This is a genomic window from Enterococcus sp. DIV2467a (assembly GCF_050532945.1).
Taxonomy (GTDB): Bacteria; Bacillota; Bacilli; order Lactobacillales; family Enterococcaceae; genus Enterococcus; species Enterococcus faecalis.
This window is the reverse complement of sequence record NZ_CP172896.1, coordinates 1,803,380-1,918,722: the sequence shown is the minus strand read 5'-3', so window position 1 is coordinate 1,918,722 and position 115,343 is coordinate 1,803,380. Positions and strand designations below refer to the sequence as shown.

Here is a 115,343-nt window from a genome sequence, read left to right as displayed (position 1 = left end):
ACATTAATAATAATCGCAAACGCCGCAGAAGCTAAAAAACTAAAGATAAATTGTACCAAAACGATTCCTAGCAAGTAAGTCACTCCTTTTAATAGAAAAGTTGAAAGACAAAAGCAATGCCAAAACCAATCATTCCTGAAGTCATTAATGCTTCAGTCCCACGAGAAACACCCGATAAGTAGTGTCCAGCTAGCAAATCGCGAAGAGCATTGGTAATTTGCACACCAGGCACTAAAGGCATGACACAACCAATGATGATTAAATCTTGTGATTGTCCGAGTCCCAATTTGACTGAAAGAATAGCGGCTGCACCAATGAACAGCGAAGCTAAAAATTCAGATAAAAATTTAATCTTGAGAAACTTTAAACTAAAATAATAAAGACTATAGCCGCAACCACCAATCAGAAAAGTCAAGAATAAATCGGACCAGACACCACCAAAAAGAATCATAATTGTAGCGCTGACAACAGCCGCACTAACAATGCGTGCGCTAATTGGAAAATGTCGGTGTTCACTATCAATCACTTTTAGTTTATTCAGTAATTCCTCTAAAGAAAAATCACCAGCCACATAAGCACGAGACAGCTGATTCACACGAGAGATTTTTTCTAAATCAATGCCACGTTTCATTACTTGAACCATACGAATCGTGGAGGTTCCATCTATGCCAACAAATAACCCGGTTTGTGTCACATAGCTAACCATTCGATAGTTGCCAGAAGCAAGCGCAATTCGGCTCATTGTATCTTCAACACGGTACATTTCTGCATCGCTTTCTATCATAATTTTACCAGCTAACAAACAGGTTTCTAAAAGTAAATCCAAATGAGCAGGAGTCATTGAGCAAGCCTCACTTTATGTATTTTCTTCTAGTGTACTACAAACGAACCAAAAAGAGGAAATAAATAACAGCTGCAATCGAAAATTTACATCGTAAACAGATTGTTAGCGAATTGTAACATTAAAAGGCTGATATTATTTAATCATAGATATTTAAAAGTTTTCAAAAGAAAAACGTCGATTTTTTCGCAAAATGAATTGGAGGGAAAGGTGATATTCTGGCGATTTAGCAGAGCTTTATTCTTGTTTTATAAAGTTGTGTATTTGTTTTTATAATTTTAAAATTATCGATGGCTGTCATTTTTTTACGAAGCCTTTATTAATAAAAGACTAAGAAATAACAAAAAAGAGAGAAGGAGAAGAAATTTTGTTTGTAGTTTCGGTTCTTTTCTAGTAAAATGAAATTGTATAAAAGTAGAAGTGAGGTGTAGTAAAATGGGTTTTACAGACGAAACAGTACGCTTTGATTTTGATGATAATCGAAAAAAAGCAATCAGTGAAACGTTAGAAACCGTATATCGGGCATTAGAAGAAAAGGGATACAATCCTATTAACCAAATAGTAGGGTATTTACTTTCTGGGGACCCGGCTTACATTCCTCGTTATCAAGATGCTCGAAACTTAATTCGTCGTCATGAACGTGATGAAATCATGGAAGAATTAACCAAATATTACTTAGCGAACCACGGAATCGATATCAAATGAGGATCATGGGGCTAGATGTAGGTTCACGGACAGTCGGTGTGGCTGTTAGTGATTTATTAGGCTGGACAGCACAAGGCATCGAAATTATTCGCATCAATGAAGAGGAAGAGAACTTCGGTTTTGAGCGATTAGGTGAATTGGTGAAAGAATACGAAGTCACAAAATTTGTCGTAGGTTTACCGAAAAACATGAATAATTCCATCGGTCCTAGAGCTGAAGCATCCATGGCATATGGTGATAAGATTCAAGAATTATTTCAATTACCTGTTGACTATCAAGATGAACGATTAACAACTGTCCAAGCAGAGCGTTTCTTGGTGGAGCAAGCAGATGCTTCAAGAGCCAAAAGAAAAAAAGTCATTGATAAACTAGCGGCAGTAATGATTCTACAAAATTATTTAGATGCACATAGCCGATAATTATCGAGCTTTGAATACATCAAGGGAGAGAAGAAGAATGACAGAACACAACCACGAACATGATCACGAAGGACATGAACACATTACTTTAGTAGACGAACAAGGAAATGAAACATTATACGAGATCTTACTAACTGTTGACGGTCAAGAAGAATTCGGTAAAAATTATGTTTTATTATATCCAGCAGGAATTCCTGAGGATGAAGATGTTGAATTGCAAGCTTACTCATATGTGGAAAACGCAGAAGGTACAGAAGGCGATTTACAGCAAATCGAAACAGACGCTGAATGGGATATGATTGAAGAAGTTTTCAATACATTCATGGCTGAAGAAGAAGAGTAAAACTGTAACGAGAGAAGCGCTACTTCTCCTATTGAGAAGTAGCTTTCTTAATAATAATTGTTATAATGTGCATGTTGTTTCTATCATAAGATACTATCGCTATCATTGAGTGTGGTGAATAAAGAAGAACAGTAATGTCTAGTTTTACAAGATGTTGTAAAAACGTAACATCCTTGTAATGACGTTAATTTGGTAACTATCTAGCATAATTTATAATTTGTGTTATACTAAGTATGAGGTTTTGGAAATACTGTTAATTTTATAATATTAAATAAAAAAATGGCTCCACCTACTGGCATAGGTAGAGCCGTCAGAAATTCAGTTAAACAAACACGTAATTATTGGTGTGGTGCATTGCCACGAACTGAAATTCCAGTTAATAAAGCAAGTAAATCAAACATATATTTCACCTCCTTTATTATGATAGCTTCATTATAACATTATCTGTAAAATGATGGTATGTTTAATACAAAAAAAATAGAAAGATTGGAGTTTTGACTGTGAGAGTAGCGGGAGAAAAAATCAAAACAGCGCGTAAAAAGAAAAAATTATCGCAAGCTGAATTGGCAAAAGGAATTTGTACACAAGCAACAATTAGTAACATTGAAAACAAAAATGTGTGTGACAGTTTAGACATTTTCTCATCTGTATGTCTACGTTTAGACTTACAAGTAGAAGAATGTATCGAAGGTTCTAGTGAGAAAAAACTCGAAAGCTTATTAAATAAAGTAGAAGAATTATGCTTTTACTTTAAGCACGATGAAGCCTATGATTTGTTGAAAGACTATCCAGATGATATCGAAAGTTCAAACAGAATTTTAGAAACAAAATTTTTCTATTATAAAGGAATTACGAGTTTATTAGGTAAGAAAAATAATAGCGAAGCATTGTTCTATTTACATCGTGGTTCTGAAATTAGTCGTGATATTAATATTTATAATATTTTGAGTATGAATGCGATCGGTATTTTATATGAATTAGAAGATGATATTGAAAAAGCAAAAGTTTATTACGATAAATCTTTACAATTGCTAAGCGAATTCAAATTAGATTATCCATTAGAGCAATGCCGTATTTATTATAATACCGCAAAATTCTATTCATTAATTAAAGACTATGCAAAGAGTATTGAATTAAGTGATAAAGGAATCGAAATTAATCGGACACACAGTTCTATTTACTCTTTAGATTGCTTATTATACGAAAAAGCGTTTAATAAACAAATGCTAGGACTAGATGCTGTTGAAGATTATCGTATTGCGTACTACTTTACACGTTTCTTTGAAAATAAAAAATTACTTACTTATATTGAAAAAGATATGCAAGAGTTTAACATCAGTTTTAAATAATGAATTATCGTTTCAGATTTTAAAAAGAACAACCTAACTCAAGAGGAGTTAGGTTGTTCCTTTTTTCTCTTTTTAATTTGTTTCTTTGACAGCGTTACGGACGCTTTCGGCGACGACTTTTGCGACTCCTTCTTGGAATGGATCGGGAATAATATTGGTCGGCGTGAGTTCGTTATCGGGAATTAATTTTGCAATACCTTTGGCAGCGGCAATTTGCATTTCAATCGTAATCTTTTTCGCCCGAGCATCTAAGGCACCGCGGAAGATACCAGGGAAGGCCAACACATTATTAATTTGATTCGGAAAGTCACTACGACCAGTTCCGACAATATAAGCGCCTGCCGCTAAAGCTTCATCAGGAAAAATTTCAGGAACTGGGTTAGCCATTGCAAAAATAACTGGCTGCTCATTCATCTGTTGAATCCACTCAGGTTTTAAAACACCTGGTGCCGAAACACCAACAAAGACATCAGCGCCTTCAAGAGCAGTAGCTAAATCACCGGTACGGTGTTCCCGATTGGTTAGCTTCGCAATTTCTGCGTGGTGTGGTGGCAGAGCTGTATCTGTTTCGCTCAGAATCCCTGCACGGTCAACAATGATAATATGTTTTACGCCAGCAGCTAAAAATTTTCTTGTGATCGAAAGACCAGCGGAGCCACCGCCGTTGATTACCACATGAATGTCCTCTATTTTCTTGTTGATTAATTTTAAGCTGTTGTACAAAGCCGCTAGAACAACAATCGCTGTCCCGTGTTGATCATCATGGAAAACGGGAATATCTAGTTCATCGATTAAACGCTGTTCAATTTCAAAACAACGAGGAGCGCTGATATCTTCCAAGTTAATCCCCCCAAAGGTTGGAGCCAAAAATTTCACCGTTTGAATAATTTCTTCGGTATCTTGTGTATCTAAAACAAGGGGAATCGAATCCACACCAGCAAAGCGTTTAAACAATGCAGCTTTTCCTTCCATGACAGGCATCGCTGCTTCAGGACCAATGTTACCTAAACCTAAAACTGCTGAACCATCACTAATAACGGCGACGGTGTTTTTCTTTGTCGTTAATTCGTAAGCGCGTTCTTTTTTTTCATGTATGGCAGAAGAAACAGCCGCAACACCTGGTGTGTAGGCAATTCCTAAATCTGCTTTTGTTTCAATCGGAACTTTAGGGCAGACTTCTAATTTCCCCCCAAATTTTTTTGCTTGCTCAATCGCTAATTCTTTTACATCTTTTGTTGACATATCATTTTCCTCCTAAATAATTTACTTATAGTTAAAAAAGCATTCTAAAAATAGCAGTCATTGTTATTACTGTAATGGCACCGCCTAAACGTGTCGCAACTTGTGCAAACGGCATTAAGTTCATTCGATTGGCTGTACTTAAAATAGCCACATCGCCAGTCCCACCCATACCACTCTGACAAGCGGAGACAATGGCAGCCTCGACGGGATTCATATTCATGAAGCGTGAAACGAAAAAGCCTGTAGCAATAACAGTGAAAACGACACTAATTACCACAACAAAATATTGCCAGCTAAGCATTCCTACGACATCTTTTAAAGGAATATATAACATACCTAAGCCGACCATTAACGGGAACGTAAAATTGCCAGAGATAAATTTATAAAGCTGTTTTGATCCGCGTTGGGTTTCTTTCGGTACTACGTTTAAGTATTTTAAAAAGGCTGCGACAACAATCATCAAAACAGGACCAGGAAAGCCTGTTAAGTGTTGTAATAAACCGCCTGTAATAAATAAGGTACATGCAATTAAAACACCAGCGCCCATTAATTTTACATCAATTGGTGCTTTGTCTTCTTCTAAAGCATCACTTAAATCATCTGAATTGGTAATTTTAATCAACTGACCTTGTCCAGAAAGTTCAGGGCGTTTTTCTCCTAAACGACTAAGTAAACCTGAACACATGATAGCAAAAAAATTACCAATAATGGTTGCGGGAATTAATTGCCCCACTAATTGTTCACTTGGCAATCCAGTAATGGCACTATAACCAAGGGATAAAGGAAGAATACCTTCACCGATTCCACCAGCTAAAACAGGAGTGACGATATAGAAAAGGCTATGTTTCCAACTGAGACCTAACAGCGTTCCAACTAGGGTCCCAACCCCCATTGCTAAAATCATTCCTAATGCCATCGGGACAATCATGCGCATTAAACCTTGGACTAAAATTTTGCGGTTCATTCCAAGGATACTTCCACAAACTAAACAAGCAATATAGAAATAGAGAAAGTTTGCTTGTTTCATTAAAATATCTGTTGAGTCTAAGACATTTTGGTTGAGTAAATTAAAAAAGACCATAATTGATGGTACTAATAAAGATAAAATTGCGGGACCGCCAAAATGTTTCAAAATAGGAATATTTCCACCAATTGTTCCAAGTAACCAACCCATTGTTAAAATTACGGCAAAACCACCTAACATATTGACTGGTAGTTGTTCTAATAGAGCCGTAACAAGAATAATGCTAGCTGTTACAAGATAAACAGGTAACGTAACCGAACCAATCCTCGTTTTGGTTAATTTGTTGCGCCAATCTGTTTCATTAGCAGCTGTTGCGGGCAATTTCTTTTCCATGCTATTTCCTCCTATAACTTTAATCTATATTCATCATAATGTAAACGTTTTCTGTAGAGTAGATTATTTAATTAATTTAACTAATTTAACTAAAGAAAAGTTTTTTAACCAAATCTTCCTATGCTATACTTTATTTGAAGAGAAAAGAGGGATGGAATGAAGCGTGGCGGGAAATTATGGTGCTTCTTATCAGTGATTTTTATTGCAACATTAATTATTATGATTACTTTCTTTTACGGAGTAACGACGGTTCAAACAATTAAAGAAGTTCGTAAAAACCAAGAGCAAGCACTTTTAGCCGTCGGGGAACAGTTGGCTATTGAACCGAATGTTATTGAAGCCTTAAAGAATGATCACTATTCAGATGAATTGGAAGCGTATACGGTTCGTTTAGGTGAAATCCATCAGTTGGATTTTATCGTGATTATGAATATGCAGGGGATTCGTTTAACACATCCTGATCGCCAAAAAATAGGTAAGCATTTTGAAGGTGGCGATGAAGTGCGAGCATTAAAAGGGGAGGAACATTTATCTGTTAGTCAAGGGAGTTTAGGAGAATCATTACGAGGTTTTGTCCCAGTCTATGATCAAGGAAAACAAATTGGGGTTGTGGCAATGGGCATTAAAATGACCTCGCTTTCACAATTGATTGAACGAACAAAAAATGATTACACAGTGAGTGTCCTTTTAAGTGTTGGTTTTGGCTTTATATTAGCCATCGTGGTTTCTTATTATTTAAAAAAACAACTTCACGATTTAGAGCCAAGAGAAATTGCTCGTCTATTAGAAGAGCGAAACGCCATGCTTGAGGAAACGAAAGACGCAATCCTTGTGATTGATACCGATCAAAATATTTTATTAGCAAATATTGAAGCAACTAAAATGTATCATAATATAACAAATAGTGAAGAAAATTTACTAGGAAAGAAACTTTCAGCATTGGTTTTATCTCCTGAAAAATTAATCGTACATTCAAAAACAGAGCAATTCTATCGTCAAAATGGCCAGGATTATTTCGTCTCAATCGCCCCGATTAATGTCCGTAAAAAAACAATTGGGCATGTTATCTTTCTGAAAAATGCGACGGAAACGTTTATTGTCGCAGAGCAGCTTGTCAGCACAACAACATATGCTTCGGCATTACAAAGTCAATCACACGAATTTATGAATAAGATGCATGTCATTTATGGCTTAGTCGATTTAGAAGATTATGAGGCGCTAAAACATTATCTAGCCGATTTATTGAAACCAGAAAAGGAATTTGCACAGCGCTTAGCTATTTTGGTTAGGAATCCTATTCTAGCAGGTTTTTTAAGTGGGGAAAGAATCAAGTTTGCAGAAATTAAAACACAATTAGCTATTGAAATTTATCCAGAAATTCCACCAAATAAACGAGATGAAGATACACAAAATTTGATTGCTATCTACCGTTATATTCATCGTTTCCTGATGGAACAACCGTTACCAGAAGAGATCATTGAAACCATTGATTATCAGCCAGGAAGTTTAACGACTACTTATTCGTTTGCTTATCCAAAAGAACAACTGGAACGCTTTGAGCAAGAATTTTTCACTTCTTATTTGGCAAGATTATTAGAGAATGGGGAAGCGATATTGACTTGGGAAAACCAACAAAACAATTGGCTTGTCATTCGCATAAATGTTCATTACGAAGGAGCAGAGGAAAATGAACCTATTGATTATTGAAGACGATCCTATGGTTGCATATATACATCAAAAATATCTTGAAAAATTAATTCACCAACCGACTATTTTTACGGTTGCAACAATTGCTGAAGGTCTACAATTAACGAAAGAAAAACAACCAGTACTTGTTTTATTAGACGTTCATTTAAAAGATGGCAACGGCTTGACCTATCTGGCAACAATTAGAGATGAAAAAATTGACACAGAAGTTATCCTGATTACGGCTGCCAACGAGTTGGAAAATGTTAAACGAAGCTTACATTTAGGCGTTTTAGACTATTTAGTTAAACCCTTTTCTTTTGAGCGATTTCAACAAAGTATCGAAAACTATCAGAAAAAAAATGCTCAATTCACGCTGGAAACGAAGGAGCTTTCGCAAACAAAAGTGGACCAATTGTTTCATTCTTCACAGACAAACGCACGTAAAAATGAACAAGCTCTTCAAAACCTGTCCTTAGAAAAAGGACTAACACAAGCAACATTACAATTATTGTTAAAAAAAATAGACGAATTTACCGACTATTTTACGATTCAAGAATTATCAGAAGCGAGTCAGCTTTCACATGTTTCTGTTCGCAAATATGTGTTGTTTCTAGAAAAGAATAACCTTTTAGAAAGTAAAAATAGCTATTTAAAAGTGGGGCGTCCCTATCAATCGTATCGGAGAATTTAGTATTTTTTATTTTTTAGTAAATAAAAAAAGTAATTGAGAAGTGGCGAAATACAGAGGATACTCCTTTTTATTCTCATTTAAAGAACTTAATTGAGAATGGAAAAGAGGATATTATTTGTTATTTTTTGAGAATATATGATATTCTTTATTATGTAAGAAATAATATTATATGGGAGGAACGAGCGATGAAAGTTATTGTTTTAGGATCATCACATGGAGGTTATGAAGCGGTAGAAGAATTACTAAATCTTCATCCTGATGCAGAAATTCAATGGTATGAGAAAGGTGATTTTATCTCATTCTTGTCTTGTGGCATGCAGTTGTACCTAGAAGGAAAAGTGAAAGATGTTAATTCTGTTCGCTATATGACTGGCGAAAAAATGGAGAGTCGTGGTGTGAATGTCTTTTCTAATACTGAAATTACAGCGATTCAACCAAAAGAACATCAAGTGACAGTGAAAGATTTAGTGTCAGGTGAAGAACGTGTTGAAAATTATGATAAATTAATCATCAGTCCCGGAGCTGTCCCATTTGAATTAGATATTCCAGGTAAAGATTTGGATAATATTTACTTGATGCGTGGTCGTCAATGGGCCATTAAATTAAAACAAAAAACAGTAGATCCAGAAGTCAATAATGTGGTTGTGATTGGTAGTGGTTATATTGGGATTGAAGCTGCCGAAGCATTTGCAAAAGCCGGCAAAAAGGTTACTGTTATTGACATTTTAGATCGTCCATTAGGGGTATATCTAGATAAAGAATTTACAGATGTTTTAACAGAAGAGATGGAAGCTAATAATATTACCATTGCAACTGGTGAAACAGTTGAACGTTACGAAGGCGACGGTCGTGTGCAAAAAGTCGTTACAGATAAAAATGCGTACGATGCTGATTTGGTCGTTGTAGCGGTTGGTGTCCGTCCAAACACTGCTTGGTTAAAAGGTACCTTAGAATTACATCCGAATGGCCTAATCAAGACGGATGAATACATGCGGACAAGTGAGCCAGATGTATTTGCAGTAGGGGATGCTACGTTAATTAAATACAATCCTGCAGACACAGAAGTAAATATTGCCTTAGCAACGAATGCTCGTAAACAAGGTCGCTTTGCTGTGAAAAACCTAGAGGAACCAGTTAAACCTTTCCCTGGTGTTCAAGGATCTTCTGGCTTGGCCGTCTTTGATTATAAATTTGCTTCAACAGGGATTAACGAAGTCATGGCTCAAAAATTAGGAAAAGAAACAAAAGCGGTGACAGTAGTAGAAGACTACTTGATGGACTTCAATCCAGACAAACAAAAAGCTTGGTTTAAATTAGTGTATGATCCTGAAACAACACAAATTTTAGGCGCTCAATTAATGTCGAAAGCAGATTTAACTGCAAACATTAATGCTATTTCATTAGCGATTCAAGCAAAAATGACAATTGAAGACTTAGCCTATGCGGATTTCTTCTTCCAACCAGCGTTTGACAAACCTTGGAATATTATTAATACAGCGGCTTTAGAAGCGGTGAAACAAGAACGTTAATAGAAGAGAAAATAAAACCCATGAGTATTTATAGTACTCGTGGGTTTTATTTTTATTTTGTATTCAATTGATTTTTCAACTCTTGTTGGACACGATTTAATTCTTGTTCATCCACACGTTGGTAGGAAACACCATCTTGCATAAAACCAGTACCTTGAAGTTGGTCTTGTTTCACTTTACCAAAGGCACTGCGATAGTCTAAGGCAATTTTTTTCATGTCATCAAAACTTAAATCTGTCTTCATATTATCAGAAACAGCTGTTAAAATTTCTTGATAGTTGCTTACGCTGTTAAGACTTAAGACTTTTTGGACGATGCCTTCAATCACTTTTCTTTGACGTTCTTGGCGGCCGTAGTCACCATTAGGGTCTTCGTAACGCATTCTTGAATAGGAGAGTGCTTGTTCACCATCCAATGAAATTTTACCAATCGTAAAATCATATCCGTCTTGAGAAAAAGTCAAATTATTGTTCACTTCGATTCCGCCAACCGCGTTGACTAATTCTTTTAAACCAGCCATATTAATTGAAACATAATGATTAATAGGTATGTTTAAATAGTTTTCAACTGTGTCCATTGCTAAAGATGCGCCACCAAAAGCATAGGCGTGATTCAATTTATCTTGTTTTCCTTGACCTGGAATATCAACATAGGTATCGCGAGCAAGACTGACTAAGGTTGTTTGCTTGTCACGAGGATTAACTGTTGCAACAATTGTTGTATCCGAACGACCTTGCTCGACACGCCCATCATCGCCTGTATCGATCCCTAATAATAAAACAGAAAAAGGCTCCTTATTGTTTAAATTGACCTGACTTTTTTTAGATCGTTCTACTGTTTCATAGGTTTTATCCATTGATTTAGAAACATCCCAATAAAGTTTTGCTCCCATTCCAACAACTGCAAGAAATAGAACCAAGATAATTCCAAAGATAATGGCAAAAATTTTCTTCCCTTTTGACATATTTTTCCTCCAATAATTTATCACAGGTTGTGATTTTTTTCTTATAGGTTAATCTTACTAATTTTTAGTGAAGAAGTATATAATAATTGTTGAAAGACTATAAAACTTTAAGGTATTTTGCATTATTTTTGCTTAATCTTTTGAAATATCTCAATTCTATTAAAATATGCGAATTAGTATATTACACGTTTTCAATGTGTTTCATTGTTGATTAATTAGAATTTTAGTGGTATTTTTGTATTTGTAATTAGTACAGATTTTAATTGGAGGTATAACAGTGAGTAAAAAAGGATCAGATATCATAGTAGAAAGTTTAATCAATCACGAAGTGCCCTATATTTTTGGGATTCCCGGTGCAAAAATTGATGGGGTTTTTGATGCATTAGTTGACAAAGGTCCAGAATTAATTTTAGCTCGACATGAACAAAATGCAGCCTTTATGGCACAAGGGATTGGTCGTTTGACGGGAGAGCCTGGCTTAGTTATTGCAACTAGTGGACCTGGTGCCAGCAATTTAGCAACTGGGTTAGTAACTGCGACTGCAGAAGGGGACCCTGTTTTAGCATTGGCTGGACAGGTGAAACGGTCCGATTTGTCAAAATTAACTCACCAAAGCATGAATAATGCTGCATTATTTAGTCCAATAACAAAATTCAGTACAGAAATTCAAGATCCAGAAACATTATCTGAAAATATTGCCAATGCTTACCGTATCGCCAAAACAGCGAAAAAAGGCGCAACATTCTTATCGATCCCACAAGATGTCACAGATAGTCCGGTGACAGGCGAAGCAATTAAGCCTTTGTCGGCTCCGAAACTGGGCCATGCATCAGCAGAAACAATCGCAGCTTTAGCTGAACGAATCAAGCAAGCGAAATTACCTGTTTTACTTTTAGGAATGCGGGCCTCTGCACGAAAAGTTACCGCAGCCATTCGTGAATTGGTTGCTATAACTGGTTTGCCAGTCGTGGAAACGTTCCAAGGAGCAGGAATTATTTCAAAAGAATTAGAAGAACATTTCTTTGGGCGTGTTGGTTTATTTCGAAACCAACCTGGGGATCGTTTGTTAAAAAGAAGTGATTTAGTGATTGCGATTGGTTATGACCCCATTGAATATGAGGCACGTAATTGGAATGCAGAAAAAGATGCGCGCGTTATTGTCATTGATGAAGTTCAAATGGAAATTGATCAATATATGCAACCGGAAGAAGAGCTAATTGGTGATATGTCTAAAAATATTTTGAAATTATCAGAAGCATTTAGTGAACCAATATTAACAGAAGATGCGCAAGATTATTTAGAAACGCTTCAAGAAAAATTAACGATTAAAGAAGTAAAAACAAGTACAATTGAAAATCGATTACATCCATTAGAAATTGTTCAAACGCTTCAAGAAAAAACCACGAATGAAATGACAGTTACTGTTGACGTAGGGAGTCACTACATTTGGATGGCTCGCCACTTTAGAAGTTATGAACCGCGTCATTTATTATTTAGTAACGGTATGCAAACATTAGGTGTCGCTTTGCCTTGGGCAATCTCGGCTGCGCTGGTTCGTCCGAATACACAAATTATCTCTGTTTCTGGGGACGGCGGTTTCCTATTTTCAGCGCAAGAATTAGAAACAGCGGTTCGGTTAAAGCAAAATATCGTGCATATTATTTGGAATGATGGTAGTTATGATATGGTTAAATTCCAAGAAGAAATGAAATATAATCGATCCTCTGGCGTAGATTTTGGTCCAGTTGATTTTGTGAAATATGCTGAAGCTTTTGGAGCCAAAGGGGTTCGAGTACATTCACAAGCAGAATTTGCCGCAGCTTTAGAAGAAGGAATGCAAACAGAAGGCCCAGTGATTATTGATGTTCCTGTGGATTATTCAGATAATCAAGAATTAGGTAAAACATTGTTACCAGATCAACTTTATTAGGAGATGGAAAAATGAGCGAACAATATGTTTATCAACATGGTACGCTAGGCGGTTTAATGGAAAGTTTGATGGCAGGAACGGCAGAAATTGGTACGTTACTCACGCAAGGTGATTTTGGAATTGGGACATTAGAAGGCTCAAATGGCGAAATTATTTTATTGGACGGTACATTGTATCATGCAAATCAAACTGGCGAAATTACTATTCTAGAAGGCGAAGAATTAACGCCATATGCCGCAGTTACTCGTTTTCAAGAAGATGGCGCATTCCCTGTATCAACAGAAACCGATGAAAATATTAAAGCACAAATTTTAGAAAAAATTAGTCCTAATTTTTTTGCGGCAATTAAAATTAGCGGTCTTTTTGCGAAGATGCATGTCCGTGTGGCACCTAAACAAGAAAAACCGTATCCACCATTTGTAGAAGCCGCACGCAATCAACCTGAATTTACAGCGGAGAATATTCAGGGAACAGTTGTAGGGTTCTTTACACCTAAATTATTTCATGGTGCCTCTGCCGCAGGGTTTCATTTGCACTTTATCAGTGAGGATCACCAATTTGGTGGGCACATTCTTAATTTTGGCATTAAACAAGGGACTGTTTCGTGGATGGAAACAGCAGAATTGCGGCAGCATTTTCCAGTTCATGATGCTGATTATCGGAATAAAGAAATTGATATTGCAAAAGCTTTGTCCGCAATTGAAGAAGCGGAATAACTGAATAACAAGGCACATTTCTCCACGCCCATTCAAGTTGACCTAGTTAGTCAACTTGAATGGGCTTATTGCTGTTCGTCGCTTTTTGTTGTTATTTTTCAAAAAAAAATAGTATCCTTTTTATAATAAGCAAATAACAATTGGAAAGGATGGCGTAATGGACACACTTTATAGAAGTTGGCAATTATCTGGTTGGCTCTATCATGATATTTTTGTTATCATTGTAGCAATTATTTTTATAGTAATTAGTGGTATTTTGGTTATTTCCTTAATAAGAAGGCGGAGTACAAGGAGACTGGTTCCCTATGCGTTAATTTTATTGGTTTATCTTGCAGTGGTACATTTTGCTGGTTTGATATTTTTCGGAATGTTTCGTTCAGTAACGGTTGAAGAGAAAAGTGCGACGTTTTATTCTGAAAAAACGAAAGGCTTAACTTCTATAGAGCGAATGATTATTCCGAATGGACGAACGAATGGCATTAGCACCAGTAACTCATTGTTCCAAGTGATTTCTGTTAATAGTCAGACGGGCGAACGAATGTGGAGTAAACGTTTAGGCTGGCGTGATTATTTAATTGGTCAAACAGATCAATATGTGGTTTTGAATAATGCTGATAACGAGGCCATTTACTTACTCGATACAAAAACAGGGAAAAAACAGTTTTCTGAAGCGGATTTAGTGAAGAAATTCCCTGAATTAAAAGACTATTTAAGCTCTGATTTCGTTGATTATCGTTTTATGGATAATCGCTATCTCTATATTTATGGATTAAACAATCGATATTATCAATTAGATTTGAAAAATTGGCAGTTAAAACAAGACCTAACTTTCAAAGAAGTCTTTCAAACACAAGAAGCGCCTAAATGGACGGTAGATTCAAATGAGAGTCAAATTGGTCAAAAGCTGTCATCGGAAGAGCGTACAACAGTGCAAGGAAAACTAGAAGAGCAACTAATAGCACCAGTTTTATTAGGCAAGAAAGATGAAGCAAATTATTATGTTCTGTCATACAAGAAAAGACAAAGTAATCAAGCGATAGTTGGCTTATACAATTGGCAGAAAAAAACATACGAGTGGCAAACACCGTTGCTTTTAACTAAAGAAAATGTACCTATTGAAGCTTTTCAAGTAGAGGATGCGTTATTCATTAAAGTCCCGCGTTATTTATACAAAATTAACCTGAATAATGGTAATCAAGAGTATCAGTTTGATTACCGTTGGGGCCAAGTGATTCGTTAAACGAAAAGTGGTAAAGCATGCTTAGACAAATAGAAGGAGCAAATAGTCCTTATGATATAAAAAAACGCTTAGAAGAGTAGTGATTCCGCTAGTTTTCTAAGCGCTTTTTTATTTTATGCAGGTCCAGAGATTAAATTCCAGATAATCGAACCTGTATATGCGCCAGGAAATAATTGTGAAACAGGGGTTTGGATTGCAAGAGAAATATCGGTCATGCGGCCGCTCCACATTCCTTGTCCTTTTCTATCACCAGCGTTACTCATTAAAGTCGCACCGTTACAGATAATAATTGGGTTGGTCGGGAAGTCGGGTGCAGCAGGATCTTCTGAAAAATCCAGTCCATACATTGTATTTGTCATAAAGAAACGCCTTAACGTTTTGTCATAGCGAGCATAGCCGCCTGTTAATTGAAACGTAATGATGCCTAGTAAAGAATGAGCTTCGTTTCGCATGTGTGGGATTTCAGCAGTGACATGCCAACCAGTTAAGGCTCCGCGAACATCCCCCATCCCGAAGTGTCTCATTGTATGAGTATTGCCTTCAGAAGGTCGTATAGGAACTGCCGTTAAATCACCAGAAATCGCTTGGGTTTCAAAAGTAAATTCTTTCGGAATAAAGAGCAAGTCAAAACTAGTGTTAGGATTTTCTAAATCAGGATAAATGGCATCGTCAACCGATTCATCACCAGGCAGCCCTCCAATTTCTAGTTCAACTGAAACGGGCGTTTTTCCAGAACGGGTGGCAAAAGAAACCGATGGGTCAAAACTAAAGAGACTGAATACTAGCAACAAGGCTGCAAGTGATTGATAAGTGAGTAGATTTTTTTGCTTCAAGAAAGTTCCTCCTTTAGGGGCTGATAATATAAGTATACGCAAAAGGAGCTGTTTTTATTTATCAGTAATTTACAGGGAATTCGAAAATATTGAGACAGATAGTGTTTAATATTAGTAGAGAAAGATGAGTCGACAATTTTTACTTGTTGATTCTGTCTTTTTTGAGCACAATTCGTTATATCAAGCATGCTAAAATATAAAAGAAATCATCAAGTATCACTAATCAAAATGGAGAGGAGGAGAAAACTTTGAGTAAGTGTTTCGGGTTGTTGATGATTTTATTTGTATTATCTGGCTGTTCAGGAAGTAGGAATTCGCAACAGGAAGTCGTTATAGAAAAGTCTGCTAATAATGACAAAGCAAGACAATTTGTTGATCAAAAAAATCCGCATTTAGGAACGCAATTAGAAGCAGAATCTTATACTAAACAGGAAGCGATTGAATTTTTACAAAATGGTTTAGGGATACCAACGAATGACTCGGCGTTTCATTATACGTTTAAGCAGTCAAATAAAGGAAGTTATGTTGTTCAAATTATATCTGAAAAGAATAGTGTCTCAAAAGAGAATGAATTGTTCGGATATTATCAGGTGTATCAAGATGGTATTATAGTGAAAATGATGGAAAAGGATCAAACGTTCCAAGAAAATTAAGTGATAAATAAAAAAGTTGACAAAAAACACAAACAGTCTTGTTTGTGTTTTTTTGTTTAATGTTCGTGTTTTATTTTTTAATAACCTTTTTCGAAAAAATATACGAACGTTCGGGTTTAAAAACGAACAAAAAGATGAAAATGTGTTGAAATATACGTTTTCCTTGCGTATACTGATGAAGTGAAAAAACGAACGAGGAGTGTACGAATGAACAAGAAAGTTCCTTATTTAATTGTGGCACCGGGGCTAGTACTATTATTATTTTTCTTAATGATTCCATTAATTACTAGCATTTTGCCAACCATTTTTACTGATCATGGCTTGACACTAAATCAGTATGTTACTTTTTTTAAAGATGACTATAATGTTTCAATTTTCTGGCGAACGATAAGAGTTTCGTTAATTGTGACGGGTATTTCAATCGTGTTGGGCATTCCAACGGCATACTTTATTGCTGGGGTTTCCAAAAAATGGCGTGGCTTTTTAATGGCTATGACCTTGTTTCCATTATTAACCAATTCAGTTATTCGAAGTTTTGCTTGGATTAACATTTTAGGAAAAAACGGTGTAGTGAATACGTTGTTATTAAAAACAGGCTTAATTGAGCAACCGCTGAATTTATTGTATACAGAATTTGCAATTATTATCGGTTCAGTGTATTTATTTTTACCAACAATGATTATGACCTTAGTTGGGGTTATGGAAAACATTGAAGGAGAAATGCTAGAAGCGGCTGAGACGCTAGGCGCCAATCCAATGACGGCTTTTCGGAAAATTGTTTTACCTTTATCAATTCCAGGCACCATCGTAGGAAGTATATTAGTGTTTACAGGAACTTTAACGGCTTATACGACGCCACAGCTGTTAGGTGGTAACCAAAAAATGATGATGTCGACCTTCTTATATCAAAAGGCTAATACTTTAGGTGATTGGCAATCGGCGAGTGTTCTTGCATTTATTATGATTTTAACAACATTAATTGTGATGAAAGGCCTAGACATGGTCGCTAAGAAAGTAGATCGGAGAGAAGCAAATCATGCGTAAGCAAAAAGGACTATCTGTTATTGCAATTCTAGTTTTTCTGTTTTTATTTTTACCATTATGTTTGATTGTGGTGACTTCTTTTGGAACAGCCGCAGCGATTCAATTTCCGATTAAAGGATTTACTTTAGATTGGTACGCCAAAGCATTACAATCGGAAACGTTTATGGACAGTTTTAAGTTAAGCTTGTTGATTGGGGTATTAGCGACTGTTTTAGCATTAATAGTAGGGATTCCAGCTTCCTATGCGCTGGCACGTTATTCCGTTCGTGGGCGCAACTTTATTAAAAGCTTTTTCTTATCCCCAACTGTGATTCCAGGAATTGTGGTCGGGTATACGTTATTTCAATATATTGTTATTAAATTAGGTTTGCCTGTCTTTCAAGGATTATTAATGGGGCATTTTTTAATTAGTTTGCCTTATATTATTCGAGTGGTTGGGTCAAGTATGGAACAACTAGATTATTCAATGGAAGAAGTAGCTTGGACATTAGGTTGTACAAGATTGCGAGCTTTTATTCAAATTGTTTTACCCAATGTGTCTTCAGGAATTTTTGCAGCCTTTATGTTAGCATTTGTCAATTCGTTTAACAATGTTCCTGTATCGATGTTTTTATCAGGTCCCGGTGTGACGATGCTGCCTACTTCTTTATTAAGTTATATGGAATACAATTATGATCCAACTGTTTCAGCAATTTCTGTATTGTTGATGCTACTAACAATGGGCTTAATGTTTTTAATTGAAAAAACGTTGGGACTAGCTTCCATTGCCTAAAACATGGAAGAAGCACGAGATAGAAAGAGGAGAAAATTTTGACTTTTGTGGATTTAAAAGATATTCGCGTCAGCTATGACGGAAAACAAGATATTTTAAAAGATTTAAATATTTCAATGGAAAAAGGAGAGTTAGTTTCTTTATTAGGACCGAGTGGTTGTGGTAAAACGACTACGCTAAGAGTGATTGCTGGATTAATTAAGCCAAACGACGGACAGTTTTTCGTTGACCAAGAAGAACTAACAAAGGTTCCTGTCCATAAAAGAAACTTCGGGATGGTTTTTCAAAGCTATGCGTTATTTCCCCATTTAACGATTGCAGAAAATGTCGCTTTTGGGCTGAAATTACGCAAAGAAAACAAACAAACCATGGACCAAAAAGTCACGGAAATGCTAAAAGTATGTGGTTTAGAAAGCTTGGGCGACCGTTATCCAAAACAATTATCTGGTGGTCAAAGACAGCGGGTTGCGCTAGCACGTGCTCTGATTATTGAACCTAAACTATTACTACTAGATGAACCGTTGAGTAATTTAGATGCAAAATTGCGAGTGGCAATGCGGATTGAAATCAAACGGATTCAACAACAATTAGGCATTACGACAGTTTTTGTCACACATGACCAAGAAGAATGTTTTTCTATTTCAGATAAAGTGGCCATTATGAATAATGGCGTGATTGAACAATATGATTCACCAGAAACGATTTATCGTTTGCCTCGTACTAAGTTTGTCGCTGAATTTATCGGTTTTGAAAACTTTTTCTCTGTCGAAAAAATGGAAGCCGGTCATTATCGGACACAAACAAATCAAATAGTGAAAACGACTAATCCTGAACCAAATGTTACAACGACAGTGGCAACGATTCGTCCAGAGGACATCGAGATTGTTTCAGAAGCTGCTACTAATACTGTCGCAGGTACTGTCGCTGTCCGAACATTTTTAGGGAAAAGCTATCAATATGAAGTGGAAACAGCGTTAGGTACATTGCTGGTTAATGGAACAAGTGAACAGTTATATGAAACAAACGAAACCATTCACTTGGCTTTTCCAGCTGAGAAATTAGTTATTTTAGAAAAATAAAAACCATTTTGGAGGAAGATTTAAAAATGAAAAAACGCGTAATTTTAGGGACATTAGTCGCTGCAACGTTATTAATGACTGCTTGTGGAAACAGCGAAGCAACTACGAAAAGCGAGAGCAAAGGTGGAAGTAATGCTTTAGTCGTTTCAACTTTCGGATTAAGTGAAGATATTGTCAAAAAAGACATTATCGCTCCGTTTGAAAAAGAGAATGAAGCGAAAGTTACCTTAGAAGTAGGCAATAGCGCAGACCGCTTTACGAAATTAAAAAATAATCCCAATGCGGGAATTGATGTCATTGAATTAGCACAAGCAAATGCAGCACAAGGTGGAAAAGAAGGGTTATTTGAAAAAATTACAGAAAAAGAAGTACCTAATTTAAGTCAGTTAACGCCGGGAGCAAAAGAGGTTTTTGAAAGTGGTGCTGGCGTACCAATCGCTGTAAACAGTATCGGGATTGTTTACAACAAAGAAAAATTAGGCAAAGAAATTAAGAACTGGGATGACTTATGGTCAGCTGATTTGAAAGGTAAAATTTCTGTTCCAGACGTTGCCACGACGGCAGGTCCTTTAATGTTATACGTTGCCAGTGAACATGCTGGTCAAGATATTACAAAAGATAACGGGAAGGCCGCTTTTGAAGCGATGAAAGAATTAAAACCAAACGTTGTTAAAACGTATTCAAAATCGTCAGACTTAGCTAATATGTTCCAATCTGGTGAAATTGAAGCAGCTGTGGTTGCTGATTTTGCGGTTGATATTATTCAAGGCGCAGCAGAAAACGTGACGTATGTCGTCCCAGAAAGCGGCACGTATGCCAACTATAATACAGTCAATATTCCTAAAAAAGCACAAAACAAAGAAACCGCCTTTAAATTTGTTAACGCACGGATTAGTGAAGAATCACAAAAGGCCAAAGCGATTTCATTAAATGAAGGACCTACAAATCAACAAGTAACGTTAAGCGAAAAAGAAGCGAAAAATAAAACATATGGTGCCATTGCCGAACGTGCCAAAACAGTCGATTTTAATTTTATTAATAGTCAACTAGCGGATTGGATTGATCAATGGAATCGGACGATGAATCAATAGTTTTAGAAAAGAGGGACAAAATGAACGTCGATGTATTACTAAAAAATGTGTGGCTGTATCAAACAGTCACTCAAACATTCGTTCAACGAAATGTTGCGATTAAAAATGATAAATTTTATTACATTTATGAAGAAGAGAACGTCAATTTGCAGCCCAAAAAAACAATTAATGCCGAGAATCAATGGATGATTCCCGGCTTAATTGATGCACACATGCATATTGAAAGTTCCATGACGACACCTACTATTTTTTCCAAAGCAGTAGTGCGTTACGGTGTGACAACGGTGATTGCCGATGCCCATGAAATGGCTAACGTATTTGGCTTAGAAGGCTTAAAAGCTTTTATGGCCGCTGAAACAGAACTAGATATCTTTCACGCAATTCCTTCTTCAGTTCCTTCGACCACTCCCGAATTAGAAACAACTGGTGGGATTATCGGCTTAGCAGAAGTAGCAGAATTACTCAAAGAACCAAAAGTGATTTGTTTAGGGGAAGCCATGAATTTTAAAGGGATTTCCTATGAGCCAGATTCTTTAATTCGTCAAATTATCGATTTGTGCCAAAAACAACGACCAACCATGCCTTTAGAAGGCCACTGTCCTAAAATCGAAGATCAAGAGTTAGCAGATTTTCTATATAGCGGTATCACTTCAGATCATACCCATCAATTTCCTAAAACGTTAAAAGAAAAAATTGAAGCGGGCGTCTTTATTCAATTTCAAAATAAATCAATCACTCCTGAAAACATTCAGGTGATAGTAGACAATGACTTCTACAATTATGCAAGTATTATCACGGATGACGTGATGGCTGATGATTTGCTAAAAGGTCATCTAAATGAAAATGTCAAAAAAGCCGTTCATGCAGGATTGCCTATCGAAAAAGCCATTTATATGGCAACTTATACGCCGGCCAAACGAATGGGTCTCCATGATCGTGGCGAAATTGCACCTGGTAAAAAAGCTGACTTTTTGTTATTAAATGACTTAGAAAGTTTTGATATTAATACGGTTTATAAATCTGGAAAGGTCGTTTTTGAAAAAGGCGAGCCCTTCCATTATCCAGAAAAAATCGAAGAGTTTCCAGCCACTTATCAACAAACCATCCAATGTAAAAGGTTAACAGAAGAAGATTTACTTTTAAAGGTGGCTACAACAAAAGAAACAGTTCGTTGTAATGTGATTCAAAAACAAGAAATTGGCACATTTACAGAGCGAATTACAAAAGAAATTCCTGTTGAAAATGGATTGTTGCAATGGCAAAAAGCCAACTGTGCCTTATTAATTGTGATGGAACGTTACGGAAAAAATGGCAATATTTCTTTTTCTTTAATGGATCAACCCCTTTCCGAGAAAGGAGCCATTGCGACAACCTGGGCCCATGATCATCATAATTTAATGGTGATGGGTAATACGATTGAGGATATTCTGTTAGTGCAGAATGAATTATTAGCGATGCAAGGCGGCTATTTGGTTGCTTCGGATCAGCAAGTGATGGCAACTTGTCCTTTACCAATTGGTGGGATTTTATCGCAAGCACCGATTGAACAATTAGGCGCTTCTTTACAAAAAGTTCGACAAGCTATGCAAGCGTTAGGCTATCAAAATATGAATGAAATCATGTCCTTTTCCACACTATCATTGCCTGTCTCGCCAGCCATTAAAGTGACAGATTTTGGGATGATGGATACGAAGTCACAACGTTTCTATCCATTAGTTTTTCCAGAGGATGGAGTTCTTTTGCATGAAAACACTCATTAAAAATGTGCATATACTAACAATGGATGAGCAATTTTCAGAAATCAAAGCCGGCTATTTAGTGATTGAAGAAGACACAATTGTGGAATTAGCATCAATGACCACACTTGATGAAAAGCGAGTGGCTGCAAATCAAGTAATCGATGGCCAAAATGGAATTTTAATACCTGGGATGATTAACACCCATACCCATGCAGGCATGATTCCGTTTCGTTCGTTAGGAGACGATGTGCCAGATCGACTCCGGCGTTTTCTTTTTCCATTAGAACAATTCATGACAAAAGAATTAGTAGGATGCAGTAGTGATTATGCAATTGCTGAAATGTTACTGAGTGGTATTACGAGCTTTTGTGATATGTATTATTTTGAAGATGAAATTGCTAAAAGTTGTGAAAAAATGAGTGTTCGTGCTTTGCTCGGAGAGACGATCATTGATATGCCCACTTGTGATAGTCCAGAACCTTCAGGCGGTCTTTTTTACGCGGAAACCTTTATTCGCAAGTGGCAAGGCCATCCGTTGATTACGCCTATACTTGCGCCACATGCACCGAATACCAATTCACCAGAAGTGTTGGCGAAAATTATTGAACTTAGTCGGCAATACCAAGTTCCTGTGACCATGCACGTTGCTGAAATGACTTATGAAATGGCTGAGTTTGAAAAAGCCTATCAAAAAACACCAATTGCTTTCTTAGAAGAACTGGGTTATTTGAGCGAGCCGTTTATTTTAGCGCATTGTATTTTGGCAACAGATGAAGATCTTGCGAGTTTAGCTGCTACTAATGGAAAAGCGCGTGTCGCTCATTGTATCGGTGCGAATACTAAATCAGCCAAAGGCGTAGCGCCGATTAAGCAAATGCTTGATCAAGGGATTATTGTCGGTTTAGGCACGGATGGACCTAGTAGTGGGAATACATTAGATTTATTCACCCAAATGCGTATGGTTGCGAATTTTCATAAGACAGCACACCAAGATCGCTCTTTGTTTCCTGCTAAAGAAATTGTTTATCTGGCAACGATGGGGGGCGCTAAAACGTTAGGCTTGGCGGAGCAAGTCGGCTCATTGGAAGTGGGCAAAAAAGCGGATATAACATTAATTGAAACGCAATCAGTTAATATGTTTCCGATTTTTGATGCCTATTCAGCGTTGGTTTATTCAGCAAATGCTAGCAATGTTGAAGCCGTTTGGGTGAACGGTCAACAGTTAGTTGCCAATAAAGAATTACAACAAGCTAATCTCAAAGAAATCAAGGAAAAATTATATCAGGCCATGAATACGTTTGTGAAAGAAGCTAAAAAAAGAGCAGCTCTCTAAACAGAACAAGTAGGACGTATCGGATTGATTAAATAACGCTGGATTGACGTTTAGTGATTCAGGTTCTAATAGAGCGCAGACAAACTTTTAATGAAAGAGTTGTCTGTGTTCTTTTTTGTTATAAACATTTTTCTTTTTCTATATATATTTTTAAGGTAAGTTGTATTATAGTAAGTTTGAGAAGATGAGAATGAGAGGAAAAGCAATGAATATACAACGGTTTATAGAAAAACGCAAAGCACGTGGTTTGTCGCAAAGTGAATTAGCTAAAGGGATTTGTACGCAAGTTACGGTTAGTCGCTTTGAAAAGAATGGTCAAGTCCCAACTTTAAAAATATTGATCCAACTATGTAATCGTTTAGAGCTACCTTTGGGGGAACTCTTCCCGCGCGTAGGTATTAAACAACCTGAAATTCTTGAAAAAATGGAAGAAGCAGAATTCTTCTTGATTACCAGCGAACATGACCAATTGCAAACAATTTTAAAAAATATTCCTTTTGATGAAATCAAAGATTCCCAACTGTTATTAGAATATTATTATTTACAAGGCTTTGTCATGATTTTTCAAAATGCTTCGTTGATGGATTGCTTATTTACCTTTGAAAAACTTCTGTTTGAAGAGCAAAAATACACGAGCGATATTTACCGTTTGTTAGCTTTTACTGGAATTGGCATGGCCTATGCCAAAGAAGGCGAAATTGAGAAAGCCGAATTTTATTTCAATAAGGTCTTCAAGGAAATTTATCTTTATACTATTCAATCAATGGAAGATACTTGGCGAGTATTAAATGTTGTCTTTCACTGTGGTGTTTTTTATGCAGAAAAAGGCGATTTAGAAACAAGTGATGCTTTGTTAGAGTATGCGATTTCCATCTGTTCTGATAATCACGTCACGTATTACTTGGCAAGAGCAGCTTTCCAGCTTGCGAAAAATGCCTTAGCTGAAGAAAAGCCGCAAGAGCAAATTTTAGAACTACTACAAGATGCCCGCGCGTATGCAAAAATCAATAAAAATCGCATCTTGTTGGAAGCAATTCAAACATTGAAAGAAACAATTTTATCTAAGAATAATTAGTTTATATAGAAAATTATATATTTATTTTCAAAATATAATAAAAAAAGCGTTTTTTAAAAGAGTTCAAGACACGTTACGACCTTAAATGAAAATTTTAAGGTCGTTATTTTATATAAAAAAATATATAAACGACTTGACTGGCATCAAATAAAGGCGTATGATTCATTTGTGAATAAATGTGAAATAAAACACAATCTTTCGTGGAGAGGAAGTCTTGAGGTGCAACAAAGTCAAACTATTTATTTGATGGGCACAGTAATAGATGTATTTGTAGACCATGAAGAACCTGAAAAAATTCTAGAAGAAGTGCATCAACGATTGATCACTTATGAACAACGCTTTAGTGCAAATGATTCAACTTCGGAACTGATGGCTGTCAATCAACAAGCTGGGCAAAAACCAGTCAGCGTTCATCCAGAGTTGTATCAATTAATTGCATTAGGGAAAAAACATAGTTGTGATCCAGCTAGTCATTTGAATGTTACCATTGGCCCGTTAGTTCAAACATGGCGAATCGGTTTTAAAGATGCCCGTGTCCCGTCAGAAGAGGAAATTAAAGCCTGTTTGAAAAAAATTAATCCAGAAAAGATTCACTTAAATCCCTTAAAACAAACGGTTTTTTTGGAAGAAGAAGGAATGAAATTAGATCTGGGGGCTTTAGCAAAAGGCTATATCGCTGATTTACTAATTGCCTATTTGAAAGAAGTCCATGTGACGTCTGCTTTGATTAATCTGGGCGGCAATATTGTGACGTTGGGGCCCTCTACGCATCAAAACAAAAAATGGCGAATTGGTATTCGCAATCCGCAAGAATCCAGAGAAACAATCAGCTTACTTGTCGAAGTGGCTAATCAATCGGTTGTGACGTCGGGCATTTATGAAAGAAGTTTATCCGAAGCTGGGCGATTCTATCACCATCTGTTGGATCCGACAACCGGTTACCCATTGGAAACTGAAATGGCCAGCATCACAATTATCTCGGATGCTTCAGTGGATGGTGAGATTTGGACAACGCGTTTATTTGGTTATCCAATTCCAGAAGCGCTTGAAATCCTCAATCAACTAGATGGGATTGAAGGAGTCATCATTACACAAGACCAGCAAATTTTATATAGCAGCGGGTTAGCAGATACTCTTCACATTATCCATTCATAGAACCGAAAAAGAAAGGACAGCTCATTATGAAAAAAATTATCGGCTTAGTAGGAACGAACTCAGAGCAATCAACCAATCGTCAACTTTTGCAATTTATGCAACACTATTTTGCGCAGGAGGCTGACATTGAACTAGTTGAAATTGTTGACTTTCCTATGTTTAACAAGCCAGAAGACAAAGTTTTGCCAGAAATAGTTAAAACGGTTGCTGAAAAAATTGAAGCAGCAGATGGCGTCATTATCAGTACGCCTGAATATGACCATGCGGTGCCGGCTTCTTTGATGAATGCCCTAAGTTGGTTATCTTACGGGATTTTTCCGTTTGTTGATAAACCAGTTATGATTACTGGTGCATCCTATGGCACGTTAGGTTCCTCTAGAGCACAAGCGCATCTGCGTCAAATTTTAGATGCTCCTGAATTGAAAGCACGAATTATGCCAAGCTCTGAATTTCTATTAGCGCATTCCTTACAAGCTTTTGATGAAAACAATGCGTTAAAAGATTCAGAACAAATAGATAAACTAGCTGGTCTGTTTGCAGATTTTTGTGTATTTATTGAAATTACAGAACAGCTGAAACATGCGCATGCGCAAAATAAAAAAGAAGCAGAAAATTTCTCATGGGAAACGATTTAACGAAATGGAGTGAATAAAATGAAATTAATTGGGATCGTCGGATCAAACGCTGATTCTTCTTATAATCGGTTACTACTGCAATATATTGGCAAAGAGTTTTATAAAATGTTCGACTTGGAAATTTTAGAAATTAAAGATATTCCAATGTTTAATCAAAGTAAGGATCAAACGAACAGTGTCTTGATTCAGAATATGAATCGCAAAATTTTACAAGCAGACGGCGTAATTATTGCGACGCCCGAACATAACCATACCATTCCTGCCGGTTTGAAAAGTGTGTTAGAATGGTTATCATTCAAAATTCATCCGCTGGAAAATAAACCAGTAATGATTGTTGGTTGCTCTTATTATGATCAAGGAACCTCGCGTGCGCAATTACATCTCCGTCAAATTCTTGATGCACCTGGTGTCAATGCAATCGTGATGCCTGGGAACGAGTTTTTATTAGGAAAAGCGAAAGAAGCATTTGATGAAAACGGCAACTTAATTGCGGAGGGAACACGTCAATTTTTAGAAAGCACATTACAAAAATTCGTGGAATTCATTGATGTGATTTCAAAATTAGAAGGGGCTAAGCCAAAAGACTTACCTGAAGATTTACATGCAAAAGGAACCATTGAAACAACGATCGAAGGGGTTGATATGGCAGCAGATGATTGGGTAGAACAAGCAGCAGAAGCGGTTCAGGCTGTGGAAGGCGACACATACGTAAAATTAGATCGAGGCATTTTAACCGTAGATCAGCTAAATTATTTCTTAAAATCAATGCCAATGGAATTGACTTATGCAGACAGTAACAATCAATTTTTATATTACAATAAAAAAATGGCTGCTGAAGAAATGTTTGCTAAACGGCAACCAGGACAAGTTGGTAATCCATTAGCGAATTGCCATCCGCCAAAAGCATTGAAAAATGTAGAATGGGTGATTCAACAATTACGGTCAGGAAAAACAGATGCTATTCGCGTTCATGTTCCAATGCACGGACCAGATACCTATGTAGTGCATAATTATCAAGCGATGTATGATGATAATGGAAATTACGCGGGAATTAATGAGTATATTTTAGACTTTAAACCAATTGTTGATTGGTATTTAAAACAAACTGGGCAAGAATTAGTCGGTGGAAAAAACGTCGATGCAGTCAGTGGTGCCTCCAAAAAAGAAGCGCCAGAAACGGCAGATAGTGTCTCAAGTGCATCAGTCCATGAAGAAGAGTCAGCGACCGAAAAGCCAACAGTTGACAGCGTTTCTAGCGCTTCAATTAAAGAGTAAAATAACAGCAAAAAATAGCGGCAACAAGTAGTCATACTGTATTCAGATTAGCAATGCCAAATGAGGACTTTTATTGACAGAAGCTGATACTTAAAAGAGTAAGAACTTTATAGGAAGATAGTATAGAAGACGAACCAAAAGTTTCAATCATTTTTGACGAATAGGCTAGAAAAGAAACAGAAAATTAGTCAAACAAATCAGCTTTTCTTTAAATTTAAAGTAAAAAAATAACAAAAAAAGCCTCCTTGGTGACGCAAGGGGGCTTTTTTTGGTTAAAATAATACTTTTCTATGAAGATTCCTAAATATTGAAAGAATCATTTTTAAATTTGTGGAAAAAATAAGCAAGATTGACACTCACGTCTTGTTAAAAAAATAGATACTTAAGGCGTGATAGTTTGGAGTTGAAAATGTGACTACTTTGTTAGATGAATTATTAGACCAAGAATTCCGAGATAAATTACTTATTTATCAAACTTTTATGAATAGTGAAGGTCCATTATTAAAAGAAGAATTTTATGGATATTTTGATTTATCCACTCAAAAGTTAGAATCGTTGTGTCGTCAAATAAATTATGAATGTACACAGATTTCTTCAAGGAGTCAAATTCTTTTTCCAGCTAAAGGACTGATTAGTGCGCAAAAATTATCGCAAATTGATTATCAAGCCTTAAGAAAATATTATTTTGATCAATCACTAATGGCCAAGTTGCTTCTTGATGTGGGCCTCTATCAAAAGCACACGATTCAAGAATTTTCTCAAATTCATTTTATGAGCAAAAGCAAAATTTATGCCTTCTCGTATAAACTAAATCTGATTTTAGCTAATTGGCGTATTAAATTAAAGTCAACAGGCTTGGTTGGAGAAGAGAAAAATATCCGAAGTTTTTGTTTTCAATGCTTGTATTATTTTTATGGAAGTAATCAAGAAAGGCTGCCTAACATTTTGCTGGAAAATAGTCCTGGTATTAAACAATTTATAAACGATCTACAATTGATGTATCAAAGAACGTTTAGTCTTAATCAAAGCGCACAACTATTTATTCTTTTAACGATTCAACGTTTTCGTGTATTTTCTGATCATGTAGTGGACTCTTTTACGGAAGTTCATGTGCCTAGCTGTTTACAGCATGCGTTTGAAAAAATTTATACAAGCGAAACCCCTCTTTTTAAAGAGGATTTTGGCAAAGAGACTTCATATATTTTTCTTTTTTTAAGTTTAAATGAATACATTGATAGTCCGATTGTTTTTCCAGATAAGTTAACCATGTTAGACGAATTTATTGATCATATGAATAGTGTTATTCCTTTCTTTGAAAAGCGAATTACGGTGGAAACAAAAGAAAAATTAAAGTTGATTTGTTATCGCTGGGACCGCCTATACTTTTCAGTGGCTGCATTTCTTCCCGCCAAGCAGAGCAGTTTCTTTGAAGAGCGGTTTCCTCAAATTCATCGCGCCTTAGATGGTTTTATACAAAAGACAGAGTCGCTGTATCAAAAACGATTTTTAATGTATGAACGCGTGCATCTATACTATGATTTTATGTTTTGTTTGTTAAATGATCGGTCTTTTTGCGCAATTGAAAAAACGATTCATGTATTTGTTGATTTTTCTGGTGGGGAGGATTATAACCGCTTTATTGCAAAAATTATTGCTTCTTTCAATTATATGGATGTGATGATTGATCACAAATTAACCTTAGAAACCGATTTGTATTTGTCCGATTTTTATAGTTCGAAAGTACGGTGTCGTCAATTGACATGGCGTCATTTGCCGGAAACAAAAGATTGGCAAGTATTTGCTGAGGTGGTCAGAGAACTAAGAAAGGGAGAGACTCAGAAAAATGAGCACTATGAGAGAGACCCAATCGAGATGTGGCGAGAACAAGAATACGAAGGATAGTCAATTGAGACAAGCAGTTAACTATAAAGACTTAACTGGTCAAAAGTTTGGTGAGTTGACAGTAGTAGCACCAACGGTAAAAAGAAAAGAAGGGCTAATTGTTTGGACCTGTCGCTGTTCTTGTGGGAGCTATACAGAAGCTTCAAGAAGACAACTAATTCGTGGGTATCGAACCAAATGTGCGCACCATCGCTATCAAACAATGTTGAAAAAAAACTATCATGAATTAGTCGTGGTACGGATCGAAAGTATTCAACAGACAATGAAAGCGTATTGTCTGTGTTCGTGCGGACAATCTTGCTGGGTTCGCTGTGAAAATTTGTTGAATGGCCATACCAAAAGTTGCGGTCATCGTAAAAAGAAGGATTACCGACAAAGAGTTGCTGGCGTAATTCCAGGGAAGTTACAAAGTAAACGCCCCAAAAATAATAGCAGTGGACACAAAGGGGTGAGCCAGACCGCTTCTGGGAAATGGCTGGCTTATATCTCTTTGAAAGGCAAGCGCCATAACTTAGGTATCTTTACGAAAAAAAGTGAAGCAATTTTAGCAAGAAAATTAGCAGAACGTCGTCTATTTCAACCAATTTTACAACAAGAAATAGTGACTACAAATAAGGAAGTTTAGCAACAGAGAGGATGCGAAAGATGTTAGCAGGCTTATTTTCAGTAACTGGAATGATTTTATTGGGGATTTTATTTTGCTTAATTGGTTATCAAACGTTTCGAAAACATCATCATTAAGAGAAGAATGTTCTAGCTAGATAATTTCATCGACAGATGAAATTATCTAGCTTTTTTTATAAAAAAGCTAAGAAAAGGATAAGAGATTGTGGAAATTCTTTAGGTTGTTTAACAAAGCCTTAATTTCCTTTGTTTTAGATTGTGGTTAAGAAGATTTTTCTCTATACTAAGTCTTCGGAAATCAAAGAAAAGAAAGGAGCGAGTGATGTGGTTAAAAAAATTGGTTTAAGTATAATGCTCTTATTTTTTTTCTTAATTATCGCACTCCCAATCTATGCGTGGAAGATTGAGCCGAATTTAGTTCACGTTAATCAGGTGACTTTGGGAAAGAAAAATCAACGAGAACCATTGAATGTTGTGCAACTTTCGGATATACAAGTTTCAGAATTTTATGAGACGAAGCGGTTAGATAAAGTCATAAAAAAAGTTAATCGTGAAAAACCAGATATTATCGTTTTTACAGGTGATTTATTTGACAATTATGCCAAAAATCCGCAACAAAAAGAACCGATGATTGAAAAGTTAAAACAGTTGCAAGCGACAATTGGAAAATATGCAGTTTGGGGAAATCATGATTATGGTGGCGGTGCTTCTGCGGTGTATGATGAAGTCATGGAGGCCAGTGGCTTTACCGTTATGAAAAACCAAGGAGAAACAGTAACCTTAGCAGATGGACGCCGTCTTTTTATTGGTGGTTTAGATGACTCGTTATTAGGAAATCCTTCCGTTTCAGAAACATTATCCTATCGAGAAACGTATGACTATGCGTTATTAATGACCCATGAACCAGATGTCGCGGATGCATTTGTTGGTACGGGTACACAGTTAGTTTTAGCAGGACATAGCCATGGCGGACAAATTTGGATTCCTTTTTATCCAATCACAAATGTTTTAGCAGAAAAGTATACCAGAGGATTGTATCAGTTGGACCAAGAAACGCAACTATATGTTAATACAGGCTTAGGAACGACCGCCATTCATGCCCGTTTTGGGGTGATCCCTGAAATTACACATTTTACTATCTATATTTAAAAAGTCTGGTCAATCCGACCAGACTTTTTTCTGTTATTTAACAGAATTATTTTTAAGAAAAAGGTGTTCATATTTTGGTGAAACGTTTCTATAAAATGCTTTAAAATATCTAGAAAAGAGTATTTTTATGGAAAAAGAATCAGGGAAAATAATTTCTTTATAAATGGTCTATAGCGCTTTTTAATGCTGTTATTTTTAAATAAAACCGTAATGTAAGGGTTTACAACTGTTTGAAGTGAATGTATAATCTGTTTGTAGAAACGTTTCACTAAAAAGAAAGGAACCCTGCTTATGAAAAAACTAAAAAAGTTTTATGATCAGCGGCAATTGCATTGGATGGTACTTCCGGGTGTAGCATTCATGATTGTCTTTAACTACATTCCAATTTATGGAATTATCATTGCTTTTAAAAATTATACGATTGTTGATACGGTTTCTTCTGCACCATGGGTTGGACTTGAAAATTTTCGAATCATTATGGAAGATAGTTTTTTTTGGGAAGCAGTTCGTAATACCTTAGCGATTAGTTTAATGAAACTTTTTTTAGGATTCGCTATTCCGATTATCTTAGCGGTAATGATTTTTGAAATGAGAGATGGACATTTAAAAAAAGTGATTCAGACAATTTCTTATATTCCGCACTTTTTTTCTTGGATCGTTTTAGGCGGGATGTTGATTTCGTGGCTTTCAACAAATGGCTTTATCAACCAAGTCATGATGTCGTTAGGCTTAATGAATCAGGGCGTCAATCATTTGTTAGATCCTGATAAGTATTGGTGGATTGCTGTTCTTTCTGATTTGTGGAAAGAAGTAGGTTGGGGCACGATTCTCTATCTTGCTGGCATGTCTCGTATTGATCCAACGTTTTATGAAGCGGCGAGAATTGATGGTGCTTCAAAATTAACACAAATCCGAACGATTACTTTGCCCTTATTAGCGCCGATTATTTCGTTGAACTTAATTCTAAATGTTAGCGGTTTATTGGGATCGAACTTAGATCAAACGTTGGTTTTAATGAATGCTCAAAACCAAAACAAATCAGAAGTAATTAATTCATTTGTTTATCGTATGGGGCTAACGCAAGGGGACTTTTCTTATGCGACGGCAGTTGGTTTAGGGATTTCTGTTATTTCAATTGTTTTATTAGTCATTACAGATCGCATTACTAGAAAAATGAACAATGGTCGGTCGGTTATTTTATAAAGGAGGCAACAGCTGTGATTAAAAGAAAATCAAAAGAAAACAAATGGTTTTACTTTTTCAATACGTTAATTCTTGTGTTGTTTTCTTTATTAATTATCGTGCCAATTTGGAATATTTTAGTTTCCTCAGTTTCGTCAAGTTCGGGTTTAGCCGGTAAAGGCTTGGTTTTATGGCCGAAAGGATTTACGCTAGAAAATTATCGGAAAGTTTTTTCGGATAGTAGCATTCCGCGAGCGTTTTTGATTTCTGTTTTAAAAACAGTCATCGGTGCGTCGACGCATACGCTGTTCTGTGCAATTGTCGCCTATGGACTTAGTAAATCTAGACTAGTCGGGCGTAACATTTATACAACGATGGGTGTCATTACAATGTACTTTGGTGGGGGCATGATTCCCACGTATCTTTTGATTAAGTCATTAGGACTCTTAGATACCTTCTGGGTATATATCATTCCAGCTTTATTTAGCTATTATGATGTAGTTATCTTAATGAACTTTTTCCGAGAAATTCCACCATCTTTAGAAGAATCCGCCAAAATAGACGGCGCCAGTGAGTTTCAAATTTTTTATAAAATCTTTTTACCTTTAACAAAACCGGCATTAGCCACCATTATTTTATTTAATGGGGTAGGTCAATGGAATGACTTTATGACCACGAAATTATATATTACCAAAGAATATCTGTATCCATTGCAGATGAAAATTTATGAAATTATTGTTCAATCAAACTTGAGTACCATGACAGAGAGCGGCAGTACAGATATGGTGGTGCAGGCAACGACACGTGGTGTTCAGCTGGCAACAATTGTCATTACAACGATACCAATTTTAATCATTTATCCATTACTACAAAAACACTTTATCGGCGGTATGATGGCCGGTGCAGTAAAAGAATAAAGAAAGTAGGGAACAATATGAAAAAAGTTTTAGGCGGTTTATTGGTGGCAACGGCGGTCGTTAGTTTAGCGGCATGTAGCGGTGGGGAAAAGAAAGCTAGCTCAGATGTCTCAATTAAGGATCGGTATGAATTAGATGAAAAGACGCCTGCTTGGAAGTTAGATAAGAAGAAAGAACCGACCAAGATTAAATGGTATATTAACTCAGATTGGACGGCGCTGCCTTTTGGAAAAGACGTGACCACTGCGCAGATTAAAAAAGACTTAAATGTGGATATTGAATTTATTTCCGGCGATGATTCAAAATTAAATGCCATGATTTCAAGTGGAGATATGCCTGATATCGTGACATTAACTGAAAAAACTGGACAAGCAGCATTGAAAGCAGATTCTTGGGCCTATTCTTTAAACGATTTAGCTAAAAAATATGACCCCTATTTAATGAAAGTTGTTAACCAAGATACGTTTAAATGGTATGCCTTAGAGGATGGAAAAACATATGGTTACCCTAATTACTCTAATACAAAAGCGGATTATGAAAGTGGAAATATCCCAGTAAATGATAATTTTGTTATTCGTGAAGATGTCTATAATGCATTAGGCAAGCCAGACGTTTCAACACCAGAAAATTTTGAAAAAGTCATGCAACAGATTAAAGAAAAATATCCTGAGATGACCCCAATGGGCTTCACCACAGTGGGCGATGGTGCAGGACCATTTTTAGACAAATTACAAGACTTCTTAGGTGTTCCTTTAGAGGATAAAAATGGTAAATACTATGATCGAAATTTAGATAAAGAATACTTAGAATGGTTAAAAACATTTAATGATGTTTACCGAGCAGGCAATATTAGTGATGATAGCTTCACAGATGATGGGGCAACGTTTGATGAAAAAGTGAAACAAGGAAATTATGCAACCATGCTCGTTGCTGGAACCAGTGGTCAAGGTGGGAACTTCACAGAATTTATGAAAAAATCTGGCACACGTTATATAGCCATTGATGGACCAAGTAGCACTTCTGGCCGAAAACCAACATTAAATCAAACTGGCATTTCAGGTTGGTTAAGTAATTACATTACGAAAGATGCGAAAGATCCAGCGAAAGTCACTCAACTATTCACATATTTAATTGATGAACCGGGACAAATTTTAACAAAATATGGTGTTGAAGGAGTTACTTATGCGTACAATGATCAAGGAAAAATTGATTATTTACCAGAAGTGAAAAAATTAGAACAAACAGACAATGATGCCTACAACAAAAAATATGGCATTAGTCGTTTCCTATACTTTAACAACGACCGTGTCAATAAACTAAAAGTGCCAATGGAAAGTGCTTTAACGCAAATGCAAGAATGGGGCAAAGGAAAATTAGTCCCACATTTCGTAATTGAAAATATTAATCCAGATGCAGGAACGCCGGAAGCTCGGGCGAATGAAGCGATTGAAACCAAACTAAATACAACCGTTATTTCAATGATTCGTGCGAAAGATGATAAAGCCTTTGACAAATCTTTAGAAGACTACAAAGCATTCTTAAAATCAAATAAATGGGATGCAATTGAAAAAATAAAATCTGAGAAAATGGCGGAAAACAGAGACAAACTTAAGTAAGAGAGGAGGAGAGAAAAGCGGATAAAGCAACGAGAAATCCGCTTTTCTCTTTTAATATGAATAAGCTATTTGCATATGAAGGTTGGTATTATCGGATTTTTTCTTTTATTGCCAACTTGATCATTATTAATTTTCTCTTTTTAATTACCTGTATAACAGGCATCTTTAGCGGTGTCGGCTTAATTGCGTTGTATCGAACGATCTATCGTTTGTATCGTGAAAAAGATATTCCTGTTTTGCGAACGTTTTGGACAGCATTAAAAAATAACATCATGCGAGGTTTTATTTTAACAGGTGTCTTGTTCGTTGCTTTTTTACTGGGCGGTATTGTCGTAACAAGTTTATTTAAAATAGCCACTAGTTTAGGTTTCTTAGCTATTTTTCTATTAAGTTTTGTTGCATTATTTTTGACGAGTTTTCTTTTTCTCTTTTCCGTTTTTAATTGGTCCGTTAAAAAGACACTAGGTGAGACGGTTTATGTGGTCTTAAGTAATAGTGCAAATGCGATTATTTTGTTTATTTTACCTCTTTTAACGTTTGTTTTTTTCTATAAGCTTAATTTGTTTTTATATATTGCGTTAGGATTCGGGACAACGGCTTTTCTTCAAGTAGCGTTTTTTCAGAAAGTGTTAGGTGTGGAACATGAATGAGTATTTTGAGTTTTGGGAAAAGACTAAGGAAGAACTTCAAAAAATACCGCTAGATATTCATCGGCGGGTCATTGACTATCCATTGGAAAATGTTCAAGTGGAACAGGTCGACTTTTTAAGTTTCCTAGGTGAGCGCATCTTTGGCTATTTGTTACTTCCTAAAACGGCGGGGAAACAGCCAATAGTGATTGATTGTTTAGGCTATATGAATCATATTCAAGAACCTTGGCAATTTGCTCATTGGACACAAATTGGTTGTGCTTGTTTTGTCATTGATAATCGAGGTCAAGGGGGATTAACCAAAGATCGCGTGCCATATCAAACAATTTGGCATGAAGCACCAATGGGACGAGGATTTCTAGACAAAGAAGATTGGTACCAACGCCGCTTGTTTGCCGACCATTTACGTAGCGTAGAAGTGGTGCGGACCTTTACTGAAATTAATCAGGACCAAATCATTCTTCGTGGTGGTTCCCAAGGGGGTGGCGTAGTGTTAATGGTGAACAGTTTAGTCGACTTCCCGATTTTAGCTACTTTTGCAGATGTTCCAAGTCATTCTTGTTTAGAAAATAGAGTAGCAGAAGGAACGGGTTCGTATCAAATTATTCATCAGTACTTACAAGAGCATCCTCAAGCGCATGAAAAAATTGCCGCGGTCCTTCCTTATTTTGATAGTCGTCACTTTGTTTCGCAAATTAAAAATCCAGTCTTTGCTTCTGTTGGGAGTCACGATCCGATATGTCCGATGAAAGATTTTTTCCCTTCTTATCATCAGATAAAGGCAAGAAAAGCAGTCAGAGTGTATTGGAAAAAAGGCCATGGTGGCGGTGAAACAACCCAGATCCGTCGTGAGATGCGTCAAATTCAACAACTATTGCAGGAGGTTAAAAATGAAAATAGCTACGTATAATGTCCGGGTAGATACAGAGTATGACCAAGATTGGCAATGGTCTTTTCGTAAAGAGGCTGTTTGTCAGTTAATCAATTTTCATGATTGGAGCCTTTGTTGTATTCAAGAAGTACGACCGAATCAAGTCAGGGATTTAAAGGCGTATACAACATTCACCTGTCTTTCTGCGGAAAGAGAAGGGAATGGTCAAGGAGAAGGACTAGCGATTCTCTATAACGAACAAAAAATTCAGGCTATTGATACAGGGTATTTTTGGTTATCTGAAACACCTCAGCAGCCAAGTATCCATCCTGAAGCTGGCTGTCCAAGAATTGCTTTGTGGGGACTATTTAAGGAAACGACTCAAAATACGCCTTTTTTAGTCATCAATGTTCACTTGGATCATATTTCAGCTCATGCTCGTTTAGCAGGAATGACCGTTATCTTAGAGGAGTTACATGACAAAATTGCACAGTATCCAACTTTATTAATGGGCGATTTTAATGCAGAGTCGGAGGAAGCGGTTCATCAACTTGTTCAAAAAAAATTTCAAGATAGCAAAAATTTAGCTACTCATTATGGCCCAAGAGGAACATTTCAAAATTTTATTTACACAAAACCTTGGGCGGAATTAGAAGAAATTGATTATATTTATGTAAAAGGTTGGCAAGTACAGCAAACCGCAAGTTTAACAGATAGTATCGATGGACGTTTTCCCTCCGACCATTTTCCTTTAGAAGCAGAAGTATGTATTGAAGAAAGGTGAAAGTATGAAAGAAAATCAACTGATTCAATTAGTCGAAGAAATGACGATTGATGAGAAAATTAATCAATTATTACAATTAGCAGCAGCGTTTTATTCAGATAAAGCAGAAGAAAAGACCGGCCCTATGTCAGAGCTAGGACTAAGTCAAGAAACGATTGATACGGCTGGGACAACACTGGGTGTTTCTGGTGCAAACGAAGCAAAACGTGTTCAAAAAGAATATATGCAAAATCATCGATTAAATATTCCAACACTTTTAATGGCGGATATTATTCATGGTTTCAGAACCATCTTTCCGATTCCTTTGGCTTTAGGAAGCACTTGGGATGAAGCAGCGGTTGAAAAAATGGCGGAGATTTCAGCAAAAGAAGCTGCTGTTTCAGGATTACATGTAACCTTTTCACCAATGGTTGATTTAGTGCGCGATCCACGTTGGGGACGTGTCATGGAGTCAACAGGTGAAGATCCATTACTCAACAGCCGCTTAGCTGCTGCAATGGTTAGAGGTTACCAAGGAGAAAATTTAAAAGAAGACAATTGGCGAGTAGCCGCGTGCGTGAAGCACTTTGCGGCATATGGTGGTGCCTTAGCTGGTCGGGATTATAATACGGTAGATATGTCTGAACGGCAGCTAAGAGAAATGTATTTACCTGGCTATAAAGCTGGATTAGATGCGGGTGCAAAACTTGTCATGACGTCCTTCAATACAGTGGATGGGATTCCTGCTACAGGCAACCAATGGCTGTTTAGAGACGTATTACGAAATGAATTTGGCTTTGAAGGGGTTGTGATTTCAGACTGGGGAGCGATTAAAGAATTAATTCCTCATGGCGTTGCCAAAGATGAAAAACAGGCAGCAGAATTGGCTATCAAAGCTGGTGTAGATATTGAAATGATGACCACGTGTTATCCAGATTATTTAAAAGAATTACTTGAAGAAGGCCGGATTGCTGAAACACTTATTGATGAAGCAGTTATGCGAATTTTAAAACTAAAAAATGAGCTAGGCTTATTTGAAAATCCCTATCGTGGTGCGGATGAACAAGCGGAAGCAGAAGTGATTTTAAGCAAAGAACATCGAGAAATAGCTAAAAAGATTGCTCAAAAATCAATGGTTCTTTTAAAAAATGAAAATATTTTGCCTTTTACACCGCAAGAAAAAATCGCGCTTGTCGGCCCAGGGGCCCAATCACAAGATATTTTAGGGGCCTGGTCATGGCAAGGAAAGAAAGAAGAAACCATTTCCCTCGTGGCTGGGGCCCAAAAATTAACCACAAATCTTCTAGTTGCCCAAGAACCCTTTGATTACTTTGAACCGACCGCGGCGGCCATTGAAGAGGCTTTAACGTTAGCTAGTCAAGCAGATAAAGTAGTAGTGGCACTAGGCGAAACAGATTGGATGAGTGGGGAAGCTGCCAGTCGCAGTGATATTCGTCTACCCGAAAAACAATTAGCAGTAGTGGCACAAATTATTGAGAAAAATCCCAATGTTGTTGTCACGGTCTACAGTGGCCGGCCCTTAGATTTACAAGGGATAGATGTTGCAAAAGGAATTGTGCAAGCTTGGCAACCTGGAACAGAAGGGGGCAATGCGCTAGCAGAAATTTTGTGGGGACAGTACAATCCAAGTGGTCGTTTAAGTATGTCGTTTCCAGAAACGGTTGGTCAAGTGCCAATTTTTTACAATGTCGACAATACTGGGCGTCCTTATGAGTCAGCACCAGAAGAAAAATATGTTTCTAAATATTTAGATGTCTCTAATTACGCTAAATATCCCTTTGGATTTGGCTTAAGTTATAGTCATTTCTCTTATCAACCAATTCAACTAAGTGCATTAACATTTACCAAAGAACAACCAGTCATGGTCTCTGTTTTAGTAAGAAATGACAGTCCAATCGCTGGAGAGGAAACCGTGCAATTTTATGTACGTGATTTGGTGGGACAAGTGGTTCGCCCAATTAAAGAGTTAAAAGATTTCCAAAAAGTTTGGCTGGAACCAAAGGAAGAAAAAGAAGTTCAGTTTCTTCTTTCAGAGGATATGGTGCGTTATGTTCATTCAGACAATCAGGTAACCAGTGATGCAGGTGAATTTATCGTAATGATTGGTGGAAATAGTCGCGATGTACAAACCGCAACAGTCACGTTAAATGAATAAGATGGGAAGGATAAGTTATGCAGATAAAGAAGCTTAAGCAAGCAGACACAGTCGCTACATTTCTAGAGACAGGTGATTTAAAAGAATTGAACAGCTGTGGCATGATGATTAATCAATTAGAAGGTAATCCTTTAGACGGCAGTATGAATCAACTCTATTTGCGGATAATTACAGGGGACACAATTAATTATCGACCAATGATTGGTTCCAACAGTCAAAGTGATTTTTATCTTTCAGATAATCAATTGACATGGCGGGGTGAATTTGAAGCGGTTCGTTACCAAGTTGACTTTCGTTTGGGGCCAAGCAATCAATGGTTCTGGCGGGTTAATGTCACTGGAACTGGCTTAGTAGATATTGTTTATGGTCAAGATATTGGCTTAGCGACAAAAGGAGCCGTTCAGTCAAATGAAGCGTATGTGTCGCAGTATCTTGATCATCACATTTGGCAAGAGGGCGAAGAGCTTGTTGTTTTATCAAGACAAAATCAACCGCAAAATGAGAAGTTTCCAGCCTTTATTCAAGGGAGTTTTCAAAAATTAGCAGGCTACTCAACGGACGGCTATCAATTTTTCGGACGTTCATTTAAACAAACAAACACACCAGAAGCATTGAGGAAAAGATATTTAGCAAATGAAGTCTATCAATATGAATTTGCTTACACCGCTTTACAAACGGAAGCCGTCCAATTAACGAATGAAAGTAAGGAATTTGTTTTTTATGGTGCGGTAACAGAAACACATTCGCAAGCATTAGCTGAACCTTTTTTATCGAAAGAAGACTTACAAGCTATTTATGAAACTGTGACATTCGATTCATTAGAAGAAACACAGGACTCTCCTCCGAAACTTTTAGGAGAACCTATCACAGGAAATCCATTAACAGAAGAAGAGTTGGCCGCACTTTATCCCCTTCAGACACAAATTGAAAAAGTAGGAGGTCAGACGTATTCCTTTTTCACGGAAAATTACCATCACGTTGTTCTTCAAGAAAAAGAAATTGCCATGGAAAGAGCGCATGGCCACATTTTATTAAGTGGTAAAGGATTAACGGTTGACGAACCCTTGCTTAGTACGACAGTGTATATGTATGGCGTTTTCAATTCACAAGTGGTTTTAGGAAATACAACCATGAACAAATTAATGAGTAATAGCCGAAACGCTTTAAACGTTATGAAACGCTCTGGTCAACGAATCTACATTTTAGAGAATGGCTTATGGCGCTTACTAACAATGCCTTCTGCTTTTGAAATGGGGTTGAACTCTGCTACGTGGTATTATAAGTTGCCAAAGGATACAATTCGAGTACGCACCTTCACTTCGCCTGATTCAAGAGTGATTCAATTGGAAGTGACCAGTCAAAAGGATGCATATATGTGGGCTGTTTCTAACCATTTGTTATTAGGACCGGAAGAAGTACCAACCTATCAATTAGAACAAACTGGCAAAACGCTTCGAGTGACGGGAAATCATTCTGCTACAGAAAATTATTACCCAGAACTAACCTATGCATTGACAGTTGATAAATCATTTCAAGTAACCGATAGCACATTATTTGGTGGAGCTGAAGCGGACTTATTAGTCTTGGCAATCGAAAAGACCCAAAAATTTTCACTACTTATTACGGGCAGTATAGAGGACCAATCATTAGTCAATATACCATTAGATTTTGAAAAAGCAGAAAGTCAATATTTAGCATTCATTAATGGCTTGTTGCATCATTTTGAGTTAACACACACAGACTCAAGTGTGCAGCAAATGAATCAATTGACTCGTTGGTATACTCATAATATGCTCGTTCATTATTTGTCGCCACATGGCTTAGAACAATATGGTGGAGCAGCTTGGGGCACACGAGATGTGTCGCAAGGACCGACAGAATTTTTCTTTGCGACACAACAGCCTAAGATCGTGGCCTCCATTATTCAGCATCTATTTGAAAATCAATTTGAGGACGATGGCAACTGGCCGCAATGGTTTATGTTTGACCGATACGAAGAACAAAAAGCCAGTGAAAGCCATGGCGATATTATCGTCTGGCCGTTGAAAGTAGTGACTGATTATTTGGAACAAACTGCAGATTATTCAATCTTAGCTACGGAAATCCCTTATACAAGTCGCAAAGATAATCACAAAACAAAAGAAACAGCATCTTTATTTGAACATTTGAAAAAAGAAATAAATTATATTGAACAACATTTTTTACCAGAAACTTTTCTATCCTGTTACGGTGACGGCGATTGGGATGACACGTTACAACCTTATGATAATCGTCTTAAAGAGCAAATGGCTAGTAGTTGGACCGTTGCCTTAACGTATCAAGTGTTGAAAAAATTTGCGGCTTTAATTACGGAAATCGATGCTACTTATAGTCAACACTTAGCAATTTTAGTCGCAGGAATAAAGAACGATTTTCAAAAATATATGTTGGCGGATGAAACGATTCCAGGGTTTATTTATATGGAAACGCCAGAAACTTTTGAACAAATGATTCACCCAAATGACCAAAAAACAGGGATTCAATATCGATTATTGCCAATGACTCGTAGTATGTTAGCCGAATTATTAACACCGGAACAAGTAAGTCATCATTTAGAAATTATTGAAAAAGAATTAACGTTTCCTGATGGCGTGCGTTTAATGAACAAACCAGCGAACTATCGAGGCGGTGTGAGCACTAATTTTAAACGAGCAGAACAGGCGGCTAATTTTGGTCGCGAAATTGGTTTACAGTATGTTCATGCGCACATTCGCTATACAGAAGCGATGGCGAAAATTGGTCAGCGAGACAAAACCTGGCAAGCATTAATGCAAATCAATCCAGTTCAATTAAAAGAAGTGGTTCACAATGCAGAGTTACGCCAAGCCAATGCCTATTTTAGTAGTTCCGATGGCGATTTTAAAACAAGGTATGAATCACAAGAAAATTTTGGTAAACTAAAAGATGGAAGTATTGGGGTAAAAGGTGGTTGGCGAATTTATTCAAGCGGGCCGGGAATTTATTTAAATCAATTAATTACAGCTGTTTTAGGGATTCGGCAAAAGGCCCAAAGTGTGGTTTTCGATCCCGTGTTACCAGAAAAATTGTCTGGTTTAGCACTAACTTACCAATTGTTTGATAAACCTGTCACATATAAATTTTATCCAAATCAGTCAGCGAAAATAGTTATCGATGGTCAAGAAGTTCCGTTTAAGTTTGAAGAAAACCCTTATCGAGAAGGGGGAATAGAAGTTCAAAAAGACGAGGTGCTTTCATTATTAAATGAAGCAAGTGTTATTGAAATTTACCATTAGAAAGGAGAGTAGTCCATGGTAGGAATTAAAGATATTGCAAAAAAAGCAGGCGTATCAATCTCGACCGTTTCTTACGCATTGAATGGTAGTTCAAAGGTAACTGAAGAAACACGAACGCGCATCCAAGCAATTGCTGAAGAGCTAAACTATGTTCCTAACATGGCCGCTCGCACATTAAAACGTCGTCAAACCAATATTATTGGTGTCTATTTGGCCGATTATGGCGGTAGTTTTTATGGTGAATTGTTGGAGGGGATTAAGAAAGGCTTAGCACTGTTTGATTATGAGATGATTGTCTGCAGCGGTAAAAAGTCACATCTTTTCATTCCTGAAAAAATGGTGGATGGGGCAATTATTTTAGATTGGACATTTCCAACAAAAGAAATTGAAAAGTTTGCTGAACGAGGCCATTCGATCGTTGTCCTTGATCGAACCACTGAGCATAGGAATATTCGGCAAGTTCTCTTGGATAATCGTGGCGGTGCCACGCAGGCAATTGAGCAATTTGTCAATGTGGGTTCAAAAAAAGTTCTTCTGCTTTCTGGACCAGAAAAAGGTTATGATAGCCAAGAAAGATTGGCTGTTAGTACACGAGAATTAACTCGTTTTGGGATACCTTATGAAATTATCCAAGGCGATTTTACCGAACCTTCTGGCTATGCGGCTGCTAAAAAAATTTTGAGTCAACCACAGACAGAACCAGTCGATGTTTTTGCTTTTAATGATGAAATGGCGATCGGTGTCTATAAATATGTTGCAGAAACAAATTACCAAATGGGGAAAGACATTCGGATTATTGGTTTTGATAATTCTGAACTAGGTGCGTTTGTGCAACCGCGATTAGCAACAATTGCCTATTCTAAACATCGATGGGGCATGGTGGCTGCAGAGAAAATTATTCATTTAATGCGGGGAGAACCTGCTGAGAGCGAACACATTTACACTCGTTTTATAGAAGGAGAATCTTTTCCGTCTGAATAATAAATAAAAAGTTTGGTCCAATGCTAGCTAAGCTAGCGGACCAAACTTTTTTCTGTAATGGTAATTTCTTCTGATGCAATGGGTTCATCCAGACTGAGAAGGCGATCTCTAAATTTAAAATGGACCGGCTTATTCTCATTAATAAATTCATACGGGTAAGCGCCTTGGATTGTTTCACCAGGATTGATTTCATCTGCTAAACGATCTAATTTGTCTTGGAAAGGTGAATCTGTTAAGACTGCATATTGTAAATTTTGGGCTTTTCCGTGGACAGTTTGACTAACTTCCATAAAACTTTGAATCATTAGCTGAATATTTTGTGTTTTTTCGGTTGTATTGGTTAATTCAAACAGGACATAAAACATTGGTTTGCCTTGATAATCTTTTCCTTTATGCAAGGCAGTTAAGGCTAAACGACCATCTGGAACCAACAATGTTCGATTTTCATACGTCCCAATACTTGTCGCCAACACTTCATCAGGTGCGGGCGCACTTTGACTTGCTGGGCTGCCACTTACAGTTGAACAAGCACTTAATAAGGTACTTAGAACGAGTAAGCTCATTAAAATGTAGGGTTTCCTCATATAAAGTCCTCACTTTGGTTGATTGACTATGTAAAAAACAAATTGCTTGTATCTATATAAAAAAGAGTGCTACAAGCAATATTTTAATCGTAGTTCTAGTAAATAGCAATACTTTTATCAAAATTCATGTTTGGAAATATAATTTGAAAAATATTTTTAACTAACAGAAAAACATTTCTAACAAAAAGTATTGGCTCAAAGTAAAGAGATCGTTTTGTTAGAAATGAGAAATGGCAACATAAAAGTTTTCTATTTTTCTGCAATTAAGACAGTTTCAAAAGTGAATTCACTAGGAATATGATTCGCAATTGAGTATTCAAAAATATGTCCATTGCCTAGGTAAGCAATTTGTTCTGCACGCATCAGGAAATCATTATCGGTTAAGTTTAAATATTTTTTTTCCAACGCAGAAGGACGGATCCCAGAAATGCTGACCCGCGCACTTTGAATTTTTTGATGCAATTGTTCCGAAATATATTGATAAATGGAGACTTTCAATTCTTTCATTGTCAAGTTCGGAATTAAAGCAACGGGCATCCAAGTGTATTCAATAATTGAGGGCACATCTTCGATAATCCGTAAACGAATAATTTTGTAGACTAACTCTTCTTCTGTAATACTTAATTTTTCAGTCACCCAAGGCTCAGGTACTTCTGTTGCAAAGCCTAAAACCACGGATTCAACTTTTCCATCGTAGGTTGAGTAAGTGCCGGTTAACGGAGAAAATTTAGTAATGGTTCGATTTTGAAAGTCTTGAACAAAGCTGCCCGAGCCACGTCGTCTGACAACATAACCTTCTTGCACAAGCAAATGTAAGGCTTTTGTAATGGTTAGTTCGCTGACCTGATATTTTTCTGCAAGAAGACGACCTTGGGGTAACTTTTGATTAATGGGATAAACACCTGCTTCAATATCCTGTTTTATAGCTGCATAAATTTCTTTATAACGTGTATTTGTCCGCATCAGAGTCCTCCTTTATCACCAGTATTTCTCTCATTATACCATGAATTTAACGTGTTAAAACTATATATTTATTTTTAACGTAACCACTTAATAATCAAGTACTTAAATAAAAGTAGTTGACTTATTCTTTTTAAAACTATATAGTTTTAAAAGTAAACAGAAGAACTTATTGATCTGATTGGTACTTTTTGTGAAAACCTTTTACAATAAAAGGGCAGCACAGAAAAGAGGGAGGTATGACAATGGAACATCACCAACTAAAAGCATTTCCGCAAGATTTTTTATGGGGCTCAGCTTCGGCAGCTTATCAAGTAGAAGGTGCTTGGAATGAAGACGGCAAAGGCGCATCTGTTTGGGATGAATTTGTTCGGCTACCAGGAAAAACGTTCAAAGAGACAACTGGCGATTTAGCCGTCGATCATTATCATCGTTTCAAAGAAGATGTGGCTTTAATGAAACAACAAGGTTTAAAAGCATATCGTTTCTCGATTGCATGGACACGAATTTTACCTGAAGGGCGTGGTCAAGTAAATCAAGCGGGACTGAAATTTTATTCAGATTTAATTGATGAGTTATTAGCGGCAGGAATTGAACCAATGGTAACTCTGTATCATTGGGATTTGCCAGCTGTTTTGCAAAAAGAATATGGTGGCTGGGAATCAAGAAAAATTATTGCTGATTTTGTGGCCTATGCGAAAATTTTATTTGACGCTTTTCGTGGCAAAGTTCGCTATTGGATTAGTTTAAACGAACAAAATGTGTTTACTTCGTTAGGTTATCAATTAGCCGTGCATCCTCCCGGCGTAACAAATAATAAACGGATGTATGAGGCCAATCATATTGCTAATTTAGCCAATGCAGCAGTGATTAATGCGTTTCATGAATTAGAAATGCCTGGCAAAATTGGCCCTAGCTTTGCTTATACGCCTGTTTATGCCGTTGATGCGCATCCTGCCAATGTTTTGGCGGCAGAAAATGCAGAAGATTTGTTGTCGCATTTTTGGTTAGATGTCTATCTTTGGGGAGAATACCCAATTGCCGCATTAAATTACTTAAAGGAGCAAGGTGTGGCCCCAACGATAAAAGAGGGCGATTTAGCGTTACTACGTTCAGCCAAACCTGATTTTCTAGGTATTAATTATTATCGGACGGATACGGTTGCTGCTAATCCATTAGATGGCGTTGGAATAGGGAAGATGAATACAACGGGTGAAAAGGGTTCTGAAACGGAATCTGGGGTACCGGGTTTATTTAAAAAAGTAAATAATCCTTATGTTGAACGAACGAACTGGGATTGGGCCATTGACCCGCAAGGTTTGAGAATTGCCTTACGACGATTAGCTAGTCGCTATCAAGTGCCTATTTTAATTACTGAAAATGGGTTAGGCGAATATGATACCTTAACAGAAGATAAACAAATTCATGATACGTATCGCATTGATTATTTACGAAGCCATATCCAAGCGATTCAAGAGGCGATTACGGATGGCGTTTCAGTTATTGGTTATTGTACATGGAGTTACACCGATTTACTGTCGTGGCTCAACGGCTATCAAAAGCGTTATGGTTTTGTCTATGTGGATCAAGATGAAACACAAAAAGGTTCCTTAGAAAGAATCCCGAAAGACAGTTATTATTGGTATCAAAAAGTCATTGAAACAAATGGACTTATCTAATTATAAGAAAAGAGTGTGGAAAATATGACAGTAAAAATGGGGTTTATTGGATTTGGTAAAAGTGCCAACCGCTACCATTTACCTTACGTAATGATTCGAGAAACACTAGAAGTGAAAACGATTTTCGATTTACATGTTAATGAAAAAGCAGCAGCGCCCTTTAAAGAAAAAGGCGTAAATTTTACCACTGACCTTAATGAATTATTGACGGATCCAGAAATTGAATTGATCACAATCTGTACACCTGCGCATACACATTATGATTTAGCCAAACAAGCCATTTTAGCTGGTAAATCAGTGATTGTGGAAAAACCATTTTGTGATACGTTAGAACATGCAGAGGAATTATTTGCTTTAGGGCAAGAAAAAGGGGTAGTAGTGATGCCTTATCAAAATCGACGTTTCGACGGCGATTACCTAGCGATGAAGCAAGTAGTAGAGCAAGGCTTTTTAGGAGAAATCAATGAAGTGGAAACGCATATTGATTATTATCGACCAGGAAGTATCACGGAACAAGGACCTAAAGAAAATGGTTCGTTTTACGGACTAGGCATTCATTTAATGGATCGCATGATTGCTCTTTTCGGGCGTCCAGATCAAGTCACTTATGATATTCGTAATAATGAAGTGAGCGAGGCAGTCGATAATTATTTTGACGTTGATTTACATTATGGTTCAAAATTAAAAGTAAAAGTTAAAACGAATCATTCTGTCGCTAGTCCGTATCCACGTTTTATTGTTCATGGCAGCAATGGCTCGTTCATCAAATATGGCGAAGATCAACAAGAAAATGATTTAAAAGCCGGAATCATGCCGGATGCACCAGGATTTGGAGAAGATTCACCAATGTATTATGGAGAAGTGACCTACCGTAATGGCAATGGCGACTGGATTAAAAAACAAATTAAAACGCCTGTAGGTGATTACGGTCGTTATTATGATGCCGTCTATGAAACGTTGAAAAATGGTGCACCGCAACTAGTAACTGAAGAGCAAGCATTAACTAACATCGAAATTTTAGAAGCAGGTTTCCTTAACCCAAGTCCAAGTGTTTATCATTTGAAAGAAAACTAAAGCGTATTTAAATGACTTGAAAAGCGCCTGCCCTACAGTCCAGACAACTGTGGGGCAGGCGCTTTTATTTATAAAGAATTGTGAATTTTAATATAAGAAACGTATATTGTTAGTAAAAATAAAAAAAGGAAAGACATCTTAGTAGCACTACTTCCCCAAGAATTGCTACTAAAATGTCTTTTGTGATGCTCGCTCAATTGAAGAGCCTTAAATAGGATATCGAATATCCAGTATAAATGCAAGTAAACTACTTTATAGTTAATATTAGTATACTTCATAAAATAATTTTTCAAAGAGAAAAAGGCTTGTTATGAGAAAAAATTAATTTTTAACTCGTTTTTTCTAAGCAAGATTCGGGTGAAAAAGACAATAATTACTGAAGCTGAATGGTAATTAAAGAGGTTCTTTGCTAAAATAGGAAAGACAAGAAAGTTTGGTTAACGAAAGAACCAAATCAGAAAGGAGGACAACCAGTGGAAAGTTGGCTTTTTTTACTACTGATTGCCTTGATTGCGTTTGTTGCAAAAAATCAAAGTTTATTAATTGCATCAGTTGTTGTGCTTGCTTTAAAAGCTTTACCAAATAGTGCGAAAATCATGTCGTGGTTGTCAGATAAAGGCATTAATTTAGGGGTCACAATTATTTCAATTACCATTTTAGTCCCGATTGCTACAGGACAAATTGGCTTAAAGGATTTAATCCAATCATTCAAAACACCGATGGGATGGCTGGGGATACTTTGTGGAATTCTGGTAGCTGTTTTATCCTCAAAAGGAGTAGGTTTAATTAATCAATCGCCAGAGATTACGGTGGCCTTAGTTTTTGGAACGATTCTTGGCGTCGTTTTTTTAAAAGGAATTGCAGCTGGTCCGATTATTGCATCGGGGATGATGTACGTAATCATTACTACCTTTCAAGCCTTTCAACACTAAAAAAGCAAACAAAACGCGTAAACGTTTTGTTTGCTTTTTTAGTGTTGATAAATGTCCACATTACTATCTAATATGCCACTTTCATTTTTTAAAGTAATGGTTCCCGCATTCGGATGAATCACTAGCTGTAAATGCCCTGTTAAAAACATTTGGTCATACGTCGAAGTATAGACGTGAAAAGAATCATTAGCAATTGTTTCGGTATAAGGCGCTTCCGCTTGATCAACAGGAACGATAATGAAACGATCGCCAATCATACAACAACCTTCTGCGGAAGAATAAGGATTAGAGCCGTCATTTGCTACCAACAAGAAGGTGTTCGTTTCAGTTAAGAAAGGGGCTAAACGTTGTTTTACTTCTTCAGAAATAGTCAGAGACATTTGCCTCACTCCTTTAAATAGTATGTAAAAGGAAGAGGGTAGCTTGTCGCTATGCCGCTCTTCAAAGGTTTTATTATTTGCTTGTTTCTTTACTGCTTTTTTTGAAAAGAGCAATAGAAAAGGCGACAACTAAGACAACTGTTGCAGCTAAAACAAATGGATTTTTTGTTGCTGATGTGAACCCTAGGACTGTTGAACCAATCGCACCTACGTAAGATAAAATAATCGCTGCTTTCTTTGGTGTTGAAAGTTCTGTAAAGCTATCGCGGAAGGCGACACCTAAACCTAAAGCGCCAATAAAGGCAAACATCCCAAAAATAATGTGTAAAAAGACCATGAATTTCACCTCCAACAGTCAGTATAGAGAGAAATGGCTAGTTTGTAAACTAATTGAGCTTACTTGTGTTATTTATCACTTGATAAATGTCTTTGCCAATGCAAAAAAACAACGTACGATCAATCGGCAGTACGTTGTTTTTTAGTTTAATATAATTAGGAAGCAGAATCCTTATTTTGCTGGATTTTTTTGATCGATTCTTCTGTTGGCGTCACATATAACGTTCGTTGGTTTTCATAAATCACATAACCTGGTTTTGCTCCATTGGGTTTATGCACATGTTTTACTTGGACATAGTCAACAGGCACTTGTGAAGAAAGTCGATATTTTGAAAAATAAGCTGCTAGAAGTGCGGCTTCAGTAAGGGTTTCTTCGCTAGGATGTGCGTCACGAATAATTACATGAGATCCAGGAATATCTTTGGCATGGAGCCAATAATCAGTTTTTTTAGCGGTTCGTAAAGTTAATTGATCATTTTGCAAATTGTTTTTTCCAACGAGAATAGGTGTGCCATCTGTGGCATAAAAAAGATCGGGTTGGCTTTTTTTCGGCTGTTTTTGTTTTTTATTTTTTTTACGTTTTAAATAGCCTTGCTCAATCAGTTCTTCACGAATCACTTCAATGTCCATTGGTGTCGCAATTTCAAGTTGTGCCACAACTGACTCTAAATAAGAAATTTCTTGTTGTGTTTGCTGAATTTGTGTCTTAACAACTCGAACAGCATTTTTCAATTTTTGGTATTTTTGAAAATATTTTTGTGCATTTTGATTAGGTGAAAGTGCAGGATTTAGCGAGATACGCAACGGTGCATTTTCTTCATAATAATTTGGTAATTCCACCTCGGTGGCTCCTTTTGGGACTTGTGCCATGAAGGTTGTTAATAGTTCTCCGTCGCGACGGTAATTTTCAGCGTTTTCTGTATCGGCTAAGGTTTGCTGTAATTTTTTAAGTTTCTTTTGATTTCTTTTTAGTTCATTTTCAATTTTGCGAATTAGTTCGCCACCTTGTTGTTTGACACGGTCTTTCTCTGCTTTACCAGAATAAAAGGCATCTAGTAATTCACTGAGTGTCGGATACGTTGTTTGTTCACCAACTAATGATTGATAAGGAATGGGCGTAAAATATTCTTTTTTTTCAGTGACTGTTAATGTCGGTACAACAGCTTCAGTGACTGAGGACCAAAATTCCGTCCAGATGGCCATTTTTTCATTTGGTTGTGCAAGTAAACGGGCACTTAATTCGTCTGCTGTATCTTTGCCTAGACCTTGGAAATGTTGTTGTAAATAGCGTCCGTTTAATTCAGGAGCTGTAGAAAGAAGCGCAAAGACTTCTTCTTTTGAGGCCGTGAGCGGATTAAGTCCCATTGGTTTTGGCGGTTCAATATAAGTTGCTCCAGGAAGCAACGAACGATAACTATTTTGGCTCATTCCAATGTGTTTTATTGCATCTAAGATTTTTCCAGAAGATTGGTTAACTAAAACGATAGTACTGTGACGTCCCATTAATTCAACAATCAAAACAATATTTTGTAAGTCGCCTAGTTCATCTCTTTTTGAAAAGGTGAAGTGAATCACGCGATCATTTTCTATTTGTTGAATCGTTTCTAAAATGGCACCGTCCAGAAATTTTCGTAACATCATCACAAAATTAGGAGGTGTTTCCGGATTGCTATAGGTAATTGTAGATAGTTGTATGCGCGCATAACTAGGATGTGCTGATAATAATAATTTATGGTTTTTACCTTTCGCACGAATGACTAAAACGACTTCGTTTTCATAAGGCTGATGGATTTTTGAAATCCGGCCACTTACGAGTGTTTCTGTCAACTCATGAACCATGCTATGAGTAAATACGCCATCAAATGACATAATAAATCCCTCGTTTCTTTCCGACTAATAGCTTTATTATAGCGGAGTTTTTGAATTTAAGAAAGAAGCTTGTTAAAAAGGGGTTGGGTTTTCCTTAGAAAGCTGGGGAAGTTTGCTGGTTTTTTTAGTAATTAAAGCGCAAGGGTAGGCAAGAAAGAAAATGATTAGTATAATAGATAAGAACTAAAAGCGAGGAGCGATTAGAAGTTGAATAATTTTATGGAAGAACTAAAAGAGGCATTTTATGAATTAAGACAAAGAAAACTGTTAATGATTACCGCTATTGTAGCATTAGTATTAATAATTGGCTCAATCATTTTTATTCCAACGATGCAAAAAAATATTCGAGCTGCTCAAGTTGAATCGTTAGTCGCAGGACCCATCAAATCAGAGAAAGTCAGTGTCTTAGATTACAAAACAGCAGACAAGAAAATCCAAGAAACAGGAGCCATGTCAGTCATGTTTGCTAAACCATCTGGCAAGCAATACGATCAAATGGTGAAGCTGTTTAATTCAGATAAAATGAATGAATTTCATCGTTCGCTGTATATCTATCCGTTAATTTATAATGCTGGCAAAGCACAAGAGCAATACAATGTTAGCGGCGATGAGATTACGCTTGTTTTCTTTGAAAACGGCAAAGAAAAGACACGGACGGTTGTCGAAAAATCTATGGATTTAAAAACACAATTAATACCAGAATTAAATCGATTACCAATGGCTGGCGTTTTGAAAGACCAGAAAAAGGCGGCCCAAGAAGCTGAAAAAGAAGCAGCAAAGACCGCGGAAACACAGACGACGACCAGCACGACTGGCGTTGCTCAATCTACTGAAACGACGACAGAAAGCACTGATACAGTACCAGAAACTGGTGAATAATAGCTAGCTATGTTAAACTTAGATTGTAGAAAGTTTTAAGGAATTAGAAAGAGGGGATTTTCGATGGCATTAGTAATTTCAATGACGATTTTAGTAAGTTTATGGCTGATTCAATCGCAAAAACAAGCAGTTAAAGTTCCCGTGAAAATTGAAAGAAACCGAAACAATTAAGTGGTAAATATGCTGAAATAAAGAAAAACGAGCCTCTCATAAGAGTGGCTCGTTTTTTAGAAGTAAAAGAAATGCAAGAAAATAAAAACTTTTTCTTGACGAACAAAATCAATATAGTGTAGACTACCTTTAACAACATAACTAGGAGGGAAAATACATGACACAATTATCTAACGTAAAAGAAATGCACCAATCATGGCAAAACTGGCGTAGATAGTTGTATGTATGATTCTTTCATAGATACAACTTTAGAAGACTTATTCTAAAAAGTGTATCTATGCTGGTTATATTCAAGAAGAAAAAACGACCACATAGAGGACCCATCTATGTGGTTTTTGTTTTGCATAAAAACAACGACCACTCCTAAACACTTAGGATAAGTCGTTGTTTTTTTGCTACGAATCACTACGATTGGCACGAAGTGACAGAGTAGATGATGAGTAGTACAAGGTGAACGAAGAGAACGTTGTCCCATTCGTAGAAAAGTGCTCCTGCGATTCTCACCAAAGTTGCGATCCTCGTCGCAGTTAAATCCTGACAAGCACTACGATTGGCACAAAGTGACAGAGTAGATGCAGGCTGCGTATACTCGCCGAAGTTTGGCCTTTAAGAGTGATGAGTAGCACAAGGTGAACGAAGAGAACGTTGTCCCATTCGTAGAAAAGTACTCCTGCGATTCTCACCAAAATTGCGATCCTCGTCGCAGCTAAATCCTGACATTTGTAAAAAAGTGTTCCTAGGATTTTGACTAAGCAGAGGATTACGAATCTCAGTTTCACTTTCAACGGAAGAAACGCCCTATAGATAATGGTTTTATTATTAAAAAGAAAAAGTTGCCAAACAAAAGGGCAGTTAGGAGAATGCAAAATGAAAAATAAACGTTTAACGTTTGTCGTGTCTTTATTAGCTATTTATTTAATTGGTGCTTTTTTTGTGAATCAAAAAGTGACGAATTCAAAGAAAGAAACAGTTACTGTAGGGGTTCTGCAGTTTGTCAGTCACCCCGCATTGGATGAAATTTATAAAGGTGTTGAGGAAGGGTTAAAGGAAAATGGCTATGACAAAGGCAAAAACTTAGAAATTATTTTTCAAAATGGTCAAGCCGACCAGAGTAAGTTAGCAATCATGAGTCAACAATTAGTACAAAAAAAGGCAGACGTTTTAATTGGCATCGCCACGCCAGCTGCGCAAGCGTTATCCAACACTACCCAAGAAATCCCAATCATTTTAGGCGCCATTACGGACCCTGTTAGTGCTGGATTGGTGAAAGACAATCAAAAGCCAGGCGGTAACATCACGGGTGTTAGTGATCAATCACCTTTGTCAGCCCAGATGGATTTACTAAAAGAATTGATACCAGCTGCCAAAAAAATAGGTATTCTCTATGCTTCCTCAGAAGAAAACTCTCGATACCAAGTAGCTGAAGCGCAGAAAGCAGCTGAAGCCAAAGGATTGACAGTGAAAACATATGCTGTGCCATCAAGTAATGAAATTGCACAAACGGTTCAAGTGATGACTAAGGAAACAGATGTGATTTATATACCAACTGATAATACGATTGCTAATGCCATGCAAACGGTAGTCGGAGAAGCAAATCGAACCAAGACGCCGATTATTCCTTCGGTGGATACAATGGTAGAACAAGGCGGTTTAGCAACAGTAGGGATTAATCAACATGCGTTGGGGGTACAAGCCGGCAAAATGGCAGCAGAGGTTCTGTCTGGAAAAAGTCAACCAGCAACTACACCCATTTATACCTTTAATACAGGCGACACAATTATCAATGAAAAACAAGCTCAAAAGTTAGGAATTACGATTCCCGCAGAGTTAGCAAAAAAATCGAAATTGATTAACTAATTATCAAAGAAAGTAGGAGAAGCGATGATTGTTTCAGCAATTGGACAAGGAATGTTATGGGCCTTGTTAGGACTAGGTATCTTTATGACTTATCGTATTTTAAATTTTCCAGATATGACCACAGAAGGTTCATTTCCGTTAGGAGGGGCAGTTTGTGTAACTGCCATTACAACAGGGGTTTCACCATTTGTAGCGACTCTTTTAGGGGTCGGAGCAGGAATGCTTGCCGGTTTAGTGACTGGTTTACTATTTACAAAAGGAAAAATTCCAATTATTTTAGCAGGAATTTTAGTGATGTCTGGTTTAAATTCCGTGATTTTATTTGTGATGAAATCGCCAAATAAGTCTTTACTAAACCAACCGAAGATTCAAGATGTCTTTCAAAAAATGGCCTTACCAGATTATTATGATACTATTTTTTTAGGGATTAGTGTTTTGGCTGTGGTAATGATTTTACTGTTATTTTTCTTTAACACTAGTTTAGGACAAGCCTATATTGCGACAGGTGACAATGAAGAAATGGCTCGCTCGATTGGCATTCAAACGGATCGCATGAAAATTTTAGGATTGGTTTTATCGAATGGCTTGATTGGCTTATCTGGCGCTTTGATTGCCCAAAATGATGGATATGCGGATGTAAGTAAAGGAACCGGCGTCATTGTGATTGGCTTGGCTTCACTCATTATTGGTGAAGTACTGTTTGGAGAATTAACGTTTGGTGAACGGTTGATGGCGATTGTTGTAGGGAGTATTATTTATCAACTATTGATTTTATTAGTGATTAAATTAGGCTTTGATACGACATATTTGAAAATCTTCTCAGCAGTGATTTTAGCAATCTGTTTAATGATCCCACAATTGAAAAAAGCATTACGACTACATGGCTTTTCTGATAAGGGGGAAACGAAATGAAACCAGTTGTTGAATTAAAAAATGCGACAAAAATCATTGATAATGGGATGAATGAAAAAAAAGTGATTTTGGATCATGTGAACTTAGCCATTTATCCTGGGGACTTCATTACTGTTTTAGGTGGAAATGGCGCAGGCAAGAGTACGCTATTCAATAGTTTAGCAGGAACTTTGACACTAACAGAAGGACAATTTTTAATTGAAGGAGTCAATCGCACCAATCTTTCTGAAGTCAAACGGGCCAAATCTCTAGCGCGTGTTTTTCAAGATCCTAAAATGGGGACAGCACCAAGAATGACTGTGGCAGAAAATTTGTTGCTTGCCATGAAACGCGGACAAAAACGTCCCTTAACATTACGGAAGATAAATGAGCAACGCGCCTTGTTTACAAAAATCTGTCAAGAAGTTGGCAATGGCTTGGAAAATCATCTGGATACACCGACAGGTAACCTTTCTGGCGGTCAACGCCAAGCCTTAAGTTTATTAATGGCCACTATCACAAAACCAGAATTATTACTTTTAGATGAACATACTGCTGCCTTAGATCCCAAAACGTCCAAGCAGTTGATGCACTTAACGGAACAACGGATTGAAGAAGGGAACTTAACTTGTTTAATGATTACCCATCGAATGGAAGATGCTTTACGATATGGCAATCGTTTAATTGTTTTACAAAAAGGTAAAATTGTTCAAGATTTAAACGCTGCTGAAAAAGCACAATTAACACTACAAGATTTGTTGCTGTTCTTTGAAGAAGTAGAATAAAAAAACAAGCTCAGAAAATGAGCTTGTTTTTTTATTTTTTGACCAATCGGAAGAGTCGCTTGGGGAAAAAACGTTTGACAATTCGTTCCAGTAGCGAGGTCACCATAAAGCCCGCTGCGATAGCTGCAGCAGTAAAGACAACTTTTAAAATCAACTGCAAACCATCATCAATATTTCCTAACAAAATGCTCCGAACTGCTTGATAGGCAGGGCCTCCTGGCACTAAAGGAACCAAACTCGGAATATAAAAAATAATCATCGGCATTTTTTTGTAACGGGAAAAAAAGATACTAGCGATTCCTAACCCGACCGTTCCTAAAAAGTTTGCAAAGGTTTGACTAGCATCAAAAGTTTGCGTTAAGACATAATAAATCATCCAGCCTGTCATGCCAGTAATGCCACAAGCCACCAGTGCTTTACGAGGAATGTTCGTAATAATACCAAACGTCACAGTCGCTAAAAAACTAAAAAGAAGATGAAAAATTAGTTCCATTTGAACACTCCTTACATAAATAATTTAAAAATCAAGGCAATTCCCAGGCCAACAGACCCAGCAATAAAAATAGCTTCTGTCCCTCGCGCCGTCCCGCTGATGAGGTGGCCCGCTAAAATGTCGCGAAAAGAGTTCGTAATCGCCACACCTGGAACTAACGGCATCACCGCACCAATAATAATATTATCGATGTTGACTGCTAAGCGAAAATGTACAGCCAAATAGGCCAACAAACCAATGACAAAAGCGGCTGCGAATGAATCAAGGTAAGGAACTTGGAATAACTTTTGGGTAAAAAGATAACTGGCATACCCAATCACGCCAACAAAAAAAGTTGCAATAAAATCTTGCCAAGTGCCACCAAAAATGTACATTAACGTACAACTAACAATCCCGGCTGCTAACAAGCGTAACGAAATTGAAAAAGTGGGGGTATCCGTTTCTAATAGAGTTAAACGCTGATAAAGCTCTGGTAGAGTAATCTCTTTTTGCGCAAATTCTCTTGATAATTGATTGACAAGGCTAACTTTTTCCAAATTAATCGAGCGCTGGGGGATGTTTTCTAATTGCGTATAATTACTGGAACGAAAACCCACGAAAATCCCTGTAGCCGTCGTGTAACAAACGCTCTCTGGCTCGCCAGCATTTGCAGCAATCCGAGTAATTGTATCTTCGGTTCTATATACTTCAGATCCGCTTTCCAGCATAATTTTTCCAGCTAAAATGCATGTATCAATAATTAATTGTTTTCTTTTTTCGCTATTAACCAAAGGAATGGCTCCTTTCATTTCGAGTTCACTTTTAGTGTATCATTTTTTTTAAGAACTGTACGCAATTTAAAACAGAGATAGAAAAAAAGTGTGATTTTTTACAAAAATGAAACGAATCTTAAGAATAAATGAAAACAAATAAGGAATTAGTAAAAATTATGGGTTAGTTGTAAGAATCTAGGATCTTTCCTTGCATTTTAGTAGGAAACATCCTATCCTAAACATAGAAAAACAAAGGGGTCAATAAAAATGGACAACCAATGGTTACTCTACGGAATTAGCAGTGTTGTATTAATTATTTTAATCAGAAGAACAATCCTATCAGGAAACATCGTATTAAGTTGTTTGTTGGGAGCGATTTTGCTGATTCAAGTAGTGGGAGTAGCTCTCTGTGCACAGCAGAAAAAGAAAAATGAACATACAAAAGAACTACCTTCTTCTAAAGTACATCAATAGAAGAAGGTAGTTTTCTCTTATAGTAAATCAAATTTTTTCAAGCCATTAACAATGCCATTCTCAGTATTTTTAGTTGAAATAAAGGTGGCTTTTTCTTTTAGTTCTTCTCGCGCATTACCCATGGCAATTCCATAATCACAGGCCTCAAACAGCGCCAAATCATTGATGCCATCACCAAAGGCATAAGTGGGAATGCCGTTTAATCCCAAGGTGTTAAAAAGATTTTTGACACCAGAGCCTTTAGAGACCCCTTTACGAACAATATCAATTGAAAAAGGACCATTGCGATAAAAGGTCAATTCAGGAAACCGCTCATAGTAATATTCATCATCATCGCCATGTTGACTTAAGACCAACATCATGTTGACGGCATCATTCTCATAACCTGTGGGATCAATTTCTGGAACAGCTGAATGAATATAATCATAGGCTTGTTTCACTGTGCCAGTATGCCCTGTACAAAAAATACGGCGCTCATTGTAAAAAGCCAATTCATGACCACGCTGTTTGACATGTTCATGCAGTAAAACACATTCCTCTGTTGTAAATTCATCTGAATAAATCGTTTTTCCTTCATAATGAATAAATTGCCCGTTCATTACAATCGCAGAATCAATGCCACTGGCTTTCATAATTGGCTGAATCTCACACAAGGTTCGTCCTGTCGCAATTAAAGGTAAAATTTGATTGTCTTTCAAGGCCGCCACTGCTGCCGTAATCTCAGGAGTTATTTGCGATGTTCCATCTAACAAAGTTCCATCTAAATCAAAAAAAGTAATAGCTTTCATTTTATCCATACCCTAACATCCTCTCTACGCTTGTTATTTTAACAAACTTTTCTGAAAAGACAATGGGTTCCTTTCGTTTTCTTTAAAAGAGCAGGAAAAAAAGTGATTTTTGATGGTTCTGTAAAGGATTTTTGAAGAAATATAGAATCGGTTGGTACAAATTCAATTTTAGAGTATACTACAATAGAGCAGTTTTATGAAAAGTGAATAAGGAGTGAATGAAATGAATATATTAATGATTGAAGACAATGAATCCGTCTCAGAAATGATGCAAATGTTTTTCTTAAATGAAGGGTGGGAAGCTACCTTTAAAGATGATGGCAAAGAAGGATTGGCGACTTTTCTTGCTTCGCCAGAAAAATGGGACATGATTACGTTAGACTTAAACTTACCTAGTATGGATGGGATGGCTGTTTGTCGTGAAATTCGCAAAGTTTCAGCCAATGTTCCCATTATTATGTTGACCGCTCGTGATTCTGAAAGTGACCAAGTAATTGGCCTTGAAATGGGTGCGGATGATTATGTGACAAAACCATTTAGTCCATTAACTTTGATTGCACGGATGAAAGCTCTACATCGTCGTGCCGAGGTGGCAGAGGCTGCGCATGATACGTCTGAGAATACAGATGAAACGTTTGATGTGATTACGGATCATTTTAAAATGAATACGAAAACACGAGAAACATATTTAGATAATCAATTAATTGAAGGCTTAACACCTAAAGAATTTGATTTGCTATACACTTTAGCAAAAAAACCACGCCAAGTCTTTTCACGCGAACAACTACTAGAATTGGTTTGGGACTATCAATACTTTGGCGATGAACGGACAGTTGATGCCCATATCAAAAAATTACGACAAAAAATTGAAAAAGTGGGTCCTCAAGTCATCCAAACGGTTTGGGGCGTAGGGTATAAATTCGACGATTCAGGTGTTGCTTAATGAAGTATTTGTATCAACAATTACTTGCTTTTATAGGTGTGATCGCTCTGATTATTCTCATTGTCGGGACGTCTTTCACACAATTGACCAAGCGCACAATGCAAGAAAATAACTATGAACAGCTATATGGTTATGCAGAATCGGCTTTAGAAACACGTGACTTTTTTATTAATGTCGCAGGCGTTTCGGATCGAGATGTTTTATCCTATTCATTTCAGTTGACTGAACGTGTACTCCAGAAGCAAGATGTGCAATTTGTGTTTATTAACAAGGACCGCGAAGTGCAGTACCCACCAGTTGATAGCACAAAAAAATTAGACTTTTCCTTAATCGATAAAAATTGGGATCAAATCATGAAAGGCAATCGTGTTTATGCAACAGAAAACATTGATATTTACGGGGCCCGAAATACTTCGTCCTATGTAATGTTACCGGTGTATGCATCAAATCAGTCTTCTGATAAAAAAGTGATTATTGGTTCACTCGTTATTACACAACCTGCCAAAAACGTTGACCGAAGTGTTCAGTCCGTGACACAAAACTTGATTAAAGGCTTTATTTTTTCTGGTGTGATTGCCTTGTTACTAAGTTATCTATTTGCGACTTTCCAAGTGAAACGAATTAATCGGATGCGTAAAGCCACCAAAGAAATTACTAGTGGAAATTTTGATATTCAATTACCGGTTCATGACAAAGATGAATTTGATGACCTAGCAGAAGATTTTAATAAAATGGCCGCGTCTTTAAAAGAATCACAAGAAGAAATCAATCGGCAAGAAGAGCGCCGTCGTCAATTTATGGCGGATGCCTCTCATGAAATGCGGACGCCTTTAACAACTATTAATGGCTTGTTAGAGGGATTGCAGTATAATGCTATTCCTGAAAATCAAAAAGAGAATGCGATTAAACTGATGCAAAATGAGACCGCTCGCTTGATTCGCTTAGTGAATGAAAATCTTGATTATGAAAAAATTCGGACCAACCAGATTCAAATTGTCGTGAAGAAGTTCAATGGAACAGAAGCTTTAGAAAATATTGTGACTCAACTAACGGCCAAAGCTGAAGCCGCCGGTAATCAATTGTATTTAGACACCACCGAACCAATTGATGTGTATGCCGATTATGATCGTTTCGTTCAAGTGGTTGTCAATATTGTTCAAAATGCTATCCAATTTACTGAAAATGGCGAAATTCATATTGTTTTAGAAAAAGGCTATTTAGAAACTATTGTCCGTATTTCTGATACAGGAATCGGCATGACGGAAGAGCAAATTCTGAATATCTGGGATCGTTATTACAAAGTAGATCCATCCCGTAAAAATACGAAATATGGAGAATCAGGATTAGGCTTACCAATCGTTCAACAATTGGTCCGTTTGCATAAAGGAAAAATCAATGTTGAGAGTGAACTTGGTAAAGGCACCACGTTTATTATTTCATTTCCTGATGTTGAAATCACTGAAAACTAAAGAAAACGTCTGGTCACAATCAGTGCCAGACGTTTTCTTTAGTTTAATAACGCATGTAGAGACAGGGGGTGCACATAGGGACTATCAATAATTTGTGGATCTTTTGTCAGAAATAGCAAGCGCTTGTTTCTTTTTTGAACTGCTATTTTTAATTGAGGTAAAATTTCTTGACGTTGTCCAATCGTTAATGAAGAAAAGATGTCATCAATCACTAACGTACTTGTTTTTGAAAGCAAAAGTTGTATTATGCGCATTTTAATTTTTTCAAAAGTCGTAAAAGAAGTAAAGGAACGACCAAGTAAGGCAGGTTCTAATTGGAACACCTGGAAAGCTTCGGCTAGAACTACTTTTCGATCCCGTTCTTTGATCGTACTAGCGATAAATAAATTTTCTTCTAATGGCAAGTAGGGCAAAAAGGTTTCACTAGAAGAAAGCCTAGTAATGGTTAATTGGTTTGTTTGGAAAAAATCGGCCAATGCGAGTTCTTGTTCTGGAGCAGAATAAATGATTCCATAAACTTCTCGCAAAGCTAACGCGTCGAATGAGGATTTTTTTTCGGTTGTTTTTTTGAATGATGGTGTGACATTCATAGAAAATCCCTCCCTTATTTCTTATGTGTGCGTAAATAAATCAACGTGAAAGGAGTCCCGCAAACAAGAGGAATGCCAAGCAAGATTAAGCAGTTAACAAAGCAATTACGGATTGTATAAAGCGACTGCATACTTTTAAAATCAAAAGAAAACGCTTGGATCGTTTGAATCCCTAAATGCTGGATATTTGTAATTGTGACATCCTGGTCGGTACTTTTAGCTAAAAATGCTGGAGTTTCCAAATGAGACCACTGTAAAATAGCATCACGAGCAGCCCAAAGAACAGTATTATACGTTTCTTGAAACATTAAAGTGAAAAGTAAAAAACTGAAAATTCCTAATAGAGCCGGTAAACATAACTCTAGTAAGAGCTGTTTGGTGACATACATATTTGAAAAGTGCATGTGATACCATGTATGTATTTCTTCCTTTTTTATGCGTAATGTCACATACATCAACAGAAGAAAAGTAACACCAAAGAAAATGACACTACCTAGATAGAGGTGCCAATAGTATTGGATCAGTTGGTAATGGTAACTAGTTTGTTTTTCAATATCGACAAAGTCTGGCATCGTTCGTAAAAACTCTTTTTCAAAATCAATTAAGTTAAACAGCCCAGTCAATAAGAAAGAGAACAGGAAGAAGAAGAGTGCAGTGATTAACGTGATTTTTTTATGATAAAAACTACTAGCTGTAGCGTAACGGACACTTCTCATCAACTTTCACCTCTCTAAACTATCTTTAGTATAGTGAAATAATATGAATTAATTATGAAAAAGTAGCAAAAAAGCTTGAGCAAATTGCTCAAGCTTTTTGAAGATTTATTTACCAGTTTTTTGATAGCCTTGATAACTGTCAGTGTGATATTCATCAACGGTTGATTTATTATTGTTTTTACTGTAAACACTCGTTGATTTTTCACCTTTTTCTTTTTCAATTGCTTCCAGTTGTTGCAATTGGTTCTTGTAATCATAGTCTTCTGGGTTAACTGGTTTTAAGCCGCTATTGGTATAGAAACGAAGCAAGTCACCGTTAGTAATTTGGTCAGACGTTTCTAATTGTTTCGTCGCTTTGGCTTTTAAATCAGCGACTTCTTTCTTAACTTCTTCGGTTGGTTCTGTAATTAAAGTGCCTGTTTTAGTATCGTAAATGCTAGAACCTAAAATAGTATATTTAGGTGTTACAACATTGCCGTTGCGGAAAGCAACGATTTGATTGTGTTGTTTAGAGAATAAATCTTGGCCTAGCTGAATGTAGTTTTTCGTATCGACACCAAGCAAGTGTAGAAGGGTTGGTAAGGCATCAACTTGGCCGCCATACGTATGGTTCACACCGCCATTTTCTTGACCAGGAACGTGAATCATATAAGGAACACGTTGCATATTGGCGTTGTCAAAATCGTTCCAATCTGCTTTGGTTTTACCTACTAATTCTGCTAAGTTTTGGTTTCTTGAATTAGAAACCCCATAGTGATCGCCATAAAGAACAATGACTGAGTTTTCATAGAGACCTGAAGATTTCAAGTAGTTAAAGAATTCTTCGACCGCTTTATCTAAATAATTCGCTGTTGCAAAGTAACCATTAATTGTTTCGTCAGAGGTTTTTGCAATTGGGAATCCTGCTTCATCGTTTGTAAATTGAGAATAAGGATAATGATTGGACACAGCAATAAATTTAGAATAGAACGGTTGTTGTAAATGTTCTAAATATTGAACGGATTGATTAAAGAATGGTTTATCGTGTAACCCATATTGGAATGAGTTATCTGAATTAACATCATAATAACTAGCATCAAAGAAATAGTCATAGCCTAAACGTTTATAGGTTTCATTTCGATTCCAGAAGTTACCGGCATTTCCGTGGAAAGCAGCGCTAGTGTATCCTTGCGTTTGTTTTAAAATATCGGGTGCTGCTTCAAACGTATTTTTCCCACCAACTTGTGTAAAGAGTGAACCTTGGTCTAAACCAAATAGTGAATTTTCAAGTAACGTTTCGGCATCACTTGTTTTTCCTTGACCAACTTGGTGGAAGAAGTTATCAAAGCTAAAGGTACTTTTACTATTGTAAAGACTATTGATAAATGGTGTGACTTCGTGTTCTACGCCATTTTCATCTTTTAATTTGTAATTAACTAAAAATTGTTGGAAACTTTCTAAATGGATATAAATTACATTTTTGCCTTTTGCAATACCAAACTTACTATCATCGGGTGCCGCATATTGTTGTTTCACGTAATCTTCAACTTGTTTCATATCGTTAGCACTGGCTTCGGCACGGACTTGGTTTGTTTGGTAAGTTGTAATGCCATCGTATACGGTAAAGGCATTTAAGCCTAAGAATTTCACGATATAGTCACGAGAGAATTGACGTCCTAATAATTGGGGACGTTCTGTTTCAGCCATAAATAGATTGAATAAGAAAAAGACAACAGAAAGGAGTGTGACAGAGACTGCTACACGTGCGCGGACTGGACGCGCATCTGTTTTAATTTTTTTCGTTAATAATAATACGCCAATAATAATGAAGTCTAAGAAATAAATGACGTCATAAGGTCTAAAGAGACGTAAGGCACTTTCGCCAAGACCGCTAGCTACTTTGCCAGCACCAAGCATCGTATTAACTGTGATGAAGTCAGTAAATTCTCGATAATACACAACATTTGAGAAGAGCAGTAAACTCATCAAGAAGTAAATAATCATCATTGTAATATAAGAAGCTTTTTTACGGCGAACATACAAAGCAATGGCTAATAAAAAGACCGTTGTGGCAATTGGATTAATTAAGAGTATGAAGTACTCGTTAATATTTTCCAAACGTAAATGGAAATCAACGGCGTACGCAAAGAGGTTTTTTAGCCACAGTAAGATGGCGATTAGTGAGAATAACCCCAGTCGCGTGTTCAAAATATTTGTTTTAAATAATTTTTTCAAAATAAACGTCCTTTCTAAACGATGATTCTATAAAAGTAAAATTAGGTAAATTTCGTATTTTACAATATCGCTTTAATTTTACTCTTTCACAAATTTTATGTCAATTCTTACCGAAGTGAGGAATGGTGATGTTAAAGAAAACTTACCATTTCCTTAAACTTTTTAGTTCGTTAAATGACGTGAAGCTTGAATCCTTTAAAGACAGATGGGCCTTTTTTTGCTATACTAGATAGGACTTTGAAAAGTAGGTGTACAGAATGAAACTTCAAGTAACTAAAAAAGCAGAACATAAATTTAAAAAAGGATATCCTTTAATTCAGAAAGAAGATTTGCAACAAGTGCCGGCGCCGTTGCCAACAGATTGGCTTACTTTGATTGATAGTAAAGGCCAGCGTTTAGCCGAAGGATATTTAGGCGAACAAAATAAAGGAATTGGTTGGTTGCTGTCATGGCATGGACCAATTAATCAATCTTTTTTTCAACAACTCTTTGAAATAAGTCGTGAGAAGCGGACGTCTTTTGAAAAGGATTCGCTGACAACCGCGTATCGATTATTTAATGGAGAAGGGGATGGCATTGGGGGTCTAATCATCGATCGCTATGCAGATTACGCCGTTTTTTCATGGTATAATGAAACCCTTTATCAGAAAAAAGCCGAACTTTTGACGGCGTTTCGCACAGTTTACCCTGACATTATTGGTGCCTACGAAAAGATTCGCTTTTCCACAAAAGATTTACCAGAATCACAGTTTTTGTATGGCGAACAAGCACCCGAGCCATTACTTGTCACTGAAAATGGCGTTCAATTTGCTACCTATTTAAACGAAGGATTAATGACAGGCATCTTTTTAGATCAAAAAGAAGTTCGTGGTCGATTAGTAGATGGTTTTGCAGTAGGTAAAACAGTCTTAAATATGTTTAGTTACACAGGTGCTTTTTCAGTAGCTGCCGCTATGGGAGGTGCCGTGGCCACCACTAGTGTGGATTTAGCTAAACGAAGCTTACCGAAAACGACTGAGCAATTTGAAGTCAATCATTTAAATCTTGCCGCGCAAAAGATTATTGTTATGGATGTTTTTGACTACTTTAAATATGCTTCACGTAAAGGCTTGAGTTATGACATGATCATTTTGGATCCGCCGAGTTTTGCTCGCAACAAAAAGAAAGTTTTTTCCGTTGCTAAAAATTATGGGGAGCTAGTGAAAGATTCTATTGATATTTTAACGGATAAGGGAACGCTTATTGCCTCAACCAATGCGGCAAATTTATCCTTAGCCAAATATAAAAAAATGGTGATTACTGCCTTGCAAGAGAAAAATGTTCGTTACAAGATTACGGACACGTATCAATTACCGGCAGACTTTCAAGTGAATCCTAATTTTCCAGAAGGTAATTACTTAAAAGTCCTGTTTATCGAAATTGAAAAATAATTTTTTACACCAAGCAAAAGTCCCAGCGCCGCTGATCGGCATTGGGACTTTTGCTTGGTGTTTATTTTATAGTAACTTTTGGGCTTTTTGGGTATTTGCAAAATGCAGCTTCGCGTAGTTCGCTAATAAGTCTAGGCCGCCTTTTTTCAAAATACGGGCGGCTACTTGGTCTGATTTGCTGCCAGCACCAGAGGGCACAGAGAAACCCAATTCTGCAGATTCTTTGTCTAACTCTTCTAAAAAAGCAGCGCGGCTAATAATAGAGGCGGCAGCAACGGCAACATGATACTGCTCTCCTTTAGTGACGAAGAACAATTTTTCAGTGACTTGATTTTTTTCATTACGAACATATTTCCGATAATTATTTTCAGGGGTGAACTGGTCAATCAAAATCCCTTCTGGCTTTGTGGGAGCCAATTCTTGTAGCAACAGATAAATCGCTTGGTTATGCAAAGCGGCTTTCATGTGTACAGCATTGTAGTTTGGTTGGATCTCATTGTATTTTTTTGGTTCAACGATTAATAACTTGTAAGGAATCAGTTCTTTAATGACATGTGACAATTGAATAATTTGTGGGTCGGTTAATTCTTTGGAATCACGAACACCCAATGCTTTTAGTTTGCTAATCATGCTTTTGTCAACATAGGCAGCACAGACAGTTACTGGACCAAAATAGCTACCATTACCGACTTCATCGGAACCTATCACAGACCAGTTGCCAAAATCAGCAGGCAGTGTAGTAGTCTGGGGAGAAATTTTTTTCTTTGGTGTGGTACTCGTTCCTTCCCAACGAGCGGCCTCTTTTTCAGCTTGAGGTCCCTGAAACATGACTTTACCTGATTGATAAGCGGTGATAGTAGTGGTGCCAACCTTGGCTACAAAGACAGTATAAGGGACCGTTTTATTTAAACGATTGGGTTGATAAACAGTGGTCATCTCTGCTAATGTTTTTTTACTAACTTTAATTACGTGATTCTGTGCCATCAATTGTTCCTCATTTCTTGATATTTCTTCTTTACTATAGTAAAGGAAAAACAAGTAAATGAAAAGGTTTTGCGTTAGCTTGTTCCTGAAAATGACAATGTTTAGGAAATGTATAATTTTTTTCTATAGTTGGACGCTAGTTGTTATCTAAATTTTTATTCAGTGCTATACTGTGGGAGAGAAGGAGACGATGAAAGAGTCGACTAGAACAAGGGGTGATGTGTTTGAGAAGAAAAAAAGAAATGCAAGAAAATGAACCAATAGCAGTGACTGCTAACGCGGAACGCTATTATCCAGAAGATAAACAAGGCTTGACGGCCGCACAAGTTGAAGAAAGACAGCGAAAAGGCTTAGTCAATGCCGCCGTCGATACAGAGTTTATCACAACGAAACAGATTGTTATTAATAACGTATTTACGTATTTCAACTTAATTTTTGTAGTACTAGGTGTGTTATTAATGCTGGTACAATCTTATAAAAATATGACCTTTTTGCCAGTAGTAATCATTAATACGGTCATTGGAATTTACCAAGAAATTAAGTCGAAGAAAGTATTAGATAGCTTAAATATTCTAAACGCTACAAAAGTAACCGTTGTGAGGGATGGCCAAGAACAAGAAATTTCGCCAGATGAACTGGTTTTGGATGATGTGGTGCTCTTTAAATCGGGTGAACAGATTTCTGGGGATGCAATTGTCTTATCTGGTGAAGTCCGTGTGAATGAATCCTTGTTAACTGGGGAATCTGATGAGATTACCAAAGTAGCAGATAGCCAACTTTTGTCAGGTAGCTTTATTGTGTCAGGTTCTTGTTATGCAAGAATTGATAAAATTGGCGCTGAGGCCTATGTTCATCAATTAACGCTTGAAGCGAAATCAATTAAAAAAGGGGAACAATCAGAGATGGTCGGTTCCATTAACCGTTTGGTGAAATGGGTAGGGATTATTATTATCCCGATCGGCTGTGTTCTATTTTTCCAAAGTTATTTCATCAACCACCAAGGGCTTCATGACAGCATTGTCTCCATGGAAGCTGCCTTGATTGGGATGATTCCGGAAGGGTTGTACCTTTTAACAACCGTTGCATTAGCTGCCAGCACAATGCGCTTAGCGAAGCGCGGCGTTTTATTGCACAACATGAAAAGTATCGAATCCTTAGCACGTGTTGATGTGTTATGTGTAGATAAAACAGGAACAATTACTGAAAACACGATGGAAGTCCAAGAGTTGGTTCCTGTGGTGAGTATCGAAAATGATGGTACAGACTTAACCAATGTCGAAAAATTAATTGGCGATTTTTGTCGAACAATGTCAGCTGACAATGATACGATGAAAGCGATGAAAGAATTTTTTGTTACTAATAATCAGAGGGAAGCCGTTAGCTATACCTCGTTTTCGTCTGTCGAAAAATTTAGTAGCGTGACTTTCCCAGAAGCGACGTATATTCTTGGGGCGCCAGAGATGATTTTGAGAGACAATTATGAAATGTATCAATCTGAAGTGGAACATTATACAAGTCAAGGCTATCGCTTATTGGTGTTCGGAAAGTATTTAGGAGAATTTCAGGAAACGTTGACAGCAGAGGTTCAACCTCTAGGCTACATTCTTCTTTGGAATCCGATTCGTAAAGAAGCCAAAGCAACTTTTGAATATTTCGCTGAACAAAATGTGGCCATTAAGGTCATTTCTGGCGATAATCCTTTAACAGTATCCAATGTAGCACAAGCGGCAGGCATTATTGGTGCTGAAAATTATGTGGACGCGCGAACATTAACTACAATGGAAGCCCAGACAGAAGCTTTAGAAAAATACACCGTTTTTGGTCGTGTCACGCCAGAACAAAAGAAACAATTTGTACTATTGTTGAAAAAATTAGATCATACAGTGGCGATGACAGGGGATGGAGTCAATGATATTTTAGCCATGAAAGAAGCAGATTGTAGTATTGCCATGGCTTCAGGAAATCAAGCTACAGCACAAGCCTCGCAAGTTGTGTTGTTGGATTCTGATTTTTCAACGATGCCGGAGGTTGTCTTTGAAGGCCGCCAAGTAGTTAATAACATTGAACGTTCTTCAAGTTTATTCCTTGTAAAAAATATTTTCTCCTTGCTGATGTCTGTCTTTGCTATGATTTTTGCCGTGACATATCCTTTACAACCGACACAAGTCACATTGATTAGTTTATTTACAATTGGGATTCCTTCGACATTTCTAGCTTTGGAACCAAATCATCGTCGCATTGAAGGGAAATTTCTTTTCAATGTGTTATCAAAAGCAATTCCTGGTGGGTTAACGGATATGTTAGTAGTCGGTGCCTTACTAATTTGTGGTGATATTCTTGCACTTCAAAAAACGGACATTTCAACGACTGCAACATTGTTGCTAGTTTCAGTCGGCTTTATGGTTCTTTATAAAATTAGTTCACCAATGAATCGTTACCGCAAGCGCGTAATGATTGGCTGTTTAATCGGAATGGTTATTACAAGTATTTCCATGAAAAACTTGTTCTCGTTAACTTCGGTATCGCCAACAGCCTTGTTACTTTTAGCCATTCTTTTCTTTGCAGCAGACTCAACTTTCCAACATTTATCAACCATTTCTGAAAAAGTTCAATTATGGTTTTATAAGAAAAGACATTAGGAGCAAAACACCGAGCCAAAATTATTTTGGTTCGGTGTTTTTTGTTTTTTATTGTTGGGAAAAATAAAAACACTTGCACCTAGTTAATCCTTGATAGTATAAACCTAACCAATTATTTTAGATAGGAAGGATTGAATAAAAATGAAAAAAAGAAGTTTTGTCTATTGGGGAATGTTTTTCATTCTTTTGTCGACGCTGATAACGCCTTTTCTGAAACTTGAAACAGGATATGCGCAAACGGAACCAACTAGTACCAGTGAAACCAATCAAATTTCTGCTACGCCAAACGTAGTGCCGCGTAAGCAAGTAGGCAACATTGTGACAGCGATTCATCTAACGGACAAAGAGGGAAACCCACTTGGGACCATTAATCAATATACAGACATCTACCTCCGAATTGAGTTCAACTTACCGGATAATACCGTTAATAGTGGGGATACGAGTGTGATTACTTTGCCCGAAGAGCTACGTCTCGAGAAAAATATGACCTTTAATGTAGTAGATGATACAGGTGCTGTGGTTGCAATCGCACAGACCGATTTAGCAAATAAAACGGTCACGTTAACGTATACAGATTACGTAGAAAACCATGCCAATATTAGTGGGTCTTTATATTTTACAAGTTTGATTGATTTCGAAAATGTCGAAAATGAATCCAAGATTCCTATTTACGTCACGGTTGAAGGGGAAAAAATATTTGCTGGCGATCTTGATTACCAAGGTGAAGGCGATGATGTTAACGAAAAATTTAGCAAGTATTCGTGGTTTATCGAAGACGATCCAACCGAAATTTACAATGTACTACGGATTAATCCAACAGGGCAAACGTATACTGATTTAGAAGTGGAAGATGTGCTAAAAACAGAAAGTTTAAGTTATATGAAAGACACTATGAAAATTGAACGAGGACAATGGACACTGGATGGAAATGCTATTTGGCAGTTCACGCCAGAGGAAGATATAACTGGTCAGTTGGCTGTCCAGTATGGTCCTGATGACCGTAATTTTTCGGTGCATTTTGGCAATATTGGGACTAATGAATATCGTATCACCTATAAAACCAAAATCGATCATCTTCCCGAAAAAGGTGAAATCTTCACAAATTATGCAAAATTAACAGAAAATCAAACGGTGGTGGAAGAAGTCGAAGTGAGTCGTGTCTCACAAACGGGTGGTGGAGAAGCTAATGGTGAACAATATGTTGTTGAAATTCATAAAGAAGATGAAGCAGGCCAGCGTTTAGCAGGTGCAGAGTTTAAACTCATTCGTAACTCAACCAATCAAACAGTGGCCAAAATCACAACAGATCAAAACGGAACAGCGATTGTTAAAGGCTTGTTAAAAGATAACTATACTTTAGAAGAAACCAAAGCACCTACCGGTTACCAGCTTTCGCAAAACAAGATTTCAATAACACCTGAAGACTTTGGTAAAAACTTAGTTGCACTGAAAACTGTTGTGAATCATAAGATTTCATATCAACCAGTCGCTGCTTCATTTTTAGCTGGAAAAGTTCTTTTAGGAAAACCACTGAAGGATGCTGAATTTCAATTTGAATTGTTAGATGAGAAAGGTACAGTACTAGAAACGGTTAGTAACGATACTTTAGGGAAAATTCAATTTTCACCATTAACCTTTGAAACTCCCGGAAACTATCAATACACCATTCGGGAAGTAAACACGCAACAGGCAGGTGTTTCCTACGATACGCACAACCTTCAAGTTCAAGTAACCGTCGAGGCGCTTTTAGGAAATCTTGTGGCGACTACTCAGTATGATGGAGGTCAAGTATTTACTAATCACTATACGCCAGAAAAACCTATAGAAAGTACCACACCACCAACGAGTGGGACAACAGATACTACCACGAATTCAACCACAGAAACTACTTCAATAACCATTGAAAAACAGGCGATTCGTAATAAGGAATTGCCAAAAACAGGAGAAACAAAAGAAAACGCGTTTCTTTTCTTAGGTAGCCTTCTTTTGATTCAAGGATTATTTATCTATTTTAAAACGAAAAAATAATCGCTTAGATAGTTTCAGTAATCGAGACAAAATGTGCAAATTTCGAGAGATTTAGCTTGTTCATTTGAGTTTGGAGTGGTTCTGTGCTATACTATCTTTAGCGTAATGATACTAGTTGGGAGTGAGCGGATTTCTGCTCACTCTTTTTGATGGAAAAGTCATCAGGACACGGTTCGTTACATCAATCTCGAAGGAGGCGAAAATTTTGAGTAGTGCTGTGGAAACTGTAACAAAGTTAGTCACACCAATCTTAGAAGAACAAAATTTTGAACTTGTGGAAGTAGAGTTTGTTAAGGAAGGAAAAAATTGGTTTTTACGAGTATTTATCGATAAAGAAGGTGGCATTGATATTGAGGAATGTGCCTTTGTCAGCGAAAAATTAAGTGAAAAACTAGATGCAATGGATCCAGATCCAATTCCGCAAGCGTACTTTCTGGAAGTTTCTTCTCCGGGAGCAGAACGTCCGTTAAAGAAAGAAAGCGATTATGAACAAGCGGTAGGTAAGTACATTCATATTTCTCTTTATCAAGCAGTTGATGGAGAAAAACAGATTGAGGGTACCTTAGTCCATCTTGATTCAGAACAATTAACATTAAGTGTAAAAATTAAAACCAGAGTGAAGGAAATGACTTTTGAACGTAAAAATATCGCAAAAGCTCGTTTAGCCATTCAATTTTAATCAACAGACTCGAATGTAAAAAAGGGTCCACTAAAAGTTTTACTTTTAGCCGGGCCTGTGACAAGTTTTAACGAGAAGTTTTTCCCTTGGAAGAAGAACCACTCGTTCAGCTTTAACGAATCCATAGGAGGAAAAGAAAAACAATGAGCAAAGAAATGTTAAATGCATTAGACGTATTAGAAGCTGAAAAAGGGATTCCTAAAGATACGGTGATTGAAGCGTTACAAGCAGCTTTAGTTTCTGCATATAAAAGACATTATGGACAAGCAAGCAACGTCGAAGTTGAATTTGAACCAAAAAAAGGCAATATTCACGTGTATGCTGTCAAAGAAGTAACAGAAGAAGTATTTGATTCACAACTGGAAGTTTCATTAAAAGATGCGGTTGCATTAAATGGTGCATATGAAATCGGCGACAAAATTCGTTTTGAAGTTACGCCAAAAGACTTTGGCCGCATTGCTGCCCAAACAGCAAAGCAAGTAATTTTACAACGTGTCCGTGAAGCAGAAAGAACAATTATTTATAATGAATTTAGCGAATATGAAAATGACATCATGCAAGGAATTGTTGAACGTCAAGATCGTCGTTATATTTATGTAAACTTAGGTAAAATCGAAGCAGTCTTATCAAAACAAGATCAAATGCCAAATGAATTTTACCAACCGCATGATCGGATTAAAGTTTACGTATCACGTGTTGAAAACACATCAAAAGGCCCACAAGTTTTTGTAAGCCGTAGTCATCCAGATTTACTAAAACGTCTTTTTGAACAAGAAATTCCAGAAGTTTATGATGGAATTGTTGAAATCGTAAGCGTCGCTCGTGAAGCTGGCGATCGTTCAAAAGTAGCCGTTCGTTCAACAGATCCTAATATTGATCCAGTGGGTACCTGTGTTGGTCCAAAAGGCCAACGTGTCCAAGCGATTGTGAATGAATTAAAAGGCGAAAATATGGATATTGTGGAATGGAACGAAGATCCAGCTATTTATATTAGTAATGCCTTGAATCCAGCTCAAGTATTAGATGTTATTTTTGATCCAGAAAATAGCAAAGCATGTACAGTTGTTGTACCTGATTATCAATTGTCATTAGCAATTGGTAAACGTGGTCAAAATGCGCGCTTAGCTGCTAAATTAACGGGCCATAAAATTGATATCAAATCAGAATCTGATATGGCTGAATTTTATGAACAACAAGCCAATCAAGAAGTTGCCGAAGTGGCAGAAGAAATGGATGAAGCAATTATCCATTCAGATATGACGGCAGATGATTACGAAAACTTGGCTACTGAAGAAGCAGTTGTTGAAGCAGAAATTACAGAAGAATTACCTGAACAAGAATAACGTTTTTGGAGGGTGAAAAATGAAAAAGAGAAAAATTCCAATGCGTAAATCGGTTGTTTCAGGCGAAATGAAACCGAAAAAAGAATTAGTCAGAATCACTCGCTCCAAAGAAGGCGAAGTGGCCTTAGATCCAACTGGTAAATTACCTGGACGTGGCGCTTACGTTGATTTGGATCCTGCGGAAGTCCAAAAAGCTTGGGATAAAAAAATTCTTGATCGTGTCTTAGAAACAAAATTAAGTGATGAATTTTATCAAGAACTATTGGATTATGTAACACATCAAAAAGCCCGCAAAGAGTTGTTTGGCGATGGAAAATAAAACCAAAATTTTGAACCTTTTAGGTTTAGCAATGCGCGCCGGTAAATTAGTCACAGGCGAGGAATTAACCCTTAAAGATATTCGTGCAAACAAAGCGAAATTTGTGTTTGTTGCGCAAGATGCCAGTGAGAATACTAGAAAGAAAATCAAGGACAAAAGTTCTTATTATAATGTTCCTGTTAGCGAACTGTTCAGTCAATTCGAGCTCAGCCAAGCGATTGGGCGACCACGAATGGTTATCGGAGTAACTGATGCAGGATTTGCCACCAAAATCAAGGAATTACTAAAAGGTTAGGAAGGTGATTGCATGGGAAAAAAAAGAATTTATGAACTAGCAAAAGAAATGAATAAAGCAAGCAAAGACGTTGTCGATAAAGCGCATCAATTAGGTATGGATGTTAAAAACCATATGGGCGCAATTAGTTCCGAGCAAGAAACAAAGCTTCGTCAAGCATTCGGAGGAGGAAGTACCGTAAATACTCAATCAAAAGCAACAAACAACCAAAAGCAACAAACAACACAAAATAAACCAGCCAATAAGAAACCAATGAACAATAAACCTGGTGAACAAAGAAATAACCAAAATCGTCCAAACAATCAATCAACGAATGGACAACAAAGAAACAACAACAACCAAAATCGTCACGGCCAAAGCAACACACAAAACCGTAGCAATCAAACAAATACAAACAATCAAAACCGCAATACCCAAAACAATAACGGTTCTACAACGAATCAAAATCGGACCAGCCAAAATAACAATGGCGGGAACAACCAAAACCGTGGCGGCCAAAACCGTAACAACAATTTTGGTGGCGGTCAAAATCGTAATAACCGGAATAACTTTAATAACCAAAACCGCAATCGTTTCAACAAAAAAGGGAAAAAAGGCAAACATCAACAAGAATCAGCGAAGCCAGCAGTACCAGCACGTAAATTCCGTGAATTACCAGATGTTTTAGAATATACAGAAGGTATGAACGTGGCGGATATTGCGAAAAAAATCCACCGCGAACCAGCGGAAATCATCAAAAAATTATTTATGATGGGTGTCATGGTTAACCAAAACCAAGCCCTAGATAAAGATACAATTGAATTATTAGCTGTGGACTATGGCATGGAACCGCAAGAAAAAGTTCAAGTTGATATTGCGGACATTGATAAATTCTTCGAACCAGAAGCAGTTGTTGAAGAAAACTTAACCACACGTCCCCCTGTTGTCACAATCATGGGACACGTAGACCACGGGAAAACAACTTTATTAGATACATTGCGCCATTCTCGTGTGACTTCAGGTGAAGCGGGCGGAATCACGCAGCATATTGGTGCCTATCAGTTAGATATTGATGGCAAACCAATTACGTTCTTAGATACACCAGGACATGCGGCCTTTACAAGTATGCGCGCGCGTGGTGCCAGCATCACTGATATTACCATCTTAGTTGTTGCAGCGGACGATGGAGTAATGCCACAAACAATCGAGGCGATTAACCATGCCAAAGCGGCAAAAGTACCGATTATTGTAGCAGTTAACAAAATTGATAAGCCTGGTGCGAACCCTGATCATGTGAAACAAGAATTAAGTGAACATGAATTAATTCCTGAAGAATGGGGCGGAGATACGATTTTCGTCAATATTTCAGCGAAATTCAATCAAAACATTGATGAGCTATTGGAAAATATTTTATTGATTGCTGAAGTAGAAGACTTAAAAGCTGATCCAACGCAAAAAGCAATTGGAACAGTGATTGAAGCACGCTTAGATAAAGGTAAAGGTCCGGTTGCGACATTACTCGTTCAACAAGGAACTTTACATGTTGGTGATCCAATCGTTGTTGGTAATACTTATGGACGTGTTCGTGTGATGACCAATGACATGGGCCGCCGTGATAAAGAAGCAGGACCAGCAACTCCTGTGGAAATTACCGGATTAAATGATGTTCCTCAAGCGGGTGATCGTTTTGTGGTCTTTGAAGATGAAAAAAAAGCACGTCAAGCAGGGGAAGAACGGGCTAAACGTGCGTTGCTTGAACAACGTTCAGCAAGTAGTCGTGTGACATTGGATAACTTATTTGAAAGCCTAAAAGAAGGCGAATTAAAAGAAGTTAATATCATTGTCAAAGCAGACGTACAAGGATCTGCCGAAGCCGTTTCAGCAAGTTTACAAAAAATTGATGTAGAAGGCGTTCGTGTGAAAATTGTTCACGCGGCAGTTGGGGCCATCAATGAAAGCGACGTAACTTTAGCCGCAGCAAGTAATGCGATTATTATCGGCTTTAACGTTCGCCCAACACCACAAGCGAAACAACAAGCAGAACAAGAAGAAGTTGATATTCGTTTACACCGTATTATCTATAAAGCCCTAGAAGAAATCGAAACAGCGATGAAAGGGTTATTAGATCCAGAATTTGAAGAAAAAATTACGGGTCAAATGACGGTTCGTGAATTGTACAAAGTATCTAAAGTTGGCACAATCGCTGGCTGTTATGTTACAGAAGGCTTTATTCGCCGCGATAGTGGCGTGCGTGTCATTCGTGATGGTATTGTTATTTATGAAGGTAAATTAGCAAGCTTGAAACGCTTTAAAGATGATGTGAAAGAAGTCAAACTTGGTTTTGAATGTGGCGCTATGATTGAAAACTTCAATGATTTACGTGTAGATGATGCGATTGAAGGCTTCATTATGGAAGAAATCAAACAATAATTTTAGTAATTGGAGGAAGACACTATGGCAAATTATCGTGACCGTCGTGTAGGTCAAGAAATCATGCGTGAAGTGAATGATATCTTGAACAAACGCATCAGAGATCCACGCGTCCAAGGCATCACTATTACAGATGTTCGTGTGACCGGTGATTTACAACAAGCAACGATTTATTACAGCTTGTTATCTGATTTAGCTTCCGAACAACAAAAAGCTCAACAAGGCTTAGACAAAGCCAAAGGACTGATTCGTAAAGAATTAGGACAACGGTTGACCTTGTATAAAACACCAGAGTTGATTTTTGAAAGAGACGAATCTGTCCAATACGGAAATCACATTGATGAGTTGATTCGTAAGTTGAATCAAGGTGAATAATTAAAAAGAAAAAGCACACCAGACGAATGGTGTGCTTTTTCTTTTCATGATTTCTTGATAAAATAGTCATGGAGGTGCAAAGATGAAAAGAATTGTTGCTTTCTATAAAAATGGAGATCGTTATTTAAAAGAAATGGGTTCAGGCAAGAGTTCCCTGTACTTTTTTCTTTTCTTATTTGTACTACATAGTATGCGGGAACGTATTATTCTGTCCCCGCCGTTTATTAGTTTTTGAGCGTGGAACAAAAATCCAAAGTGATTTTTGTCCCACGCTCATGCTTTTTAAGTTAACCCAGTATTTAATACCATCACAGAATAATCCCTAAATTCAAAAATCCGTCCTTTATAAAGATAAGTGGCGCCATACTTTTGTCGATAGTACGTAATCACATTTTTTAATGTTTCAACATCGATTTCCAAAAATTCAGCACAAGAATAATGGTTACTTAAGCCAGCTTCAGAGCAACGAATTAAATCGTCTAATGTAACTAATTGCTCTAAGGCCACATTGCGAGCTTTCAACTCTTGCTTCCGATTTTCTGTACAATTTTGATTTAAAATAGTGCCAACGGATGTTTGATAATGCCCGTATTCCTCGGCTAAAATGTTCTTCTTTTGACGGGTACTCAATGTTTTTTCAATATAAATTTTGCCATTTCGATACAACCCATAACAACCTGTTTGATTGTATAAATCAATTTCTAAAACCGTCACATCCTTTTGAATGGAACTGACGAGTTTTTCATAATCATTCACTTTACCATTCACCTGCCATTACTTAATAAAAAGAGTAGATGGGAAGTTAATCCTCTTTTTTGTCAGAAGAAATCGATTGTTGATATTTGGCATCAATTTCATCCAAGTAATCGTGAATTTTCTCGATTTCTTCTTTTGAAAATATCTTTTCTGGATCCCCAGCGTGGGCAGCCAGTGTCATTTCGTCACGGCGAGGGAATGAGAGAATTTCTGCTTGCGTTTGTTGTTCGTGTAATTGTTGTTCGGCAAATTGATAAACGATGGCTTGTCGTTGGGGCTCTAATTTTTTATAAATGCGGTCGATAGTTGAGGCATTTTTTTCCATGGGAACCTCTTGTCCCATCAACCAGGCCTCATTAATGTCTAATGCATCTGCAATGCGATAAACTTTGTCTTGTTTTGCTTCGTAACGACCAGCTAGCCAATCGCTGATCGAAGATTTACCGATGCCAGTTTTTTTCGCTAAATCACTAGGTTTGATGTTCTTGGCTGTTAAAGCCTCTTTTAAACGGACAGCAAAAATGTTCATATTTCCGAACCTCCTATTGTCTCAAAGTATACTACACCTGTTTAGAGAAGGCAAGTAACAATCGCAATTAAAATTAGAGGTTCATAAAACCGAACTTACGAGTTGACAGTGAAAATATTTGATGCTAAGATAGAGCTATTCAAATGTTCGGTTAACTGAACTATTTTTTTGAACATTTTGTTCGGAAAACCGTATTTTTGTAGAAAGGGTGAAGAAATGAGTCGGAATTATAAAAAAACGTTGTCGGATATGTTACTTTTAGCAATTATTTTATTAATAAGCAGTGTCTCAATAAAAATTGGGGCCATCGTGATTGGTATGATTGGCCTCATGGAATTACTAACAGAGTAACAATAATTTAGTCAAAAGGAGAGAAGCGGATTGGCAGAACGACGCATGTTTGCAAAAACGATTATTGATAGTGATGCGTTTTTAGATATGCCCTTATCAAGTCAGGCCCTGTATTTTCATTTAGCGATGCGTGCCGATGATGATGGATTTATCAATAATCCCAAAAAATTGCAGCGAATGGTTGGTTGTGGGGAAGACGATCTAAAATTGCTAATGGTTAAAAAATTTATTCTAGTATTTGAAAGTGGTGTGATCGTTATCAAACATTGGAAAATTCATAATTATATTCGCAGTGATCGTTACAAACCAACCTTGTATCAAGAAGAGAAAAATCAGATTGTTGAAAAAAATAGCAAAGCTTATACGTTTAAAGCAGAATCGTCTGTCAGTGGTCAACCAGCTGACTACCAACGGTTACCACAGGAAAGCATAGTCCAGTCTAAGTTAGGTCAGAGTCAAGGTAGTAGTTCAGAAAACGATTGTTTAAAGAAGATTTATCATTTTTATGAGGAAAAAGGCTTTGGTACACTGGCCTCAAAAACAAGCCAAGATTTTAAGTATTGGTTGCAAGATTTTATACAAAAAGGGGCTAGCCAAGAGGAAGCATGCCAATTAATCTTGCATGCTTTAGGAATTGCCGTCGATCGAAATAAACGGAATTACGGCTATGTAAATGCTATTTTGAAAAGTTGGGAGCAACAAAATTATTTATCCGTACATGAAGTTCTGGTAAATGATAAAAAACAAGTGTTGGAGCATGCGCCGCAAATGACAGAAGAATATCAAGAGTTAGGTTTTTAAAGAAAGGAGGAAATCAGTATGCATGCGACAGATCAAACTTTTCAAATACTATTGAGTCAATTGTTAGAAAAAGTTGAAGACCGTTGTCCTGAATGTGGCAGTGAACAATATGTTTGGCAACAAAAAAATAAAGATGGCACAGAACGTTGTGCCCCAACTTGTTGGTCGTGTGGGTATAAAATGCTAAAAAAACATGAACAAGAAGCCACTCAACAACGTTCTCAAGAGAGTTTTATGGCACGTACACAAAAATTTTTTCATCAAGGGTCCTTAATTGCTGATGATGCGCTACGGCAATGTCGTTTAACCAATTACCAAACCACTGAATTAGAAACAAGACAAGCAAAAGAACGGGCCTTAGCAGCAGTTTCAGCGATTGTTGAAGGAAAGCCAATCCACGTTATTTTTTCAGGGAAACCTGGTGTCGGTAAAAGTCATTTGGCTATCAGTATTTTAGTTGAAGTCTTAGAACGCTCTGCATATCAAAAGTATTGTTTATTTGTCAGCTACTCTGAGTTATTAGAAAAACTAAAAATGTCCATGAATGAATCGGCCAAAAGCCAAGCAAAGGCTCAAGCGTATATTACTAGAATGAAAAAAGCAGACGTTTTGGTCTTAGATGATTTAGGTGCTGAATTAGGAATTAAAAATAAAGTTAGTACGGATTTTAACAATGACATCTTAAACCGAATTTTAGAAGCTAGACAGAATAAAGCAACTATTTTTACTACTAATTTTTCTGGAAAACAACTGGTGGAGGCCTATGGAACACGCATTATTTCTCGTCTAATGAAGCACGCCAGTGGCTATGTTTTCCAATATAAAGACACAACAGACAAACGAATGAGGAGTGTGAAATAAATATGTTAACAATTATTATTGGGTTTATCTTTTGGACAATGACACTAATGTTAGGTTATCTAATTGGTGAAAGAGAAGGCCGTAAACATGAGTAATTTAACAAAACGTAAAAAAGATTTATTTGAAATGAAAAGCGTTGTATTTAAAGATATTTCAAAGCAACAAAGCGAAAAAGCACAAAAAAGAAAACGACTCTTACAACTAATGAATCAATATCCCGATTGGGCAAGTCAAAAAAATAAACTTATTATGCAGGAAATTCAAGAATTAGGACAAGCAATCGGCAATTGGTCGATGGATCAATCAAGACCCATCCAATCCATCAAGGCCGCATCGTTTACAAAAAGCGAGTATCTCTATTTAATCTGGCTCGGTTATTCAGATGAAGCGATTCGTCACGGCTTAGACATGTCGAAAGAGTGTTATTTTATTTATAGATTAACACTTTTAAATGAATAAAAGTAAAGGAGATTAACCAATGCGTACGTCAACATTTAATTATATCAAAGATATTTTAGCAGACTTTTATAAAACAGATGAGTATATCCGTCAACGGGAAGAAGAATTACGGCACCCTTATCAAGAAGCAGATTTAAATGCTGGTATTAGAGGACAAGGACTTCACTCTGTAGTGACCGAACGAATGGCGATTACGATAGCTATGGATCGTCGTCTGTGGAACTTAGAGAGAAATCGAGACATTATCAAAAATTGTTTAGCTGAAGCGGATGAACAAACGCGCGTGATTATTGAAGAACTATATATGAAAAAACGGCCCTCTTTAACATTAATTGGACTTGCCCAGCAATTATTTATTAGTAAAAGCCAAGCCTATAAATTAAGAAATCATTTCTTTGAAGCGGTGGCGGATGAACTAGGGATGTAAACATGGAAAAAGCGTGGAATTTTTTCAGGTGTCAACATGGTAAATTAATAGTGTCGAAAGAGATAGATAAACGTGAGGCAACCAAAAAAATGAAGACACGGAATTCTATGATTTTGACTGCTTTCTTGTGTCAGCTATGAAGGAGCAGAAAATGCCGGCTACTTTCAAGATCCTTCATTTTGACTAGAAGAGAGCCAATTTGTTAACCAATCCTGAATTTTTTGAATGGAAAGGTGGCGCTAAAAATGAATGAAGCGGAACAAGAGTTATATGAAGCCCTTGTTGCAATCTGCCAGACGTCAGGATTTTTGTTGCTAGAGGAACTGCCGACAGATTTACCAGATCAGCCATTTGTTTACTTAGGTGATAGTAAAGAATTACCTAAGCCAACTAAATCAGCTATTTTGGGTGAAATTGAATTAATAATGCATGTTTATGGTGCGTTATCTGAACGACAACAAATTTCTACAATTAAAGGAACGATTTTACGGCAGGCAACCAGTAACTTAAAACGAACGGCTCATTTTAATTGGGGTATCAAACATCAAGAAGTCAAAGCACAAATGGTAAAAGATACCAAACAAATGAAAAAAACAATTTGGCATGCTGTACTACCATTACACATGCAATTTTACTAGGAGGAATTATCAATGGGAGAAGTTATGCAAGGAAAAGACCGTATTTTATTAGTTCGTCGCTTGGATGAAGCAGCGACAAAGAAAGCAATGAAACCCTTATTTCAAATTGAACATGAATGGGAATTCTCACGTGAATCGAGCGGTACGCAAACAAAAGATGGCGTTGCGAATGCTGTTTCTGGTTTAGAAGTTACGTTATCGTTAAGCGGTTTAGCCTCTCGAGATGATGAAAATTTATACATGAAAGACGCAGTTGAAGATGGCATCTTAATGGAATTTTGGGATGTTGATTTAAAAGGTGAAAAAAATGCGGAAGGTAAATATCCAGCAATTTATGCCCAAGGTTATGTAAATTCATGGAGTTTACCAGCCAATGTAGAAGAATTAGTAGAAATCGAAACAGAAGCCTCTATTAATGGCAAACCACAAGATGGTTTTGCAACAGTAGAAGCAGATATTATTGCGGAAGCACAATATGCGTTCCAAGATACTGTTCCAGATAAAGTACCACAACCTGGCGAATAATCAAAAAGTGTTGAATTTTAGGAGGATAAAAAATGAATTTAGAGATTAACGGAAAAACAATTGAAGTGAAATTTACGATTGGCGCGATTCGCGAATTAGATAAACGTTACCAAATTGAAAATGGCGCTGCCAAATTCGGCATGGGCATCAGTTCAGCAATGATTTATTTACGCCAATACAATCCAGTAATCTTAGTTGACATCATGGAAGCTTTACAAAGTGGGCAATTAAAAATAGGTAAGTCGGAAATTGAAGCATGGTTAATGACCCAAGATGTCAAAAAACTTTCAGATGATTTGCTTAAAGAAATGGGAAAGCAACCTCTTACAAAACCAATGATCGATCAGTTCAGCAAAGAAGCGAAGAAAGCAGAAGCGCAAGCGACCAACTAATTAAAACGAGCGATGACGTGTATCACGACATCGCTCTTTCTGCTTTTCGCTACTTAGGCTGTCGTTCATTTGAAGAAGTGGATCAGATGACCATGTCTGAATTTGAATTACGAATGATTGCTTTTAATTTAGCAGAAGTAGATGAAGAGCGGAAAAGGCACGAGCTTGCCTACTTAAATGTTAAAGCGCAAGCGACAAACAAAAAAGGAAAACCCGTTTTTGAAAGCTTTAAAAGTTTTTATGATTATGAAAAACGAGTTGCTGAAGTTCTGGCAGCTAACCAGCCACAACGAACAAAATTAAATGAGCGGAAAAAAACGCAACTTGCCACTGTGGCAGAGCGTCTACGCCGCTATCGAGAAGGGAGGAGAGTAGATGGAGAATGACAAAGAAAAAACGCCGTTATCGGAGGCAAAGAAAAGCCTTGCAGGCGTCCAACAAGCATTAAAAAGTATGAGCGGTGAGTATGCCTTATTAAGTGGATATTTAGGGAAAATTAGTGCGGGTGTCAATCAGTCAGCCACGGTCATGAACACATTTAAAACCGTCATGCAACAATCTGGAGAAACAGTGAAAAAAACAGGAGACGAAACAGCAAAGGCAGCAGATCAAATGAACACAGCGTTAACAGATTCTGCTGAACAAGCCGGTGAAGCAGCTAAAAAAGCGGGGAAAGAAACCTCTGATGGCTTTACTAATGCACAAAATAATATGCTGAGCTTTGGGACGGCCATGACTAGTGCCGTTTCCTTACCTATGCTGAACGTTTTAAAAACAGCTATGGGCGTCGGTGCTGGGGTCAGTGGCGAATTTCAAGGAATGCAAGGACTGATTATGGCTAGTGCAGGAGGGATTTCTGATTCATTGCAAGGCGAGTTGCAAGGGGCATTGACTCAGATGAATCAATCATTTGAAGCGGCGGCACAAGTGATTCAAAGCGTGATGGCTCCAGGAATGGAAATTTTGGTTCAAGTGGTTATCACAGTCGTCAAAGGCATTACAGCTTTGGTGAATTTATTTATCAAATTACCAAAACCCGTCCAAGTTTTTATTGTTGCCATTATGGGCATTTTAGCCGCCATTGGGCCCATGTTGATTATGGTAACGATGGCTCAGCAAAAATTTCAACAGTTTAGTGCTGGTTTGGCTCTTGTACAAGGAAACATTGGGAAGTTAGGTGGTGGCTTATCAAAACTAAGTGCTAGTTTTAGTGCCTTAGGTGGAGGACCATTAATTTTAATTGTAGCAGCCGTTTTAGCAGCGGTAGCAGCGTTTATTTATTTCTATAAAACCAATGAAACATTTAGAAATAGTATCAATAGCTTAGCTAGTGCCATTCAAGGAGCTGTTTCAGCGGCGTTTGGTAAATTGGTAGGACTGCTACAACAGATCCAGCCGGCCTTTCAACAAATAATGGCAGTTTTTAAACAATTTTTTGCAGTAGGCTTAGAGAAAATGGCGACTATTTTTTCAACAATTGGTCGTGTGCTAGCAGGCGTTTTTGCCAGCGGTTTGCAATTAGGTAGTAACTTATTAGGGCAATTTGGTGGCACCTTTGACAAAGCTGGTTTAGCGGTTGGTCTTTTGGTAAAAGTTCTGACAAAAGTTGCACTGGCTGCATTAGGAATTTCCGGGCCGTTTGGTCTAATTATTTCCTTGATTGTTTCATTCGTGACGGCCTGGATGAAAACCGGTGATTTGAGTGCGGGTGGTATTACCCAAGTCTTTGATAATCTAGGTAACACGATTACATCTGTTACAACAATGCTTGCGGCTAATCTACCGAAAGTTATACAACTTTTTACAACCGTCTTAACCAGTATTCTCGGGAAAATAACAGAAGCTATTCCAAGCATCGTAACCGCGTTATCTAGTTTAATTACGTTAATTGTTGGTGCGATTGTTGCCAATTTGCCAGTCTTAATTGAAGCGGCAACACAAATTATTACTACGTTGATTCAGGGGATTACAACAGTCTTACCAATGTTGATAGAAGTTGGTTTGAGCTTATTAATGACTTTAGTTAATGCGATTGTCACCGCCTTGCCAACAATTACAACTGCAGCGATTAATATCATCACTACATTAGTGACAGCTTTTGTCACAGCGTTACCAATGCTAGTTACAGCAGGTGTTTCAATTATCACGGCCTTAGTCAATGCATTTGTTACGATGTTACCGTTGATTTTGACTGCTGGTTTACAAATTTTGATGGCATTAATCACTGGGATTATGACGATTTTACCTCAGTTAATTCAATCAGCGCTGACGATTATTCTAGCGTTAGTGACAGCGTTGATAGGTGCCTTACCACAGATTATCAGCGCAGGTGTCAAATTGTTAATGGCGTTAATTCAAGGAATTATTTCGATTTTACCAACCTTAGTTGCGGCAGCTATTACCTTAATTTTGACATTGGTAAATGCCTTAATTGGTGCTTTGCCACAAATCATCAGCGCAGGCGTCAAATTGCTAATGGCTTTGATCCAAGGGATTATTTCAATTTTACCGCAACTGGTTACTGCAGCAATTACGCTAATTACCGCTTTAATGGGTGCGTTAATCAATGCGTTGCCACAGTTGTTAAGTGCTGGGATTCAACTGATTCAAGCCTTAATTAATGGTGTACTCAGTCTATTGGGTGCCTTGCTGTCCGCAGCAGGAACATTAATCTCACAAATGATCACGAAGATTGGTTCTTATTTTGGTCAACTGTTAGCTTCGGGCGGACAGTTAGTTGAAAATATCAAAAATGGGGTTACCAATGCAGCCGATCAGGTAAAAAATGCCATTGGTTCTGTAATTGAAGGTGCTTGGCAAGCAATCCAAGGTTGGTTTTCAAAATTCACCGATGCCGGTGCGAATATTGTCGGTATGATTGCTGATGGAATTACAGGCGCAATTGGAAAAGCCAAAGAAGCAATCGATGGGGTCGTCAGTAAAATTCGTAACTTTTTACCATTTTCACCAGCAAAAGAAGGTCCCTTATCTGATTTGCATAAATTGAATTTCGGCGGCACGATTGCCACGGGGATTTATGCAGGCGAAACAGCCGTTAGTAGAGCAATGGCTTCTATTTTAGATTTACCGCTGTTAAATGATTTTGCCTTGGACTTAGCTGGTCGAGGAAACTTCACGGCAACGATTGACCATCGTTTAGAAAATGATGCATACAATCGACCATTATTTGTGACAGTAGAGTCAACGTTAGATGGGAAAGTTGTCGCAGCAACTACGGCGCCTTATTTAGCAACGGAGTTACAACGACAACAAGTGAAACAAAATAACCGCTTAGGAAGGAGAGGATAACATGTATAAATTTGTTGATACCAATCAAGCAACTCATTCAACGCCTCTTCCTTCAGAAGCGTTGAATTTTAACGGCCAATTTTTAGAAAAAGTCATCCCTGGCTATCAAACATTATCAGTTTCAGGACGAGAATTAGTTCCAAGCGAAATTGAAAGCTATCAATTAGGGATTCGTGATGGTAAACGTCACGTTTATGCGCGAATTCCAGAACGAGAATTAACAGTCAAATATCGCCTTTCAGCTGTGAATAATGAAGCGTTTCGAGATGCATTTAATCATTTAAACGTTGCTTTGTTTACGGAAAAAGACGTTTCTATTTGGTTTAACGATGAACCGGAAATGCTGTGGTTTGGCAGTAAGTCTTCAGTGAGTGATGTACCCGAAGGTGTTAACCAAGTAACAGGCACCTTTACTTTATTGCTTTCTGATCCGTATAAATACACACGGAGTGATGCGACTAGTGTGATGTGGGGTTCGCCAACCATTACATTTCAAGCGAATTACTTAATGGGGAATACAGGCTCAGGTGCAGTTGATTTTCCAATTTTAATTGAAGGCGGGGCTTATTGGGGATCAACCATGATTACCTTTCAAAATCGGGCTTACACGATGGGGGATTTAGGCAAAGAAGTTCGGCCAATTGAAATTTATCCTACGGTCGAAGGATTAAAAGTCAAACCGACCATTATTTTAATAGGAACCGGACGTGGTGTTTGGATTAAAACACGGAACGATACAATTAACTTAGGAGACTTTGATCGTTCGGAAATTATCATTGATACTGAAAATTTTTATCTGACAAAAAATGGTGCACCGATGATTCGACCAATGAACGATTTTTATCTATATCCCAATGAACCGCTGTATATTCAAGCCAAAGATAGCGACTTCCGCTTGACGATTCGCTATCCTAACCGATTTGTGTAGGAGGGTGATTAAATGTTAATGGTGCTGGATTTGAAAAGAACATATACGGCAATCTTGGATAATGCCTATCAAGTCAGTTATGAAAAAATAGAGAACAAAATTGGCAGTTTAGATTTTACCATGCCGCTAGATGATCCTAAAAATGAATTTATTGCAGAAATGCAATGGGTGGAACTGACCGACAATGAGAATGAATATATTGGTTTATATCGCGTGATGCCAACCACAATTAAGAAAGATGCGAACAATAATCAAATTCACTACTCTGCCACAGAAGCACTATGTACCTTAGGCGATACTGTCCTTTTTGGTTGTCACGAAATTAAAAACAAAACAACGAAAGAGGCCATTCAATTTCTATTGAATAAACAAAAAACAAAGCATTGGGTCCTGAAAAAATGTGATTTTTCAAGGAAATTAACCTATAAATGGGAGAATGAAAATGGGCTAGTCGAGCCTTTATTTAGCATCCCAGCCGATTTCGAAGAGGAATATCTTTGGCAATGGAATACAGAGGTCTATCCTTTTGAACTTTCATTAGTCAAACCGCCAACAGAACCAGTTGCGCGAATTCAAGAAGGTTACAACATGCAAGGATTTGAAATAGAACGTAATCCCAAGATGCTAATCAATCGGATTTATCCATTAGGTTCAGGCGAAGGTGTTAACAAAGTCAATATTCGCTCGGTCAATCAAGGGGTTCCGTATTTAGAGAACAAGGCCGCAATTGACCGCTATGGTTTATTAGAGTCAATTTGGGTGGAACAGCGTTTTTCTGATCCCAAGGCATTAAAGGAAAATGCTTTGCGAATGTTAGAAGAATGGACCAAACCACAAGTTTCTTGGGTAGTGACTGCAGCTGATTTAATTAAATTAACAGATCAACCTTTGGCAATCGATCGTTTGCGGTTGGGTACGGTTATCATGATTAATACGAATGAATTTGGGAGTGTCAACCTTCGTATCAAAAAAGAAAGTAAAAAAGATGTTTTTGGTGCCCCCCAAGACATTCAGCTAGAGTTGGGAAATCTGCAAGAAACAATTCATAGTACCATGACAGCTTTCAGTCGGAAACAAGAGATTAGCGAAACTTACGCACAAGGGGCGACGACACTTTTAAATCGTTCAATACAAGGAGAACTTAGTAAGACACAGCCAGTGGAGCTGAATTTATACTTTGACGAGGACATTCTTTATGTAAACACCGCAGAATTAACGTTCAAGGCAACTGCTAAAGGACCTTCGCATTCTGTAACGAACATTGATTTGGTAGTGGATGGCAAAAAATTACCCCAACTATCATTGCAACAACAACGGCTAAACATTTTGAGTTATTTACGAAAAACAACAGATGGAAAAATCGAACGCGGCAATCACACGCTTCAATTTTTCTCTCATCAGCCACTATGGTTGGATGCTTCGGTCATCTGTCGTGTGTATATTCAATCCCAATTGGGTGGCCAGTTTTAATAAAATAATGAAAATTAGAGGAGTGTGACGAAATGTCAGTAGAACATATTGAAGAATTAGATACCCTGAATCAAGGTCGCCTTAAAATCAATGCAATCTTGGATCAGTCGAATGCATCAGCTGAGAAAGTAGATGCTTACCAAGTCCAGTTAACGAATGGAATTTCTGAAGCAAAAAACATCGCAGATGAAGCTGGCAAAGAAGCTGTACAAATTGCCACCGATGCAGGCAATCAAGCAAATGAAACAGCCAACCAAGCGATGAACAATGCCAAAACAGCAATTACGATTGCAGGAAATGCAGTTTCAACGGCAAATAATAATAAACAAGAATTTGATACTTTGCGAAATGATTTCGATCAATTAGTAGCAGAAGCAGGTGATAGTAATCCAGAAATTGTCCAAGCACGCACAGATACACAAGGCATCAAACAAGCTACCTTAGCGAATCGTCTTCAAATTGATTTGAATAACCGTATGACAAAAGCAGACGGTATTTCTTTATTGGCTAAGCCAACTACTGTCAAAATGAAGTTAGACTTTAACGGTAAAACGGCCGGCAATACAGCCACCAATGCAAACAGTTATTCCACTGATTTTACGGCAAAAATTCTTAAGAAGCCAACAGACGTTTGGGAGGAAGTTTCCCAATCGGACTACAATAAAATGGCCAGCCGTGATGATGAGGGTGTGAAAACAGGTTCCACCCAAAGTGGTGTGATTCCACAACAATTAGCGGCCTTCAATCTCGTTGAAGCCGCAAAAAAATTAATTCCACAAATGTTTGAAACATTCACAACTGACGAGGCGGTAGCATTTATTCGCCAGAACGTTCAATTTTTTACGATTAATCAACGTGTGAAAGCCGCTGCGCCGAATAATCAAACGATTAAAATCGCTGCGTATTTACCAACTACGGATAATTGGGTAACTCAAATCCAAGAATCAGCAAAAGAGTTCGGCGATTTTTCAATTCAAATCAATGATCAGAATTTTATCACAGATGAAGGTTTCATTTATTTAATGAGCTATACAGATTCATCAAATGGGGTAACGCCAGCCAGCGTAGAAGTTGATTACGTGGGGCTTCATATTGGTCTGTCTGTTGATGCCCAAGCGGTTTTAGCGAAGAGTGGTTTTGTTCAAGCAGAGCAACTCAATACCCATGTGGAAAATCAGGATAATCCGCACCAAGTAACCGCTGAACAAGTGGGGCTAGGCAATGTAGAAAATTATGGCTTCGCATCAGACAGCGAAGCAGTCGCGGGAACTTTAACTAGTAAATATATGCACCCGAAAAACGTTGCGGAAGCGATTAAAGGTCAAGCTGTGACACAAACAGGTGATCAAGAGATTGCTGGGGTGAAGAATTTTGTAACTATGCCAACCGTCAATGGTTTGCCTTTGGAATCCTCTAGAATGGCCATTTATGAAGCTAGTGGAGTTGGTGAAGTCGAGGCAAAATATCAGGCGGCCTTTAATAAGGATAATATGAAATTTGTATTAATTAGGGTAGGAAATCGTGTCGATGCATTTGTAAGATGTAATTTGAGTGATCCAACGAAATTGAATACCCACATGCCTAAAATATTTAATATACCAACTGGGTACAAAATGTCCTCAAAAATAAGTGCTAGTGTCTGGAATATTCCGCTGTCAGTTGCACCTGCCGCTTTTCCGTATCCTAATTGTAATGCACTATATGAAATCGGGAATCAAGGGATAATTTTTGCCTCAAGCAGAGCTGGAAATATTTACCTACAAGGAAGTTGGTACACGGACGATCCGTTTCCGACAAAATAACAAGCTAGTTTAGGAGACTTTTTATGGAACGTTATCTCAACACAATAACAATGCTTTTAAGCATTTTCGGTGGGATTGTCGTACGTTTATTAGGCGGATTAGATCAATTGTTGGATGTCTTCCTCTTTTTAATTATTGTCGATTTCATCACAGGTTGGATTAAGGCAATCGCCACAAAAGAATTGTCCAGTCGGATTGGTATGCTCGGAATTGCGAAAAAAGTGACGATGTTATTTGTGGTTGCCGTAGCGGTTCGTGTTGAAAAAGTTGTGGGGAACAATTTGCCAATTCGGGAAATGGTTCTGATTTTTTACATTGCGAACGAAGGACTTTCTTTTTTTGAAAATATTGCGACCTTTATTCCTATGCCGAAAAAGTTAAAAGAGTTATTTATTCAGTTAAAAAATAAAGATGATTAAGTAGAAGTGGTCGGGACAAACGTAGAACTTTCGGCTGATTGCCGAAGAAATTACTTCTGTCCCGCCATTTATCTGCAGGTTTAAGCCGTGGAAGGGAAGTTATTTTGACTTTCTTTTCATGGCTTTTTTAGAAAGGAGTATGCTATGTTTAAAAAATTAATGGTTCAACTTGCTTTAGTGATTGGCTTAAGTTTAACGATTCCGATGACGGCTTGCGCTTACACCATCGAAGCGGATCCAATCAACTTTACTTATTTTCCAGGCTCTGCAAGCAATGAATTAATTGTTTTACATGAATCTGGAAACGAGCGGAACCTAGGACCACACAGTTTAGACAATGAAGTGGCCTATATGAAACGAAATTGGTCAAATGCTTATGTCTCATATTTTGTCGGATCTGGTGGACGAGTGAAACAATTAGCTCCTGCTGGCCAAATTCAATATGGCGCAGGTTCTTTAGCTAATCAAAAAGCCTATGCGCAAATCGAATTGGCTCGAACGAATAATGCGGCGACGTTTAAAAAAGATTATGCTGCCTATGTTAATTTGGCCCGTGATTTGGCTCAGAACATTGGTGCTGATTTTTCGCTAGACGATGGAACAGGTTATGGAATAGTCACTCATGATTGGATTACAAAAAATTGGTGGGGAGATCATACAGATCCTTATGGTTATTTAGCGCGTTGGGGGATTAGTAAAGCGCAGTTGGCACAAGATTTACAAACGGGCGTTTCTGAAACAGGTGAGACTGTCATTGTTCAGCCAGGTAAACCTAATGCACCAAAATATCAAGTAGGACAAGCAATTCGTTTCACTTCAATCTATACAACACCAGATGCTTTAATCAATGAACATCTATCAGCAGAGGCACTTTGGACACAGGTAGGAACAATTACAGCGAAATTACCGGACCGACAAAACCTTTACCGTATTGAAAATAGCGGACATTTGTTAGGTTATGTGAACGACGGCGACATTGCTGAACTTTGGCGCCCGCAAACGAAGAAATCATTTCTAATTGGTGTGGACGAAGGCATTGTTTTAAGAGCAGGACAACCTAGTTTGTCAGCACCCATTTATGGTATTTGGCCTAAAAATACTCGCTTTTATTACGATGCGTTTTATATTGCAGATGGGTATGTTTTTATTGGTGGAACAGATACAACAGGCGCGAGAATTTATTTGCCAATCGGACCAAACGATGGCAACGCACAGAATACATGGGGATCATTTACTAGCTAAAAAAAGCCACAAACTCTGATAAAAGCAGAGTTTGTGGCTTTTTTTGCATTTAACAGAGATTTTGCCAAAGGGAATAAGCAACGGAGACTGCGAAGCTAGGTACTTTTATGCTATAATGACAAAGTTAGTATTATCGGAACTGGAGGAACTATAATGGACGGCATTTTACCGTTATGGAAAGAACGTGGCATGACAAGTCATGACTGCGTATTTAAATTGAGAAAAATTTTACATACCAAAAAAATTGGTCATGGTGGTACGTTAGATCCAGATGTCGAAGGGGTCTTACCCATCTGCGTTGGCAAAGGAACGAAAGTGATCGAATACATGGTAGATTCTGGCAAAACCTATGAAGGTGAAATTACACTTGGATTTGCTACGACAACCGAAGATGTTAGTGGCGAAATTGTTGAAAAAAAACCAGTTACAACACCTCTATCAACTGAACAAATTGATCAAGCAATGGCCGAAATGACAGGTGAAATCACACAAATCCCACCGATGTTTTCTGCGGTGAAAGTCAATGGTAAACGTTTATATGAATATGCCCGGAACGGGGAAGAAGTTGAACGGCCCCAACGAAAAGCTACGATTTATTCATTTGAACGTACTAGTGAACCAATTTTTAACGAATCCGCTCAAACACAAAGTTGGCGGTTTAAAGTGGTCTGTGGCAAAGGAACCTATGTGCGGACACTATCCGTGGATACTGGCAAAAAATTAGGTTATCCTGCCCATATGTCGGATTTAACGAGAACGGCAAGTGGCGGTTTGCAAGCTGCGCAATGCTTAACGTTAGAAGAAGTAGCCAAACAAATGGCTGCTGAAACAATCGATCAATGCCTGTTGCCCATTGAGACAGCAGTAGAACAATTCCCACGAATTGATTTATCAGATGAATTGTATCAAAAAGTAAAAAATGGCATGCGTTTGCACAAAAAAGAATTAGGAATAAAGGCAATGCCGGAATCCTTAGTCGCCTTATTTTACCAAAATCAAGTGGTTAGTTTATACATGCCACACCCAACGCATGATAAATTATTGAAACCAAGTAAAGTTCTACGGAACAATTAAATAAAAAAGAAGGAAGTTTTTGCACATGCAAGTTATTCAACTACATCATCCCTATGAACCCAATCAAATTCCTAATGAAGAAGTCGTGATGGTCCTAGGCTTTTTTGACGGTGTTCACAAAGGCCACCAAAAAGTAATTGAAACAGGCAAAAAGATTGCTGAGGAAAAAGGCTTGAAGTTAGCTGTGATGACCTTCAACCAACACCCATCAATCGTTTTTCAAAAAGTTTTACCAGAAAATATGAAATATTTAACTAGCTTGGAACAAAAAGAACGCCTAATGGCCAACTTGGGCGTTGATATTTTATATATTGTCGAATTTACTTCAGCGTTTGCTCAATTAAAACCGCAAGATTTTGTCGATCAGTATATCGTTAATTTAAATAGTGCAGTGGCAGTCTCTGGGTTTGATTATACGTATGGTCCTAAAGAAATCGCTGGAGTCAAACAGTTACCAACTTATGCGCAAGGCCGTTTTGAAGTGGTGACAGTACCAAAAGAAGAAATGACTGGTGCCAAAATTAGCTCAACAAGAATTCGCGAAAAAATGGAAGCCGGCGAAATGGAGGAGGTCACGGAGTTGTTAGGATATATTTATGAAACAGAAGGAACAGTTGTCCATGGCGATGCTCGTGGCCGTTTATTGGGTTTCCCGACCGCTAATGTCAAAGTGAAAAGCACCGTGCGCTTACCAAGAATTGGCGTCTATGCTGTGCAAATCGAAGTTGGTGGCAAATGGTATGTCGGCATGGGCTCAATTGGTCATAATGACACCTTTGGAGAAGGACGCGATTTAACCGTGGAAGTCTATATTTTGGACTTCCATCAAGACATCTATGGTGAGCAAGTGGTGGTTCGTTGGAATCATTGTTTACGTGACCAAGTGAAATTCAATGGGGCTGAAGCCTTGATCGACCAATTAAAACAAGATGAACGAGATACGGCTGACTATTTCCAACAATCTGAGGACAAATAATGAAGATTCGTCAAGAAAAACCTGCAGAGTATCAAGCTGTAGAGCGTTTAACGTATCAAGCGTTCAAGGAATTAAACTTGACCGAAAACTGGCGTCCCACAGAGCATTTTATCGTGCATTTATTAAGAGAAAGTGCCGACTTTATTCCGGAGTTGTCCTTAGTTTCAGAAACTGATCAAGGAAAATTAACGGGTCATATTATGTCTTCAAAAGCCAAACTACGATTACCTGATCATACAGAGAAGGCTGTTTTGACCGTTGGGCCGCTAAGTGTCCATCCAGAAGCACAGAACACGGGCGTAGGCTCAGCGTTAATTAAGCATTCTGTGCAGAAGGCCAAAGAATTAGGCGTCGGCGGATTGATTATCCTGGGCCATCCAACTTACTATACGAAGTTCGGTTTTGTTCCAGCGACTACTTTTCAGATTACGTTACCAGAAAAAGAAACATCAGAAGCATTATTGGCTTTGGAATTACTGCCAGGTTATTTTGGTACAAGTGGTGGGGAGTGGCATTTTTCAACATGCTTTGCTTATCCAGAAACACACCTTGTAGAATTAGAAGCCTTTGAAGCAGAACTCGGAATAAATGAATAAAGAATAATAAGACGCGACAACTACTAGTTAAGTACTGGTGGTTGTCGCGTCTTTACTACTTTTTATTACAAAGTAGTTGACAGAACCGGTACTCAGTATTATTATGTAGTGGTACATAGTACTAAAGAGTAGTTTAGGGAGGAAAAGCAGTGAAGCAGACAGAGTTGCTAAAAGGCATTTTAGAAGGTTTAGTTTTAGCCATCATCCGAAGGAAAGAAACATATGGTTATGAAATTACAAAAATTTTAAATGACCAAGGTTTTACTGAAATTGTTGAAGGAACCGTTTATACGATTTTACTGCGTTTAGAAAAAAATCAATGGGTTATAGCTGAAAAAAAGCCTTCAGAAAAAGGGCCAATGCGGAAGTTCTATCGCTTAACCTCATCAGGAGAAGCAGAACTCGCTGATTTTTGGCAGCGGTGGACGTTGCTTTCAAAACAAGTAAACAAGATGAAAAAAATGGAGGGATAGAGCATGTCAAATTTTAAAGCGTTGATCAAAAAAGTTGTGGGGGATAAAAAAGAGTACAAAGAATATAAACGACGGATTGCAGCATTACCAGCAGAGTATCGACAAGTATTTCAAGAAATTGAAAAATATGCATGGCATTTTTCAGATCATAGCGGAGCCAATATGTTCAATGCGTTGACTGATTTACTTGATTTGTTTGAAGAAGGAGCTGCTAACGGAACACCTATCAAAAATATTACGGGAGAAAAAGTAGGCGATTTTGCTGAAACAATTGTCAATGAAGTCGCTGGCAAATGGACCGATAAACAGAAAGAAAAACTGAATCATCAATTTTCTAAACAATAGTCAAAACAAAAAAAGGAGAATAAACATGGTTGAAAATTTTTTTAAAGAAGGAAAGTTGCTGGTTATTCCCAAGAAAAATGCGAAAAAAGTCCAAGTGTTTCAACGTGTGGCCAACCAATTTGAATTTGGGAAAGAATATACGGAAAAAGAAGTCAATCAGCGACTTAGAGAAATCTATGAAGATTATGCACTTTTGAGACGGTATTTAGTAGATTATCAGTATTTAGAAAGAGATAAGTTTGGAAAAATTTATCAGAAATGTGAGCAACACACAAAAATTATATAAATGGCTTTTTTTAAAAGTAGCGAAACTAGGTGAAATGAACCAAGTCTAGCTACTTTTTGTTATGTAAGCTTAGTAATAGTTCTATAAAAAACTCTCTATTTGTTTTCTAACTCAGACTGGTAAGATTGATTTAATTAGAAAAAGATAGAGGTGAGAGAATGAATCTACGTACTTTAGGTCTAACAAAAATTCTTTTGACCTTTATTATATTAAGTATTATTGGCGCGTTAATGATTTATAGCGCCAGTAGCTATGACTTGTTGATGCAAGGCGTGAAGCCCACTGCTGTGTTTATTAAACAAGGCATTATTATGTGTCTCAGCTGGGTGCTAATGTTCGTGATTTACAAAGTTCGACTAGAAGTGTTATTTAATAAGAAAATTGCGATTGGACTGCTTTTAGTTTCGGTACTATTACTGTTAATGGTTCGACTACCTTTTTTTGGTGTAGCAGCGAATGGCGCACAACGTTGGATTTCTCTCTTTGGAATCCAGTTTCAGCCATCAGAACTTTGTAATTTTGCGATTATTTATTACTTGAGCTGTTATTTAGGTGAAAAAGAAAATGGCTTGACAACGAAGCAGTTAAGGAAACAATTGCTGTTTGTTTTGGTCGTTGCATTTTTAGTTTTGATTCAACCCAAAGTTGGCGGGGCCATTCTTATTTTAGTTATTGGCAGTGTCTTGATTTTCTCAGCAAGTATTCATGCAAAATTTAGTGTAATTGCTGCGGGGATTGTCGTTGCTAGCGCGGCGCTTCTTTCTAAAATAATTATTTTTCTAGGCGATCACCAGTACTTACCACATTTTTTTGCGCATGTGTATGACCGCTTAGTTGTTTTGAAAAATCCGTTTTTATCCTTTCATGATCGCGGATTTCAGCCTTCAATGGCCTATTTAGCGATGTATAACGGTGGGTTTTGGGGCACTGGACTAGCCAATGGTATGGTAAAAAAAGGTGGCTTGCCAGAAGGTCAAACCGATTTTATCTTTGCGGTGATTGTGGAAGAACTTGGTTTGATTGGCGGCTTACTATTACTATTTCTTTTGTTATTTTTAGCGGCCTCGATTTTGCGGAGTAGTTGTGTAATAAAAAATCATTGTTACGGCTTGTTTTTGTTAGGAGTCGGGACCTTGATTTTAGCTCAAACGGCGATTAACATTGGTGGCGTTTTGGGTTTGATTCCAATGACGGGAATTCCTTTACCGTTTGTTAGTTACGGTGGGACAAGTTATTTAATCTTTTCAGTGGCATTAGGAATCGTCATTAAAATTATTGCAAACGAAAGGCGGCAGTTAAATGGTCAATACAAAAAAATTCAACTTACATCTTAATTATGATTTATTATTGCCCATTTTTTTACTCACACTTTTATCTTCTGGTGTGCAATATTGGATTGCCGTTAATGAAGGAAAAGACGGAACTGTGCCAGCATTAAAACAACTCTTCTTTATTTTTGTTGGCTATGCAGGCATGTTTTTAGCTAGTCGGCTGTCACAGAAGTTTATTTGGAAAGTAGCTCCTTTTTTCTATGGGTTTTCATTAATCTTAATGAGTGCTTTGTATTTTTCCTATGACAAAGGAATGTATTTATTGACGGGCACAAAGCGCTGGTTAGATTTAGGGTTTATTAAATTTCAGCCATCAGAAATTGCGAAAATTGCGTTTATTTTAATGTTGGCAAAAATTATTGTCCAACATGAGCAACAAGACAGGTCTGATAAATGGCGTTCAGACAAGCAACTTCTAAAAAAAATCGTTGCGGTTAGTGTCCCTGTTTTTTTCTTGATGGCGGTACAAAAAGATTTTGGGACATCCCTTGTTTTCGTAACGATTATTCTATCTCTTTTAGTTATTTCAGGAATTGATCGCAAAATTTTAATCATTATTTTCAGTGCTTTAGCAACGTTAGGCGTGGTCTTGATTCTGTTAGTCTTTACAGAGTGGGGGCACAAAGTACTCTTCTTTTTACATTTTAAACAATATCAATTGGATCGAATTTTAGCATGGATTCATCCCTATGATTATGTCGATAAAATCTCCTATCAACAAGTGCAAGGCTTATTGGCAATTGGTTCGGGTGGTTTATTTGGCAAAGGTGTACATGGGATTGAGGTGTATGTTCCTGTTCGTGAGTCTGATATGGTTTTTACTTTTATCGGGGAAGCCTGGGGCTTTGTGGGCAGTGCCACCGTTGTTTTTCTCTATTTTTACTTGTTTTATCAAGTTTTAGTAGCTGGCTTGCGGAGCAATTCGCGTTTCTGTATGTACATCTGTGTCGCCCTTATTTTTTCGCTGGTCTTTCAAACGGTGGAGAATATCGGTGCGGTGATTGGACTGTTGCCGTTAAAAGGTATTCCGCTTCCGTTTTTAAGTCAAGGAGGCACTTCGTTAGTGATGGCTATCACTTCTTTAGGATTTGTCAAAGGAAGAGAAGCCGCTACCTGAAAACACAAATAAAAACCAAGACTGGAACTCGCTTGCCGACAAGCTCTAGTCTTGGTTTTTACTATTGAAATTGTTTTTGGCATTCAGCCAAAAGTTGTTGAAGTTGTCGACTCATGTAACGTTCTTTTAAATAATAAACTGCCATGTTTCGTTTAGGTAGTTCTTGGTAAGTTAGTGTATGGATCGAATTGTCTAAAAGTTGAATATTTGTGTATTCGGGGACAATAGCGAAACTATCGGAATGAGACACCAAATGAGTAATAAGTGAAAGAGTATCCACTTGAATGACTTTCTCTGGAGAAAAATTAGAAAACGTAGTATCTAGCCAATTGGTTAATTTGTTTTGCTCGGAAAATTCGGTATTTAAACGGACGAAGGGGTACATTGTTAGTTCTTTTAAAATTTCTTCCGTCGTGGCTTTTGCCAAAGCTGGATGATCGTTTCTTAAAATGAATTGATAATTTGCTGTAAATAAATCAATTTTACCAATATGTTCAGGTAATGGTAAGTCAGCAAAGGAAATACCAAAATCTGCATCCATTGTTTCCAAGGATTGAAGAATATTTTCTGTAATAATAGTGTGGACTTGTAAGTTGGATGAACGATCCGTTAATGTTGTCATTAGTAAGTCATTCAATTTATATTCTAAATCACAGAGATAAGTGGCTACATAAATATGGTTGGAAGAATGATTAATTTCTTTTAGCTCTTCTTCAATTGAGACCAACTCATTGGTGATGCGCCAACAATATTTTTCTAAAATTAATCCAGCTGGTGTTAAGGTGGTAGTTTGGCCTTGGCGATTAAAAAGTTCCGCGCCTAACGTTGCTTCAAGAATTTTTATTTGCTTACTTAATGCAGCTTGAGAAATTGCTAAATTTTCGGCTGCTTTAGTAAATTGTTTCACTTTGCATAACTCTAAAAAATAATGTAAACGAAATAGTTCCATGGGAATTCCTCCTTTTTCTATTCCTAGAATAAATAACGTAATTGTTCGAATAAATAACGGTGTGCTTCACAATGTCCGTGATGATTATTCTGAACTAAATAGATGGCTCGTTCTGGACTATCTTCCAGAGGAATACCAACTAAGTTACGTCTGTTTAGTTCATCAGTGAGTGAATAGGGAAGGATGCTACAGGCTTTTTCTCGTTGGACCATGTCTAAGACTAAATGAAGAGAAGGGAGTTCGATGACGATTTGCCGATTTTCCCAATTGATTTTACGTTCCCAACGTTTAAACACTTTTTTTTCATATACTTGATCGGAATATGCAGCAAAAGGTAAAGAACGAATTTCGTCAATCGTCACGCTATCGGCATGGGCTAAAGGATGATTTTTATTGACACAAAGGAGATAGCTTTCTGTATAAATTAATTCTTTCTCTAATGGAATCGAGGTATCCAAAAATATCCCAATCCCAATGTCAATTAAATCTGTTTCCAAGGCTGTTTCAAGATCGTAATAATACTTAAAATCAATACTTACATACGGATAGGATTGATTAAATAACAACAAGACTTCTCCAAATGCTTTATCTATATCAATTAAGTTTGTTCCAATCCGAATGGTCGTTGTCGATCCTTGGGTCACTAATTCATTAATCTCTTCTTGCGCTTCCTTAATGAGTGCAAAAATCATTTCTGTTCGCTTGGCGACGACTTCGCCTGCTGGAGAAAGCCGACAATGTTTCTTGTCTCTTAAAATTAATGAAGCACCTAATTCACGTTCCAACTCCTTGAGCTGGGTACTTAAATAAGGTTGACTCGTATGGAGCTTTTGAGAAGCTAAAGTAAAACTCGCATACTTTGAAACTGCCATAAAATATTCTAGTTGTTGTAATTTCATTTTCCTCACCGCCGTTTCTTTAACTATACAAAAAATAGCAGAAGAAAAGCTTCTCGACAAGGCTATCTGACGGTCTTTAGATTAATTTAACCAGTTATGATTCTATGAATAAATACGAATCATACCAGAAAACCATAGTAAATAAGCGGATTATTTTTCTTTTTGTTACTGAATGGACAAAAAGTTATCTGCTAAAAACTTTTTCTATATCGTTATTTTTTCAAGGAAGAATTATACTTGCTGTTGTAATTAAATAAGATTTGTTAGGTGAGGCTCCTATACAAACATAGGCTACTGCCCAAAAATGTCGAGAGACGCCAATGGGTAGAACAGGAACTGTCGAATGAAGGCTTTTCTTAAGGTAGCTAAAAGCAATCGCTTTTTACGTTGTATAGTGCTAAAGCTCAACGATAAGAACGATTATTCTTTGACACGTTGAGTTTTCAGCGTGTCTTTTTTTGTGGAAAGGGTGAGGAAAATGGAAGATGAACCGATCGTCAATTCAAGTCAACAACAGATAAATGAGGTGAAAGAAAATGGAAAAGAAAATGCGTCACTTGGGCCATGACTATAGTTACAAAAAGTTTGCCCATTCAGAAGTAGAAAAAGTTTTACAACGTTTCGGCTCAACTTGGGATGGCATTAAACACCAAGATATTGAAGAATTACAAGAACGTTATGGCCGCAACAAAATTATGAATGAAAAAAAAGCTTCACGGCTGCGACTTTTTATAAAATCGTATATCACGCCGTTTACTTTGGTGTTACTAGCACTAGCCACGATTTCATTTTTTACAGAATATGTCTATGCTGCGCCAGAGGAAAAAGATGTTACTGGCGTGTTAATCATGTTAGCGATGGTCATCTTAAGTGGCACGATGAGTTTTGTCCAATCAGTCAAATCAAGCAATGCAGTTGAAAAATTACAAAATATGATTAAAGTTACAGCGACAGTCATTCGCGACAAGAAGCAAATGGAAATTCCTATTGAGGAAGTTGTGTGTGGCGACTTAGTCCAACTATCCGCTGGCGATATGATTCCAGCCGATTTACGTTTAATCCAATCTAAGGACTTATTTGTTTCCCAATCATCCTTGACTGGAGAGAGTTTTCCCATTGAAAAACACGCGACTCATCAAAAAGATAGTGATCAAATTGATACAGAATACGACAATCTTTTGTTTTTAGGAACAAATGTCATTAGTGGCACTGGTTTGGGCATTGTCATTAAAGTTGGTAATCAAACTTTATTCGGACGGATGGCTTCTGATAACGGAGAAGAGCAACAGCAGACGAGTTTTGAAACAGGAATTAATAAAACAACGTGGGTGCTGATTCGCTTTATGTTGGTCATTACGCCAACTGTTTTTCTAATTAATGGGTTAACAAAAGGCGATTGGGTGGAAGCGTTAATGTTTGCGATTGCCACAGCTGTCGGCTTGACACCAGAAATGTTACCTATGATTGTAACAACCAATTTAGTCAAAGGTTCTCGAGAAATGGCTAAAGAAGGCACGATTATGAAAAATGTCAATGCCATTCAAAATTTTGGCGGGATGGATGTACTTTGTACGGATAAAACAGGTACCTTAACACAAGATAAAGTAATTTTAGAATACCACTATAATATTGGGTGCCAAGAAGATCAAAAAGTCTTGGATTTAGCATTTCTAAACAGTTATTTTCAAACAGGTTTGCGTAATTTAATGGATAACGCCGTTATTCAAGCGGCGACGCAAGAAAGTGATATACAATCAGATGATTTTTATAAAGTAGATGAAATTCCTTTCGATTTCAATCGACGTCGAATGAGCGTGATTATCAAAGAGTTTAAAACGCGAGAAACACGCTTAATTACCAAAGGTGCGGTTGAAGAAATGCTCTTGGTCTGCACACAGGTACTTTTAGATGGCGAAATTGTGCCCTTAACAGAGACGCTGCGTCAAAAAATTACCAAAGACGTTGAAGCTTTAAATCGAGATGGTTTGCGCGTTCTAGCAATTGCCGATAAAAAAGTCGAAGCGGCTGAATGGGAGTATACAACGAAAGATGAATCAGAGTTGATTTTACAAGGCTATCTTGCCTTCTTGGATCCGCCAAAAGAAACAGCAGCGGCAGCTATTCACGCCTTGCATCAACATAATGTAGCTGTGAAAGTATTAACGGGGGACAATCAGTATGTGACACATTCTGTTTGTAAAGAAGTTGGTCTGGCTGGCGAAAAAATTATTACAGGAAATGAACTTCAACAATTAAACCAAGAAGAATTAAGAAAAACCGTTCAAGCGTATAATATTTTCGCCAAAATTACGCCTGACCAAAAAGTTCGTATTGTAAATGCGTTAACTGAAAATGGTCAAACTGTTGGCTTTTTAGGTGATGGAATAAATGATGCTGGAGCAATGCGTGCTGCTGATGTAGGAATCTCTGTTGATACAGCTGTCGATGTGGCGAAAGAATCGGCGGATGTAATTTTATTGAGAAAAGATTTAATGGTTTTGGAAAAAGGAATTTTATCTGGACGGCGCGTGTTTACGAACACGATGAAGTACGTCAAATTAACAGCAAGTTCTAATTTTGGCAATGTTTTTTCCGTGATCCCAGCAAGTATCTTTTTACCATTTTTACCGATTGCTCCGATTCAATCGCTATTATTAAATCTAATTTACGATACTTCGTGTATGTCAGTTCCTTGGGACAAAGTAGATGAAGAATACGTAGAAAAACCAAAAAAATGGGAACCAAAATCAATTGGTAATTTTATGCGTTGGTTTGGTCCAACGAGTTCTATTTTTGATATTGTTACCTATTTATTTATGTATTTCATTGTGTGTCCGGCTATCCTAGGTGGCTCATTCTTTGAATTAAATGGAGCAGATCAATTGCTCTTTATCGGTATTTTCCATGCAGGATGGTTCATTGAGTCCTTATGGTCCCAAATGCTCGTCTTGCATTTCCTACGAACAGAAAAAATGCCTTTCCTTCAAAGTAGTGCTTCTGGAATTATGACGTTAGTCACTACAGCAGGGATTGTTCTCGGAACTGTTTTACCCTTTACCGCTTTCGGTGCAGAACTAGGATTTGTCGGTTTATCACCAAGCTATTTCTTGTATTTAATCCCGACAATTGTTGCTTATTTAGCACTGGTTGCGTTCATTAAAGTTTTATACGTCAAACGTTACGGTCAATTACTGTAACTGATTTGTACTATTATATATAGAAAAATTTTTTTACTTTTCTTTCAAGGTTGAGGAGGTGTCGGTTTTTATGACAGCTCCTCGTTGTTGTTTTAAGTGACTGTGCGAATTTTTTTATGGATTTATTTGTCATTTACAGTTAGTATGGCTAGTAGAGACTTTCCAAAAAGAACGAGCTTTTTGGTAATAAGGAGATAAAACGAGCTAATGACCAAAACAAACCAACTTTCAACTTCAACGCCGATGTTCGATCGGTCGGCCTATATTCATATTCCATTTTGTGAGCATATTTGTTATTATTGCGATTTTAACAAGGTCTTTTTAGAAGGACAACCAGTTGATGAATATATTCAGAGTTTATTAAAAGAAATTCAACTTACGCAAGCATTGTATCCAGAACAAGAAATGAAAACCATCTATATTGGCGGAGGCACGCCAACTTCATTATCAGCGAAACAGTTAGATGTGCTACTAAAAGGGGTTCGCGAACAGCTAACGTTTGATGACCGAAATGAATTTACGGTGGAAGCAAACCCTGGTGATTTAACCCAAGAAAAATTACAAGTCATGAAAAACTATGGCGTCAATCGTCTTTCGATGGGCGTTCAGACATTTGATGATCGCTTGCTCAAAAAAATCGGTCGCAAGCACACCGCCGCAGATGTTTATGAAACAATGAAATTTTTAGAGAAAGAAAATTTTACCAATGTCAGTATTGACTTAATCTATGCTTTACCTGGACAAACATTGGAAAGTTTTCGCGATACTTTGACAAGAGCCTTAGCATTGGACTTGCCGCACTATTCGCTTTATTCATTAATTCTTGAAAATAAAACAATGTTCATGAACTGGGTTCGTCAAGGACGGTTACAGCTGCCTGAAGAAGAAATCGAAGCACAAATGTTTGACGAAACGATTGAAGCAATGGAGAAAAAAGGACGTCACCAATATGAAGTCAGTAATTTTGCTTTAACAGGAAAAGAAAGCCAGCATAATCTGGCTTATTGGAATAATGACCACTACTATGGATTTGGCGCAGGTGCCAGCGGCTATCTTGGGCAAACTCGTTACAAAAATCACGGTCCAATCCAACATTATTTGAAACCCTTGCGAGAAAATCAATTGCCAATTGTGGAGACTGAAGAATTAACTCGTCTAAATCAAATAGAAGAAGAGCTATTTTTAGGCTTACGTAAAAAAGTAGGCATTTCTAAACAAAAATTCCAACAAAAATTTCAGGAACCAATTGAAGCAATTTATGGAGAGGTCATTCAACGCTTAATCAAAGAAGAATTATTAATTGAAGAAGCAGATATCTTACGTTTAACGAAAAAAGGGCTATTTGTGGGGAATAATGTTTTTGAAGCATTTTTGTTAAGTGAAAAAGAGTAAAAAAATAAAAAAATCATCGAAGTGTGACAAAGCATTTCGATGATTTTTTTATTACAAAAGTTGGTATTGATGGTTTTTGAAGGTGGTTTGCAGCGATTAGCACTCTTGCGTTAAGAGTGCTAAAAAGTTGCGTATTTCCCTTGACAAAAAGGTAAGGACTTGTTATATTAGTATATGTAGTTAGCACTTAGATGTTAAGAGTGCTAATGAAGGGTGGTAATAACGATGATTACAGAAAGACAACAAAATATCTTGAGACTTATCATCCAAAATTACACGAACACGGGCTTACCTGTCGGTTCTAAGAAATTGATGGAGGATGGCATTGCCTCTAGTTCTGCCACAATTCGTAATGATATGAAAGCATTAGAGGAATACGGCTTATTAGCTAAGACCCATTCTTCTTCAGGGCGAATCCCCTCAATGGCTGGTTATCGTTACTACGTGGATCATCTTTTACAACCAACACAAGTAGAAGAGAACGAACTTAGAAGAATCCGTCAATCTTTTGGAAAAGAATTTCATGAGATTAATGATATTATTCGACAATCAGCTGAAATTCTATCAGAATTGACAAGTTATACTGCTTTTTCATTAGGACCTGAAGTGAAAGAACGGAAATTAACCGGCTTTCGAATGGTTCCTTTGAATGATCGGCAAGTCCTTGCTATTATAGTGACAGATAAAGGCAATGTTGAAAACCAAGTATTTGCCATTCCTGCCGCTGTTTCTAGCCAAGATCTTGAAAAAATGACACAAATCATCAATGATAAGTTGGTTGGACAACCTTTGTTGACCGTTTATCATCGTTTACGGACGGAGATTCCGATGATTTTACATCGCTATTTCCAAACGCCAGAAGGAATGATGAACTTATTCGATGAGATGTTAGGACATGCCTTTGAAGAAAAAGTCTTTGTCGGTGGTCGCATGAATTTGTTAGATTTTGGCATCAAACAAGATATTGAACAATTGAAATCTGTCTATTCCTTTATGCAAAATTCTGATGAGCTGACGCATTTATTAAATGGTTCTGCAACAACAGAAAATCCAATTGTTTTTCGTATCGGCTCAGAAATTGGCAACAATCTCTTAGAAGATATGAGCATGATCACTGCTACGTATGAAGTATCAGGACATGGCAAAGGAACAATTGCCCTGCTAGGACCAACCAGTATGCCGTATTCAAAAATATTCGGTTTGGTAGACACGTTTCGACATGAGCTAGCTTCACAACTAGGTGACTATTACCGTTTTTTAGGTAATTAAGCAAACCTTGTTAGGATAAGAAGTAGATGCATAAAGAGAAAGGAAGTTGCTGAAGTGAGTAAAAAAGAAGAGAAGCAAGAAGAATTACAAGAAGAAATGGAAGCTGTTGATGCTGCTGGCGTTTCTGAAGTAGAAGTTGAAGCAACAGAGATTGAAAATCTTAAAGCAGAGCTTTCCGAAATGGAAGACAAGTTCTTGCGGGCAAGAGCCGAAATTGCTAATATGAGCAATCGAAATAAAAACGAACGAGAATTATTAGTTCGTTACCGCTCACAAGATTTAGGTAAAAAGATTTTACCATCCATTGATAATTTAGAACGAGCAATGGCTATTGAAGTATCAGATGAACAAGGCGAAAGCTTGAAAAAAGGTATTTCGATGGTGCTAGAAAGTATTACTGTGGCTTTAAAAGAAGAAGGAATAGAAGAAATCCCAGCAATGGGTGAAACCTTTGATCCAAATTTACATCAAGCCGTTCAAACAGTCCCTGCTTCTGAAGAAACCCCAGCAGATACCATTGTTGAAGTTCTACAAAAAGGGTACAAATTACAAGATCGTGTGTTACGACCATCAATGGTCATTGTTGCACAATAACAAACGTTAATTAAAAATATATTATTATAGAAAACTAATACAGATTGGAGATATTCACTATGAGTAAAATTATTGGTATTGACTTAGGAACAACAAACTCAGCTGTCGCAGTGCTAGAAGGCGGCGAAGCGAAAATTATTGCAAACCCAGAAGGTAACCGCACAACTCCTTCGGTCGTTTCATTCAAAAACGGTGAAATTCAAGTGGGCGAAGTAGCAAAACGTCAAGCTGTTACAAATCCTAACACGATTTCATCTATTAAACGTCACATGGGTGAAGCTGGCTACAAAGTTGATGTTGAAGGAAAATCATATACACCACAAGAAGTTTCTGCAATGATCTTACAATATTTAAAAGGTTTTGCTGAAGACTATTTAGGTGAAAAAGTTGAAAAAGCAGTTATTACAGTTCCTGCATATTTCAACGATGCGCAACGTCAAGCAACAAAAGATGCTGGTAAAATTGCTGGTTTAGAAGTAGAACGGATCGTTAACGAACCAACAGCAGCAGCTTTAGCTTATGGCTTAGATAAAACAGACAAAGATGAAAAAATTCTTGTCTTTGACCTTGGTGGTGGTACATTCGACGTGTCAATCCTTGAATTAGGCGATGGCGTTTTCGATGTATTATCAACAGCCGGTGATAACAACCTAGGTGGGGATGACTTTGATAATAAAATCATTGACTACATGGTTGCAGAATTTAAAAAAGAAAATGGCATTGACTTAGCTAACGATAAAATGGCATTACAACGTTTGAAAGATGCTGCTGAAAAAGCGAAAAAAGACTTATCAGGTGTAACAAGCACACAAATCAGCTTGCCATTTATTACTGCTGGCGAAGCAGGACCATTGCACTTAGAAATGAACTTAACTCGTGCAAAATTTGATGAATTAACAAGTGATTTAGTTGAACGTACAAAAGTACCAGTACGTCAAGCCTTGAAAGATGCTGGATTAAATCCTTCTGAAATCGACGAAGTTATCCTAGTTGGTGGTTCAACACGTATTCCAGCTGTAGTTGAAGCTGTTCGCAAAGAAACAAACAAAGAACCAAACAAATCAGTTAACCCTGACGAAGTAGTAGCAATGGGTGCTGCAATCCAAGGTGGCGTAATCACTGGTGATGTTAAAGACGTTGTCTTATTAGACGTAACACCGTTGTCATTAGGGATTGAAACAATGGGTGGCGTATTTACAAAATTAATTGATCGTAACACTACGATTCCAACAAGTAAATCACAAGTATTCTCAACTGCTGCTGACAATCAACCAGCTGTTGATATTCACGTTTTACAAGGTGAACGTCCAATGGCCGCTGATAATAAAACATTAGGTCGTTTCCAATTAACAGATATTCCTGCGGCTCCTCGTGGTGTGCCACAAATTGAAGTAAGCTTTGACATTGATAAAAACGGGATTGTAAATGTTCGTGCGAAAGACTTAGGCACTCAAAAAGAACAAACAATCACGATTAAATCTTCTTCAGGTTTATCTGATGATGAAATCGAACGTATGGTGAAAGATGCTGAAGCAAACGCTGAAGCAGATAAACAACGTAAAGAAGAAGTTGACTTACGTAACGATGCAGATGCTTTATTATTCACTGTTGATAAAACATTGAAAGAATTAGAAGGCAAAGTAGACGCTGAAGAAGTGAAAAAAGCAGAAGATGCGCGTGATGAATTAAAAGCAGCGATCGAAGCAAACGATATCGAACAAATGAAAGCAAAACGTGATTCATTGAATGAAATCGTCCAAAACTTAACAGTAAAACTTTACGAACAAGCTGCGCAACAACAAGCACAAGAAAATCCTGAAGCTGCCCAAGGTGGCGCTGATGATGTTGTTGATGCTGATTTTGAAGAAGTAAATGGTGATGACAAATAATCAATAACAATTGATTTTAGGGACTGGATCATTAGTACAATGACTAATGTCCCAGTCCCTTGTCTTTTGTGAGAAAATCAACCACAATCAAGTTAGCAAGAAACTATTTAGGTTTTGAAAGAACTGTGGTATGATTACAACGATGTTAAACAAGCTGAAAATACCTATTCACAGCTAGTAACACTGATTCAAGGTGTGACAGATAATCCAACCAGAGAGACCGAAAGCAATCGATGAATTTGGCTGGTTCTAAACACATTGTAAAGTTTGAAGAAAGTTGGAGGGAAGTCAATGGCGACGAAACGAGATTATTATGAAGTGCTAGGATTAGCAAAAGGTGCTTCAGATGATGAAATTAAAAAAGCATACCGCAAACTTTCCAAAAAGTACCATCCAGATATTAACAAAGAAGCCGATGCGGAAGAAAAATTTAAAGAAGTTTCTGAAGCGTATGAAGTATTAAGTGATCCACAGAAAAAAGCGGCCTATGACCAATATGGCCATGCAGGAACTGATCCTAATTACGGTGGCGGCGCTGGTGGCTTTGGCGGTTTCGGTGGCGGCGGATTTAGCAGTAGTGGTTTTGGTGGATTCGAAGATATTTTCGATTCATTCTTTGGCGGCGGCGGTGGTCGTTCTGTTGATCCAAATGCACCAAGACAAGGCGCCGATTTACAATATACAATTCAATTGAAATTTGAAGAAGCTATTTTCGGTGTCGAAAAAGAGATTAAGTACAATCGAGAAGATACTTGTGCAACCTGTGGCGGTAATGGCGCCAAACCAGGCACACACCCAGAAACTTGTCATAAATGTCATGGCTCTGGAACAATCAATGTTGAACGTCAAACGCCATTAGGTCGTATGATGAGTCGTCAAACTTGTGATGTGTGTCATGGCACAGGGAAAGAAATTAAAGAACCATGTCCAACTTGTCATGGCACAGGTCATGAGAAAAAAGCACATACTGTCAAAGTAAATGTGCCTGCTGGAGTAGAAGACGGTCAACAAATGCGCTTAGCTAACCAAGGAGAAGCGGGTACCAATGGTGGACCATATGGTGATTTATATGTAGTCTTTCGTGTTGAAGATAGTGATATTTTCGATCGAGATGGCGCAGAAATCTACTACGATTTACCAGTAAGTTTTGTCCAAGCGGCTCTAGGGGACGAAGTAACTGTCCCAACTGTTCATGGTGACGTGAAATTAAAAATTCCGGCTGGAACACAAACTGGCACAAACTTCCGCTTAAGAGGCAAAGGTGCGCCACGTTTACGTGGTGGGGGCAATGGTGATCAACACGTGAAAGTGAAATTAATAACACCAAAAAATCTTAATGAAGAACAAAAGGATGCCCTACGAGCTTTTGCAAAAGCTGGCGGACAAAATGTAACTGAACAACAAGAAGAAGGCTTCTTTGATAAAATGAAAGATGCGTTTGGCGGTAAGAAGAAAAAATAAACCAATCGAGTCAGAGACAAAAGTAGTTAGCTCCAAGTGTTCATCACTCTTGAAAGCTAAATTGCAACGAGTAATTGCAGATACTGCTTTTGTTTAGCTGATTATTTTAAGATTTAGAGAGTGGGACATAAGTCGTTTTGACTTATGTCCTATTTTCGTTTTTTATTTCCAAACATTTTACGAGAATATTTTAAAATTTAGCGTATACTTAATATAAGCAAGTTAGGAGGGCTTATTTATGAAACCATATGTTTACGTAATCAGTGATATTCATGGACAAGCAGATTTGTTTGATGCCTTACTTACAGACTATGACCCAGTTGAGCATCAGCTAGTTTTAATTGGTGATTTAAACGACCGTGGTCCGGATTCTAAAGCCTGTTTTCTCAAAGGAAAAGAACTTGTCGAGCAACACGGCGCTGTTTATTTACGAGGCAATCATGAAGAATATTTTTTGCAGTTTCTTCAAAATCCAGAGGACTGGTTTGCAGGATATATTCGCAATGGTGGCAAGGAAACAATTGAAAGCCTCTTGCATCCAGGAGCTACTGCAGAATACTCACCAACAGAAATGGCCTTAATGATCCGTAGTCGCTATCCAGAGTTAATTGATTTTTTAACAAAACGACCACTTTATTTTGAATGGCAGCATTACTTATTTGTGCATGCTGGGGTTGATTTAACGATGGAAGATTGGCGGCAAACAGCACCTAAGGATTTTTTGTGGATTCGCGAACCCTTTCATCAAGGGAAAAATAATACAGGCAAGACCATTGTTTTTGGTCATACCATTACTCCGATGTTACATGGTGATATGCAGACCACGGACCTTTGGCAAAGTGATGGAAAAATTGGGATAGATGGTGGTGCTATTTTTGGCGGCTCTGTACATGGTGTGATTTTTAATGAAAAAGGCATTGTCCAAGATATCGAATATCAAAAACGCACCCCTGCGTGGCAACCAGAATTTTGATTCCTTAATCGCATGAATCAGTTACCTCACTTCTATATTTAGAAGCAAAAATATGCTAAAATAGATAAGTATGCATAAGAAAAGAGGTATCTAGTTAATGGCAGAAGCTTATAACGAAGAAGTAGTAGCGCTACTTCAAAAAGAATTGACAACGTATCGTTCAAAACAAATAACAACGGTTTTAACTTTATTAAATGAAGGAAATACAGTTCCTTTTATTGCCCGTTACCGGAAAGAAATGACTGGAAGTTTAGATGAAGTCCAAATCCGTGAAATAGAAGAACGTTATCATTATTTACAAAACTTGAAAAAGCGGAAAGAAGAAGTTCTCCGTTTAATTGAAGAGCAAGGAAAACTAACAAAAGAACTCAAAACAGATATTCAAAAAGCAGTAAAAATGCAACAAGTGGAAGATTTATATCGACCATATAAACAAAAACGTCGGACTAAAGCGACTATCGCGAAAGAAAAAGGGTTGGAACCATTAGCAGATTGGTTGCTCTCTTTACCTGAAAACGCGGATATCTTAGCTAAAGCGGCTACTTTTATTAATGAAGAAAAAGAAGTTGCAACCGCTGAAATAGCCTTGCAAGGTGCTCATGAAATTTTAGCAGAACGTATTAGCGATGAACCAAAATACCGAACATGGTTACGTGATTATATGGTTAAACATGCGCAATACGTTAGCGTAGTTAAGGACGAAGAAAAAGACGAAAAGCGGACCTATGAAATGTATTACGATTTTGCAGAACCAGTTAGCAAAATGGTGCCGCACCGTGTCTTAGCAACGAATCGTGGTGAAAAAGAAGACATTTTAAAGGTTTCCCTTGTCGCTGATGAAACAAAAATTAATGATTATTTCCAACGTCAACTAATCGGCAAACAAGCAACAAGTTTTGCTGCTCCATACATTGAGGCTGCTTATTTAGATAGCTATAAACGATTTATTGGACCAGCGATTGAACGGGAGATCCGCAATGAATTAACAGAAAAAGCTGATGAACAAGCGATTGCAATTTTCGGTGAAAATTTACGTAATTTATTATTACAGTCACCACTTAAAGGAAAAGTTGTTCTAGGATTTGACCCGGCTTATCGGACAGGCTGTAAATTAGCAGTTGTCGATGAAACTGGTAAAGTTTTAGCAATTCAAGTGATTTATCCACATAAACCAGCGACTGCTGCGAAACGTGAAGCCGCTGGTCCAGCCTTTAAAAAGATCATTGAAGACTATCAAGTGGACATGGTAGCTATTGGAAACGGAACGGCAAGTCGTGAATCTGAATTGTTTGTGGCAGAGCAATTAAAAGCGGTCAAGCGGGACGTCTTTTACGTGATTGTTAATGAAGCAGGGGCTTCCGTTTACTCTGCGAGTGAAGTGGCTCGTAAAGAGTTTCCTGATTTACAAGTCGAAGAACGAAGTGCGGTCAGCATTGCACGTCGTTTACAAGATCCGTTGGCAGAATTAGTAAAAATTGATCCCAAAGCAGTCGGGGTCGGTCAATATCAGCATGACGTATCGCAAAAACGTCTTGCCGAGCAATTGGATTTTGTTGTAGAAACTGCGGTAAACCAAGTTGGTGTTGATGTGAATACAGCGAGTGCTCAACTTTTACAACATATTTCTGGCTTAAATAAAACAACGGCGCAAAACTTAGTCACTTATCGTGATGAAAATGGTGTCTTCACAGCACGAAATCAAGTCAAAAAAGTACCTCGTTTAGGACCAAAAGCATTTGAACAAGCAATTGGCTTTTTACGAATTCCTAATGGCAAAAATGTGTTAGATAACACTGGCATTCACCCAGAAAGTTATCCAGTAGCACAAGCAATTTTAGAAAAAGCAGAGATTGCTTCTAAAGAATTAGGGACAGCAGAAGCTATCGAAAAATTGAAACAGTTACCAGTGAATCAATTAGCTACTGAGTTAGAAGTTGGTTCAGAAACACTCACAGATATTATTGCTAGTTTAATCCAACCAGGTCGTGATATGCGCGATGAGATGTCCGCGCCACTTTTACGTAAAGACGTGTTGACAATGGAAGATTTGAAACCAGGAATGGAAATGCAAGGGACTGTTCGAAACGTAATTGACTTTGGCGCGTTTGTCGATATTGGTGTGAAGCAAGATGGCTTAGTCCACATTTCTAAGTTAAGTACTAAATTTGTTAAGCACCCAACGGATGTTGTTGCGGTGGGGGATGTAGTCACAGTTTGGGTAGAAGATGTTGACTTGAAAAAGGGGCGTATTAGTTTAACTATGTTGCCTCGGGCTGATAGAAAAGAGTAGCAATGAAAGAGTCTCAACCAGTCTTGATGACAGATCAAGCGCTTCAAACGCTAGTGGAAAAAATTTCAATCGTATTTTTTCAGAAACCTTTTCTGCATCAAGCTACATTTAATCGGCGGTTAAAAACTACGGGCGGTCGCTATCATTTAGCTTCGCATCACCTGGATTTTAATCCAACTGTTTTTTTAAAGTATGGACAAGAGGAACTGGAAAAAGTCATTAAGCATGAGTTATGTCACTATCATTTACATTTAGCTGGCAAAGGCTATCAGCATAAAGATAAGGACTTTAAAGAGTTATTGGCTAAGACTGGCGGTGCCCGTTACGCACCGCCTCTAGTAGAACGGAAAAAAGCAGTTTTCCATCAGTACCAATGTCAGTCTTGTGGAGAAGTCATCCTCAGAAAACGACGAATTGATACGACACGATATGTCTGCGGAAAATGTCATGGGCGTTTGTCCTGGCAAGCGAAAAAAGAACAAATCTAACAATTCTGGTCTTTGTTATCTTGACAAAGACCAGTAATTATTTTAGGATAAATAAGTGCTCTTAAAATGCAGATGTGTTGGAATTGGCAGACAAGCATGATTGAGGGTCATGTGGACAGATGTCCGTGTGGGTTCGAGTCCCATCATCTGCATCAACTAGTATAACAAGAGGTCGGGACAGAAGTGTTTAACTCCGAGAAATAAGAAGGAGTTGCTTCTGTTCCCACCGTTTATCAGTTTTTGAGCGTGGAGCAAAAATCCAAAGTGATTTTTGTCCCACGCTCTTGTTTATTACGGAAAAACCATCAATTTTTTATTAAATTCTGATATTTATTATTGCTTTTTCATTATAGTTGGCGTAACTTTAGAGTATAAATTTGTGAAGCGAGGGAGTCCGTGTGAGAAATTTTAAAAAATCCGATAAATTAAATAACGTAAGTTACGATGTCCGTGGTCCTGTTTTAGAAGAAGCAGAACGCATGCAAGAAGAGGGCATACGTATTTTGAAATTAAATACAGGGAATCCAGCGCCATTTGGTTTTGATGCCCCAAATGAAATTGTGCGCGACATGATTGTGAATGTTCGCGATTCAGAAGGTTATTCCGATTCAAAAGGTATTTTTTCTGCAAGAAAAGCGATTGAACAATATTGCCAATTAAAAAAATTTCCTAATGTAACGATTAATGATATTTACACTGGTAATGGCGTGAGTGAACTAATTACCATGTGTATGCAAGGCTTGTTAAATAACGGCGATGAAGTACTTGTGCCAATGCCAGACTATCCTTTATGGACTGCTTCTGTTTCTTTGGCGGGCGGTACACCCGTTCATTATATTTGTGATGAGCAAGCAGAATGGTATCCAGACATTGATGATATAAAATCAAAAATAACTTCGAATACAAAAGCAATCGTTATTATCAATCCCAATAATCCGACTGGTGCTTTATATCCGAAAGAGTTATTACTAGAAATTGTCGAAGTGGCACGTCAAAATGATTTAATTATTTACTCCGATGAAATTTATGATCGTTTGGTCATGGACGGTTTGGTTCATGTACCGATTGCTACATTAGCTCCTGATTTATTTGTCGTAACATTGAATGGTTTGTCAAAATCACATCGAGTGGCAGGCTTCCGATGCGGTTGGATGGTGTTAAGTGGAGATAAATCACGAGTAAAAGGGTATATCGAAGGGCTAAATATGCTTGCTTCCATGCGGTTATGTTCGAATGTGTTGTCACAACAAATCATTCAAACCGCATTAGGCGGCTATCAAAGTGTCGATGATTTACTTTTACCAGGTGGCAGAATTTACGAACAACGAGAATTTATTTACAATGCGATAAATGATATTCCTGGTTTATCAGCCGTGAAGCCTAAAGCAGCTTTCTATATTTTCCCGAAAATTGATACGGCCAAATTTGACATTTATGATGATGAAAAATTTGTTTTAGATTTCTTACACAAACATCATATTTTATTAGTCCATGGTGGTGGGTTCAATTGGCAACAACCAGATCACTTCCGTATTGTTTATTTACCGAAGATGGAAGACTTAAAAACTACAGCAGATAAAATGCGTGAATTTTTAAGTACCTACAAACAAAAATAAAAGAGCTACCAAAAAATAGCCTCTAACGAAGCTATTTTTTGGTAGTTCTTGTTTTATCA

General features: G+C 37.4%; 109 protein-coding genes, 1 tRNA gene and 1 riboswitch (1 of these 111 cut by a window edge). Of the genes, 88 read left to right on the top strand and 22 right to left on the bottom strand.

Features of this window, described 5'->3' with window-relative positions; genetic code table 11:
* Positions 1-83 carry the 5' end (the start) of a threonine/serine exporter family protein gene (locus tag IGL80_RS08985; RefSeq protein WP_002382172.1) on the bottom strand. It extends 418 nt beyond the left edge of the window, so only the first 83 of its 501 coding nucleotides appear in the window; it begins with the start codon at positions 81-83; the stop codon falls past the left edge of the window.
* A gap of 5 nt (positions 84-88) precedes the next feature.
* Positions 89-841 (bottom strand): threonine/serine exporter family protein, encoded by a 753-nt coding sequence (locus IGL80_RS08980; RefSeq protein ID WP_002357938.1) that lies wholly within the window; start codon positions 839-841, stop codon positions 89-91.
* A 435-nt stretch (positions 842-1,276) separates the two neighbouring features.
* Between IGL80_RS08980 and ireB the strand changes: the two genes are divergently transcribed.
* From ireB to IGL80_RS08960, 4 genes are all read left to right on the top strand, one after another.
* Positions 1,277-1,546 (top strand): regulatory phosphoprotein IreB, encoded by a 270-nt coding sequence (ireB, locus tag IGL80_RS08975; protein WP_002357937.1) that lies wholly within the window; start codon positions 1,277-1,279, stop codon positions 1,544-1,546.
* Complete coding sequence (ruvX, locus tag IGL80_RS08970) at positions 1,543-1,965, top strand: Holliday junction resolvase RuvX (RefSeq protein WP_002357936.1); 423 nt, start codon at positions 1,543-1,545, stop codon at positions 1,963-1,965. Before ireB ends, ruvX begins: the two co-directional genes overlap by 4 nt.
* A 37-nt stretch (positions 1,966-2,002) precedes the next feature.
* Positions 2,003-2,308, top strand: a complete 306-nt coding sequence (locus IGL80_RS08965) for a DUF1292 domain-containing protein (protein ID WP_002360545.1) — start codon at positions 2,003-2,005, stop codon at positions 2,306-2,308.
* Positions 2,309-2,808: 500 nt separating this feature from the next.
* A complete protein-coding gene (locus IGL80_RS08960; RefSeq protein WP_002385984.1) occupies positions 2,809-3,657 on the top strand; it encodes a helix-turn-helix domain-containing protein in 849 nt (282 codons plus the stop codon).
* Between the two features lie 72 nt (positions 3,658-3,729).
* On the opposite strand, the gene IGL80_RS08955 is transcribed toward IGL80_RS08960, so the two are convergent.
* Positions 3,730-4,899 (bottom strand): NAD(P)-dependent malic enzyme, encoded by a 1,170-nt coding sequence (locus IGL80_RS08955; protein ID WP_002360544.1) that lies wholly within the window; start codon positions 4,897-4,899, stop codon positions 3,730-3,732.
* 31 nt (positions 4,900-4,930) lie between these two features.
* Entirely contained in the window at positions 4,931-6,256 is a 1,326-nt protein-coding gene (locus tag IGL80_RS08950) for a 2-hydroxycarboxylate transporter family protein (RefSeq protein WP_002360543.1), read from the bottom strand.
* A 156-nt stretch (positions 6,257-6,412) separates the two neighbouring features.
* Here IGL80_RS08950 and IGL80_RS08945 point away from each other — a divergent pair, with 156 nt between their 5' ends.
* The 3 genes from IGL80_RS08945 to IGL80_RS08935 all read left to right on the top strand — a co-directional run bounded on the left by IGL80_RS08945 (position 6,413) and on the right by IGL80_RS08935 (position 10,165).
* Positions 6,413-7,963: a Spo0B domain-containing protein gene (locus tag IGL80_RS08945; RefSeq protein WP_002404485.1), complete on the top strand. Its 1,551-nt coding sequence runs from the start codon at positions 6,413-6,415 to the stop codon at positions 7,961-7,963.
* Complete coding sequence (locus IGL80_RS08940) at positions 7,944-8,636, top strand: response regulator (RefSeq protein ID WP_085366465.1); 693 nt, start codon at positions 7,944-7,946, stop codon at positions 8,634-8,636. The genes IGL80_RS08945 and IGL80_RS08940 overlap by 20 nt, the downstream gene beginning before the upstream one ends.
* A 185-nt stretch (positions 8,637-8,821) precedes the next feature.
* Positions 8,822-10,165, top strand: coding sequence for an NADH peroxidase (locus IGL80_RS08935; RefSeq protein ID WP_002357926.1), 1,344 nt, complete (start codon positions 8,822-8,824; stop codon positions 10,163-10,165).
* A gap of 52 nt (positions 10,166-10,217) precedes the next feature.
* Here IGL80_RS08935 and IGL80_RS08930 read toward each other — a convergent pair whose 3' ends face one another.
* Positions 10,218-11,129: an LCP family protein gene (locus IGL80_RS08930; protein WP_002404487.1), complete on the bottom strand. Its 912-nt coding sequence runs from the start codon at positions 11,127-11,129 to the stop codon at positions 10,218-10,220.
* 277 nt (positions 11,130-11,406) lie between these two features.
* On the opposite strand from IGL80_RS08930, the gene alsS reads away from it, so the two are divergent.
* The 3 genes from alsS to IGL80_RS08915 all read left to right on the top strand — a co-directional run bounded on the left by alsS (position 11,407) and on the right by IGL80_RS08915 (position 15,015).
* Positions 11,407-13,059, top strand: a complete 1,653-nt coding sequence (alsS, locus tag IGL80_RS08925; RefSeq protein ID WP_002357923.1) for an acetolactate synthase AlsS — start codon at positions 11,407-11,409, stop codon at positions 13,057-13,059.
* 11 nt (positions 13,060-13,070) lie between these two features.
* Complete coding sequence (gene budA, locus IGL80_RS08920) at positions 13,071-13,775, top strand: acetolactate decarboxylase (RefSeq protein WP_002360537.1); 705 nt, start codon at positions 13,071-13,073, stop codon at positions 13,773-13,775.
* Between the two features lie 157 nt (positions 13,776-13,932).
* On the top strand, positions 13,933-15,015 hold the full coding sequence (locus IGL80_RS08915; RefSeq protein WP_085366467.1) for a PA2928 family protein: 1,083 nt from the start codon (positions 13,933-13,935) through the stop codon (positions 15,013-15,015).
* 113 nt (positions 15,016-15,128) lie between these two features.
* Here the strand turns inward: IGL80_RS08915 and IGL80_RS08910 are convergent, their stop codons facing one another.
* The gene (locus IGL80_RS08910) at positions 15,129-15,890 is read right to left on the bottom strand and encodes a WxL domain-containing protein (RefSeq protein ID WP_002360535.1); all 762 of its coding nucleotides are present in this window, start codon (positions 15,888-15,890) and stop codon (positions 15,129-15,131) included.
* 230 nt (positions 15,891-16,120) lie between these two features.
* Between IGL80_RS08910 and IGL80_RS08905 the strand changes: the two genes are divergently transcribed.
* The 23 genes from IGL80_RS08905 (at position 16,121) to IGL80_RS08795 (ending at position 43,823) form a co-directional block, all read left to right on the top strand.
* Positions 16,121-16,501, top strand: a complete 381-nt coding sequence (locus tag IGL80_RS08905) for a hypothetical protein (RefSeq protein ID WP_002392180.1) — start codon at positions 16,121-16,123, stop codon at positions 16,499-16,501.
* Positions 16,502-16,708: 207 nt separating this feature from the next.
* Positions 16,709-17,545, top strand: a complete 837-nt coding sequence (locus IGL80_RS08900) for an ABC transporter permease (protein WP_002382189.1) — start codon at positions 16,709-16,711, stop codon at positions 17,543-17,545.
* Positions 17,538-18,317, top strand: a complete 780-nt coding sequence (locus tag IGL80_RS08895; RefSeq protein WP_002357916.1) for an ABC transporter permease — start codon at positions 17,538-17,540, stop codon at positions 18,315-18,317. The genes IGL80_RS08900 and IGL80_RS08895 overlap by 8 nt, the downstream gene beginning before the upstream one ends.
* A gap of 38 nt (positions 18,318-18,355) precedes the next feature.
* Positions 18,356-19,396 carry an ABC transporter ATP-binding protein gene (locus tag IGL80_RS08890; RefSeq protein WP_002413403.1) on the top strand — a complete coding sequence of 347 codons (1,041 nt, stop codon included), beginning with the start codon at positions 18,356-18,358 and terminating at the stop codon, positions 19,394-19,396.
* A 26-nt stretch (positions 19,397-19,422) separates the two neighbouring features.
* Entirely contained in the window at positions 19,423-20,487 is a 1,065-nt protein-coding gene (locus tag IGL80_RS08885) for an ABC transporter substrate-binding protein (RefSeq protein WP_002357914.1), read from the top strand.
* Positions 20,463-22,247 carry an adenine deaminase gene (locus tag IGL80_RS08880; protein ID WP_002404488.1) on the top strand — a complete coding sequence of 595 codons (1,785 nt, stop codon included), beginning with the start codon at positions 20,463-20,465 and terminating at the stop codon, positions 22,245-22,247. Before IGL80_RS08885 ends, IGL80_RS08880 begins: the two co-directional genes overlap by 25 nt.
* Positions 22,231-23,559, top strand: a complete 1,329-nt coding sequence (locus tag IGL80_RS08875; protein ID WP_085366469.1) for an amidohydrolase — start codon at positions 22,231-22,233, stop codon at positions 23,557-23,559. Before IGL80_RS08880 ends, IGL80_RS08875 begins: the two co-directional genes overlap by 17 nt.
* Positions 23,560-23,743: 184 nt before the next feature.
* Complete coding sequence (locus IGL80_RS08870) at positions 23,744-24,634, top strand: helix-turn-helix domain-containing protein (RefSeq protein WP_002382193.1); 891 nt, start codon at positions 23,744-23,746, stop codon at positions 24,632-24,634.
* Between the two features lie 219 nt (positions 24,635-24,853).
* On the top strand, positions 24,854-25,789 hold the full coding sequence (locus IGL80_RS08865; protein ID WP_010708229.1) for an FAD:protein FMN transferase: 936 nt from the start codon (positions 24,854-24,856) through the stop codon (positions 25,787-25,789).
* Positions 25,790-25,815: 26 nt separating this feature from the next.
* Positions 25,816-26,424, top strand: a complete 609-nt coding sequence (locus tag IGL80_RS08860) for an NADPH-dependent FMN reductase (protein ID WP_002357907.1) — start codon at positions 25,816-25,818, stop codon at positions 26,422-26,424.
* Positions 26,425-26,442: 18 nt separating this feature from the next.
* Positions 26,443-27,699: an NADPH-dependent oxidoreductase gene (locus tag IGL80_RS08855; RefSeq protein ID WP_002360528.1), complete on the top strand. Its 1,257-nt coding sequence runs from the start codon at positions 26,443-26,445 to the stop codon at positions 27,697-27,699.
* Between the two features lie 411 nt (positions 27,700-28,110).
* On the top strand, positions 28,111-29,601 hold the full coding sequence (locus tag IGL80_RS08850; protein WP_002360527.1) for a helix-turn-helix domain-containing protein: 1,491 nt from the start codon (positions 28,111-28,113) through the stop codon (positions 29,599-29,601).
* The gene (locus IGL80_RS08845; RefSeq protein WP_002404492.1) at positions 29,552-30,226 is read left to right on the top strand and encodes an AP2 domain-containing protein; all 675 of its coding nucleotides are present in this window, start codon (positions 29,552-29,554) and stop codon (positions 30,224-30,226) included. Before IGL80_RS08850 ends, IGL80_RS08845 begins: the two co-directional genes overlap by 50 nt.
* Before the next feature lie 257 nt (positions 30,227-30,483).
* Positions 30,484-31,374, top strand: coding sequence for a metallophosphoesterase (locus IGL80_RS08840; protein WP_002384670.1), 891 nt, complete (start codon positions 30,484-30,486; stop codon positions 31,372-31,374).
* Between the two features lie 291 nt (positions 31,375-31,665).
* Complete coding sequence (locus IGL80_RS08835; protein ID WP_002382199.1) at positions 31,666-32,577, top strand: ABC transporter permease; 912 nt, start codon at positions 31,666-31,668, stop codon at positions 32,575-32,577.
* A 14-nt stretch (positions 32,578-32,591) separates the two neighbouring features.
* Complete coding sequence (locus tag IGL80_RS08830; RefSeq protein ID WP_002357901.1) at positions 32,592-33,473, top strand: carbohydrate ABC transporter permease; 882 nt, start codon at positions 32,592-32,594, stop codon at positions 33,471-33,473.
* 17 nt (positions 33,474-33,490) lie between these two features.
* Entirely contained in the window at positions 33,491-35,089 is a 1,599-nt protein-coding gene (locus tag IGL80_RS08825; RefSeq protein WP_002357899.1) for an ABC transporter substrate-binding protein, read from the top strand.
* A gap of 56 nt (positions 35,090-35,145) precedes the next feature.
* Positions 35,146-35,739: a DUF624 domain-containing protein gene (locus IGL80_RS08820; protein WP_002357898.1), complete on the top strand. Its 594-nt coding sequence runs from the start codon at positions 35,146-35,148 to the stop codon at positions 35,737-35,739.
* Complete coding sequence (locus IGL80_RS08815) at positions 35,732-36,649, top strand: acetylxylan esterase (RefSeq protein WP_002385975.1); 918 nt, start codon at positions 35,732-35,734, stop codon at positions 36,647-36,649. Before IGL80_RS08820 ends, IGL80_RS08815 begins: the two co-directional genes overlap by 8 nt.
* Positions 36,630-37,394, top strand: coding sequence for an endonuclease/exonuclease/phosphatase family protein (locus IGL80_RS08810; protein WP_002360525.1), 765 nt, complete (start codon positions 36,630-36,632; stop codon positions 37,392-37,394). Before IGL80_RS08815 ends, IGL80_RS08810 begins: the two co-directional genes overlap by 20 nt.
* Positions 37,395-37,398: 4 nt before the next feature.
* A complete protein-coding gene (locus IGL80_RS08805; RefSeq protein ID WP_010708228.1) occupies positions 37,399-39,549 on the top strand; it encodes a glycoside hydrolase family 3 N-terminal domain-containing protein in 2,151 nt (716 codons plus the stop codon).
* A gap of 17 nt (positions 39,550-39,566) precedes the next feature.
* Complete coding sequence (locus IGL80_RS08800; protein WP_002360523.1) at positions 39,567-42,842, top strand: GH36-type glycosyl hydrolase domain-containing protein; 3,276 nt, start codon at positions 39,567-39,569, stop codon at positions 42,840-42,842.
* Positions 42,843-42,857: 15 nt separating this feature from the next.
* Positions 42,858-43,823, top strand: coding sequence for a LacI family DNA-binding transcriptional regulator (locus IGL80_RS08795; protein ID WP_002360522.1), 966 nt, complete (start codon positions 42,858-42,860; stop codon positions 43,821-43,823).
* A gap of 32 nt (positions 43,824-43,855) precedes the next feature.
* Here the strand turns inward: IGL80_RS08795 and IGL80_RS08790 are convergent, their stop codons facing one another.
* Both IGL80_RS08790 and IGL80_RS08785 read right to left on the bottom strand, forming a co-directional pair.
* Positions 43,856-44,386 carry a DUF5067 domain-containing protein gene (locus IGL80_RS08790; RefSeq protein ID WP_002384665.1) on the bottom strand — a complete coding sequence of 177 codons (531 nt, stop codon included), beginning with the start codon at positions 44,384-44,386 and terminating at the stop codon, positions 43,856-43,858.
* Between the two features lie 270 nt (positions 44,387-44,656).
* Entirely contained in the window at positions 44,657-45,370 is a 714-nt protein-coding gene (locus IGL80_RS08785; protein WP_002366529.1) for a GntR family transcriptional regulator, read from the bottom strand.
* Positions 45,371-45,612: 242 nt separating this feature from the next.
* Between IGL80_RS08785 and IGL80_RS08780 the strand changes: the two genes are divergently transcribed.
* The 3 genes from IGL80_RS08780 to IGL80_RS08770 all read left to right on the top strand — a co-directional run bounded on the left by IGL80_RS08780 (position 45,613) and on the right by IGL80_RS08770 (position 49,052).
* Positions 45,613-47,046, top strand: coding sequence for a glycoside hydrolase family 1 protein (locus IGL80_RS08780; protein WP_002360520.1), 1,434 nt, complete (start codon positions 45,613-45,615; stop codon positions 47,044-47,046).
* A 24-nt stretch (positions 47,047-47,070) separates the two neighbouring features.
* On the top strand, positions 47,071-48,120 hold the full coding sequence (locus IGL80_RS08775) for an oxidoreductase (RefSeq protein ID WP_002404493.1): 1,050 nt from the start codon (positions 47,071-47,073) through the stop codon (positions 48,118-48,120).
* Positions 48,121-48,593: 473 nt separating this feature from the next.
* A complete protein-coding gene (locus IGL80_RS08770) occupies positions 48,594-49,052 on the top strand; it encodes a DUF441 domain-containing protein (protein WP_002357887.1) in 459 nt (152 codons plus the stop codon).
* 38 nt (positions 49,053-49,090) lie between these two features.
* Here IGL80_RS08770 and IGL80_RS08765 read toward each other — a convergent pair whose 3' ends face one another.
* The 3 genes from IGL80_RS08765 to efbA form a co-directional block, all read right to left on the bottom strand.
* Positions 49,091-49,432: an iron-sulfur cluster biosynthesis family protein gene (locus IGL80_RS08765; protein WP_002391631.1), complete on the bottom strand. Its 342-nt coding sequence runs from the start codon at positions 49,430-49,432 to the stop codon at positions 49,091-49,093.
* 73 nt (positions 49,433-49,505) lie between these two features.
* Positions 49,506-49,769, bottom strand: coding sequence for a hypothetical protein (locus IGL80_RS08760; RefSeq protein ID WP_002381957.1), 264 nt, complete (start codon positions 49,767-49,769; stop codon positions 49,506-49,508).
* A 155-nt stretch (positions 49,770-49,924) separates the two neighbouring features.
* Positions 49,925-51,637 carry a fibronectin-binding protein EfbA gene (efbA, locus tag IGL80_RS08755; protein WP_002360516.1) on the bottom strand — a complete coding sequence of 571 codons (1,713 nt, stop codon included), beginning with the start codon at positions 51,635-51,637 and terminating at the stop codon, positions 49,925-49,927.
* A 219-nt stretch (positions 51,638-51,856) separates the two neighbouring features.
* Here efbA and IGL80_RS08750 point away from each other — a divergent pair, with 219 nt between their 5' ends.
* The 4 genes from IGL80_RS08750 to IGL80_RS08735 all read left to right on the top strand — a co-directional run bounded on the left by IGL80_RS08750 (position 51,857) and on the right by IGL80_RS08735 (position 56,220).
* A complete protein-coding gene (locus IGL80_RS08750) occupies positions 51,857-52,516 on the top strand; it encodes a hypothetical protein (protein WP_002360514.1) in 660 nt (219 codons plus the stop codon).
* A 1,038-nt stretch (positions 52,517-53,554) separates the two neighbouring features.
* Positions 53,555-54,544: a tryptophan ABC transporter substrate-binding protein gene (gene trpX / locus IGL80_RS08745; RefSeq protein ID WP_002360513.1), complete on the top strand. Its 990-nt coding sequence runs from the start codon at positions 53,555-53,557 to the stop codon at positions 54,542-54,544.
* Positions 54,545-54,568: 24 nt separating this feature from the next.
* Positions 54,569-55,456, top strand: a complete 888-nt coding sequence (locus tag IGL80_RS08740) for an ABC transporter permease (RefSeq protein ID WP_002357879.1) — start codon at positions 54,569-54,571, stop codon at positions 55,454-55,456.
* Positions 55,453-56,220, top strand: coding sequence for an ABC transporter ATP-binding protein (locus IGL80_RS08735; protein WP_002357878.1), 768 nt, complete (start codon positions 55,453-55,455; stop codon positions 56,218-56,220). Before IGL80_RS08740 ends, IGL80_RS08735 begins: the two co-directional genes overlap by 4 nt.
* 31 nt (positions 56,221-56,251) lie before the next feature.
* On the opposite strand, the gene IGL80_RS08730 is transcribed toward IGL80_RS08735, so the two are convergent.
* Positions 56,252-56,713, bottom strand: a complete 462-nt coding sequence (locus IGL80_RS08730) for a threonine/serine exporter family protein (RefSeq protein ID WP_002357877.1) — start codon at positions 56,711-56,713, stop codon at positions 56,252-56,254.
* 11 nt (positions 56,714-56,724) lie between these two features.
* Positions 56,725-57,501, bottom strand: coding sequence for a threonine/serine exporter family protein (locus IGL80_RS08725; RefSeq protein WP_002404495.1), 777 nt, complete (start codon positions 57,499-57,501; stop codon positions 56,725-56,727).
* Between the two features lie 231 nt (positions 57,502-57,732).
* Here IGL80_RS08725 and IGL80_RS08720 point away from each other — a divergent pair, with 231 nt between their 5' ends.
* The gene (locus IGL80_RS08720; protein WP_002357875.1) at positions 57,733-57,939 is read left to right on the top strand and encodes a hypothetical protein; all 207 of its coding nucleotides are present in this window, start codon (positions 57,733-57,735) and stop codon (positions 57,937-57,939) included.
* Positions 57,940-57,956: 17 nt separating this feature from the next.
* Here the strand turns inward: IGL80_RS08720 and IGL80_RS08715 are convergent, their stop codons facing one another.
* Positions 57,957-58,736 (bottom strand): Cof-type HAD-IIB family hydrolase, encoded by a 780-nt coding sequence (locus tag IGL80_RS08715; protein WP_002404496.1) that lies wholly within the window; start codon positions 58,734-58,736, stop codon positions 57,957-57,959.
* Positions 58,737-58,950: 214 nt separating this feature from the next.
* On the opposite strand from IGL80_RS08715, the gene IGL80_RS08710 reads away from it, so the two are divergent.
* Complete coding sequence (locus IGL80_RS08710) at positions 58,951-59,670, top strand: response regulator transcription factor (RefSeq protein ID WP_002381953.1); 720 nt, start codon at positions 58,951-58,953, stop codon at positions 59,668-59,670.
* On the top strand, positions 59,670-61,139 hold the full coding sequence (locus tag IGL80_RS08705) for a sensor histidine kinase (protein WP_002360507.1): 1,470 nt from the start codon (positions 59,670-59,672) through the stop codon (positions 61,137-61,139). The genes IGL80_RS08710 and IGL80_RS08705 overlap by 1 nt, the downstream gene beginning before the upstream one ends.
* Before the next feature lie 38 nt (positions 61,140-61,177).
* Here the strand turns inward: IGL80_RS08705 and IGL80_RS08700 are convergent, their stop codons facing one another.
* The 3 genes from IGL80_RS08700 to IGL80_RS08690 all read right to left on the bottom strand — a co-directional run bounded on the left by IGL80_RS08700 (position 61,178) and on the right by IGL80_RS08690 (position 64,659).
* Complete coding sequence (locus tag IGL80_RS08700) at positions 61,178-61,729, bottom strand: hypothetical protein (protein WP_002360506.1); 552 nt, start codon at positions 61,727-61,729, stop codon at positions 61,178-61,180.
* 14 nt (positions 61,730-61,743) lie between these two features.
* Positions 61,744-62,445 carry a hypothetical protein gene (locus IGL80_RS08695; RefSeq protein ID WP_002360505.1) on the bottom strand — a complete coding sequence of 234 codons (702 nt, stop codon included), beginning with the start codon at positions 62,443-62,445 and terminating at the stop codon, positions 61,744-61,746.
* A 105-nt stretch (positions 62,446-62,550) separates the two neighbouring features.
* Positions 62,551-64,659, bottom strand: coding sequence for an LTA synthase family protein (locus IGL80_RS08690; RefSeq protein ID WP_002357869.1), 2,109 nt, complete (start codon positions 64,657-64,659; stop codon positions 62,551-62,553).
* A gap of 257 nt (positions 64,660-64,916) precedes the next feature.
* On the opposite strand from IGL80_RS08690, the gene IGL80_RS08685 reads away from it, so the two are divergent.
* A complete protein-coding gene (locus tag IGL80_RS08685; protein WP_002360504.1) occupies positions 64,917-66,089 on the top strand; it encodes a class I SAM-dependent rRNA methyltransferase in 1,173 nt (390 codons plus the stop codon).
* A gap of 66 nt (positions 66,090-66,155) precedes the next feature.
* Here the strand turns inward: IGL80_RS08685 and rnhC are convergent, their stop codons facing one another.
* Positions 66,156-67,073 carry a ribonuclease HIII gene (rnhC, locus tag IGL80_RS08680; protein ID WP_002404497.1) on the bottom strand — a complete coding sequence of 306 codons (918 nt, stop codon included), beginning with the start codon at positions 67,071-67,073 and terminating at the stop codon, positions 66,156-66,158.
* A 218-nt stretch (positions 67,074-67,291) separates the two neighbouring features.
* Here rnhC and IGL80_RS08675 point away from each other — a divergent pair, with 218 nt between their 5' ends.
* From IGL80_RS08675 to IGL80_RS08635, 9 genes are all read left to right on the top strand, one after another.
* Positions 67,292-69,712, top strand: a complete 2,421-nt coding sequence (locus IGL80_RS08675) for a cation-translocating P-type ATPase (protein ID WP_002393199.1) — start codon at positions 67,292-67,294, stop codon at positions 69,710-69,712.
* 141 nt (positions 69,713-69,853) lie between these two features.
* Entirely contained in the window at positions 69,854-71,740 is a 1,887-nt protein-coding gene (locus IGL80_RS08670) for an Ig-like domain-containing protein (RefSeq protein WP_430598248.1), read from the top strand.
* 205 nt (positions 71,741-71,945) lie between these two features.
* A complete protein-coding gene (rimP, locus tag IGL80_RS08665; RefSeq protein WP_002357863.1) occupies positions 71,946-72,419 on the top strand; it encodes a ribosome maturation factor RimP in 474 nt (157 codons plus the stop codon).
* A 143-nt stretch (positions 72,420-72,562) separates the two neighbouring features.
* Positions 72,563-73,762: a transcription termination factor NusA gene (gene nusA / locus IGL80_RS08660; RefSeq protein WP_002360499.1), complete on the top strand. Its 1,200-nt coding sequence runs from the start codon at positions 72,563-72,565 to the stop codon at positions 73,760-73,762.
* A gap of 19 nt (positions 73,763-73,781) precedes the next feature.
* The gene (gene rnpM / locus IGL80_RS08655) at positions 73,782-74,081 is read left to right on the top strand and encodes an RNase P modulator RnpM (protein ID WP_002363794.1); all 300 of its coding nucleotides are present in this window, start codon (positions 73,782-73,784) and stop codon (positions 74,079-74,081) included.
* A complete protein-coding gene (locus tag IGL80_RS08650) occupies positions 74,071-74,376 on the top strand; it encodes a YlxQ-related RNA-binding protein (RefSeq protein ID WP_002357860.1) in 306 nt (101 codons plus the stop codon). The genes rnpM and IGL80_RS08650 overlap by 11 nt, the downstream gene beginning before the upstream one ends.
* Before the next feature lie 12 nt (positions 74,377-74,388).
* Positions 74,389-76,785 carry a translation initiation factor IF-2 gene (gene infB / locus IGL80_RS08645; protein WP_002360498.1) on the top strand — a complete coding sequence of 799 codons (2,397 nt, stop codon included), beginning with the start codon at positions 74,389-74,391 and terminating at the stop codon, positions 76,783-76,785.
* A 24-nt stretch (positions 76,786-76,809) separates the two neighbouring features.
* A complete protein-coding gene (rbfA, locus tag IGL80_RS08640) occupies positions 76,810-77,160 on the top strand; it encodes a 30S ribosome-binding factor RbfA (protein ID WP_002360497.1) in 351 nt (116 codons plus the stop codon).
* 82 nt (positions 77,161-77,242) lie between these two features.
* The gene (locus IGL80_RS08635; RefSeq protein WP_002404498.1) at positions 77,243-77,395 is read left to right on the top strand and encodes a hypothetical protein; all 153 of its coding nucleotides are present in this window, start codon (positions 77,243-77,245) and stop codon (positions 77,393-77,395) included.
* 47 nt (positions 77,396-77,442) lie between these two features.
* Here the strand turns inward: IGL80_RS08635 and IGL80_RS08630 are convergent, their stop codons facing one another.
* Both IGL80_RS08630 and IGL80_RS08625 read right to left on the bottom strand, forming a co-directional pair.
* A complete protein-coding gene (locus IGL80_RS08630) occupies positions 77,443-77,928 on the bottom strand; it encodes a toxin (protein WP_002382232.1) in 486 nt (161 codons plus the stop codon).
* A gap of 34 nt (positions 77,929-77,962) precedes the next feature.
* Positions 77,963-78,445 (bottom strand): helix-turn-helix domain-containing protein, encoded by a 483-nt coding sequence (locus IGL80_RS08625; RefSeq protein ID WP_002360496.1) that lies wholly within the window; start codon positions 78,443-78,445, stop codon positions 77,963-77,965.
* A gap of 168 nt (positions 78,446-78,613) precedes the next feature.
* Between IGL80_RS08625 and IGL80_RS08620 the strand changes: the two genes are divergently transcribed.
* The 23 genes from IGL80_RS08620 (at position 78,614) to IGL80_RS08510 (ending at position 98,267) form a co-directional block, all read left to right on the top strand.
* Complete coding sequence (locus IGL80_RS08620; protein WP_073459191.1) at positions 78,614-78,796, top strand: hypothetical protein; 183 nt, start codon at positions 78,614-78,616, stop codon at positions 78,794-78,796.
* A gap of 45 nt (positions 78,797-78,841) precedes the next feature.
* A complete protein-coding gene (locus tag IGL80_RS08615; protein ID WP_002404499.1) occupies positions 78,842-79,597 on the top strand; it encodes a DnaD domain protein in 756 nt (251 codons plus the stop codon).
* A gap of 18 nt (positions 79,598-79,615) precedes the next feature.
* Entirely contained in the window at positions 79,616-80,458 is an 843-nt protein-coding gene (locus tag IGL80_RS08610) for an ATP-binding protein (protein ID WP_002384644.1), read from the top strand.
* A 66-nt stretch (positions 80,459-80,524) separates the two neighbouring features.
* Positions 80,525-80,917: a hypothetical protein gene (locus IGL80_RS08605; RefSeq protein WP_002360492.1), complete on the top strand. Its 393-nt coding sequence runs from the start codon at positions 80,525-80,527 to the stop codon at positions 80,915-80,917.
* A gap of 19 nt (positions 80,918-80,936) precedes the next feature.
* Positions 80,937-81,344, top strand: a complete 408-nt coding sequence (locus IGL80_RS08600; protein WP_002360491.1) for a RinA family phage transcriptional activator — start codon at positions 80,937-80,939, stop codon at positions 81,342-81,344.
* Between the two features lie 221 nt (positions 81,345-81,565).
* Positions 81,566-81,982, top strand: a complete 417-nt coding sequence (locus tag IGL80_RS08595) for a hypothetical protein (protein WP_002382237.1) — start codon at positions 81,566-81,568, stop codon at positions 81,980-81,982.
* 12 nt (positions 81,983-81,994) lie between these two features.
* Positions 81,995-82,507 carry a phage major tail protein, TP901-1 family gene (locus tag IGL80_RS08590; RefSeq protein WP_002380206.1) on the top strand — a complete coding sequence of 171 codons (513 nt, stop codon included), beginning with the start codon at positions 81,995-81,997 and terminating at the stop codon, positions 82,505-82,507.
* 32 nt (positions 82,508-82,539) lie between these two features.
* Positions 82,540-82,899 (top strand): tail assembly chaperone, encoded by a 360-nt coding sequence (locus IGL80_RS08585; RefSeq protein WP_002357848.1) that lies wholly within the window; start codon positions 82,540-82,542, stop codon positions 82,897-82,899.
* A gap of 17 nt (positions 82,900-82,916) precedes the next feature.
* Positions 82,917-83,285, top strand: a complete 369-nt coding sequence (locus tag IGL80_RS08580) for a hypothetical protein (protein ID WP_002360486.1) — start codon at positions 82,917-82,919, stop codon at positions 83,283-83,285.
* Positions 83,275-86,208 (top strand): phage tail protein, encoded by a 2,934-nt coding sequence (locus IGL80_RS08575; protein WP_002404500.1) that lies wholly within the window; start codon positions 83,275-83,277, stop codon positions 86,206-86,208. Before IGL80_RS08580 ends, IGL80_RS08575 begins: the two co-directional genes overlap by 11 nt.
* A 1-nt stretch (position 86,209) precedes the next feature.
* Positions 86,210-87,136 (top strand): distal tail protein Dit, encoded by a 927-nt coding sequence (locus IGL80_RS08570; RefSeq protein ID WP_002360484.1) that lies wholly within the window; start codon positions 86,210-86,212, stop codon positions 87,134-87,136.
* A gap of 12 nt (positions 87,137-87,148) precedes the next feature.
* A complete protein-coding gene (locus IGL80_RS08565) occupies positions 87,149-88,606 on the top strand; it encodes a phage tail protein (protein ID WP_002360481.1) in 1,458 nt (485 codons plus the stop codon).
* Between the two features lie 32 nt (positions 88,607-88,638).
* Positions 88,639-90,408 (top strand): hypothetical protein, encoded by a 1,770-nt coding sequence (locus IGL80_RS08560; RefSeq protein WP_002360478.1) that lies wholly within the window; start codon positions 88,639-88,641, stop codon positions 90,406-90,408.
* A gap of 23 nt (positions 90,409-90,431) precedes the next feature.
* The gene (locus tag IGL80_RS08555) at positions 90,432-90,827 is read left to right on the top strand and encodes a phage holin family protein (RefSeq protein WP_002357842.1); all 396 of its coding nucleotides are present in this window, start codon (positions 90,432-90,434) and stop codon (positions 90,825-90,827) included.
* A gap of 144 nt (positions 90,828-90,971) precedes the next feature.
* A complete protein-coding gene (locus IGL80_RS08550) occupies positions 90,972-92,069 on the top strand; it encodes an SH3 domain-containing protein (RefSeq protein WP_002404501.1) in 1,098 nt (365 codons plus the stop codon).
* Positions 92,070-92,222: 153 nt separating this feature from the next.
* A complete protein-coding gene (gene truB, locus IGL80_RS08545; RefSeq protein ID WP_002360476.1) occupies positions 92,223-93,143 on the top strand; it encodes a tRNA pseudouridine(55) synthase TruB in 921 nt (306 codons plus the stop codon).
* Positions 93,144-93,168: 25 nt separating this feature from the next.
* The gene (gene ribF / locus IGL80_RS08540) at positions 93,169-94,119 is read left to right on the top strand and encodes a riboflavin biosynthesis protein RibF (protein WP_002360475.1); all 951 of its coding nucleotides are present in this window, start codon (positions 93,169-93,171) and stop codon (positions 94,117-94,119) included.
* Positions 94,119-94,715, top strand: coding sequence for a GNAT family N-acetyltransferase (locus IGL80_RS08535; RefSeq protein WP_002360474.1), 597 nt, complete (start codon positions 94,119-94,121; stop codon positions 94,713-94,715). Before ribF ends, IGL80_RS08535 begins: the two co-directional genes overlap by 1 nt.
* Positions 94,716-94,864: 149 nt before the next feature.
* Positions 94,865-95,188 (top strand): PadR family transcriptional regulator, encoded by a 324-nt coding sequence (locus tag IGL80_RS08530; protein ID WP_002360473.1) that lies wholly within the window; start codon positions 94,865-94,867, stop codon positions 95,186-95,188.
* Between the two features lie 3 nt (positions 95,189-95,191).
* Positions 95,192-95,533 (top strand): DUF1048 domain-containing protein, encoded by a 342-nt coding sequence (locus tag IGL80_RS08525; protein WP_002357836.1) that lies wholly within the window; start codon positions 95,192-95,194, stop codon positions 95,531-95,533.
* A 25-nt stretch (positions 95,534-95,558) separates the two neighbouring features.
* Positions 95,559-95,819: a DUF2087 domain-containing protein gene (locus IGL80_RS08520; RefSeq protein WP_002360471.1), complete on the top strand. Its 261-nt coding sequence runs from the start codon at positions 95,559-95,561 to the stop codon at positions 95,817-95,819.
* 158 nt (positions 95,820-95,977) lie between these two features.
* A complete protein-coding gene (locus IGL80_RS08515) occupies positions 95,978-97,153 on the top strand; it encodes an FtsW/RodA/SpoVE family cell cycle protein (RefSeq protein WP_085366473.1) in 1,176 nt (391 codons plus the stop codon).
* Entirely contained in the window at positions 97,119-98,267 is a 1,149-nt protein-coding gene (locus IGL80_RS08510; RefSeq protein ID WP_002360469.1) for an FtsW/RodA/SpoVE family cell cycle protein, read from the top strand. The genes IGL80_RS08515 and IGL80_RS08510 overlap by 35 nt, the downstream gene beginning before the upstream one ends.
* 61 nt (positions 98,268-98,328) lie before the next feature.
* Here IGL80_RS08510 and IGL80_RS08505 read toward each other — a convergent pair whose 3' ends face one another.
* Together IGL80_RS08505 and IGL80_RS08500 are read right to left on the bottom strand one after the other, a co-directional pair.
* Positions 98,329-99,216, bottom strand: a complete 888-nt coding sequence (locus IGL80_RS08505; protein ID WP_002357832.1) for a LysR family transcriptional regulator — start codon at positions 99,214-99,216, stop codon at positions 98,329-98,331.
* Between the two features lie 23 nt (positions 99,217-99,239).
* Complete coding sequence (locus IGL80_RS08500; RefSeq protein WP_002382245.1) at positions 99,240-100,115, bottom strand: LysR family transcriptional regulator; 876 nt, start codon at positions 100,113-100,115, stop codon at positions 99,240-99,242.
* A gap of 252 nt (positions 100,116-100,367) precedes the next feature.
* A riboswitch (M-box (ykoK) riboswitch) is annotated at positions 100,368-100,538 on the top strand.
* Between the two features lie 113 nt (positions 100,539-100,651).
* Between IGL80_RS08500 and mgtA the strand changes: the two genes are divergently transcribed.
* The 12 genes from mgtA to IGL80_RS08440 all read left to right on the top strand — a co-directional run bounded on the left by mgtA (position 100,652) and on the right by IGL80_RS08440 (position 115,284).
* Positions 100,652-103,312 carry a magnesium-translocating P-type ATPase gene (gene mgtA, locus IGL80_RS08495; protein ID WP_002357830.1) on the top strand — a complete coding sequence of 887 codons (2,661 nt, stop codon included), beginning with the start codon at positions 100,652-100,654 and terminating at the stop codon, positions 103,310-103,312.
* A 243-nt stretch (positions 103,313-103,555) separates the two neighbouring features.
* The gene (gene hemW, locus IGL80_RS08490; protein WP_002360468.1) at positions 103,556-104,704 is read left to right on the top strand and encodes a radical SAM family heme chaperone HemW; all 1,149 of its coding nucleotides are present in this window, start codon (positions 103,556-103,558) and stop codon (positions 104,702-104,704) included.
* A 225-nt stretch (positions 104,705-104,929) separates the two neighbouring features.
* Positions 104,930-105,973 (top strand): heat-inducible transcriptional repressor HrcA, encoded by a 1,044-nt coding sequence (hrcA, locus tag IGL80_RS08485; RefSeq protein WP_002357828.1) that lies wholly within the window; start codon positions 104,930-104,932, stop codon positions 105,971-105,973.
* A 54-nt stretch (positions 105,974-106,027) separates the two neighbouring features.
* Positions 106,028-106,567, top strand: coding sequence for a nucleotide exchange factor GrpE (gene grpE, locus IGL80_RS08480; RefSeq protein ID WP_002357827.1), 540 nt, complete (start codon positions 106,028-106,030; stop codon positions 106,565-106,567).
* 59 nt (positions 106,568-106,626) lie between these two features.
* The gene (gene dnaK, locus IGL80_RS08475; RefSeq protein ID WP_002357825.1) at positions 106,627-108,456 is read left to right on the top strand and encodes a molecular chaperone DnaK; all 1,830 of its coding nucleotides are present in this window, start codon (positions 106,627-106,629) and stop codon (positions 108,454-108,456) included.
* Positions 108,457-108,570: 114 nt separating this feature from the next.
* Positions 108,571-108,693 carry a hypothetical protein gene (locus IGL80_RS08470; protein WP_002357824.1) on the top strand — a complete coding sequence of 41 codons (123 nt, stop codon included), beginning with the start codon at positions 108,571-108,573 and terminating at the stop codon, positions 108,691-108,693.
* A gap of 54 nt (positions 108,694-108,747) precedes the next feature.
* The gene (gene dnaJ / locus IGL80_RS08465; protein ID WP_002357822.1) at positions 108,748-109,917 is read left to right on the top strand and encodes a molecular chaperone DnaJ; all 1,170 of its coding nucleotides are present in this window, start codon (positions 108,748-108,750) and stop codon (positions 109,915-109,917) included.
* Positions 109,918-110,155: 238 nt separating this feature from the next.
* Positions 110,156-110,890: a metallophosphoesterase family protein gene (locus IGL80_RS08460; RefSeq protein WP_002360467.1), complete on the top strand. Its 735-nt coding sequence runs from the start codon at positions 110,156-110,158 to the stop codon at positions 110,888-110,890.
* Positions 110,891-110,987: 97 nt separating this feature from the next.
* Positions 110,988-113,180: a Tex family protein gene (locus IGL80_RS08455; protein ID WP_002360465.1), complete on the top strand. Its 2,193-nt coding sequence runs from the start codon at positions 110,988-110,990 to the stop codon at positions 113,178-113,180.
* Positions 113,181-113,206: 26 nt separating this feature from the next.
* Positions 113,207-113,668 (top strand): SprT family protein, encoded by a 462-nt coding sequence (locus tag IGL80_RS08450; RefSeq protein ID WP_002365561.1) that lies wholly within the window; start codon positions 113,207-113,209, stop codon positions 113,666-113,668.
* A gap of 68 nt (positions 113,669-113,736) precedes the next feature.
* A tRNA-Leu gene (locus tag IGL80_RS08445) sits at positions 113,737-113,820 on the top strand.
* A gap of 246 nt (positions 113,821-114,066) precedes the next feature.
* Positions 114,067-115,284 carry a pyridoxal phosphate-dependent aminotransferase gene (locus tag IGL80_RS08440; RefSeq protein WP_002357817.1) on the top strand — a complete coding sequence of 406 codons (1,218 nt, stop codon included), beginning with the start codon at positions 114,067-114,069 and terminating at the stop codon, positions 115,282-115,284.
* Positions 115,285-115,343 lie beyond the last annotated feature (59 nt).

Bases quoted from the DNA above. Each gene is read 5' to 3' on its own strand.
- IGL80_RS08980 (WP_002357938.1), bottom strand. From the start codon at position 841: ATGACTCCTGCTCATTTGGATTTACTTTTAGAAACCTGTTTGTTAGCT.
- ireB (WP_002357937.1), top strand. From the start codon at position 1,277: ATGGGTTTTACAGACGAAACAGTACGCTTTGATTTTGATGATAATCGA.
- ruvX (WP_002357936.1), top strand. From the start codon at position 1,543: ATGAGGATCATGGGGCTAGATGTAGGTTCACGGACAGTCGGTGTGGCT.
- IGL80_RS08965 (WP_002360545.1), top strand. From the start codon at position 2,003: ATGACAGAACACAACCACGAACATGATCACGAAGGACATGAACACATT.
- IGL80_RS08955 (WP_002360544.1), bottom strand. From the start codon at position 4,899: ATGTCAACAAAAGATGTAAAAGAATTAGCGATTGAGCAAGCAAAAAAA.
- IGL80_RS08950 (WP_002360543.1), bottom strand. From the start codon at position 6,256: ATGGAAAAGAAATTGCCCGCAACAGCTGCTAATGAAACAGATTGGCGC.
- IGL80_RS08945 (WP_002404485.1), top strand. From the start codon at position 6,413: ATGAAGCGTGGCGGGAAATTATGGTGCTTCTTATCAGTGATTTTTATT.
- IGL80_RS08940 (WP_085366465.1), top strand. From the start codon at position 7,944: ATGAACCTATTGATTATTGAAGACGATCCTATGGTTGCATATATACAT.
- IGL80_RS08935 (WP_002357926.1), top strand. From the start codon at position 8,822: ATGAAAGTTATTGTTTTAGGATCATCACATGGAGGTTATGAAGCGGTA.
- IGL80_RS08930 (WP_002404487.1), bottom strand. From the start codon at position 11,129: ATGTCAAAAGGGAAGAAAATTTTTGCCATTATCTTTGGAATTATCTTG.
- budA (WP_002360537.1), top strand. From the start codon at position 13,071: ATGAGCGAACAATATGTTTATCAACATGGTACGCTAGGCGGTTTAATG.
- IGL80_RS08915 (WP_085366467.1), top strand. From the start codon at position 13,933: ATGGACACACTTTATAGAAGTTGGCAATTATCTGGTTGGCTCTATCAT.
- IGL80_RS08905 (WP_002392180.1), top strand. From the start codon at position 16,121: ATGATTTTATTTGTATTATCTGGCTGTTCAGGAAGTAGGAATTCGCAA.
- IGL80_RS08900 (WP_002382189.1), top strand. From the start codon at position 16,709: ATGAACAAGAAAGTTCCTTATTTAATTGTGGCACCGGGGCTAGTACTA.
- IGL80_RS08895 (WP_002357916.1), top strand. From the start codon at position 17,538: ATGCGTAAGCAAAAAGGACTATCTGTTATTGCAATTCTAGTTTTTCTG.
- IGL80_RS08885 (WP_002357914.1), top strand. From the start codon at position 19,423: ATGAAAAAACGCGTAATTTTAGGGACATTAGTCGCTGCAACGTTATTA.
- IGL80_RS08880 (WP_002404488.1), top strand. From the start codon at position 20,463: ATGGAATCGGACGATGAATCAATAGTTTTAGAAAAGAGGGACAAAATG.
- IGL80_RS08875 (WP_085366469.1), top strand. From the start codon at position 22,231: ATGAAAACACTCATTAAAAATGTGCATATACTAACAATGGATGAGCAA.
- IGL80_RS08870 (WP_002382193.1), top strand. From the start codon at position 23,744: ATGAGAATGAGAGGAAAAGCAATGAATATACAACGGTTTATAGAAAAA.
- IGL80_RS08860 (WP_002357907.1), top strand. From the start codon at position 25,816: ATGAAAAAAATTATCGGCTTAGTAGGAACGAACTCAGAGCAATCAACC.
- IGL80_RS08855 (WP_002360528.1), top strand. From the start codon at position 26,443: ATGAAATTAATTGGGATCGTCGGATCAAACGCTGATTCTTCTTATAAT.
- IGL80_RS08845 (WP_002404492.1), top strand. From the start codon at position 29,552: ATGAGAGAGACCCAATCGAGATGTGGCGAGAACAAGAATACGAAGGAT.
- IGL80_RS08835 (WP_002382199.1), top strand. From the start codon at position 31,666: ATGAAAAAACTAAAAAAGTTTTATGATCAGCGGCAATTGCATTGGATG.
- IGL80_RS08825 (WP_002357899.1), top strand. From the start codon at position 33,491: ATGAAAAAAGTTTTAGGCGGTTTATTGGTGGCAACGGCGGTCGTTAGT.
- IGL80_RS08820 (WP_002357898.1), top strand. From the start codon at position 35,146: ATGAATAAGCTATTTGCATATGAAGGTTGGTATTATCGGATTTTTTCT.
- IGL80_RS08815 (WP_002385975.1), top strand. From the start codon at position 35,732: ATGAATGAGTATTTTGAGTTTTGGGAAAAGACTAAGGAAGAACTTCAA.
- IGL80_RS08810 (WP_002360525.1), top strand. From the start codon at position 36,630: ATGAAAATAGCTACGTATAATGTCCGGGTAGATACAGAGTATGACCAA.
- IGL80_RS08805 (WP_010708228.1), top strand. From the start codon at position 37,399: ATGAAAGAAAATCAACTGATTCAATTAGTCGAAGAAATGACGATTGAT.
- IGL80_RS08800 (WP_002360523.1), top strand. From the start codon at position 39,567: ATGCAGATAAAGAAGCTTAAGCAAGCAGACACAGTCGCTACATTTCTA.
- IGL80_RS08795 (WP_002360522.1), top strand. From the start codon at position 42,858: ATGGTAGGAATTAAAGATATTGCAAAAAAAGCAGGCGTATCAATCTCG.
- IGL80_RS08790 (WP_002384665.1), bottom strand. From the start codon at position 44,386: ATGAGCTTACTCGTTCTAAGTACCTTATTAAGTGCTTGTTCAACTGTA.
- IGL80_RS08785 (WP_002366529.1), bottom strand. From the start codon at position 45,370: ATGCGGACAAATACACGTTATAAAGAAATTTATGCAGCTATAAAACAG.
- IGL80_RS08780 (WP_002360520.1), top strand. From the start codon at position 45,613: ATGGAACATCACCAACTAAAAGCATTTCCGCAAGATTTTTTATGGGGC.
- IGL80_RS08775 (WP_002404493.1), top strand. From the start codon at position 47,071: ATGACAGTAAAAATGGGGTTTATTGGATTTGGTAAAAGTGCCAACCGC.
- IGL80_RS08765 (WP_002391631.1), bottom strand. From the start codon at position 49,432: ATGTCTCTGACTATTTCTGAAGAAGTAAAACAACGTTTAGCCCCTTTC.
- IGL80_RS08760 (WP_002381957.1), bottom strand. From the start codon at position 49,769: ATGGTCTTTTTACACATTATTTTTGGGATGTTTGCCTTTATTGGCGCT.
- efbA (WP_002360516.1), bottom strand. From the start codon at position 51,637: ATGTCATTTGATGGCGTATTTACTCATAGCATGGTTCATGAGTTGACA.
- IGL80_RS08750 (WP_002360514.1), top strand. From the start codon at position 51,857: ATGGAAGAACTAAAAGAGGCATTTTATGAATTAAGACAAAGAAAACTG.
- trpX (WP_002360513.1), top strand. From the start codon at position 53,555: ATGAAAAATAAACGTTTAACGTTTGTCGTGTCTTTATTAGCTATTTAT.
- IGL80_RS08740 (WP_002357879.1), top strand. From the start codon at position 54,569: ATGATTGTTTCAGCAATTGGACAAGGAATGTTATGGGCCTTGTTAGGA.
- IGL80_RS08735 (WP_002357878.1), top strand. From the start codon at position 55,453: ATGAAACCAGTTGTTGAATTAAAAAATGCGACAAAAATCATTGATAAT.
- IGL80_RS08730 (WP_002357877.1), bottom strand. From the start codon at position 56,713: ATGGAACTAATTTTTCATCTTCTTTTTAGTTTTTTAGCGACTGTGACG.
- IGL80_RS08725 (WP_002404495.1), bottom strand. From the start codon at position 57,501: ATGAAAGGAGCCATTCCTTTGGTTAATAGCGAAAAAAGAAAACAATTA.
- IGL80_RS08720 (WP_002357875.1), top strand. From the start codon at position 57,733: ATGGACAACCAATGGTTACTCTACGGAATTAGCAGTGTTGTATTAATT.
- IGL80_RS08715 (WP_002404496.1), bottom strand. From the start codon at position 58,736: ATGGATAAAATGAAAGCTATTACTTTTTTTGATTTAGATGGAACTTTG.
- IGL80_RS08710 (WP_002381953.1), top strand. From the start codon at position 58,951: ATGAATATATTAATGATTGAAGACAATGAATCCGTCTCAGAAATGATG.
- IGL80_RS08705 (WP_002360507.1), top strand. From the start codon at position 59,670: ATGAAGTATTTGTATCAACAATTACTTGCTTTTATAGGTGTGATCGCT.
- IGL80_RS08700 (WP_002360506.1), bottom strand. From the start codon at position 61,729: ATGAATGTCACACCATCATTCAAAAAAACAACCGAAAAAAAATCCTCA.
- IGL80_RS08695 (WP_002360505.1), bottom strand. From the start codon at position 62,445: ATGAGAAGTGTCCGTTACGCTACAGCTAGTAGTTTTTATCATAAAAAA.
- IGL80_RS08685 (WP_002360504.1), top strand. From the start codon at position 64,917: ATGAAACTTCAAGTAACTAAAAAAGCAGAACATAAATTTAAAAAAGGA.
- rnhC (WP_002404497.1), bottom strand. From the start codon at position 67,073: ATGGCACAGAATCACGTAATTAAAGTTAGTAAAAAAACATTAGCAGAG.
- IGL80_RS08675 (WP_002393199.1), top strand. From the start codon at position 67,292: ATGTGTTTGAGAAGAAAAAAAGAAATGCAAGAAAATGAACCAATAGCA.
- IGL80_RS08670 (WP_430598248.1), top strand. From the start codon at position 69,854: ATGAAAAAAAGAAGTTTTGTCTATTGGGGAATGTTTTTCATTCTTTTG.
- nusA (WP_002360499.1), top strand. From the start codon at position 72,563: ATGAGCAAAGAAATGTTAAATGCATTAGACGTATTAGAAGCTGAAAAA.
- rnpM (WP_002363794.1), top strand. From the start codon at position 73,782: ATGAAAAAGAGAAAAATTCCAATGCGTAAATCGGTTGTTTCAGGCGAA.
- IGL80_RS08650 (WP_002357860.1), top strand. From the start codon at position 74,071: ATGGAAAATAAAACCAAAATTTTGAACCTTTTAGGTTTAGCAATGCGC.
- infB (WP_002360498.1), top strand. From the start codon at position 74,389: ATGGGAAAAAAAAGAATTTATGAACTAGCAAAAGAAATGAATAAAGCA.
- rbfA (WP_002360497.1), top strand. From the start codon at position 76,810: ATGGCAAATTATCGTGACCGTCGTGTAGGTCAAGAAATCATGCGTGAA.
- IGL80_RS08635 (WP_002404498.1), top strand. From the start codon at position 77,243: ATGAAAAGAATTGTTGCTTTCTATAAAAATGGAGATCGTTATTTAAAA.
- IGL80_RS08625 (WP_002360496.1), bottom strand. From the start codon at position 78,445: ATGAACATTTTTGCTGTCCGTTTAAAAGAGGCTTTAACAGCCAAGAAC.
- IGL80_RS08615 (WP_002404499.1), top strand. From the start codon at position 78,842: ATGTTTGCAAAAACGATTATTGATAGTGATGCGTTTTTAGATATGCCC.
- IGL80_RS08610 (WP_002384644.1), top strand. From the start codon at position 79,616: ATGCATGCGACAGATCAAACTTTTCAAATACTATTGAGTCAATTGTTA.
- IGL80_RS08600 (WP_002360491.1), top strand. From the start codon at position 80,937: ATGCGTACGTCAACATTTAATTATATCAAAGATATTTTAGCAGACTTT.
- IGL80_RS08590 (WP_002380206.1), top strand. From the start codon at position 81,995: ATGGGAGAAGTTATGCAAGGAAAAGACCGTATTTTATTAGTTCGTCGC.
- IGL80_RS08585 (WP_002357848.1), top strand. From the start codon at position 82,540: ATGAATTTAGAGATTAACGGAAAAACAATTGAAGTGAAATTTACGATT.
- IGL80_RS08575 (WP_002404500.1), top strand. From the start codon at position 83,275: ATGGAGAATGACAAAGAAAAAACGCCGTTATCGGAGGCAAAGAAAAGC.
- IGL80_RS08570 (WP_002360484.1), top strand. From the start codon at position 86,210: ATGTATAAATTTGTTGATACCAATCAAGCAACTCATTCAACGCCTCTT.
- IGL80_RS08565 (WP_002360481.1), top strand. From the start codon at position 87,149: ATGTTAATGGTGCTGGATTTGAAAAGAACATATACGGCAATCTTGGAT.
- IGL80_RS08560 (WP_002360478.1), top strand. From the start codon at position 88,639: ATGTCAGTAGAACATATTGAAGAATTAGATACCCTGAATCAAGGTCGC.
- IGL80_RS08555 (WP_002357842.1), top strand. From the start codon at position 90,432: ATGGAACGTTATCTCAACACAATAACAATGCTTTTAAGCATTTTCGGT.
- IGL80_RS08550 (WP_002404501.1), top strand. From the start codon at position 90,972: ATGTTTAAAAAATTAATGGTTCAACTTGCTTTAGTGATTGGCTTAAGT.
- truB (WP_002360476.1), top strand. From the start codon at position 92,223: ATGGACGGCATTTTACCGTTATGGAAAGAACGTGGCATGACAAGTCAT.
- ribF (WP_002360475.1), top strand. From the start codon at position 93,169: ATGCAAGTTATTCAACTACATCATCCCTATGAACCCAATCAAATTCCT.
- IGL80_RS08535 (WP_002360474.1), top strand. From the start codon at position 94,119: ATGAAGATTCGTCAAGAAAAACCTGCAGAGTATCAAGCTGTAGAGCGT.
- IGL80_RS08525 (WP_002357836.1), top strand. From the start codon at position 95,192: ATGTCAAATTTTAAAGCGTTGATCAAAAAAGTTGTGGGGGATAAAAAA.
- IGL80_RS08520 (WP_002360471.1), top strand. From the start codon at position 95,559: ATGGTTGAAAATTTTTTTAAAGAAGGAAAGTTGCTGGTTATTCCCAAG.
- IGL80_RS08515 (WP_085366473.1), top strand. From the start codon at position 95,978: ATGAATCTACGTACTTTAGGTCTAACAAAAATTCTTTTGACCTTTATT.
- IGL80_RS08510 (WP_002360469.1), top strand. From the start codon at position 97,119: ATGGTCAATACAAAAAAATTCAACTTACATCTTAATTATGATTTATTA.
- IGL80_RS08505 (WP_002357832.1), bottom strand. From the start codon at position 99,216: ATGGAACTATTTCGTTTACATTATTTTTTAGAGTTATGCAAAGTGAAA.
- IGL80_RS08500 (WP_002382245.1), bottom strand. From the start codon at position 100,115: ATGAAATTACAACAACTAGAATATTTTATGGCAGTTTCAAAGTATGCG.
- mgtA (WP_002357830.1), top strand. From the start codon at position 100,652: ATGGAAAAGAAAATGCGTCACTTGGGCCATGACTATAGTTACAAAAAG.
- hemW (WP_002360468.1), top strand. From the start codon at position 103,556: ATGTTCGATCGGTCGGCCTATATTCATATTCCATTTTGTGAGCATATT.
- hrcA (WP_002357828.1), top strand. From the start codon at position 104,930: ATGATTACAGAAAGACAACAAAATATCTTGAGACTTATCATCCAAAAT.
- dnaK (WP_002357825.1), top strand. From the start codon at position 106,627: ATGAGTAAAATTATTGGTATTGACTTAGGAACAACAAACTCAGCTGTC.
- dnaJ (WP_002357822.1), top strand. From the start codon at position 108,748: ATGGCGACGAAACGAGATTATTATGAAGTGCTAGGATTAGCAAAAGGT.
- IGL80_RS08460 (WP_002360467.1), top strand. From the start codon at position 110,156: ATGAAACCATATGTTTACGTAATCAGTGATATTCATGGACAAGCAGAT.
- IGL80_RS08455 (WP_002360465.1), top strand. From the start codon at position 110,988: ATGGCAGAAGCTTATAACGAAGAAGTAGTAGCGCTACTTCAAAAAGAA.
- IGL80_RS08450 (WP_002365561.1), top strand. From the start codon at position 113,207: ATGACAGATCAAGCGCTTCAAACGCTAGTGGAAAAAATTTCAATCGTA.